Here is a 115,343-nt window from a genome sequence, read left to right on the forward strand (position 1 = left end):
AACGTCACCCGCTCCCGCCTGGGACGACTCGTCCGCCAAGGACTCCTCGAACAACCCGGACGAGGCCGCTATCAGAAACGGACTTAACGCCCTCTGAGACACGGATGGAGAGGACCAATCTTGGCAGAGCACTCAGGCATTGCAGGGCGCTTTGGTTCAGCAGTTGGCTGGCCATGGGACCTAGTGCGTTGGGACGAGACGGTGTCCGCCTCACGTTCGATCACCGAGGCGGTCCAGACGGTGTTCTTACGCATCACCGCGGTGTTGCGGGTCCTGTGGGGCGTGCTGGTGGTCGTCACTGTGTTGTGGCCGGCGTCCTTCTCGACCATGCCGTGGGCGGCGTTCCCGGTGGCCTTGGCAGGGCTGGGCTGGGCAGCGTTCGTGTGGTTCCTGTCGCGTGGCGGCGACTGCCCGACACGGCATATGGCCTGGATGGACGCGCTGTTCTTCACCACCACGCTCATGGGTCAGGCGTCCCTCGTTCCCCCGTCCCTGATCGGTGACGGCACGAACTGGGTTTTCGCCGGGGCCTCGTTGTCGCTGTTCATCGCGTGTCTGCTGCTCACACCGACGGAGGCGGTGGGGGTACTCATTCTGCTGATCGCGGGCTATCTGTCGGGCATCATCGCCGCGGGCGGGTCGGCCCTGGTTCCGGACGGCCCAGGCACTTCGTTCGTCTTGCTGATGCAGTGTCTGGTGGGAACTGCCGCTGTCCGCGCCCTGCGGGGAACAGCCCGCCGTGCGGACGCGGCGATGCGACGTGAGCTGGCGGATGAGCACGTGACCATTATCGAGTCGCGGCGGGAGGCCGAACGTCAGGCCCAGGAAGTGATACTGCACGACAAGGTCAGAGCGACACTGTGGCTGGTAGGTGACGGTTGGCTGCTCGACAATCGTGCCCAAGCACTGGAGAGTTGCCGCAGGTCGCTCTCCGCGCTTCGCGACCTGCGCGAAGGACACCTGGCCACAGAGTTGGCGCACTCACCCAAGCATGGCGTCGAGAAGGCAGTCACATGGGCGCGAAGCATCGGCCTTGATGTCGAGTTCACTGCTCACGAGCAGTCTGTGTCGGAAATTCCCGAGGCCGTTTCCCAGGCAGTCGGGGAAGCGACCCGTCAAGCACTTGCGAACGTGCGTGCGCATTCCGGAACCGTGCACGCAAGGGTGGAAATCGTCACCGCCGAAGACAGCGTGCAGGTGACCGTCCGCGATGACGGACGCGGATTCAATCTCGACCAGGTGGGTTCCGACAAACAGGGTGTGCGCGAGTCCATCACCGAACGCATGGGAAAGGTAGGCGGACATGCGCGGGTGCGGTCCGGTATCGGCCTGGGCACCACCGTGCTGCTCGACTGGAAGGCGAGCCCTCCCCAGAACCCCGCCGCCAAGACTCCGGGCTCAAGCGCGTTGGCGCTGTCGGGCAGCACCTTCGTGCGGCTGATCATCACGAGCGGCTTGGTGTACCACGGCCTGTCTCTGTACGCGCTGATCCACTTCGCACACGACTACGTAAGCGTCGGAGTGGCCCTGGCGGCTTGGTGTCTCCAACTGGCAGCGGGTACGACGCTGGCTCTAGGCATCAAAATCGGCCGGCTGCACTCATCGGTGGTATGGGGGTGCGTGGCCGCCACTCTCCTGGCATCCGCCGCAGTCGTCGTCGACTGCCGGGCCGAAGGGGTGCTCGGATTCGCCAACTGGGCGTTCGGCGACTCAATCTGGCCGCTCAGCCTTGCAGTGGTCCACCTCCACGCCGTCCGGGTGGTCATCGCTCTGGGGGTGCACGACGCGGTCCAGACCGTCTGCATCTTCGCCAAGGTCGGGGGCAGCCCTTCCGGCCTGCTCAAGCTCGGCGCGATCCTGCTGGAGAACATGATGCTGCAGGCGGGGTTCGCCGTCGGATTCTATATCCTCATTAAGATCACCAGGGAGACCGTCTGGTCCATGTGGAAGTCCGGGATCAAGAGCTCGGACCTGCAGGCAAAATCCGAGGAGCGGCGCTCGCGCCAGGCAAGGGCAGCCAGATTCGATTCCCACATCCGCCCTCTGCTCAAATCGGTTGCCGACGGAATCGCAGACCCGAACGACATGGGAACAAGGCGACGATTCCAAGCCGCCAGCCTCGCGATGCGACATGAGGACGTCTTGGCGGAACTGAATTCGGATACAGCGGACCTGACAGCGCTGGCCGCAGAGGCAGGAGACCGGTCCGTACGAGTCGACATCCGCGGAGCCGACGATCTTGCGAGGTTCCCTCCCCACACACGCCGGTCTATGCTGACAGTCATGGCAACGGCGCTCACATTTGCCTCCCCCGGACGAGCCGTTATCGGCCTCCACGCGGACACCGATATGACGGCCCTGGACTGGGAAGTCGCTGGACATGATCGGCATCACCAAATCCACAGCATCACCTTGGTATGCCACACCCTCAAGTCCGAAACCGCGGCACTGCGCACGGAGATCGAGCTTTCTCTGGCGACCAGCCCTCTGCTCACGTCCGAGCTGGACGTCGATGACGAACCCGATTCTCCCACCGCCGAGGTGTGGCTGGCTGTGGCAGGCCGCCCTTGATCGCCGTGGCGCTCGTCGACGACGACGAACTGGCTCTCGGCGCTCTGCGGGAATTGGTCGCCACGGGGTCCGACGAGCTAGCGGTAGTGGCGGCATGTCCCAGCGTGGACAGGTTGATCGAGTGCTGTCAGAAGCCGCCGGACGTAGTCATCCTCGATGTCATGCTGGCGGACCGTGCAGCCGGACTGGAAGCGAACGTCGCAAGGCTGCGCGCCTGGGGCGCTCGCGTGCTTGCCATAAGTTCGCAGCCCGACCGGCGTGAAGTGACCGAAGCGATCCGTCTGATGGAACTGAACTTCTTGCCCAAGGACGGCATCAGGGATCTGCTGCACAGTGCCGTCAGGGACACGGCGCAGGGCAATAGAGTCATCTCCCCCCGCATGGCACCGGCACTTGTGTGGGGCGATCAGAACAGCACGGACCCTGGCCTGACTCCGCGCGAGAGGCAGATCGCGAAACACCTGGCCAGTGGCCTCCGGCCCAAGCGCGTGGCGCGCGTACTGGGGATCAGGGAAGACACCGTCCGGGATCATGAAAGACGTATCAAGGAGAAGTACCGAGCCGTAGGGCGTCCCGTGGATGACCTTCTCCCCTTGCACTACGCCGCCCTGCAGGACGAGATCATCACCGACCCCCACGAGATTCTCCGGGAAGTCCGTCCCCGAGAAGAACAGTCGGAGGACGGGTAGAGGCTCTCGGTGCGCAAGACCACTTTGACCGTGCTCGTAGGTGTCGCCACCTCCATCACAGCAGCTGCGTCACCACTCGTCCTGGGACCCGGCCACCTTCCGTGGTCGCCCGCTCAGCACCGGAATGTCTCCGGGCGGATCAGCTGCGAGTCAGGTCGGCCCGTGGTCGGCGTCTGGGTCGAGCAAGCCACAGACGTCGGTGAATTCGCCCCCTGGCGGGCCGAGGCGAGAAGGCGGTCCACGGCCGTCTACCGTGCAGTCGTCCTGGAAGGAGTGCCCTACGAACTCCACATCGGATGCGGCGGCACGCAGAAGCGATGGCTTCTGCAGACGATCTCCAAGAAAACAACGGCCACCTGGCTGACTCTGAGGTGCTATGACGTCAAGGGCAGTCCCGAGTATGGAAGGTGTTCATGAGACAGCCCACTGCACACCCGTTCCCACCCGGTACAGCACACCGTTGATCACCGGACGGTGATCGCTCCACCGGCCCCCACGCGCACCGCCGGGAACGCGGTCGGCGCCCCGATCCCGGAGACGGCCGGGCATCGCGGCCGCGCCCGCCTGTGGGACCACGCAGAGGTCACCGCAAACGCCGAAGGCAAGGCTGTGACACCGGGAACGCGACGCGCGCGATGCCGGCAGGTCACCCGGGCCCAGGACAGACACAGGACCAGCGGGCGACAGCCCACTCCACTCGCACAACCGCCGCTCCCGCGATGTCCAGTTGTTCATCCGTTCCAGCGCGATCACTGCAGGCCGTGGCGAATCCTGCGCGACGCAGAACTCCACGCGGTCGTGGCAGCCGGTCGCATCTGAGGTGCGGCACCTCTCGACCAACCGCGCCTCTCCCCTCGTCGATGAGGCGTCGCCCGACCTCCCGCAGAGAGGAGGAGGCATCTCCGAGCAATTCCCGTGGCAGCATCGTACAGAGGGGTGTCGCCGGTGCAGATCTCCACGAGATCGTGCACCAGGACGAGCCGATGGGAGCGCAGACTCTCGTCAAGATCGCCGGAGAAAGATTTCTTCTCGGTGAGAGGGCCTCGGCGTGCATCGCTCATGCGCTCTTCGTGGCACGCGCACAGCCTCTGCTCACAGGCGCCGCAGCAGAGCCGATGTTTTCGGCCTACGGCTCTGTCCCGTGATCGGCGGTAACGAGGGGTACCGGCCAGTGCAGGGGCTGCGGTGGCGAAGGAGGCCGAAGCCCGTGCGGCCGTGAGCCGTGCGCCGGAATCACGACCTCTTCCAGTCCGAAAGGCCCACCGGCACTCTTCGGTGCTCGACCGACTGCCGGAGACGGCCGTCTGCCGGGCACCTGGGCGCGGTTGACGGCTCACGGGCACTGCCGCTCGCGAGAGCTCGCAGGGGTCGGCCATCCGTGACCGGGTTCCAGGTGCGCGGTGGTGGTGAGCAGGGCTTGCCGGCGAGGTTGCTTTGGATGTGGTGGATGCAGGAACGACTCCCACGTGGCGCTCTCCGTGTCGGAGATCCGGGTGCTGATTCGGCAGAGCCGACGGCAGGCCGCGCGGCGTACGGGGGTGTGGTAGAGGTCCTGACACCTCTCACAGCTGCAGTGCGGCGATCTCACTTCGCGTGGTGGCTGGAAGATCAGGATCTGCAAGGAGGGCTGCCTTGTGTTCGCGCGCTACGTCGAACAGGGCCTGGATGGTTTCGGCGTAGTAGGCGGGCCTGGGGTCGACCAGGTACGGCTCGGGGCCGTAGCGGTGGCTGTGGAGGGTTCGAAGGAAATCGGCTTTGTCCGCGGCGCTTGTCGCTTCCAGCTGCTCGCGGACGAGTGCTGCTGCGAGCTGTGTGTGCTGGATTCCGGTGAGGCAGTGCGCGAGTTCGATCCGTGACTGCCAGTCGTGTCGGGGGAATGCCTGGGCCACCAGGTCCGCCGTGGTGTCGAAGCGGCCGTAGCGGACGAGGACGGACACCGCGTCGCGTACGGCGAAGCAGTTGGCACCTGCGGTGATCGCCCGCTCGGCCAGGACGATGGCCTCTTCGTCCTGGCCGAGATCCGCGTATGTCCGGGCGGCGTAGACAGGGACGCCGGGGTCTCCCTCGTACGCGGCCATACGTGCCAGTTGGGCTTGTGCGAAGTCATGGTGCTCCGAGTTCCAGAGACCGCCCAGGCCGATCGCCGCAGTGTGTGCGTCTCGCAGACCTGTCGTGAACTGACGCAGAGCGGTCATCAGCCGCGGGTAGCGGCGGGCCAGCGGCACCAGCAGGGTGACGACGTACTGGGCTGGTGAGAGCGGGAACTGCATGCCCCTGCGCATCACGTCGTACCAGCGCGTGACGAAGAAGTCGAAGAGACGCTCGACTGCGTCGTCGTCGAGCGGCACGCCGGCTCCGCCGAGTTGCGCCACGGTCCAGTAGGTGGCGTAGGTGTAGAAGTCGTCTTCGTGTTCGGCCAGCAGCCGTGAGACCGCGGGCTGTGCCGTCCGTCCCTGCCACAGGCAGCGGAAGAGGAGGAAGGACGTGGTGGCATCACTGTTCTCGAACCAGCCGTGGCCCCCGCCCTCGAAATGACTGATCGACGTATGCGCGTTGATCATCATCGTGAGCGTGGACTCGAAGGAGTCAGGTCCGATGCCGGGAAGCGAGGCGGCCAGGTACTCCGCGACGCTGCGATGGATGAAGACGACTTCGGCCCCGATCGGCAGCAGCATCCCGGTGTCCACCAGAATGCTTTGGACCACGGAACTCCAGCGGTCGACCCAGGGTGCGTCTTCGCACTCCTCCTTGATCCACTCCACCGCGATGTCGGTGAGGTCACGACTGTCACCTTGCAGGTACTGCTTCGCGACCTGGGAACACAGCTCGAGCCGATGGTCATAGAGCCAATCGGAAAGCCGGTCACCGGGTGTTCCGTACACCTGGAGAAGTGAGGCGATCTGGCGTCGGCTCTCCGCGTGCCGGGTTCTGCGGAAGAGCAGATACTGGACGAATCTGTCGTACAGTTCCAGCCGTGTGACCGGCAGGTCGGGGCCGTGCCGATCGCTCACGATCAGGCACATCGTGGTGAGCAGGGGCGAGGACAGCATGTACTCGGCGCCGTGCCGGAGGCGCTGGAGGAACCGCGTCGCGTCCCGCCCGGGTTCGGCCGATCCTGCGGCCGCCATCCAGCGCGGGACGAACTGGTGCAGTTGCTGACCGTCGAACGGCAGCATATGGAAGGCGAGTTCGATTCCGCCGAAGGTGCTGATCTCGTTCTCCGAGAAGTGCCGACTGGTGATGACAGCGGCGTGTCGGGTGGTGTCGAGGTGGCGCGCCAGGTGCGTGATCTGCCGGTCGCGTTCGTCCGGGTCGACCAGCTCGTCGATGCCGTCCACCACGATCAGCAGGCGATGCCTCGCCGCGATCCGGCCGATGTCGATCTGACGTGAGAGCAGATTGCCGAGATGCCGGTCGCACGCTGCGCTGATGCTTTCTTGGATGTTGCGCTCGCTGCTGATCAAGCGGGCCGGAACGAAGACCGGGACCGTGTCCGGCGGCTGTGTCCCGCGCAGTATCTCGCCGCTCATTTGGCCCACCATCTGCAGGCCGGCGGTGGACTTGCCGGAGCCTGCCGGGCCCAGGAGCAGAATCCGGCCCCTGTCGGACAGCAGCGTCGTCAGGGTTCCGCGCAGTCCGCTGCCGTCCAGGGAGATGACCGAAGGCTCGACGTAGACGTCGGTGAGCTTCGGCAGATCGCGGTGGAACGGCCAGTACGGCAGAGCGGAACAGGCGGCCTCCTGCGCCCTGAGCAGGGCCGTCGTGTGGTCGTCCAGGTGCCCGTCGACTGCAGTCGCAGGGCCGGCTGGGCTGAGCTCCCGCAGGACGGCAACCGCGGCTTGGGCTGCGTTCTGGGCGGCCTTGGACGGGGAGCCTTCGGCGTCCCGATGGTGTTTGTGTGCATCGGCTTTGTTGCTGATGCCGCGGATGACGAGGGCGTCCAGCTCACCCGTGAGGTGGGCGGCCTGAGCGACGCCGGTCGCTTCCATCTCGATCGCGACGGCGTCGTTGTAGTGCTCGTTCAGGTGACGGGCGATCGCGGAAGCGGCGTCGGCGAGGACGACGTCTCCGACGGCGATCGGCTTGAAGCGGGCCCTGCCACGCAGGGCGTGCCGGGCTGCCTGTTCGAGGCGGTGGGAGGTGCGCCAGGCTTCGGGCCGTACGAGGAAGCCGTGCGAGGTCTGTTTGCCCCCGTGGATGCCGTACACCTTGGTGGCGACCACGACGTCCCCGACCTCGATGTCGTCCTTCAGCCCGCCGGCGACACCGACGAAGAACAGGGCCTGCGGACGGAGCCAGGTGTGGAAGCGCTCGGTGAGAGCGGCCGCGGTCAGGGTGCCCTCACCGATCTCGGCGAGCGCGACGTACCAAGATGTTCCGGCGAGACGGCCGCGCTCGGCACGCGTGCCGGAGGCGTGCACGAGAGTCTCGATGCCGGTGAGATGGGCCCGCACGGCCTGGTATTCCACCGACAGAGCCGTGAGGATCACGGCGAGCGGCGCCTGCTGATCACCTGACTCACCCGTCTCGCGAGGGCTGTCCGGCTGCGCGCGTTTCATCCGACCTCACCCATCGGTGCCCGGCTGACCAAAGCCGGGCGCGAGCAGGTGCCGAGGCTGTTCCACGTTGCGACTCGCTCGCCCGTCAAGGGCGTCGGCTTGTCGTCGTGAACCCTCCACTGCCCGAACAGCTCGACCGTCTCTACCGGCAATCGCCCCACGAACAGGCATGTTGCCGGACGGCCCGGACCGGCGTCGCCGAAAGCCGCAAATGATCAACGATATTTTCGACGTGTGCTTCCCTCGTCGACGGTGCCTGCTTCCGGGCCCCGTGGGACCACAGGGGCTCGCGGCGGATCACCGTGACTGCCACACGGGTTCTGCGGCCGATTGGGTCGATCACGAGGAAAAGATGAGCGGCCCTCGTGAGGGTGTTCTCGTACAGCTACGACGAAGGGACATGCAGTGCTTTGTCGACGGGGCCGAATGGGTGGCGGACTGCCGGATGAACTCTCGGCTCTTCGACGGCAGTGCCGTGCGCCGGTTCGCCCAGCCCTTTCCGTTCGAAGGGAAACGGCATGGGGAGTGCGATCGCGACGACCACGCGTTGCACTCCGCTGCATTGCATCAGATCCACCAGAGCGGCTGGACACTGCTGGGCAGCCACAGGCCCTCGCTGTTCGCGGCTGGTCCGCAGCGCGGTCCGGTCCGGCGGCTCCGTGACGGGTGCGTGGCTTCCTGCGCCGGTCCCCTGTCCGCGCGGCACGCAGGACGCTTCCCTGACTGAGGCAGGGCCTGGCACGCCGGACAGGGTTGGTGGCGTCGCGAGCAGCAGTCACGAGCTACCGGCACCAGTCCGTGGGCGTGAACACGCCACACCGGGCGGCCCTCATGCCGGACGGCGCCGCACCCTCGCCGGACAACGGACGTAGCAGTCGAGTTGGCAGGCCGGGTGGGCACGGCTGCAGTGGCGTCGACGGCGGACACCGGCAGCGTTCTCAGTCCTTGTGAGCCCACGATGACAACAAGATGACGCCGCGTTGACACCACTTGCGTAGGTTCGAACCGGGCAATCGGATCAGCCCGCTCGAAGCGTGTGACGGCTGGGCGGCATTCGAGCCATCGCCGGGGGGAACATCCTTGTCTCCGCGGCGACCGCCCCCCTCGAAGCCGTCTTGACGCGATGCCCTTCTGCGTGGGCATCGCTCGTTCACGGCAGACCATCAGGTGGAAGTCGGAGCTGTTGCCCGGGAGGTGCGATGGACGGGTACGAGGTCTACCGCGATGCCATGGCGGGCGATCAGTGGAAGGGTTGGTGGGTCACCTGGCCGCTGTCGACTCGGGTCCGCCTGGGTCACGTCTACGACCGCCAGAGCGACAGCATCCGCAGAGCGGGCAACCTGACCGCCCGCGGAATCCCGTTCCAGCGGGAGCACGGCACACCGGACGGTACCTTCATCTACGATTCGAACCAATCGGTGGATGTCACGTTCAAAGCCGCAGGAACAACCCCTGCGGCTCTGTCCGCCCTGGCCGCGGCCGATGCGGGCGCTTCAGTGACCTTCACGAGGGGCAGAACGGCCTTCGTGGTCCTCCGGGAGCATTCGCAGAGCGGAATCTCCGACGTCAGGGGCCTTTCTCATGCCTTGGTCGCCGCGTGGTGGAACAACGAGTGGGACGATTCGCTGCTGGCCGTGACCAGCGTCGTCGCCGCAGCCGGCGCCACGGTGCTCACCGCGGAGGCGAGCGGGGCGATGGCCGAACTCAAGGTGTCCGCGTCCGCCGGGATCGGTGGGCTCGGCATGGCGGATCTCGCGCTCGGGGCGTCGGTCGTCCGCCACAGCGCTCTCGGCGCCCAGTGGACCGGCACCGACGTCACACCGTTCTACCAGGTGATCCGCCTGCGCAAGAGCTGGCTCGGTAAGGTCCTGGCCGAGTACGGACCGCGGCCGCCGGGACATGGGGCACTTCCCTCCGCCCTTCCTCCGCTGCTGAGCGAGGAGATCGGGGACGATCCCGAGGCTGCCCTGGAACCGGGCGACGGGACGGAGGAGCTTCCGTTCCACGACCCCGGGAACGACTGACACTCTTCCAGGGGCGACAGTGAAGATCGTGCGATTCCGTATTCGGCCGAGCCCCTCTGCGAGGGCCGCCGGCGGTGAACGGCCCGTCCAGGTGAGCCTGCGTGCGGAGGAAACGGGTACCGGAGCGGCGCAGGAGGCGACAGAGGACTTCGACCTGGCGAAGGCACTCGCGCGGATCGAAGATCTCCGGAAGGTCTTCGGGGCCGGGGCTCGTGACCAACGCCGCCGGGACGCAGGCGATTTCCTGTTCCAGCTCCTGACCCCCGGCGCGGTGGGAGAGCTGTGGCAGCAGACACGAGCCTCGGGCACCGGAAGTGAACCGCTGCGCATCAGTATCGAGATCGCTGTCGAAGATCTGCGCTCACTGCCGTGGGAACTGCTGAGAGATCGGGAGACCTTGCTCTTCCATCACCCGAAGCTGCTGTTCTCCCGCCTGCATTCTCCGGGGCGCAACGATCCGGACAGCGTGGGAGATCAGGCGCCCCGGGCCGAACTGGGTCCGCTGCGGGTGCTCGTCGTGGTCTGCAACCCGGACGACTGGCAGACCCTCGCCGACCACGAGATCGCCCGGGTGGGGGCCGCCCTCGGCACCAAGCCCGGCCGCGCCCACCTCCAGGTGCTCGACGGCCCGTCCCCCGAGAAGCTCTTCGACGAGGTCAGGACGTGGCGGCCGCACATCCTGCACTTCATCGGTCACGGTATGCCGGCCGTCCCGGGGGCTCCTGCCCGGCTGCCGTTCAACTGGGGCACCGGGCCGACGCAACCGCCCGATTCGCTGCAGCAGTGGTTCTTGACCTCCGACCATGTCATGGAACTGCTGGACGAGTGGCGTCCCCGGCTCATCGTCCTGAACGCCTGCCGTACCACGGACGACCCTGTCGACCGGCTCGGCGGTCTGGCCCACGCCTTCCTGGAGGCCGACGTCAGCGCCGTCGTGTCGATGCAGGCCGACATCGACTCCCCGGTGAGTGTCGTCTTCGCCGGGGAGCTGTACCAGGTCCTGTCGCAGGGCGGGGCGGTGGACCAGGCGGTACACGCCGCACGGCGGAAACTGCGTCTCGCCCATGCGGACAAGGGATGGTGGGCGCTGCCGGTGCTCGTCACGCGCCACCGCCCGGAGTCGGCCCTGGCGATCCACCCCAAGCCGAGGGAGGAGGACATCACCAAACTGTGCGAGCACTCCTTGTACAGCGAACTGGACCTCTTCGTGGACCGCACGGACGAGCGACGCACGGCATGGCGGGCACTCGGTGTCACCGAGCAGCCGTCCGCACGGCCGCTGCTCGTCGTCTCAGGACACTCGAAGGGCGGCTTCAAGCACACGGGCAAGACCTGGCTCACCCGATCCTGCCTGCTCAGCTGCTTCGTCCGTGGCTACCGCATCACGTATGTGGACCTCGGGAACCGGTTCTCAGCGGACGAGGCCGCGGAGCCGGGTTCTCAGCACAAGGACTGGCTGGACCTGCTGCGCGCGATCCGCGGCGCATGCATGGACAGCAGCCAGCCGGAGCCGCTGCCCGCGGAGGCGTTCTCCCGCTTCAACGCCACGCTCAACGCCATGGTCGAGGGAAGCGCGCCGGTGACCGCCACAGCCCCCGGACCCGTCGCGGATCGGTGGGAACCCTTCGACGAGCAGGTCGGACAGGCCGACCAGCGCAGAGAGCACATCTTCCGGGCTTTCCTGGACGGCCTGCACGCGGCCTCGCCCGATCGCGTCCACGTCCTCGCCCTCGACCACGCCGAGCTCCTCCTGCCGGCACCTTGCCGGCAGATCGTCTACCCCGAGTTCATCGCGCCGATCGCGCGGAACGAGGAATCACCGCTGCGGCTGGTCCTGGTGGCGACTGAGGAATGGATCTTCAGTGCGCTGCCCGAGGAGGGCAACAGGATGTGGAATCCGCTGCTCCGACTGGGCGACTTCAACCAACGCGAGTTCATGCGGCTGGCCGAGGAGTACTGCGAACGGGCAGGTCTGGACTTCTCCCGGACCAGACAGATTTTCGAGGGTTTCCGCAGCCGCGAGAACGTCGACGTCGAGCTGTTCGGCGACATCAGGAACATCCTGGTCAAGGGAACGGCAGGCCGGACATGACCAACGCACTCGCCGACATCGGCGCCCGCATCGCCTCGGGTGAGAGCCTCGCCGAGATCCGCCGCTCCCTGCGCCCCAGCGCATGGGAGCCCCTGCTCAGGGCCTGTGCCGCCGCCGTCACCTTCGACCGGGAGCTCTTCGAGAGCCTTCTGCGTCCGTACGGCGGGGCCGACGCGCCCACGCTGGACCAGTTGTCCGAGCTGGGCGCGGTCGAAGACGTACCCCATGAACCCGGCCGTCATCGACTGCTGCCCGACGACCGCACGATGTACATGCAGACCTGGCTGACGGGCTGGACCGATGGCCCGGCGCCGGATGACCTGGCTGCCCTGGAGCGGCAGCTCGCCGATCACGCGGCGGCCGCGGGAGACCGGCGCGAGCAACTGCGGCACCTGCTGGTGGCCGACACGTCCCAGGGTCTGCAACTGTTCGACGAGCTCTTCGGTCAGGCGGACCGCGACCGGGACTTCGCCCGCTGCCAGGACCTGCTGGACATTCTCGGCGATCCCGACCGCCGTACCGTCTCGGGCCCGGACGCCGCCCGCGTGCTGCTGGACCGTTCGGGCTACCTTCGGGCCCAGTCCTACTGGGCGGTCGACTACGCCCGCTGCGCCCAGTACCTGGCACCCACCGGTCTGCGGGAGCGGGCCGACGCCCTCATGGCCGACCACGGAACCCGGGTGTGGCAGGTCTTCGCCTCTCCCGGCATGGGCAAGACGATGCAGCTGCGCTGGCTGGTCACGCGTTACTGCGTCCCCGCGGAACGGGACATACCCTGCGCGCGGATCGACTTCGACGCGGTGTCCCCCGTGGCGATCGGGCGCCATCCCTGGCTGGGTCTGCTCGAGGCCGCCGCGCAGTTCGACAACCGCTGGCCGCAGAGGCCGTTCGGCAAACTGGACGCGTACGGATCCCTGCGCAGCCTCTTGCGCCGTCACCCGTCCGATCTGAGCCGCACGACCGCCGACAGTCTGCGGATCCAGAACCTCGACACCCTGCGGTCGGAGATCATCGAGATATTCGTCAGCAGATTCAACGCCGCGGCCGGATCCGATCCGGCACTGCTGGTCTGCGACACACTGGAAGAGCTGCTGCTGCGAGGCAAGCAGGACACCGGCCGTTTCCTGGAACTGCTCGGGCAGGTGCGCACATGCTGCCCCAGCCTTCGTATCGTGCTGGCCGGGCGGTACGACCTGACCGAGCGCGTACCGCAGGCACGAACGGCACTGGACGGGAGCGAGCGGGTCGAAGTCGAGCCTTTCACCGACGAGCAGGCCGAGAGGTACCTTCACCGGATCCGCGGCATCTCCGACGCCGGCAAGCGAGCTGTCGCACGACGACGCGCCAACGGCCGACCGCTCACCCTCGCGGTCTACGCCGACGCCATCGAACAGGACACCGACATGACCGCCGAGGCCCTGGCGAAGGTGCCCGAGCCCACCATGCCACTGCTCATCGAGCGTGTCGTGCGTCGGATCGAGGAGCCCGCGGTGCGCTGGCTGGTGCGCTACGGCGTCGTACCCCGCAAGCTGCGGCGAGAGGACCTCCCCGTGATGCTCCCCTTCCTGAGCAACATGGGCGGGCCCACCCCGGACGACGATCCGCGCAACGACATCCACGGTGTCGCCGACCCGGACGCCTATCCGTTCGCCGAACCGCCCTCGGACGATGCCGCGCTGGAGAACATCTGGCGGAGGCTGCTCGACTACGCGGGAAGCTCCTCCTGGGTCTCACAAGCACCCGGAGACCCGTCGACCGTGATCTTCCACCCCGACATCCTCGCCCCGCAACGCCTCCTGCTGTCCCGCCAACGGGTGTTCACGCTGCTTCACCAGGCATTCGCTCAACACTTCGAGGCGCTCGCGGCCCAGTACCCGCACCGGTGGGCGGACTTCACGCGTGAGGCCGTCTACCACCGGTTCCAGATGCAGGACGAGAGGGCCGCCGACAGGTGGAGGGCGGCGCTGCGCCGGGCGCGGCAGACCGACTCGCTCGACGAACTGCACGCACTCGCCACCGAAGTTCTCGGCAGAGACTATCTGGACGAGCAGGGCGAGTCCCGACTCACCCGGCAGGGAAAGCCGCTGATCTCCTACACCGAGCTGATCGAGGCACACCTTCAGGAGGCGTACGCCATCAGCCGACAGGCGCTCCGTGACCGGGCGAGCCCGTCGGATCCACGGTGGAGGGAGGTCGAGTACTCCCTGACCCAGGCCGACCGCCTCAGGAGCCTTCCGTCGAGCGCAGTGCCCGTCACCAGCCAGGAGAACTCGCTGCGCGCGTTGCTTCTGACGGTCAACGGCCGTGCGCAGGAAGCGGATCTGCTCGCCACACGCGCGCTGGCGGAGGCCATGCCGGAGGAGCGCGCGGACGTCCTCCGCGTCCTCGGCGACAGCAGAGCCGCCGTCGGCGACACGTCCGCAAGAGATGCCTACCAACAGGCGTACGAGCTGACCGGGCGAGAAGGGAGGACCGGCCACGCGCACGAGATCGCGCTCGCCCTTGCACGCGAACGAGCGGCACAGGGCCAGCTGCAGGAAGCCCTGGACTGGTGCGAGCGGGCCGGACCCGGATCCGGGACCACGACCAGGACGGATCCGGTGACCCTGACACGGGCCAGGCTGCTGCTGGCCTGCTACCGGCCGACAGCAGCCCTGCGTATTCTGCCGCCTCCGGCCCTGGCCGGCGCGGAACGAGTGACCCACGGCGACATCAGCGACGCCCGGGTGACGGCACTGCTCCTCACCGCCCGCGCGGAGCTGATGCTCGGTCAAGGGAGCCATGCCCTGACGACACTGGACGCCGCCCTCTCCGTCGCCGCGGAGATCTTGGGGGCGACCCGGTACCGGCTCGAAGCCCAGATCCACCAGCTGCGGGCCGTCGTCATGGGCGAACTGCTCGAGGTGGACGACGCCGAAGCACTGTTCCGGCAGGCCGAGAGCATGTGGGCGGAGTTCGGATACCGGACCGGTCATCCGGAATGTCTCTATCTGCACGCCCGTTTCCTGATCCGAGAGGTCGGAGATCTCACAGAGGCAGCGGATCTGCTCGCCGTCGCCGACCGGCGTCCCGGGCCACCCTCCGGTCATTGGAACCCGCCCGAGGCGGAGTTCACGCTTCGTACGAACCTGCTCGGTCGTGAGCTGGCCGGAAAAGCCGGACGCCGGCTGGAGACGGACGAGCGGGCCGCAGACGTCACCAGGCCGATCCCACCACGCCACACCGCGATTCTCGCCGCGCACCGTCTGGTTGAGGCATGGTGGAAGAACAGACAGTCGATCCCGGCACTCGCCGAGGCCCTGGGTACCCTGCAGCCCCCGTCCGCCCGACTCTTCGCCATGGAGGACCTGCGGCGCTGCCCGACCCCCCGCAACCCCAGCAATGCGGTGGTGGAACCACTGCGTCATGTCCTGCCCTCAGCTGACGACATCGACGACCCGCAGGACCAGGCGCTGCACCGGATGCTGCTGGCCGAGCTCGACCGCCTCGCGGGCCGGCGCGACAGCGCGCGCCGGGCGCTCGACGAAGCCGCGGACGTCCTGGAGGAGAACGATCCACTCGCCCAGTGGCGTTGGGTCCAGGCCCGCCGCCGCCTCGGGGTGCCCCTCGAGGGAGACCGCCCCGTGCGGGTGCCGACGGCCCGATCCCCGTTGCTTCGTTCCGCCGTCCTGCTGCGGCTGGCCGGTGACGCACGGCGCGGTCGGGACGTCATGAAGGCGAGACGGCTGGCGGAGGAAGCGGTCGAAGCGGCTTCCCAGGTACACCGACCGACCCGATGGGGTGCCGAAGCACTGCGCGCCTACGCGGAGATCACCGACGACGAGGAGGCACATCGGGCGGCCAGCCGGGTCTACAAGCGTCTCGGCCTGCCGCACCGCGTCGCACCGCCCGGGACTGCAAGGCTGGGCTCCTTGGAGCAGGAGTCCGTTCAGCTGCCGATCAGCCTGTCCGCCCCCGAAGGAGTACCCCTCGACGATCCCGAAGCACTGCAACGGCTTCTGGTCCACGACTTGGAGGCCGTGGTACGAGTTCTGAACATGACTCTGGCCGAGTCCGTGCCGGAGATTCCCGACCGGAGCGGCTTCCGCGTGCTGCGCATGGAGTCCGACGACCCGCTGGTTCACGCACTGCCATGGGAGTCGGCCGTGACCGGACTCGGCCGACCGGGCGCGGCCGTGCCGGTCATCGGATTCCGCACCCGGCCGGCCCTGGCCGACGTCGGCGCGAGCCTGCGAATCCAGGCCGCACTGCGCGAGACGGTCGATCCGCAGCTCCCGGTCGACGGGTTCCTCGGACCACGCACCCGAGCGGCCCTCACCCGCCTGACCGGCCAGGAGTACGGCGGCCTGACCGCCGCAGAGCTGGCAGCCCTGGACCTGTCCCGCCGCCGGACCCGCACGGACCAGCCCAGTGTGGCCCTCATCGCTCCGTCACCGGCCGTTCAGTACAAATCCCGCGGCAGTCACTACCAGTCCGGTGTGGATCTGGCCGACCACTACGCCTCCCGGGGGTTCGACATCCGACTGACGGAAGCCGTGGACATCCGCAGGCCCTGCCGATGCTCACCGAGCCTGATCCATGTCAGCGCCCCGCTCGAGACCACCGCGCGCGAGCCGTACTTCGACCTTTCCGCGCCCTACTCCGACTACAGGTGGGCGACGAAGTCCCAGGGGTTCGACCTGTCGGCCCCCACGCTGGCACAGTGGCTGCAGAACTTGCCGGCCTGCCTGGTGGTTCTCGACCCGCCGCTGCCCGGATCCCCGCTGGACATCCCCGAGCAACTGCTCCGGCGCAACATCTTCGCCGCACAGCTGCTCGCGGAGCTTCCGGCCGCCGCCGTCCTCGGTATCGGGCTGAGCGAGTCCCGCACCTATCCGTCGATCGACATCCTCGCCACCGCGATCCGGGACGGGCTGCCACTCTCGGAGGCATTCGAACTGCTCGTGACGCGACGGCTCGTGCCGAACGGCCACGAATGGCTCGCCGTCGGCAGCACGACGCTGTTCACCGCTCCCGCCACTTACGCCACGTGCGTGCTCTCATGACCGGCGCCGACTACGAGCAGCGCAGCCGGGCCCGGCTGCGCCACCTGAAAGACAGTCTGGACCGCGAGACGACCTGCTGGGAGAAAGCTGCCGCCGAGCCGAACAAACCGCTGGAGAAGCATCACAGCCAGGTGGCCTGCCTGACGCGTCTGATCAGGACCTCTCTGAGTGATCTCTCGCGACTCCCGGACTCCGAGCTGGCTGAGCCGATCCTGGATCTTCACCACGTGTGGGACTTCTTCCGCAGCAAACTCGTCCTGCGTTGCCTGCCCCAGTATCAGGAATTCCTGGACACGGCCGACGAACTGGCCTGGGCCTGCTATCGACCCGCGCTCGAAGCGGCCGGGCTGCCCTCGTCCATACCGCCGCTGGTCTTCCTGAGCCGGGACGCGGTTCCGTTCACGCTCGCCCGGGGAAGCGACTACCGCGGGCTGCTGCCCAGCGGTGTCCGTACCCGGCCCGGAGCCGATGCCGTGCGTCGACTGCCGTTCCCGATCATCGGCGTGCCGTGGTATCAGACAGAGCACCTCCCCGATGTGCTCGCCGTGGCGCACGAAGTCGGCCACCACATCGAGGACGACTGCGAAATGACCCGTGCCTTGCAGGCCAGACTGCGTGCCGGCGGCCTACCCGCCGGCCGGCAGTCGGTCTGGGAAGGCTGGCTCGGCGAGGTCTTCGCGGACGTCTGCGCGTGTCTCGCCTGCGGACCCGCCTACGTCGCCACCCTTTCCGATGCCCTGGAGACCGCCCCGACCGCGGTCGGGGCGTACCCACCGAAGGACGTTCGTCTGGCGGTCTGCCACGCCGTGTTCGCATCACCGGGTTCGGACCCCTCCGACGAACCCGGAACCGTCGTCCGGGCGCTGACGAGCGACGGGTACGCCGCGCTCGGGGGTGGGAAGCTGTCTGAGGTGCTGCAGTGCCATGAGACGCTGGACACGGGGCTTGCGGTGGGAAACCTCCTCGCAGGGATGCCGTCGTCCGCCGTCGACGCCCGTGAGGCACTGGCCGCAGCCGCCGACGCCTTCTCGCAGAACCCCGACGCCTACGACAGGCTCGGCGTGCAGGCCCGTGTGATCACGGAGGTCCTGGAGGGACGCCCCGACGGTTCCCGCGCTGCCGGATCCGTCCCGTCCGGCGCCGCGGAACGGGCCGTCGACGTCGGCCATCTCCTCGCCGGTCTGCTGTCTGCGTCTGCGTCTGCGTCTGCACATGGACGAGCGGTGTTGACGGCCTGAACAGCAGCCGCGGCTCCGATGGTTCGGCTTCGAGCCGGGATCAGCTCGACCGACAAGGCACATGCCTCCCCGACCGAGTGAACGGCCACGCTCCAGGGGTCACAGAGCGTAGGCTGCGGGACACACCGCACCGGTGCTCAGTCACACGCACAGGACCCTTCACAGCCGGCACACAGACGCTCCGACAGTGCACTTGGGGGACGACCGTGGACGACGCCACGGACAGACAGCGACCGACCGGCGCCGAGATCCAGGCGGCCACCGGACGCCTCGACAACGCGCTGCGCATCAAGTTCGGGCCCGGAACCACACGGTTCCTCGGAAACGTGCTGGCCCACCAGCGCCACCGAAACACCGTCCACGCCCGGGTGCGGCAGTCGATCGGCAGCGTGGACCCCGCCCTCGGACACACCCCTGACCGTCCGGTACGCGTCGTCGCCCACACCCTGGGCGGAGTCGTCGCCGTCGACATGGCCACCGCGGCCGACCCCCTGTGGACGTCCTCTCTGGTGGCCTTCGGCCCCGGGCGGCGTTCTTCCACGCCTGCGATCCGCGCGGCAGTCAGATCCTGCCCTGCTCCGGCAGCCGGCCGGTCGTCCCGCCTGCGTCCCTCGCCCGCTGGACGAACCCGTGGGAACCCCTCGACATGCCGGCCTTCGCCGCTGCCGGAGTGTTCCGACTGCACGACGACAGCGCGCCCGTGGATGTCTCCGTGCCGCGCGGCGAGCACCGGAGTGTGGACACACTCCTCCCGCCGGGGCATGCCGTTCGTGGCGTCGGAGACCGGCGCGGCCATGGAAGGCCGGCAGCGGCAGCCAAGGTGAAAAGAGGCTGGAGCCATGACGAACAGCGTGAAAGTGATGGTCGTCGACGACCACCCCCTGTGGCGTGACGCTCTCGCCCGTGAGCTGACCACGTCCGGTTTCACCGTGGTCACCACAGCAAGTCACCATGAGCAGGCGGTACGCCACATCCAGACCGCCGAACCCGACGTCGTGGTGATCGGCCTGAGTCTGTTCGCCACGTCAGGCGCCCAGCTCTGCCGCGAGCTGCTCGACGCCAGGCCCTCACTGCGCATCCTCGTCGTGTCGGCCGGCGAGGTACGTGCGGACGTCCTGGCAAAGGCAAGAGCCGCCGGTGTCACGACGTTCCTGCTCAGATCGATGCCGACGCGGGAGGAGCTGACCGAAGCCGTACATCGCACGGCACTCGCCGACCTCGTCCCCCTGCCCGAGCCCCCCACCGCAGCCACATCGGCGCCTGCCCTCCCGCGCCTCACCGCCCGCGAGACCGAGGTACTGAAGCTGGTCGCCTCAGGTCTGACGGACGAACAGGCGGCCAACAGCCTCGGCCTTTCGATCCGGACGGTACGCCGCTACATCGCGCAGGTGATGGAGAAGTACCAGATACGCAGCAGGCAACCGGAGCTTGTGCGGCAAGCTGTGGAACACCGTCACCGTGCAAGAAACGTGCTCGGCACGATGAGTGACACCCGTTTCGGACATGACGACTCCTCAGCTGCTCCGCTCGACTCTCACTCGCCGATACCCCCCGACTCCCCCGGTGGGACCGGCAGCGGAACCGGGCCCTCCGGCACCTCGGAAAGCCACGTGCCGGCTCCTCCCGACAACCGTCGTACGGTACCGACAGCACCGCTTGTGGAGCCGCACACATTGACGGCCGAGCTCGCCGAGCAGGCCCCGCCCGGCCGCGAAGTGCCCCTCCAGGTCCAGGTGACGAGGGGATCGTCGGGTACCGGCGCGGCACTGCGCGACTTCCATGTCCCGGCAGGCGGGGCCCGGCTGACCATCGCCGTGCACGCGCCGGGACTGCTGGCTCTGGGAGATCTCCAGCAGGAGGTGACCGTGCTGCCCGGCCGTGACTCGGACGTGGTGCGATTCGGGCTGCGCACCCTGGCACAAGGGCTGCACACCGTGACCGTACGCGCCTTTCGCGGCGGCAGCTTCCTGGGCGAACTGCGGGCGCAGATCTCGGTCCAGGCCGACACTCCCGCCCGGGACGGCCCGCCCCACAGCACACCGCTGACCACACTGGCCTTCGACCCGGGCGAGGTGACCCTGCAAGTCCTCAAAGGCCCGGGCGGGGCTCACAGCTTCCAGTTGCTCAGCGAGACCACGTACGCCCCCGAGTCGTTCCACCTCATGGCCGGAAACCCCCACGGTGCCCGCGAGCTGATGTACGACGAGCTGCGCCGCACCGCCGCCGCAGCCCGGCCCGGCGCAGTCACCACGGACACGGAGGCGCGTCGGCGGCTGCGCAACCTCGGAGTCCAATTGTGGGCCAGCGCGGTGCCCGATGCGGTGCGACGCCAGTTCTGGGAAGAGGCGGGCCGGATCACCTCTCTGACCGTCCTCGGGGAACACGACGCAGTGCCCTGGGAGTTGCTGTATCCGCGCGACCGCGATCAGGAAGGCGACGGCTTTCTGGCCGAGTGGCTACCCGTGGTGCGCCGGGTCTTCGGTCAGGACCGCGTCCGTGAACTGCGTCTGCACAGGGTCGCCTTCGTCGTTCCCCCGGATTCGCCGCCGGAGGCGGAGCGTGAGGTGACCGCCCTGCGCACCAGGCTCGGGAACACCCCGGCCGACCACGGCACACTGTCCTACCGCAGGACCGTGAGCGACCTGATCGAGGAAGGGTCCGCCGGACTGCTGCACTTCGCCTGCCACAACAGCTTCACCTCCGCGGGCTCCCGCGTCACCATGGCCGACGGACCGTTCGACCCGCTCGATCTCGCCTACGCCGCGCAGTCCGGTGCCCTGCGCAAAAGTCACCCTCTGGTGTTCTTCAACGCGTGCCGCAGCGTCGGCGAGATCAACTGGTTCGCCTCGAGCCTGGGCTGGGCAACCCAGTTCCTGCGTGCCGGCGCCGGGGCGTTCGTCGGCACCCTGTGGCCCGTGCGATCCGATTCGGCCTTCACGTTCGCCGACACCTTCTACGACCGCCTGGTGGCTCAGGGACAGACACTGGGCCAGGCATCACTTCAGGCACGACAGGCCATCCGAGACCAGGGCGGAGACCCGACCTGGCTGGCCTACGCGGTCTACGGCAGCCCCGCGGCACGCGCCGCGATCTCCTAGCACTCCAGACGGACTTCTGTGTTTCTGATGGCCAACGGCCTGGCGGGGGGGTGGGCATACGTGGGACGGTCTTGGACAGGTCGTCCCACCCACGTGTGTCCGCATCGCATGCAGTGACGGCGCGATGGGCAGTACGTTCTCGTGATCCACGATGTACCGACGAATGCTTGGACCTGGAACTCGAAGAACTCTTCCTGCGGACCGGAGCCCGCTTCGCCCGGGTGGAGTCCCGGCGGCGGATGCGGGACTGCGTCCGCGGACTGCTCGGCCCGGTCGGCCGGAAGAACAGCCGGTGGGACGCTGACAGCCTGCGCGACGGCCTTCAGGCATACGTCGCAGAACAACTCGGCACGCCGAACGGCGTATTGATCATCGACGACACCGGCTTCGTGAAGAAAGGCATCACCTCCGCAGGGGTGCAGCGCCAGCACTCCGGCACGGCCGGACGGACAGAAAATTGCCAGACCGGCGTCTTCGCTGCCCACGCCACCACCCGCGGCCACGCCCTGGTCGACCGCAAGCTCTGCCTGCCCAAGTCCTGGACGGACGACCGTGCCCGATGCCACGCCGCCAAGGTCCCCGACGAGCGGGAGTTCGCCACCAAGAACGCCCTCGCGGCGACGATCATCCGCAGAGCTCTGGCCTCGCCGCTGCCGATCGCCTGGGTGACGGCGGACGCTCCCTACGGACAGGACAACCGATTCGCCGGATGCTGGAAACATCCGGCGTCGGCTACGTCCTGGCCGTTCCGAAGTCCCAGTTCTCCCTGGCCGGCCCGCGCATTGACATGGTCTTCCAGCAGGCCCCGACCAGGCGTGGGAGCGCCGTTCTTGCGGAGCGGACGCGAAGGGGCAGCGCGAGTACGACTGGGCGGCCGCGCAGTTGCGCCCGGTCACCGAGTACGACAGCGACTCCCCGAGATCTGCGCCAGAACCGAAAACCGATGTCACCTGGGTCGCTGCGGCAGCCCGTCAGAGCTGCCGCAGCCGGAACGGTGACGCGGATGTTCGCAAAGCGGTGGCGTTCCGGCTGCCGCTCACTCCCTCAGTCGCTCTTCACCTCACTGCGAGGAGGCGAGTGCCTTCCAGAAGGCGTAGTGGTGATCGGTCGCGAAGTCGGTCTGCCCGATGCGGCCGGACGCGAGCCGCTGAACGTACGGGCTGCGGGCCGTGAACCGTTTCCACACGGGCATGGAACACCCGTTCACCTGCCCGGTGCTCGCGAATCGGCCCCAGTAGGCGGTCACCGTGTCCGACAGCCCGGCTTGCGCGGGGTCGAGTGGCTCGAACAGGTCGTTGTCGAACAGGTAGGCCAGATCGATCATGTGGCCGGTACCGAGTGAGAAACTCGTCGGCCGCGGCACGCTCTTGAAGTACGGGGCGTCGGTCTCGGCGAAGTCGTAGGCGTAGACGGGGGTGTAACGGGCCAGCGCGCGCTGGGTGTCGAGTGCCGCAGTCGACCACTCGGAGTCGGTCAGCACGGCCGACAGTGCCGCCCCGGGCGCCGGGTAGTTCGCTCCTGGATACTCGGCCAGGACCGCGGGAGCGTCCTTCCCGAACTGCTCGGTGACCTTCTTGGTGTATCCCTCGACGGTCAGCGGCCTCCCTGTCATGATCTCGTCGAGCCCGGCGAGCCCGCTCATCTCGTCGTGAGCGGAGCCGTGCAAGACCGGAACCCTGGCGAACCGCCCGGCGGCGATCGCCCGCGACGGGGCCTCGGGCAGCACCTTGCCGTCCACCACGGGCCGGTAGCCGTCGTGTCCGGAGGCCGATGCCTTGATGAGCTCGGCGGTGGACATCCGCCGCAGGCAGGAGTCGGCGGTACGCGGATCGTCGCAGCCCGCGGCTTCGGTGACGGCGAGGCCGTTGGTCTGCGCCTGTGTGCGGGTGAACGAGCCGTCCGGTCCGACGCAGCCCGCGCTCTGCACGATCGCCTTGCTGAAGAGCCCGCGGGCCGACGGCGAGACCAGATGGGCGCAGACGCTGTAGCCGCCGCCCGACTGCCCCATGATCGTGACATTGCGGGGATCGCCGCCGAAGGCGCCGGCGTTGCGGTTGACCCATTTCAGCGCGGCCTGCTGGTCAAGAAGACCGAGGTTGGCCGGTGCGCGCAGGCCGGGAGCGCTGAGGAAGCCGAACGCGCCGAGCCGGTAGTTGATCGTCACGACCATCGCGCCCTGCTGCGCGGCGGCCAGCTCGGCCGCCCGGTAGGTGGCGCCGTCGCCGTAGGTGAAGCTGCCGCCGTGAATCCAGACGATGACCGGCAGCCGTCCTGTCGTCCGCCCGGCCGGAGTCGTGACGTTCAGGTAGAGGCAGTCCTCGCTGCCGCCGTCCTCGATGGAGATGGGCTGGTCGATCGGTTGCGCGCAGGCGCTCTTCGGGGCGCGGGCGTCCAGCGGCGACGACCAAGGGCGCACCGGCTGTGGCTCCTTCCACCTGCGATCCCCGGTCGGCGGGCCCGCGTAGGGGATGCCCTGGAACGTGCGCACCGTATCGGCGACTGTGCCCTGGACCGGGCCCTCGGCGGTCATCACCTGCGAGCGGAGGTCTTGGGCGCCGGGGCGCGCGGAGGCGGGGCCGACCGTGATCACCGTGGCGGCGAGTGTTGCGGAGACGGCGGCCGCGGCCAGGAGGGCGACGCGTAACTTCTTGGTGCTCATCCGGGCTCCCGGGATCGGCGTGATCTTCGATGCTCGGAACGGTAGCCAGAATTTGGGCAGATGCGCAAGACGCTTGATTAAGACGTCTGCCCAAGGCGATTGCATAAGGCGTTCGTCTCGTGCGAATGCGCAGACTGTTGCTAGGGTCCGCGGCATGGGGAACCGGGAGAAGCTGCTGGAGGCCGCAAGACAGTGCCTCTTCACGAAGGGCTACGAGCGGACAACGGTCCGCGACCTCGCCTCCGCAGCGGGCGTCAGCATGGCGGCGATCGGTTATCACTTCGGCTCGAAAGAGGCGCTGCTCAACCAGGCGCTCTTCGAGGCGCTCGACGCGGGAGGCCAGGCATTCGGGCCGGCGGCGGGCGACACCGACCTCGGCACGCTATGGCGTCGCCTGATCGAGGCGTTCTCGGTCAACGAGACCTTCTGGCTCGCCAATCTGGAGACCGTCCTGCGCGCGCAGCGCGATCCTGAACTGCGTGAGCAGGTGGCGGCCGGGCTGCGGCAGGGACGCAGTGGCATGGCGCGAGAGGTCACCGGAACCGACGAGGCCGAGCTCTCCGAAGCAACGATCCGCACCGTCGGCTCGGTGCAGCTCGCCCTCGTCAGCGGCCTGATGATGCAGCATCTCACCGACCCTCAGTCCGCGCCCACCGCCGACGAGGTGCTGGCGGGTCTGCGGGCGCTGGCCACCTGCCTGCCCGAGGAGTCATGACGCCTCGGGCCGTGGACCAGGACGCCTGCGACGACGACCTCCGGTCACCCCTGACCGGGCATGTCGGCTCTGGGTTTCGCCTGGTTGCCGGGCGGCCCCTGCCGTGTGGGCCCGGTTCAGATGGTGGCGGTCTGCTCGGCCAGGGCCTTCGTGTGAGCCAGACGGTACGATTCGGCGCCGGTCTGGACGATTGCACCGTTGAAAGTGAGCCGGTCGACGATGGCCGCGCAGAGCCGGGGATCGGTGAAAGTCTTCGTCCGGCCATCTGGGGCCGGCACTTGTTCCCTCACAGGGGGTCGCCGCTGCCACCTGGCTGTATCCCTCTTCTGGGGTCCTCGTTGGTTCTCGCGGTAGGAACCTGACTTTTCAAGGTGCTGCCTTGAGCGTTCAGGTGCGAGGAAGGTGTGCCGGTGGCCGAGGCGAGACTGCAGGTCATCGCGGGTGGGGCCGGTCCCGGCTGGTCAGACGCCTCACGTCCGCAAGCCGTCAGGGCGGTTACCGGGATGCATGGCCCACCGCGTACGGTTCGGCAGAGTTCCCCAGAGCATGGGCTTCGCAGCCCTGCTTCCGGCTGCTGGAGCAGCCAGAAAGGATCACAACGGTGACGGAGCACCCGCCCCCGACCGATGCCGGCCTGTCCGACGCACCCCGGGACCCCCGGCACGCGCTGCGGCTGGCCTACGGGCTGGGCGCGGTCAAGGTGATCTTCATGCTGGCGTTGTTCCGGATGCTGGCCGCACCGTTCACCAAGGACTTCTTCGGCGAGGCACTGCTCCCGATGCCCACCTGGGAGTGGTCCCTGTGCTCCCTCAGCCCCCTCGCCCTCCTCTACGCGGCGCGGCGCCGGGCCGACTGGGCCATGCTGGCCGGTGAACGCTTCTTCCTGAAGATCATCCTCACGTTCTATCTGCTGTGGGCCCTGCCCTTCGCTGTCCTCCAGGGCGAGTGGGTCCTGTGGATCGCCGTCGCCGTCGCCCTCGCAGGGTTCGCCGGCATGTACCGCCTCAACCGCCGGGAGACGGTACCCGCCCGCTGAACGGACCGCCCGGAACCCACAGGCGGCACTGCCGGCGATCAGGCATCGCATGCTCCCTCCCCGGGTACGGGACCCATGCCCCGTCGGCCGGACGCAGGCAAGGCGGAAGTCCGCCCTGGGCGAGGGCTGGTTCAGGTGAGAAGGGCGGCCAGGGCTGCGGTGACGGTGGCGGCGAGGGTGATGACCGCGGCGAAGACGGTGGCGGCGCGGGCGAGGGCGGCGGGGTAGGTGGCGCCGTCCAGGCGGGCGAGCTTGCCCGCTGCGGCCGCGGCCAGCAGCGCGACGACGATCACGAGAGCGGTGGACTGGAGGACGACGGCGATGTTCACGGCAAAACTCCCGGTGTGCGGTGGGGTGTTGACGTGGACGAAGGTCACCGAAACGGTGTCCGCCGGGGTCCGCCGGGACGAAGACGAACACCGGCGAACACATCACCACCCGGGGGCAAGCGGGTGCAGGACGAACCCACCAGCCACAGTCCGGATGTGGCACTCACCGAACTACGCAGGCGCCTGACCGACGGACTGGCCGCTCTCGGGATCAGCCAGACCCAGCTTGCCGCGCGGGCGCAGCTGGGGCGCACCACGGTGTCCGAGGCGCTCTCGCCCAACAAGCCTGTGCCCTCCGCACAGACATCGGCGGCGCTGGCCCGCACGCTGAAGCTGCCGGTGCCCGAGCTGCTGGAATTGCAGCGGACGGCGGGCGGGCAGCCGAACACGGTCACACCGGGCGGGCCGGGGCGTCCGATCGGAGAGTGGGAGCCGCACGATCCGGAAGTTCATCCTGCCGGGCCCGGCGGACCCGCTTCCGGCTCCGGGATTCCTGCGGAGCGGGCGCTGCCCGGGTATGTGCGGCGCGAGCATGACCGGGTGCCGGCCGAGGCAGTGGAGGGCGCTGCGGCCGGCCGCAGCCGGATCGTGATCCTGGTAGGCAGCTCGTCGACGGGAAAGACCCGGGCCTGCTGGGAGGCCGTGCAGCCGCTGGCCGAGCGGGGCTGGCTGCTGTGGCATCCCTTCGACCCCACCCGAGCGCAGGCCGTATTGGAGGACTTGCAGCATGTCGGGCCGCGCACGGTGGTGTGGCTCAGCGAAGCCCAGCACTATGTTGGTGCCCAGCGGCCGGGGAACGGATCGCGACGGCTGTCCACCATCTGCTGACCGCCCCGGCGCGCGGGCCGGTCCTGGTGCTGGGCACGCTCTGGCCCGAGTACGCCCACCAGTACACCGCCCTGCCCACACCGGGCGCGGAGGATCCGTACAGCCGAGCTCCTGCGGCAGCCACTCCCACTGGATCCCGGTGTGCACCACGAACAAAATGCCCTGCAGGCGACCACGGTCGTCCAGTGGCAGCCGGCCGGGCTGACCCGGACGCCGCTGCATGACCGGCAGCAACGGCTCGATCCTCCCCCACAGGTCATCCGGAACCAGCCACGGAGGACCGTTCCCCTTCCCCATGGCTCGTTCGATGAGCCATGGGGAAGGGGACATGGCTACGACCAGGCTTTCCATCAGGTGCTCTGACTCCCGCAGCTGACGGCCTGGAAAAAAGGGTGCGGTCGGCTGAGCTGGGCTGACAGGTAAGGGATGTGACAGAGAGTCTTGAGCATTCCGCCCTGCTGAGACTGATCGACGAGCGGTCGGCCGCGTTCCGGAGTGCGGTTGCCGCCGCGCCCGGCCTTGACGCGCCGGTGCCGTCCTGCCCCGAGTGGACGTTGTTCGATCTGGTGCAGCACCTGGGTACGGGCCAGCGCTGGTGGGCCGCGATCGTCGCCGCGGGCCCGGCCGAGGCTCCGCCGGCCAAGGATGCCGCGGAGGCTCCGCGCGAGCTCGAGGCGCTGCTGGCCTGGTACGCCGAGTCGAACGAGCTGCTGCTGAGTGCGCTGCGCGAGGCCGGCCCGGAACGCGAGTGCTGGACGTGGTGGCGCGCCGGCGTGTCGCCGGCGAATGCCCGGGGCGTTGCCCGGCGCCGGGTGCACGAAGGGCTCCGACTCCCGGGAGGCGTCACCCCCAGAGGGCGGGCGGCCGGTCCCGCGACCTGGAAGGCCCTCTGCGATCGACAGCTCAGGACACGAACCGCCTTCGGAGCGCTCACCCTTCGCCGACCGGTGTCCTCACCTGTCCGCAGTGGCTGCACGCTGAGGGGCGTCGACCACCACGACATCGCACTGTTCCAGGACCTGGACGGCCGCGGGAGCGGCCGGTGTCCCTGAGCGGATGCCTCGGCGACACCGGCCATGGCTGAACTTGACACTGTCGGGCATCACGTTGCAGTGGCTTGACGGTGGTCGTTCTTCGCGGCTGTGGCGGCCAGGTAGGTGACGCGAAGGGCGCCGGTGGCGTGTTCGCGGTCGACGAGCACGTCGACTCCGTAGACCGACCGGATCAGGTCCGGAGCCAGTACGGCCTCTGGGGTGCCCGCGGCGGCGACCCGTCCGTGGTCGAGGACGACGATGTGGTCGCAGTAGCGGGCGGCGAGGTTGAGGTCGTGCAGGGCGACGACGCAGGTGACGTCCAGCGAGGTCAGCAGGTCGAGGAGTTCGAGCTGGTGGCGGATGTCGAGGTGGTTGGTGGGTTCGTCGAGGAGGATCTCCCGGGGTTCCTGGGTGAGGGCGCGGGCGAGTTGGGTGCGCTGTCTTTCCCCTCCGGAGAGGGTGTGCCAGCTGTGGTGCTGCTTGTCGGTGAGGTCGGTGCGTTCCAGCGCCGTGTCGACGATCCGCCGGTCGTGCTCGGTCAGGGCGTCGAAGCGGCCGCGGAAGGGTGTGCGTCCCAGTTCCACGACCTGGCGGACGGTGACGTGGTGGTGGGCGGACACGTCCTGCTCGACGACGGCGAGCCGTCGGGCCAGCACCCTGCGGTGCAGGTCGTTCAGACTGGTGCCGTCGTATCGGACGGTGCCGGTGTCGGGGCGGCGCAGTCCGGCGAGCAGGCGCAGCAGTGTCGACTTGCCCGAGCCGTTGGGGCCGAGGAGGCCGACGCTCCTGCCGTCGTGTGCGGCCATGTCGATGTGGTCCAGCAGCTGGTGGCCTTTGACCGACCAGGAGAGACGGGTGGCGGTGATGGTGCCCATCAGGACTCCAGACGCTTGAGGATCAGCGCGAAGGCGGGTGCGCCGAGGAGCGCGGTGATGACGCCGGCCGGCAGTTCATGAGGGGAGAACGCTGTACGGGCGAAGGCGTCCACCCAGATGAGGAAGACGGCGCCGGTGATCGCGGACAGGGGCAGCAGGGTGCGGTGTGTCGGGCCGGCCAGGATGCGGCAGGCGTGCGGGACGAGCAGGCCGATGAAGCCGATCGCGCCGGAAGCGGCGACGGCGGCCGCGGTGATGACGGAGGTCAGCACCATCAGCCGGATGCGGGCCGCGGTGACGTTGATCCCCAGGGCGGCTGCGGAGTCCCAGCCGAAGGTGAAGGCGTCGAGGGAGGGTGCGAGGAACTGGATGGCGACCACCCCGATCAGGATGATCACGACGGTGACGGTCACCCCTTCCCACCGGGCTCCGCCCAGGGTGCCGAGCAGCCAGTACGTGAAGCCGCGGGTGGAGTTCGCGTCCCCGCCGACCATGAGAACGACCGAGGTGACCGCGGCGAAGAACTGGGACACGAGCACGCCGGTCAGCACCACCCGGGAGGGACTGGCGACGCGCCCCCCGCCGAGCAGGAGCAGAAGCAGGCCGAAGGAGACCAGACCACCGGCGAAGGCGCCGGTGGACAGGGAGATGCTTCCGCCGATGCCCAGCAGGAGTACGGCGACCGCGCCGGTGGAGGCACCGGAGGAGACTCCCAGCAGGTAGGGGTCGGCCAGGGGATTCCTGGTCACCGCTTGCAGGACCGCTCCCGAGACCGCCAGGGCCGTGCCGACGGCGGCGGCCAACAGGACCCGCGGGAAACGCGACTCCCAGACCAGTGCGTCCAGGAGCCCGGGCAGGGGCGGAGTGGGGGCGATGGCGCCCAGGCCGATGTGCCGCAGGATCGTGGAGACGACATCCAGAGGCCGGATGTCCGCGCTGCCCAGCAGCGAGGCGGCGACCACCGACACCAGCAGCCCTGCGCCGGCCAGGGCGAAGAGCGCCGCCGTCGAGGCGCGCCGCCGTCGCACCGGAACGGACTCCTGGCCGGTGAGGGCGGTTCCGGTGGGCGCGGCGGTCTTGTGTGGACTCGTTGTCATGATGGCGGCAGGTCACCCCAGCCCGTTCAGGCCGTCGACCAGCGCGGGAACCATGGACGCGCTGCCGTAGCCGGGATCCATGTGAGAGCCGGGGACGGAGATGAACCGGTCACCCTTCACCGCGGCGAGCTTGCTGGTGAGGGGGTCCTTCTTGAGCAGGTCGATCTTCTCCTCGGCGGTGTCGTTGGGCTCGCCCCGGGTCAGGTCGGCCAGGATGATGACGTCGGGATCGCGGGCCGCGACCTCGTCCCAGCTCACCTCCGCCCACTTGGTCTTCGCGTCGGCGAAGATGTTCTCGACCCCGACGAGCTCCGAGATGTGCTGCGGCAGACCACCGGGGCCCGCGGCCCACGGAGTGCCCTCGTAAGTGGAGTAGAACCACATCACCTTCAGGGGAGTGTCCCGCTTCTTGACGGCACCCAACGCCTTCTGCACGACGGCCTGCTGCTCGGCCGCCAGCTTCTCCCCGGCGGCGGGCACGTTCATGATCTTGCCCAGCCGGCGGTACTCCTCGTACAGCATGTCGAAGTTCGCGCCTGCCACGCTCTCGTGGAACGAGCAGTCGAACTCGGTCAGGTAAGTCGGCACGCCCAGGTCGTGGAGCTGCTTGCGGTCGCCGGACTGCTCGGCGGTGAACATGCTGGCGAAGGAGCCGTAGACGAAGTCCGGCTGTGCTTCCAGCAGTTTCTCGTGCTTGATCTCCTGCCCGGGTGCGGACAGCAGGGGGATCTTCTCGTACTGGGCGGCGATCGCGGCCGGCGGCTTCTCGACCTCGTAGCCCGACCCGGCGATCCGGTCGCCCACGCCCAGGTGGACGAGGATCTCGGCGGCGGTCTGGTTGAGGGTGACGACCTTCTGCGGCGCGGCCCTGTAGGTCACGTCGGTGCCGCAGTTCTTGAGGGTGAACGGGTAGGCCGTCGTCGCTCCTGTCTGTGTCTTCGTGGCGTGCTTGCCGTCGTCGGGCACCGGCTCCACGGTGCATCCCGCAACCGCGAGAGCCATCAGAGCCGTAGTTATCGTGGTCATCGTTTTTGTTTTCATCAGCAGGAGAGCACCGGTTTCGTCGGCAGGGGGCGGAGCAGTCCGGTCGGACCGCCTGACGGACACTTCACGGGGTGGGCTTCGCGCCGGCGGTCGCACGGCGCCGCGTATCGCGCACAGAGGGGATCGACCGGATTCCCGGGCAGTTCCGGCCGTCCGGTCGGGGTGGGGCGTTACCGCAGCATCGCGGCAAGCCGAAGGGCGACTTGCTCGTCGAACAGGTCGTTGGCCGCCATCCAGTCGTCGTCGAAGACGGTGTCCAGGTACTTGTCGCCGCCGTCGCAGACCAGCACGACGATGGTGGTGCCGGGGGGCGCGGACTGCGCCCGCTCCAGGGCCTTGTACACCACGCCGCCCGCCGAGCCGCCGATCAGGACACCGAAGTTCCTGGCCAGGTGGCGGCAGGTCTCGAAAGCCTCCGAATCGCTGACCTTGATCCCCTCGTCGAAGACCTCGTAGTCGACGACGCAGCCGATCTCCGAGCCCGCCGGCGTACCCGTCCCGGACTGGTGGTAGGGCGCGCCCTGGCCGCCGAAGACGACAGAGCCCACCGGCTCGACACCGATGATCTTCAGATCCGGGATGCGCTCGCGGAGGAAGCGGCCGGTGCCGCAGAGCGAACCGCCGGTGCCGACGGCCCCGTACAGGTAGTCGATGCCGTCGCCCAGGTCGTCGTGGAGTTCACGGGCGAGCGGCCGGTAGCCGTTGGGGTTGCCCTCGTTGCGGTGCTGGGCGGTCCAGTACGCGCCGTGTTCGACGGCGAGCCGCTCTGCCATGGTGTCGCGTTCGGCGGTGGCGAGTCCTTCCTCGTCCCCGGCGACGTTGAGGATGTCGGCGCCGTAGGCCGCCATGCCCCGTAGTTTGTCCGGGCTGGAGTGGTTGTCGACCAGGGCGGTGAACTTGTACCCGCGTTCGGCGGCGATGAGCGCCAGGCCGAGACCGGTGTTGCCGGAGGTGGACTCCACCAGCCACCCTCCGGGAGCGAGGAGCCCGGCCTCCTCCGCCTCGTCGACCATGTTCCTGGCCATCCGGATCTTGGCGGTTCCGGTGGGGTTGAACTGCTCCAGCTTCAGCAGGACGGTCGCCCCGCCTTCCGCGACGGGCAGCTTCAGCAACGGCGTCCGCCCGATCAGGTCGGAGATCTTGCTGGTGATCACGGCTTGTCCTTCGCGCAGATCTCGGTCAGACACCGGACGAAGACGTCGTTGTCCCCCGGGGTCGACAGTGAGGCTCGGATGTAGGTCTGATATCCCGGCTCGCGCCACGCCTTGACGATGATTCCGGCGCGGTGGAGCTCCCGTGCGACAGGGTCGGCGGGGTGGCCGGTGTCGATGAAGAGGAAGTTGGCCGAGGACGGGACCACACGAAGTCCCGCTCGGCACAGCCGGTCGGTGACCCTGGCGATCTCCAGGGCGGTGCGACGGACCGTGTCCGCCAGGTGCGCACGGTCCCCCAGCGCGGCGATCGCGGCCTCCTGGGCCGGACGGTTCACGTTGTACGGAGTGCGAACCCGATCCAGCGCCCCGGTCAGGGCCGGGTCGGAGGCGATGCCGTACCCGACGCGGACGCCCGCCAGGCCGTATGCCTTGGAGAAGGTGCGCAGCACGATCCACGGCCTGTCCTGTCCTCGCAGGGCTTCCAGGGCGTCGGGGTACTCGGGGTCGAGGCGGGCGAACTCGCCGTACGCCTCGTCCAGCACCAGCAGGGCGGATTCAGGGGTGGCGGCCAGGACGTGCTCCAGCTGGCCGGCGCTGAGCACGGCGCCGGTGGGGTTGCACGGGTTGGCGAGGAAGACGAGTTTGGGGCCGCCCGACAGCGCCTTGCTCCATGCCTCCGTGTCGAACCCGAACTCAGCGGTGACCGGGACCTTCTCGACCCGGGCGCCCATGACGCGGGGGAAGGTCTCGTGCAGGCTGAACCCGGGCGCCTGGGTGACCACCAGGTCACCGGGGTCGAGTACGGCCCGGCACAGCAGCTCGAGGATGTTCTCCGAGCCGTTGCCGAGCACGACGCGCTCGGCGGGCACGTTCAGGCTCGTCCCGATGGCCTCGGCCAGTCGTCTGCCGGTGGGGTCGGGGTAGCGGGAGACACCGTCGGCCAGTCCCAGCCGTACTGCTTCGGCGACCGCCGGCGAGACGCCGAACGGGCTTTCGTTGTTGGACAGTTTGATGACGCGACGGGAGCCGCTGAGGGCGGCCACCTCGTCCGGGTCGGCGCCCGGGTCGTAGCGGGGCAGGCCCGCCACTTCCCTGCGTATGAGGGAGGCCGACACGGCTGGGGCGAGGGCGTGGTTCATGAGGACTCCGAGTCCGGAACGGGTGCGCCGGAGGCGGCTCGGTGCAGCCGGCCGACGTGGCGCAGGAAGGTGGCCATGAGGATGGCGGCGGTGGCCGCGAGGCCGATGGTCTGGCCGATCCAGACGCCCTCGACGCCCCAGTCGGCACTCACCCCGAGCAGGTAGCCCGCGGGGAGCCCGATCAGCCAGTACCCGACGAGGGAGATCCGGAAGGGACCCGCGGTGTCGCCGATGCCGCGCAGGATGCCGTTGCCGATGTTCTGCACGGCGTCGAAGACCTGCATGAGCGCGGCGATCAGCAGTCCGGTCACGGTCAGGGCGACGATGTCCGCGTTGCCGGCGTGCTCGGCCGAGATGAACAAGGACACGATCGGGTCCGGGATCACCAGGTACACGACGGCGATCACCAGCGTCGCGATCACACCCCAGGCCGTGCCGAGCAGCCCCATGCGGCGTGCCGTCACGTAGTCGCTGCGGCCGCCGGCCTCGCTGATGTGGACCGACGCCGCGTGCGACAGTCCGGCGGAGATCATGAAGACGATGTAGACGATCTGGTTCAGCACTGTCTGCGCGGCCAGCGCGTCGACGCCGAGGGTGCCGACGACGAGGGTGAGCACGCTGAAGAACCCGGCCTCGGAGGCGTAGGTGCCCGAGATCGGCAGGCCCAGGCGCCAGACGGACCGGACCGCGTCGCCGTTCCAGCGCCGCGCTTCGGGCGAAGTGAGGCAGGGGCGCAGGGCGCTGTCGCGCAGGATCACCGCGATGAACGCCAGGAAGGACAGCAGGAACACGGTGACGGTGGCGATCGCGACGCCGGTGAATCCGAAGGCGGGCAGGCCGAACCTGCCGTGGATCAAGACGTGGTTCAGGCCGATGGCCGCTCCGACGGAGGCGAGGGTGACGGCCAGGAGCGGGCCGGGCCGCCTGAGGCCGGTGGTGAAGTGCCGCAGGTTCTGAAACCACAGGCAGGGCAGCATGCCGGGCGCCAGGACCATCAGGAACTCGCCCGCCTTGTCGACCACCGCCGGGTCCTGGCCCAGCAGGACCAGGAGCGGGCCGACCAGCCAGAGTGCCGCGCAGAACACCACCCCGCACACGGTCGCCCAGAAGAATCCGGCGAACAGCAGCGCGCCGACGCGCTGCCGGTCGCCCTGCGCCTGGGCCTCGGCCACCAGGTTGCTCACTCCGGTGACCATGCCTGTCCCGGTGGTGCGCAGCTGGTTGAACAGCGCGATGGCCAGTCCGGCTGCGGCGATCTCGAGCGCGCCGAGCCGGCCCAGCATCACGATGTCCACGGTGGTCAGCGCGACGTGGGCGAAGTTCGTCAGAATCAGTGGGAGTGCGAGCTTGAGCAGCACGCGCGAGTTGTCGGCCCACCAGCCGCCGCCGGTCTGCGCGGTGTCGGACGTGCCGGCCGTGTCGGTGGTGCTCACCAGAAGTTGACCTTTTCCCCGCGGCCGGCCGCCAGCGCGAGGTCGGCCGTGTACCGGCCCAACGCGGCGTCGGTGACCGCCATGCCGCTGTTGTAGGCGAAGACCACGTCGTCCGGACGGCGTCGGGCGGGTGCCCGGCCGAGCAGAATGTCCGGCAGCTGGGCGTCCACCTGCGGCAGGCTGCCGTCCGCACCGCGCAGGTCGTCGCAAGTGGCGTGCATCTGGGCGGCGTCGGTGGCAATGCGGTAGTCCGCGCCGTGGCACACGTCGGCGTGCACTCCGTATCCCAGGAGTACCGCGACCGAGCCCGGCTTCATCCAGTCCCGCCGGACCTCCTCGGTCACGGACAGGCCGGCGGCGCCGATCACGATGTCCGCTTCTCCGGCAGCCTCCCGGAGGTCCTTGACGATCTCGACCTCGCGGCCGTCGACGCTGTCCTGGACGGCGCGGAGTCCTTCGGGGTAGGTGCCGAACACCTGCAGCCGCTCCAGCCCCGGCAAGGCCGCGAGCAGTGTCGGCAGTGCCGCCTGCCCCTGCACGCCGGTGCCGACGACCAGGGCGCTTCGCGCATCGGGGCAGGCCGTACGCGCGAACAGCGCGGTGGTGGCCGAGGACCGCAACGGCCCGAGCTTCACCACGTCCATCAGCGCGACGGGGGCCCCGGTGGTGTCGTCGACGAGGAAGACGAACGAGTGGAACCGGTAGCTGTCACGGGTGCGGCGCGGGTCGAACTCGTAGACGGCCTTGAAGCAGACCGTTCCACTGCCGCCGTCCCGGGCCACCATCGAATAGCTCAGCGAGCGGTGGCCGGGATCATCGATGATCGTCTTGACCGGGTTGTCCGAGCCGCCTTCCCGCAACGCGCGGTATGCCTGCTCGACGACCGCGATCACCTGCCGGCGGTCGAGGTCCAGACCTTCCTGCTGGGACTGCGGCAGCAGCCACAACCGCCCGGGTGGGGCGTACTGGGGTGACATGTGGGGCTTCTCCTTCATCGGATGTCGCATCAGGTCGCTTCGAGGCCGCATCAGATGCCGTCCAGCCGCCAGCGCGGCCGGGCGCCTTCGCCACCGAGCCGGATCACTGCCTTCAACGGCAGGGCGGCGTCGTGGAACGGTGATTCGTTGGAATCCATCTGGTAGCCGGCGGTGTTGAGGTAAACCAGGTGGTCACCGCGCCGAACGGGCCGCGGGAAGCCGATCTTCCGCCAGGTCAGCATGTCGCTCTCCAGGCAGGTCGAGCCTGCGACACAGGCGGGGAACACCTCCGCGGCGCCGGGCTGGGCGGACAGCAGCAGCGGGTCCGGGAGGTAGTCGCTGTTGAACCACTGCTCGGAGAGACTGAAGCTGCTGCCCGCGACGGTGACGATCGCGTATCCGTCGGTGGCCCGCCGGTCGTCGACCTGCTGGACGCGGTACATCGTGAACCCGGCCTGGTCCAGCAGGGCCCGGCCCGGCTCGACGGCGAACCGGATCCCGTGGCGTGCCGCCTTCGCCGCCAGGCTCTGCCCGCCGTCGACCGGGTACGCCATGATCGCGCGCACTGCCTGGGCCGCGGACCGGCCGCCGTACGGATAGAAGTCCGTGAAGTCCTTCGCCCCGTGGTAGTGGGCCGGTTCGTTCTGCCGGAGGAAATCGTCCCAGAGCTGCGGTTCGACGTAGCGAACCGGCAGTCCGCCGCCGATGTCGACCAGCTGGGCGGAGGGTGAGCCGCGCCGCCTGGCGTCGAGGCAGTGCCCGATCATCTCGTCCGCCGCCGTCGCGCGTTCCGCCGTGGAGTAACCGTTCAGGTGGAAGGAGAATCCCCGGAGGCTGATGTGGCCGGAGAGTTCCCCGCACACGTCTACGGCGACGTCGCGCTCGGCAGCGGACAGCCCGAAGCGGCTTGCGGGTTGGGTGGTCGTCCGGGACCGCAGCAGGACGGCGGCCTGCCGCTGTGCGAGCCGCGCGGTTGCCGCGAGGCGGCGAAGTTCGCCGACCGAGTCGACGGCGACCAGGCAGCCGTGCTGCACAGCGAGGCCATGCAGCGCGTCGTCCTTCTCCGGGCCGGATATTCCGATCCGGTGCCCGGGAACTCCGCCGGCCAGGGCCTTGACCAGTTCGGGCGCGCTGGCGACGTCGACGCCGATACCGAGGGCCGTGGCCGATGTGACGTAGCAGTCGGCCTTGTTCGCCTTCTTGGCGAACAGGACGTCGGCGGTGGCGCCCGCCTCGGCGAGCGCCTGCCGGAGACTGCCGACGTTCTCCTCGAAGATCTCGGGCAGCACGACGTGCAGCGGTGAGCCCAGGCCGTCCAAGAGGTCTGCGAGCAGGGCGCGGTGGTCCGCCATGAGGGTGGAGACCGAGGGATGCCGGAGGGCGGGAAGCGCGAAGGGCCGGGCTCCGGCCGCCGGGCGCTCCGACACCTGTCGTGAGATGAGCACCCCGTACTTCTATACGACTATGACACTCATTTTCAATACGCGGGTCTCGCGCAGCCCTCACCCCTGGCGGGCGAAAGGGAATAAATGGAAGGTATCGGCGGCCTGGCAGGCGAGTATGTCGGCTCGCGTCGCCAGCAGTTCGGCGCCGACGCAGGCGCCGCGGCCACGCTCATCCCGCCGAACGCCGACACCGAGGGCGCACGCCCAGCTGAGCCTGACCCGTCGTGGCCATCGGCTCAGTGGCCACACCTCTTGTCCCACCATGGACAGCCACCGCGGCCGACGCCGACGCCTCCCACCGTTCCGACGGCCGCGTCACCTCTGCAGGCGCAGACGAACCCGCCCTCGCTCCCGCCCTCGACCCGGCAACGAGGTTCGGCCCGCATGTGACGGGCCATCGACCGGCCCGGCAGACGACGGGAGAACACGTCGATGACGGTTGGCTTCGGCGGTCGGAGGTGAGGTCTGGTACAGGTCTCGGGGAGCGGTCACGGGGGGGGCACCGCGGTGTTCGGTTGCGAAGGCCGGGTTCGGGTGAGGCGGCGTGCGTCTCACCGCCTGACGGGCAGGAACGGTGCTGCATCAAGTCTGCCGCGAGGAGGGGAGGTGCACGGCCCGGACACCCTTCTGCCGAAATGCCTGCCGGGGCAGTGGTTCCCGCACGGTGACGGTTCGGCAGTGGGCCGGGCGGTCAGTGGTCGTCGCCCTCCTCGGGGTCGTGCGGTTCGCCGGAGAGCAGGTCCTCGGCGTGGCCGTCGAGTGCGTGCTGCATTTCGGCGGAACGGGGCAGCATGGTCTTCCCGTAGGCCCGGACGGCGTCGTCGACGGTCTCGTGACGAACGAGGGCCAGGGCGAGTTCGCAGGCATCGAGCATGGCGAGGTTGACGCCGACCCCGAGCGGGGGCATGAGGTGGGCGGCATCCCCGAGCAGAGTGACGGTGGGGTCGTGTTCCCAGGTGTGGGGAACGGGAAGTGCGTACAGGGGGCGGTCGACGTAGAGACCGTCGTTGTCGCGGAGCATCCGCCTCAGCCGGGGAGACCAGCCTCGATAGCGGTCGAGGAGGACGCCCCTGATGCCGTCGGTGTCGTCGGCGGTCAGGCCGGCGGCGGTGATCCAGTCGGCGGGGGCGCGCTGGATGACGTAGACGCGGATGCGGTCGCCGCTGCTGCGCTGGGCGAACAGCCCGCGCTCACCGTCGGCCGCCGCGGCGCTGCCCTGGCCGACGAGTTCGGCGAGGTCGGGGTGCCGGTTGTCGACATCGCGGAACCACGCCTCGAGGAAGCTGATTCCGGTGTACTGAGGGATGGCGTCGGAGATGGCGCGGCGCACCTTGGACCAGGCTCCGTCGGCTCCGATGACGAGATCGGCCTCGACGGTCGTGCCGTCGGTGAAGCGCAGCAGGCGGGGCCCTCGGGAGGGGCCGTCGACCGAGCGCAAGGTGTGTCCCCAACGCACGGTGTGGGGCTGGAGGGAATTCAGGAGAAGGTCGCGCAGCTGTCCGCGGTCGATCTCGGGCTTGAAACGCTCGCCTGCCTCAGGGACGTGGTGGAAGCCGATCGTGCCTGCCGCGTGGTCCAGTTGGCGCATCTCCTGCCCTTCGGGGCGGCACAGGCGGAAGAAGTCGTCCAGCAGTCCGGCCTCGCGCAGGGCGATCTGGCCGTTGTCCTCGTGCAGGTCGAGCGTGCCGCCCTGGTCGCGTACCTCCGAACCGGTTTCGCGGTCGTAGACGGTGACGCCGATGCCGTACTGCTGGAGGATGCGGGCGCAGGTCAGACCGCCCGGGCCGGCTCCGACGACGGCGATGCGGGGGGTGGGACCGGTGTTCATGGCGGTACTCCGTTCACGGGGAAGAGGATCGGTCGCGGACATGGCTGATCACTCCGTTCGGACAGGGGGGAGTGAGGCCCGGGAGCCGGGACAGGAGGGCGCCTCGCGGCCACCGCACCAGAAGAGCACACCGGATCAATAAGTGCAACAACTCAACTTTTTAAGCGAGGCAACTAGTGGTGTAGATTAGCCCTATGCCCGAAGCCATCCGTCAGAGCGATGACACCCCCGCCCCGGTCGGGCGCCGAGAGCGCAAGAAAGCGGCCACCCGCCAGGCCATCGCCGACGCCGCTCTGCGTCTGTTCCTCGAACGCGGCTACGACGACGTCGGCATCCGCGAGATCGCCGACGCCGCAGACGTATCGACCACCACACTGTTCAAACACTTCCCCGTCAAAGAGGCACTCGTCTTCGACCAGGAATCGGATCTGGAGTCCGGCCTCCTCGCCGCCGTACGTGAGCGGGCCCCGGGCCGGTCCATCCCGGACGCCCTGCGCGAGCACGCGCTGCGCCACCGCAGAGCAGGCGCCGGCAGCGATCCCCGCTTCACGGCCTTCCTCGAGCTGGTGAACAGCACCCCGGCCCTGCGCGACTACCACCAAGCCATGTGGCTACGCCACACCGCCGCACTCGCCCAGGTGATCACCGAGGAGAGCGGCCGCCCCGCAGGCGATCCGGCCTGTACCGCCCTGGCCCATTTCGCCCTCGAAGCACCGCACGCCGCCCGCGCCCACGACGACCCGCAAGAAGTCATCACGAGAGCTTTCGACCTGCTCGACAGCGGCTGGCGCAACCTCACCCGAGACGGGAACGACCGCACCGGCCCCGTTTGATCCGTTCCCGGGGAAATTCCCGGCTGCACCTTTCCTCCTGCTGTGGAGACCGTGGCCGAAGGGACAGTTGAGGGCCATGACGTCCAGGAAGCGCATCTGAGACGTCATCTCATTCGGTGAGTCTGCGCGACGATTCGTCGGTGTCACGGGAAATCATGAGCGGGGAGCGAAGGCAGATGAAGTACGTCAATCTCGATGCGCAGGTCGGCGACCTGTCAGGAGTCTTGGACCCGGCTCGCTACCTGAGCCACCTGCCCTCGATCTCCGGTGATCTGCCGCCGGGCGCCCGGGCTTTCGCCGCCGACACGGACCACTACGACTTCCGCAGCAGGCGATGTGTGAAGGACCTGACGCTCCGGGCCGTCCGGGGCGTCGGCGGTGAGGAGATGGAGGTCGAGTTCCAGCACAACTGCTGGAAGCACGACCAGGACCTGCTGATCCGCTACACAGGGGTGTCCAGCTTCATCAGCGATCCCGTCGACGAGGACCGGGGAACGGGCCTCGGGGCTGTGATTCTCGACGAGATCCTGCCGCACAGGGACGGCTGCAGCCACGAGATCGCCTGCTGGGACGGCACCCTCACCCTTGTCTGCCGTGACCTCCGGGCGACCTGGACCGAGACTGTCTGCTCGAGCGAGTCGTAGGCGCGACAGGTCATGGGGATTGTTGAGCGGCTGGTGCCGGATGAGTCGGGGGAGTTGTTCCAGCGGGTGGTGCCGGAGGCGCCGTCGCGGCCTCAGGGCGGTGGCCGGCGTCGGCACGGCGACCGGGAGCTGCTGGCGGCGATCGTGTTCGTGACCACGTCGGGCTGTACATGGCAGCAACTGCCGACAGCGTCCAGCTGGACCGGTCCCGCTGCGCGATCGGCTCGGTGAACACGCGGGCCTTGAGAAGGGGGACCTGACAGGCCCGGATCCTGTGGACCGGGGCAAGTACGGCTCGAAGATCCATCTGATCACCGAGCGGACCGGCCCGCCCATGTCCGCCGGAATCTCGGGCGCGAACCAGCACGACAGCCAAGCCCTGATCCCCTTGGGCAAGGGCATACCACCGATCCGGTCCCGCCGCGGACGCAGGCGACGCAAGCCGGGCAAGCTCCACGGCGACAAGGGACACGACTACTCCCACCTGCGGCGAACGGTTACGCGGGCGCGGCATCACCCACCGCATCGCCTGCACCCTCATCTGCTACCGCAGGCTCACCAAATGAGATGACGTCCAAGACGACGGGTTACGTGAGAGGGCGGTACGGATCGCGACGGAGACCGGCCTGAACATCGGATGGCTGGAATCCGGCCGTCCGTACCCCACGGGAAGCTCCTCCGCACAGTTCGTGGAGAAGCTGCAGGCTGTTCAGCAGGTCCACTGGATGAGCGTCTGCCGGGGCGCGTACATATGCGGCCTGCGCCCCGGGCAAGGCGCCCCGCAAGGGAACGGAGAAGCACGGATCACGGGCGAACCCGGCATCGCCCAACCGACTGCAAAGCAGGTCCACCACGAGAGAACCCACGGGCCGTCTGCCCGCCGCCGACAGCGCCCTCGCCTGCTCCGCCTTTCGTCCGGTACGGCTACCTGCCGGAGTGGAGGTGGGCCGCCCACAGGGAGGGCGTCGCCGGATAGCAGTCCCGTGCCGCCCGTACGGCGTGGTGCAGGGCCACGGCGGCGCGGTCCGGGTCCGGAACGGAGTCGGCGGAACCTGTGGCGGCGCCGGTGAGCAGGTGCTGATAGAAGGACTCGGCGATCTCGGCGGCCATCCGGTCGTCGACCGGCCACAACGTCCCCACCACGTGCGGGAAACCGGCGACTCGCAGAGCGCTGGTGAGATGAATGGCCTCCTCCAGCAGGGTGGGCCCGCCGGGGGTCGCCGTGCTGCAGGCGGAGAGGTAGGCCAGCCGCGCGTGGTCGAGGTCGGCTGACGCAAGGGCGGACACCGTCAGTGGCGCGGTCTCGTGGTCCTGGAGAAGCAGCCGGCTCTGCGAGGGATCCATGTGGTCGGTGACGCCGTGGCAGGCGAAGTGGACGATGGCGCACTCCGGGAGGCGGGCCAGGACCGCGGCCGTGGTGAGGGCCTCACCGCCCGGCGCCGCGCCGGGTCTCTCGTCGGGGGGTTCGGGGGCGGTGAAGTCGATCGGGTGCGGCAGCAGGGCCCGTACACGGCGGGCCTCCTCCGCGACGTGCGGCAGCAGGGGGAGGCCCGGGGCATCGGGCACGGCGACGACCAGGGACCGGACGTCCCCGGTGGCCGTCGGCCGAGGTCGTCGGGCGTGGTGCAGCATGCGGATGGTGGGGGTGTAGGAGGAGACCACCCGGTCCATGACGGTGCGGCGGCGGGCGCCCGAACCCGAACCCGTACCGGTGTCTGTGTCTGTGTCTGTGTCTGTGTCTGTGTGGAAGCCTGCGGCATGCAGGGGCAGGAGGCTCAGAAGCCCGCCCGGTGCCCACCACACCCGTGGCAGCTCGTCCCCGTCGTGCGCGGGCGGGGGAACATGCCCCAAGGCTTCGAGGGCGGTGAGGACCGGTTCGGCCGCCGCTTCCCACAGCCATTCCAGTACTCCGCGGAGCGTTCCTTGCGCGGCGACGCGGTCGCGGTCCGGTGCTGTGGCGTCCTCCAGTGCCCGGTAGAAGCTCTCGGCCTGGTGCAGGACGGCCTCCTCGGTGAGCCGGGGCAACGGGCACGAGAAGACGCCGTCCGTGGTGAGGAGCAGCCCGTCGCTGCGGTGACAACTGACCGTGAACGTCACCACGGGGCCGTGGACGGCCTCCGCCAGGAGCTCGTCGAGGCCGGGCGGCGCCCCGAACCCGGCGAACCCCTCGCAGGACCGGATGCGCTCCAGCAATGCCGACAACTCCGTCGCCAACTGGTGTCGCTCACCACCGTCCCCCGCAGGCCCGCCGCCGGTCGACGGCACCGGCTCGATGTCCCGGTCCAGCGCCTCGCGCAGCTCTACGAAGCGGGCGGCCAGGCCGGGATGCAGTTTCCGCAGATCCGTCAGATCGCTCCGGGTGTCCAAGGCTTGCGACAGGAGCACCGCCCGCCCGCCCTCGACCAGGCGCAGCGCCCGAACGGGCCGGTCCGGCGCGGTGACGCTCGTGTCGGCCAGGGCAAGAGCAGCCGCGTCGGCGGCCAGGCCGGCGGCGAGGGTACCGAGCGCGTGCTGCCGGTCGCCCCGGCCGAGGCGGCGCGGTGCCACCTCGGGGAGCATCATGACGGCCCGTTCCAACAGCTCGGCGGCGCGGATCGGATCGGAGGCGGCGGTCAGCTGCGCAACCGTGCGGGCCGTGGCGACACGGATCCGCGGAGGCGTCGCCACGTGCTCGGTCACCTGCCGCAGCTCGGCCAGCGCCTTTTCCTGGTCCTGCACATCGCCGGAGACCTTCGCCCGCTGGAGCAGGGCGCCTCCGAGATGCGTCCGGTACGCCGTCCGGTGGAGGTGGTCGTCGCGGGTACGGTCCACGGCGGCGCCCAGGGCCGCCACCGCCTCGTCCAGGTCGCCGGTCACCGTCGCGTCCAGGTCGCCGGGCACCGTCGCGGCATGATCAGCCCGCACCAGCAGGGTACGGGCGAGGGCGGACAGGTACAGGGCGTGATCAGCGGCAGGATAGCAGGCGGGGAGGCTCCGCACGGCGGCACGGCCCAGTTCGACGGCTTCGTCGAGGTCGGCCCGTACAGCTGTGCGCTCGAAGCGTGTCAGCAGGGTGGCCGCCAGGCTTGAGAAGTGCGGGGCCACGTGAGGCCACCCCTCGGGGACGCATCGAAGAGCGGCACGACCCGTCTGCACCGCCTCATCCAGGTCTGCCAGGACCTCGGTGCGCTGGTACCGCATCGCCAGCGCGCCACCGAGCGCGGCCAGGTGGGAGGACCGGTCGGGGTGGTCGGGGGCGACACGGAGGGCTGTGCGGGCGGTCTCGACGGCCTCGTCCAGATCAGTGAGCGCGCCGGCGTTCTCGTACCGCACCTCCAGGGCGCGGCTCAGCTGGAGCAGGCTGCCCGCTCGGCCGGGCGCGTCGTCGGCAGCGGTTGCGACGGCGTCCCGCAGGGCATCCACCGCCGCGTCCAGGTCCGCGAGCACCCCCGTGTGCTCGAAGCGTGTCCGGAGGACAAGGCCGAGGTTGTTCAGAGAAGCGGCCGACAGGGGCGGATGCGGCGCGGCGGCGCGCACGGCCGTACGTGCCGCCGCCACCGCCTCGTCCGCGTCCGCCACCGCCAGCGTGCGGCCGTACCTCAGCAGCAGCGCGATGCTGAGGTGGGAGAGGCACAGTGCGCGTTCAGGATCCCCCTCGGGGAGGCAGGCGATCATGCGCCGGTACAGGGTTTCCGCCAGTTCCTGCCCCGCCGGATCCATGTCGGCCCGTGCGCGCTCCAGCGTGCTCGCCGCGAACGGAAGCACCGCCTCGGCGAGCGGGGCAAGCAGGGGCTGCGGTAACTCGCCGATGTCCCGGGTCCCCTTGACGAAGCACCAGGCGAACAGCCGGACGGCTATTTCGCGGTTGGCCGTGGCCTGTTCCGGGGGCAGGCACTGCGCACGGTGGTGGTACAGCCACCCCAATGCGTACTCCGCCTCCGGATCCGCCCCACTGCCCGCGTCACACACAGCCGCGAGACTTTGCGACAGCGCCGCCGCGGCCGGGTCCAGCACCGCGGACCCGTCACCCGTGGCGGTGACGCGGTCCACTCGCTCCCTGACCGCGGCGAGCATGTCCTCGCGCTCCCCCATACGCCCTCCCCTGCCGTCGGGCCCCTGTGGCCGTCGGGCTTCGTTCGATCGACACGCCGGCCTGAGCGACACCGAGGATCCTGCCCACCGCCGGGTGGAGTTCCTCGGGCGTGTGCTGGACCCGCGCCCGCTGCAGACGAAGCAACGGACCAGAGGGGCCGGCGACTTCGAGCAGGTCAGCGGTGACCACCGGCAGCCCGACCTGCTCACCCTCGGACGCGATCCATGGAAGGCACGCCCGCAGCGTACCCGTCCGGTACGTCACCGGCGTACGCTCTTGACGATCCGACGCATGGTCGGACAGTGCGGTCTCCATCAGCGCCGACACGCCTTCCGCAGGCCACGACGCCCACACTCCGGCCGGCGTCATGGCGACACCGGAACGCGAGGGCTCACGTCCCGCTCGTCCGTCCGAATCCCCTTCCACCGGCTTTCGTCGGCCGCGGGTCGACTCGGACCTCTGCCCGGAGCCGGGTGGAAAGGCCGAGAGGAGAGCGCGGCATGGCAGACAGGGCGTCCACACAGGTGACGGGGGCGGCCCCGCGCTTCTGATCACCGTGGAGGAGCCGGCCACCGCACACGACCGCAGCGAGGTCGAACGGCGATCAGCAACAGACCTCGTCGAACCGGTCGGCTCGGCAGCTCGCCCGCAACGGGTCGAGCAGCACCGTGCGTGCCTGGCCAGTGGTCTCCATGGCCGGATCAAAGCACAACCGGAAAGGTGCGTCCACCATGCGCCCCCTGGCGTGAGACACCCTTGCGCCAGATCGGCCTTGACACTCACAGGGGCGCACCACGTACGTTGAACGGGAGAGTTCCTGACAGGCGGAGGCTTTGATGCACGTACTGGGCACGGCACCGCGCGGTGCGTGCACCGGTGCGCGGCTCATCACCCGGCGGCATGTCGACTACTGCCGCACCTCCTCCGCCGTCTGTCCTTCCGTGCACGCCTGACCCACCCCGATCCCGCTGTCCCGTGGGCCGTCTCGTCGTGGCCCCGTGACCGCGCGCTCTCGCGTCCTCGTGTTCCCGGAAGGAACTCCCATTGTCCGGCCCCGCCCTGCACCTCGCCGTCGAGATCGACGGCGACGGCGCCCACCCCGCGGCCTGGCGCCGCGCCGCCCACTCCCCCGGTCAGCTGCTCGCCCCGCGCCGCCTCGCCCGGGTCGCCGCCGTCGCCGAGAACGCCGGGTTCACCCTGATCACCCTGGACGACGGCGTGCTGCCGCCCGGCACCGCACCGGATCCGGTGGGCCGTATCGGTGCGGTGGAGCGGGCGGCTTTCGTCGCCGCGTCCACCAGTACGATCGGGATCGCGCCCGTCGTCCCGGTCACGTATGCCGAACCCTTCCATGTCTCCGGCCAGTTGGCGTCACTGGACCACATCTCCGCCGGTCGCGCCGGGTGGGTGGTGACCGAGGAAGAGCGTCCCGAGGCGGCCCGTGCCTGGGGGCGAACGCCGGTCGCCGACGCCGACGCACGGGCCCGGGAGACACAGGACGGGGTCGAAGTGGCCCGTGCCCTGTGGGACTCGTGGGAGGACGACGCGGTCATCCGGTCCGTGGCCACCAGCCGCTACCTCGACCGGGAACGGCTCCACCACATCGACTTCACCGGTGAGACGTACGCCGTCAAGGGTCCGGCGATCGTGCCGCGCCCGCCCCAGGGGCAGCTCGTCGTCCTGGGCCGTCCGGGGCGGGTTCCCGCCGCGCAGCTCGACGTCGCCCTCGTCGAGGGACGCGACCTCGCGTCCGTCGCCACAGCGGCCGCCGCCGCTGGTACGCCCCGCGTCTTCGCCGACGTCGAGGTGGCGCTGGACACACCGGCTGCCGCGGCCGCCGAACGCGTCGCCGACCTGGAACGGCACGCGCCGTGGAGCGACCTGGGAAGGCTGCGGCACATCGGCTCCGCCGGTCAACTCGTCGCTCTTCTCGCGGCATTGAGCCGTCACGTCGACGGCGTCCGGCTGCATCCACTGGTGCTGGACGAGGACCTGCCCGTCCTCTCCCGTCTCGTGCTGCCCGCCCTGTCCGGGCAACGGCTCGTCGCCCGACCGCTGCCCGGTACCTCCCTGCGCTCGGCCCTGGGTCTGCAGCGCCCCGCCAATCGCTTCGCCGTCGCGGCTGTCGCCGGACAGGGGGACGCCCGATGACCCGCACCGATCCCCTCGACGTCCCCCGGCCGCACGCACAGCTCCACCTCGGAGTCTTCTTCCAGGGCGTCAACCACTGGACCATCTGGTCCGCCCCTGACAGCGGCTCCCAGATCGACCCGGCCTCCTTCCGCCGGGTCGCCCAAACCGCCGAACGCGGGCTGTTCGACGCGTTCTTCCTCGGTGAGGGACTTCGGCTGCGCGAGGTCGACGGCGAGATCCACGACCTGGACGTGGCCGGACGGCCGGACGCCATCACCCAGCTCGCCGCGCTGGCCGCGGTCACCCGGCGGATCGGCCTGGTGAGCACCTCCAACTCCACCTTCAACGAACCCGCAGATCTGGCCCGCCGCCTGTCCGGACTCGACCTCCTCTCCGAGGGCCGCGCCGGGTGGAACGTGGTGACCACGGACAACGCCTGGACCGGCGCGAACTTCCGCCGCGGCGGCTACCTCGACCACGCCGACCGATACCGGCGCGCCGAAGAGTTCCTCACCGTGGCCCGCGCCCTCTGGGACGGCTGGCAGGACGGCGCCGTCGCCGACTCCGCCGATGCCGCTGCCTGGTCGGCACCCGGCTCCGTACGCCGAGTACGCCACGAGGGAACGCAGTTCGACATCGATCTCGCCCCGACCCTGCCCCGCAGCGTCCAGGGCCATCCCGTGATCTTCCAGGCCGGTGACTCCGGCGAGGGACGCGACTTCGCAGCCCGCAACGCCGACGTCATCTTCTCCGCGCACGGCAACGACTTCGACGACGCGCTGTCCTTCGCCGACGACATCCGGCGCCGGCTGCGGGCGGCCGGGCGGCCCGGCGACGACCTGCGGATCCTGCCCGGCACCGAGATCGTCATCGGCGCCACCGAGGAGGAGGCCGAGGAGAAGAAACGCTGGATCCGGCTCCAGCAGGTCACCCCGGCCACCGCACTGGGGATCGCCGGGCTGCTGTGGGGCATCGACCTGTCCGACCGCGACGCCGACGGGCCGCTGCCGAAGGAGGACCCGGTCGTCACGGAGAACGACGGCTCCTTCGGTGCCCGGCGCATCGCCGACCCGCGCGCGGTCGTGGCCGAGTGGCGGGCGAAGGCGGCGGCGCACGGCTGGTCGCTGCGCGAGACCGTCATCGCGCTGGGCCCGCAGCGCGGGCACGTCGGCACTCCGTCCGGCCTGGCCGACAAGTTCGCCCGCTTCGTGCGGCACGGAGCGATCGACGGCTTCAACGTCACCCCGTACATCATCCCGGACGGCCTCGACGACATAGTCGACCTGCTCGTCCCGGAACTGCAGGAACGCGGCCTCTACCGGACGCAGTACACCGGCACCACCCTGCGCGAGCACCTCGGCCTGCGCGAACCGCTCACCCACCGGGCCGCGCCCGAACGACGGCAGGCGGGCTGAGCAATCGGCACCTCCGCGACGCCGGCGCCCCGGAGTCGCGCTCTCGTCCCCTGCGCACAAGCACCCCTGGCACGAAGGAGATGCGTTATGACCACCGAGGCCACCACGACCGACCTCGTTGCCTTCGACAAGACCTGGCAGGAATGGCACCGCGCCCAAGAGGCCCGGCTCGCCGCCCCGCACGGGTTCCTGGCGATCACCAGCCTGCACTGGCTCGACGACCGGCCCCGCCGCTTCCCGGACGCGCCCGGCGCATGGCGCACCGGACCCGAGGGGGTCGTGGTGAACCTCGACGACGGCGAGGAACTGGTCGTCGGCGGAACGCCGATACACGGTGAGCACCGCTTCGGAGTGCTTCCTGAGCGCAGCAGCGTCGACGCGGTCTGGGGAGACGCCGTCATCGAGGTCGCCAAGCGCGGCGGCAACGACATCGTGCGCCCCCGGCACCCGGACGCGCCGCTGCGTACGGCCTTCACCGGAACGCCCGCCTACGCCCCCGACCCCCGCTGGGCCGTGACGGGTCGCTACATCCCCTTCGACGCGCCACGGCCGACCACCGTGGGCGCCGCGGTCGAGGGCCTGGAGCACGTGTACGACGCTCCGGGCAGGATCGAATTCGAGCTGGACGGTCATCGGCTGTCCCTGACCGTGTTCCCCGGCCCCGGTGCGGGCACGCTGACGGTGCTCTTCACCGACGCGACCTCCGGGATCACCACCTACGCCGCCAACCGTGCTCTGTCCGTCGAGCAGCCCGCCGCCGACGGTACGGTCGTCCTGGACTTCAACCGCGCCGCGAACCTGCCGTGCGCCTACACGGACCTGGCCACCTGCCCCCTGCCCCCCGCCGAGAACCGGCTGCCGGTGGCGATCGAGGCGGGCCAGAAGATCCCCCGGGAGCGCGACGGTTCCTGACCGGGCTCAGCCCGCCGGAATCACCGACGATCCCTCAAGCGCGTGCCCCTGCAACCGGGGCCCGACGCCTTTCCCCCGACCCGGTGGTCGGCGACGGGCCGGTGTCCGCGCTCGACGTACCCGTGCACGGCCCAAGTCCCGACCGACCGGGAGGCGGGCCGGCATGGTGCTCCGGCCGACGCAGCGCAGGCGCCCCTCGGAGTCGTACCGACCCGGCATGAGGGTACACGGGGCCCCTCTGGGAGCCCGCCCTCCCGCAGATCGCAAAAGCGTCCGCCCTGGGTTCGAACGGCCTCATGACATCTGCGGTCGTACCGGTCACTATGCTGCCGGGGTGACCGCGCAGTCGCCCTCTTTGCTGACCCTGGAAACCGCCGGGGACCTTCAGCGCATGCTCCGAGCCGAGATCGGGCCGGGCCTCAGCGAGCGGGAACTCGACGCGGTCGAGGCGCGGTTCGGTTTCACCTTCTCGGCGGACCACAGGGTCTTCCTCGCCGCCGGGCTCCCGCACGGGTCACGAAGCTGGCCGGACTGGCGCGACGGCGACCCCGAGGACCTGGCCGAGCGGCTCTCCCGACCGGTCGAGGGTGTGCTCTTCGACGTCGAGCACAACAGCTTCTGGCACCCCGCCTGGAGCCCGAGGCCCGCAGAGACGTCCGACGCGCTGCAGATCGCACGGTCCGAGTTGGCGACCGTACCGCAGCTGGTCCCCGTCCACAGCCACCGCTACCTGCCTGGCACAGCAGGCGAATGCGGGCACCCAGTGCTGTCCGTCCACCAGACCGACATCATCATCTACGGCAACGACCTCTCCGACTACGTACGGCACGAGTTCACCGGCCGGGCGAGCAGGCTCCCGGCCCACGCGACTGTCGGTTTCTGGTCGTACTTCGTCAACGGCGGTCCCGGCATCGACGTCACCGCGCCCACGCCGTACACCCCTTACGCCGTCAGCGCGCAGGAGGCGATCGAATGCCTGCGGATGCTGGCCCTGGAGCGCCTGATCGGCCGACAGCACCACCCGTACCAACTGATCGAAGCAGGGCTCACGGCACTGGCTCTCGGCGTCGAGACGGAGTCGCTTCCGCTGCTCGCCGGCCTGTCACGCACCGAGCACGAGAGCGCCGACGCGCTCTTCGACCAGGTACTGGCCGAACTCGGTCTGCCCGAGGGTCTTCCCGGCGACGACACCGACATCCCCTGGGAAGCGGCACGCTGGGAGCTCGTGCACTGGTGGCTCCGGCTGATCGTGAACGGGAGTCTGGCCCCCGGAGCCGGCGGTGACGTGATCACGTACGAGGGCTGGGGCGCATTGGCCCGGCCCCAGTCGCTTCAGCCGCTTGTCGACAAGGTCGATACGTACAACGAACGGGACGCGATCCGGCGCAGAACACGCGAGCAAGCGATCGTCACGGAGGCCGAACGGCTGCTCGCCGGTCCCTGGCCACCACTGGACCGATCTCCTGGACAGTCAGGTTTCGGACTGCCGGACGACCCAACGTCGCCGAGGTACCGCTGAGATGCGAGCTCGCTGGCATCCTCTCCCCCTGAAGGGGGAGATTCCTGCCCAAGCCGTGAAGTACGCGGCCCGCACGGTCCGGCCGGCGAGGACACCTGCAGCTCCTCTGCCGCACAGCCGACAAGCCTCCGGCCGGCGCACCACCGTCCGGGGACGGGCGAGCACGCTACGACAGGCGTGCCGGGTGTGAACGGTCGCCCAGCAGCAGGGCGACGAGGCGTTCGATGGTCTGCCTCACGTCCGGGGGATCGTCGGGGCTGCGGGTCATCAGCAGATGGTGGACCGTGCCGACGAGCGCAAGCGCGGCCGTGACGGCGTCGGTGTCGTGCGCCACCCGCCCGAGGTGCCGTTCCGCTTCCAGGTAGCCGGCGATCGACTGCTGCATGGCGGTGAAGCCCGGCGCGCCCGACTCCAGTGCCTGGCGGGTGTGGAGCGAGGCGCCCGGCCGGGTCATGGCGAGGCTGACGACCGCCGCGGGCAGGGAATCCAGCAGGGCGAGGGCGATCTCGGCGAGGTTGTCCGCCACGCGGCCCTGTCCGGCTCGCCCGGTCAGTTCTTCGGCGTGCCGGGCACTGCGGGCGAAGCGGTCCAGGACGAGCTCCGAGATGAACTCGTCCAGACCCGAGAAGTGGGTGTGCAGGACTCCCTTGGCGCAGCCCGCCTCGTCCGTGACCGCCCGGCTCGTGAGGGCCGAGGCGCCGTCGCGCGCCACCACCCGTTCCGCGGCCGCGAACAGCCGCTCCCGCAGATCGGGAATCGCCACTCCACGCGGTGACATCAAGAGCTCCCTTCGAAGAACCCGTTGCAGGTATGGGCGAGCGCCCATACTGTTTGGGCATACGCCCATTCTAGATGCCACCCCCTTACGGGCAGGCGGCAGGCTTGGAGACATCACATGGACGACGTCGTCGACAGCGCTCAGGTGCGGGCGTGGAACGGCTATGAAGGCAGCCAGTGGGCGCGCAGCAGAAGCCGGTGGGACGCCATCAACGAAGGCTTCAACCGGCCACTCCTCGACGCGGCGGCGATCGGTGACCGCGACAGCGTGCTGGACATCGGCTGCGGCGCCGGCCGGACCACCCTGCTGGCCGCCGAACGGGCCCCGGGCGGCCGGGCCCTGGGCGTGGACCTGTCCGGGCCCATGCTGGAACAGGCCCGCGCGAGCGCCCGGCAGCACGGGCCGGCCAACGTGTCCTTCAGCCAGGGGGACGCCCAGGTCCACCCCTTCACACCCGCCGGGTTCGACGTGGCCCTCAGCCGCTACGGCGTCATGTTCTTCGCCGACCCCGTCGCCGCCTTCACCAACATCGGCCGCGCCCTGCGCCCTGGTGGCCGTGCGGCGTTCATCTGCGCGGCGGAACCCGGGGAGAACGAGTGGATCCATGCCTTCGGCGCGCTGCGCGGCATCCTGCCGGTCGGTGACTTCGGCAGGCCGGGAGCGCCGGGGATGTTCTCGCTCGCGGACCGCGCTCACGTGCTCGGCATCCTGTCCGCCGCCGGTTTCGAGAAGGCTGAAGCGGTGCGGGTGGAGGCCGCCGGCAACTGGGGGCAGGACGCGGCCGACGCGGCGGCGTTCATGCTGGACTCCGGTCCGGGACGCCACATGCTCGCCCAGGCAGGAGCGGAGCAGCACACGCTCGCTTCCCGCACCTTGACCGACGTCCTGCGGGCCTACGAAGGGGACGGTGGCGTGTGGCTGCGCAGCGTGGCGTGGCTGGTCACCGCCCGCCGCCCCCGGGGCGGGAAGGGATGAGCGGGCACCTCTCCCCGGCGGGCGGCGCGGGGCGACCGGCTCGCTCCGGCGGCGGGCGGATCCTGGTCGTCGGCGGTTACGGAGCCGTCGGTGCGACGGTGACGGCCGTGCTCGGCAGCTGGTTTCCCGGCCGGGTGGTGGTCGCAGGACGCAGCGAGGCCGCAGCCAGGCGGCTCGGTGGTGTCCGCGTCGATGTCGCCGACCCGGACGGCTTGCGCCTGACGCTGGAGGAGCTGGGTGACGTGCTGCTGGTGGTGCTGTGCGTGGAGCCGCCCGACAACGGCGCGGCCCGCGTCTGCCTGGAACGCGGCATCCACCTCGTCGACATCGGTGCCACCCGTGGGCTGCTGGAGTCGGTTGCAGCCCTGCACGATCTCGCCGCCCGCACCAGGGCGACGGCGGTCCTCAGCGTCGGTGTCGCGCCGGGGCTGTCCAACCTGCTCGCCCGCCGGGCGCACGAAGCCGTCCACGGCGCGGAGCGGATCGACCTCACCGTCCTGCTGGGCGCCGGCGAGCGGCACGGCCTCGACGCCGTTCGCTGGACGGTCGAAGGTCTCGCCGAGGCACCGGCCGCCCGCCCGACACGCACTGTGCTGCCCGGACACGGGCTGCGCACGGCCCACACCTTCCCGTTCTCCGACCAGCACACACTGCCCCGGACCCTCGACGCGGGGAGGGTGACCACCCGTCTGTGCCTGGACTCGAGGCTGTTGACCTCGGTGCTCTTCGGGCTGCGGCGCGGCCCGCTGCTGCGGGCTGCCCGCCGGCCGGCTGTGCAGAGAGCTCTCACGGGCATCTTCAGCAGAATCCACCTGGGCGGCGACGGATTCGCCGTGCGAGCCGACGCCTGGCGCGGCGATCATCACGCGGCCTTTGCCCTCACCGGACGCGAGCAGAGCCGTGTCACCGCACTCGTCGCAGCGCACGTCGCCCGGGAACTCCTCACCGGCGTCCCGCCCGCCGGGGTCCATCACATCGAGCAACTTCCCTCCCTGGCCTCGCTCCCCGAGGCGCTGGAGCCGCACGGTGTCGTCCTGCAGCGCCTGTGAGCACTTCCCTGCCGTACGGCCTCGTCAGGGAGCGCGGCAGAGCCGGCCCAGCCGCGGACCTCCTTCCCCTCGGCGGTCCGCAGCAAGATGCCCCACAGGGCTCAACGGTCCGTCAGCCCTGGGTGTCCGGCACGGGTATCCGCCGAGGCAGGTGAGTGGCGATGTTCTGGTACGGCCACGAGATCAATCGACGAGGAGGAGTACCGGCGCCGCCTGAACGCCCTGCACGTCGGCCCCTCCACCAGACCCTGAGCACCGGCCGCATCCGTTGCTCGGTACGCCCGTTGTCAGACGCCGCTGGCAGCATCACCACCATGAACGCCATCTTCACCACCCCTCCGCGGCCGTTCGACGTCACCGCGCTCTTCCCCCAACTGGCCCCGCTGGCACGCACGGCGACCCGGCTGCACCCGCGGCCCGGGTCGCCGACCGTGCACGACAGTTCCGTCGGCGGGCCGCTCCTGTGGCCCGCCGACGAGCCGTGGCCGTACTGCCACGAGCCGCACGACAGCCGTGTGACGAGAGTGGTGCACTCCCCGGACGACATCAGGCTCTTTCGCCGCAGGCAGGTGGCAGCGGCCGAGCGGCTGCGCCTCGACCCCCAGGCACCCACGGTCACACCCGAGGAACTGGAGGCCGCGCAACGGTTCCGCGAGGGCCGCCCGTGGTTCGACGGCCCGATCGCCATGATTCCTGTGGCCCAGCTCCACGCCCGCGACATCCCCTTCCCGTGCCCGCCCGACGCGGACCTCCTCCAGGTCCTGTGGTGCCCCTTCGACCACGAGATGGCCCACCCCAGGACCGCACTGTTCTGGCGCTCCTCCGCCACCGTCACCGACGTCCTCGGCACACCGCCCGAGCCGCCGATCGTCCAGTCCGTGAGCTACCTCCCGGAGCCGTGCCTGTTCTCACCGGAGCAGGTCACCGAGTTCCCCCACCCCAGGGAGCTGGACAAGGAACTCCGGGACCAGCTGGACGACATGAGCCGCTGGGAGACGATCGACCCCGCGCTGTACAGCAGTTACGCGGACGACCCGGGCGAGCTCTACCTGAACAGCCTCTCCACCGCCCCCGGCTGGAAGACCGGCGGCTGGAGCAGCTGGCCCCGCACCGACCCCAGACCCCGCCCCTGCCCCGGGTGCGGCACCGAGCAGACCCCGCTCCTCACCATCGCCTCCTGGGAATGGGACGGCGGCAGCGAGACCTGGATCGCCGAGGAGGAACCGACGAACCCGGCCCCGCCTCCCCCGGGCGCCCAGGACGGCAACTTCACCTTGATCGACATCATCGGCGGCTACGACCTCCAACTCCACGTCTGCCCGGCATCCCCGGACCATCCGCACATCGAACTGCTCCCGTGAGCCCTGCGGAGATCCTCTGCGCCGACGCATACACCACTGTCGGTACCGCGATCGACTCTCCGGTCAGCAGCCTTGGCCAACCACCAGACGATCCAAACGACATGCCTGATGCGGGAGTGCAAATCCAACGGCGGATCCGACGGTCACGGGAGAGACGTCAAGTGACTGATACCGCGGTGGAGTCGGAGACCGTGGAGCCTGTCGAGAGGGTACAGACCAGGTGCAGGCGCAGGCCCCGGAAGAAGCGGCTGCGGCTGGCGCGGTAGCCGTATTCGGCCCAGCCTGCCAGGTCGGGATGTTCCTTCAGCGTGTCGTCGGCCGTCGCATAAAGTGCTGCCGCGAGGGTGTTCACGTCGTTCGCCACAAGACGGTCCTGGACACCCTCGTTCTCGTCTCCGCAGGCACCCCTTGGACCACACCACCAGGAGGACCCGGTGTCATACCCGCAACCGCTCACCCCCGAGGAGAAGCTCGCCGACGCGAAGAAGCAGCTGAGCCTCCCGCGTATCGTCGTGATCTGCGGCTCCACCCGTTTCATGGCCGAGATGTCCGCGGCCGATCTGCGGGAGACCAGAGCCGGAAGGATTGTCGTCAAGCCGGGTTGCGACATGAAGTCGCCGCACGAACTCTGGTCCGATCCTGTCGAGGCCGAGGCGCTGAAGGTTCGGCTCGGCGATCTGCACCGGGCGAAGATCCGGCTCGCCGATGAGGTGCTCATAGTCGGCGACCACATCGGAGACAGCACCCGCACCGAAATCGCCTACGCCCGGTCGCTGGGCAAGCCCGTGCGGTTCACGCACCCCGAAGTCGACCCCGACGCCTGACCGCCCACCCCCACACCCTCCGCAGGCACCCCTTGGAATTGATCATCTAGTGCTGGATTCCTCTTCAGCCGGGTACATGTGCTGGTGGCGGAGTGATTCGGGTGCTCGGGGGCGGGTGCGGGATCGTGGTGTTACGAGCACGTCCGGGCCGTGACGAGAACGAGAAGCAGCTGGTGCAGCGGCTGGCGCGGGCGCGTGAAGCGCCGCGTGATCTGGTGCCGCGGGCGCGGAGAATGGGCATCGACGTCGGCCGCAGCCAGGTCCGGCGGATCCTGTCGGCCGAGTGAGTGCGCCGGCGCCGCACCCGGTCCTGGACCCGCTCGAAGGACGCGGAGTTCGGAGGAAAGGACACGGATCATCGAGGCCCGCCCTGCGGGCGACGAGAGTGAGCAGCACGCCGTAGAGCAGCACCAGGTCGTGGCGTGCCACCGGCAGCTCGGGCAGCAGCCGGGAACCGGCCATGCCCGCGAGCAGGAACGCGGCGAAGACGCAGCAGCGTGCCTGGAGCAGTCCGAACCGCACCAGCGGACGTCGGCACTGGTGGGCAGTGGACCGCCCACCAGTGCCACTGCTCAACGGTCGCAGTTGATGTTCTGCATCGGGACGGCGCTGGCTGAACTGAGCGTCCATGCAGTGCCGGTCCAGATGACGACCGGGCTCGCGGTGCCCATCCCGCTCGCTGTGTTGAAGCCCTGCCCGGTGACGGCAGCACAGATGGCTTGGGCTTCGATTCCCGCGAGCCTGATGTCGAGTCCGTTGATCTTCGGGCCTCCGCACGTTGCAGTGGTCGCGGTCACGCTCGTGCTCGTACATGTAAGCGTCGCGTCGCGCACGATCTGCGTCGCGAGGAACTGCCCGAAGATCGGCTGGGGCGCCGCGGGGCCGGTCGGCCCGGTCGCCCCGGTGGCTCCGGTCGCCCCGGTGGCTCCGGTGGCGCCGGTGGCCCCGGTCTCTCCCGTCGCGCCGGTGGCGCCGGTGGCCCCGGTCTCTCCCGTCGCGCCGGTGGCGCCGGTGGCCCCGGTCTCTCCGGTCTCTCCCGTGGCCCCGGTGGCTCCGGTCGCCCCGGTCGGCCCAACGGGCCCTGTCCGGCTCCAGGTGACCATGCTTTCGCCGACCCGCAGGCATCGCTGCCCGGCCTCGTAGTCGATGACGCGGAGACTGCCGGAGAGGCGGCTGTAGCACCCTGTGTAGACGCCGTTGGCGCCGGGGATGTCAGCGTGCGCCAAGCCGCTGAACGTGCCGGTCATGCACAAGGCGCTCGCGGAAAGAGTGACGGATTTTGCGAACCCAGCGCCGGGAATCGAATTCCGCAGCAATCGAAGCATGGAAACTGGCCTCCTGATGAGCGCTGATGCCGTGTGTGATGGTTTTCTCCACCAGGCCGAAGTGCACCACACACTCATTCACGGATTCCTCCTCTGGGCAGGTGTACGGTCGTACTCCACGCGGTCGGCGTAGTCGGTCCTGTCAGGCCAGTCGCCATCCTGCGTCGTCAGAGCCCTGGTCTCCATCGGGGCGACGTACCCGCAAAGGGGTGCTTGCGCAGGCGGGTGCGGTTGCACTCGACCTCGATGAAGCGGAAGTCGTCAGCGCGGACCGCCTCGTGGGATTCCCGGACGGTTGTGCCGATCTCCGCTTTCATCAGTCCGAAAAAACTTTCGGCGGCCGCGTTATCGTGACAGGATCCCGTTCTGCCCATGCTCCGCCGCAGCCCCAACTCTCTTATGGGACCGCGGTATTCGCGTGAGGGGCGCTCCGAGCCGCGGTCCGAGTGCGCAGTACAGCACCCCTCGGAGCACCTCCACCGGCAGCCATCTTCAGCGCATCGACCGCAAGCTCTGCGCGGTGGTGCTAGGTCATTGCGTACCCGATCACCTCACGGGTGGCCAGGTCGATGACCGTCGCGAGCGCTGTTCCCGGTTCTCCCGCCGCAAACGGCGCAGCTCTTCCTTCTCGTCGCCGGTCGGTGCGCCGGGGCCCCTGGCTCCGGTCGGCCTTGTCCTGGCTGACCCAGTTGCGCAGCCCTTCAGGGCTCACCCCGCTCTCCCGGGCGGCCTCGGTGACCGTCTTCCCCGACGAGCAGACCGGCGCGACCGCGTCGCGCTTGAACTCGGCCGTGTATCGCTTGCTCGTATTGCTCTTCTTGCTCGCTGCCTGGAACTGCTTTCTCCGGGACCTTCCGTCCCGGCATCAGGCTCTCCGGTCCACAGGGAGGAACTTCACGTTTACGGGTGCCGCGGGGCTGGGTGCAGGGCTCCTGCTCGGGCGGGTGGGCGCCCGCAATGGCCCGTTGCCGTACGGTACCGGCGTCGAACTCCAGCGGTTCACGCCAGACAGGCTGCCGTGAACGGGGATGCGTTGCCGGTCCGGGCGGTCCGGTGTGGCGGGCGGGGCGACCGCCGGTGTCACAAGGCGCCGTACAGCAGCAGCGCCAGGCCGATGGCGAGTTCGGGGACGATCGCGGCGGTCGAGGGCGGCTGTGACGGGCCGGGGGCTGACCTCCGGTCAGCAGCATCACCGGGGGCCGGGGCGGATCTTGTCGGCCGGGCCGATCCGAGGTGTTCACGGCCTCGCCGGTTCAGCACCGGCGAGGCCGTGGGGCTCAGGAAGGCAGCGTCCACTGTTGGGCCGCAGTGGTGTTGCAGTCGAATGTCTGGAGCTGGGTGCCGTCGCGGTCACTGGATTCCGGGACGTCCAGGCATCGACCGGACCGCGGGTTCACCAGTGCCTTGGTGGAGGTGTTGTAGGTCCACTTCTGTTTGGAGCCCCGTTGCAGCTCCACAGTGCAACCGGGCTGTGGTTCCCGGTGCCGCCGCCTGCGATGTCCACACACTTGCCGAGGCCCCGCAGGGTGCCCTCGGGCGTCAGGGCGAACTGCTGAGCGGCGGAGTCGTTGCACGACCACAGCTGGATCTTCGTCCCGTCGGCCGCGGAACCATGGTCGATGTCCAGGCACTTCCCTGCGATGCCGGACCTCACCGGCCCGGTGGGCACCGGCACAGGGCCCGGTGGCTCGGGGCCGCCGTTGCCGCCGTAGGACGGGGGCGCGGAGGACGGAGCGGTGGCCCAGCCGGTGTTCGCACTGGTGCCCAGGTCGACCTTCAGGACGCCGCCGTTGGTCACGGATGACGGGGGGAGACAGGCGTTGTTCCAGTTCGATCCGTTGAGGGTGGCACTCTGGATGCAGGGCGCGTCGGTCGCGGCCTTCGGGGCGTCGACCACCATCTTGCCGCCGTTGCCGAGGGTCACGGTGACATTGGTGAACAGAGGGCTTCCCATGGCGGGGTTGAAGACGTTGCGTCAGTCCTGTGCCCGGTTGGCGAACTGGTCCCGTGTGGCCGTGTCGCCCAGGGCGCCGGCGAACGCGGCGGTCGCGAAGTCCTGAGCGCTGTACTCCAGCAGAGTCGCCACCGAACCGTAGAAGTCGCGTGGGTACGTGCCGTCCGCCGGCAGGTACCCGTGCTTGGTCTGAAGGTCCAGCCCCATCCGGATGGGGCTGGACGTGGTGCCCTGGACGGTGTGGACTTTCCCGTCGAAGCCCCAGTACTTTCCGTCGCTGTCGCTGAGCAGGTTGGGATGCAGCAGTGCGTGATACAGCGCGGTGCAGAACACCTCCTGCTGGTCCGCGGTCCCTCCCGTGATCGCGACCTTTCCCAGCAGGTCGTTCGATGCGGTCCGATGCGTTGACGTGACTATGTCGCGCCGTTACGTTCGGAGAGCGCTCTCCCCCAGTCCCAGGGCACCTCCCCCCATCGTGATCAGACGTCAGGAGCCTCTTCCGTGAAGCCAAAGAGATCCACGTCAGCCGCCCTTCTCGCTACTCTGACAACGTTGTCCACCCTCGTGGTCGGTGGACCACCGGCGGTCGCTGCCCCGACGGTCGTGTGCAACAGGTACTGCGACGCGCGGGATCCGGCGCTCAGCCCCCAGGACCGTGTCCCGGTCACCGCCACGGTCGCCTCACGGTCGATCGCGCTGCACTTCGACGATGCCGACGCGATGGGGTGGGCGTCCATCGACAACGGCGCGGCCGGTGACCGTGTTTGGCTGGACCGGTCCATGGACGGTGGCCGGACCTGGGAGTCGGGCAGCCGTCTGGGCGACACGGCGGTACCTTCCGGACGTACGGGCCGGCGCACCCAGATGTTCAACGTCGACGACTGGAACACCCGGGGAGTCGGAGCCCTCCGGGCCTGCGGGCAGCCGGCCGGAGGCTCCATCGCGTGCACGCCCTGGGCGCGTACCACCTGGAACGCGGGCAGCCGGAGCACCGCGGCGGCCACCGCGCTGATGATGTCGTTCGACCGGAGCAGCAAGCTCTTCGGCGGCAACGGCTGGTGGACCGCCGCCAATGCCCTGACGGCGGTCATCGACAACATCCGGATCAGCGGCATGGGCAGCTACACGTACGCGATCGCCGAGATCTACGACAAGAACATCAACGCGCAAGGGGGGCAGTTCCGCAACGAGTACCTCGACGACACCGGGTGGTGGGGTCTGGCCTGGATCGCCGCGTACGACCTGACCGGCGACCGCCGGTACCTCGACACCGCGCGGGCCGACGCGGACCACATGCACGCCAACTGGAACAACACCTGCGGCGGCGGGGTCCGGTGGAGCACGAACGGCAACTACAAGAACGCGATCACCAACGAGCTCTTCCTCCAGCTCACCTCGGCCCTGCACAACCGCCTTCCCGGTGACACCGTCTACCTGGAGCGGGCGAGGAGCGAATGGAACTGGTTCCGGCAGAGCGGGATGATCAACGGCGACCGCATGATCAACGACGGTCTCACCGCTGCCTGTGCCAACAACGGCCAGCCCACGTGGACGTACAACCAGGGCGTCATCCTGGGCGCGCTGACCGAGTTCCACAGAGCCACCGGCGACGCCGGCCTCCTGACCACCGCACGCGGCCTGGCCGACGCTTCCACCGTCCGGCTCCAGACCGGCGGCGTCCTGCGCGAACCGGGCGAGAGCGACACCTGTGCGGGAGACGGCCCGAGCTTCAAAGGCGCCTACGTACGCGGCCTCGGCATCCTCAACCGCCGGCTGTCCGACCACCCCTACAGCCCCGCCCTCACCCGCTGGGCCGACAGCGCCTACACCCGCGACCGGAACGCGCTCGACCAGTACGGCCCGCACTGGAGCGGCGGCAGCGGAACCACCGGCCACGGCTGCCAGCAGAGCGTGCTCGACCTTCTCAACGCCGCCACGAACTGAGCAGTGCAGGACCGGAATCACCAGGCTGTCGACTCCTCAGGGGGCCGTCCCGGAGTCGGTGTTCGCAACGGGATCGGGGGCGGCCGCGTCACCACGAACTTCACCGTGCGTCTGCCTCCTTCGCCGTCCTGCGCCAAGACACCTGTGTGCTGCAGAGTTCCTCGTCGGCCACGACGGGGAAGGATGCTCCTCGGAACGGGACCCGAATCGGGCGTCGGCTCCCGCAGGACGCGTGGCGTCGCCACGTCGCCTACCTACCCGCTGCCAGCCCCGCCACGAGTGCGGCGACCACGTCGGGCTCCCGCAGGAACGGCGTGTGGTCGCTGTGCCAGGTCAGGGTATGGGTCGCTCGCTTCGCCAGGCGGCGTTGGACCTCGGGGGAGACGGCGTTGTCCACGTCGCACACCACATATGTGCTTGGCACCCGTCGCCACGCCACACGCTCGGGCGACTGGTCGCCCGCGCTCATCTCCTGCGGTACGAGGCCGGCAGCATGAACTGCGGCCTGATCGGGACTGCACATCCCGAAGAGAGCACGCGCCGCGCCCCGCGGATCGAGTCGCGTGACCCCGGGCTCGTCGGTGGGCCGGATGGCTTCCGTCAGGGCAGTGGGTTGCTCTTCGAGCATTCCCAAGGGAGTCTCCTCGTCGGTGGGCATGACGGCGGCCAGGTAGACGAGGTGCGAGGCCGCCCCGTCGGGCAGGTTGGTGATGACCGCCCCGCCATAGGAGTGTCCGCACATCACGGCGCGACCGCCCACACGCTCGACGGCGTCCAACACCGCTGCGGAGTCCTTGGCCAGTGATCCGCGGTGCAGTCGAGGGACCGCAACGTCGAAACCGTCCTCGCGAAGCCGCTCCGCGACCGGTGTCCAGACCGCGGGCTGGAACCAGGCTCCGTGGACCAGCACGATCGCACTTCTGCGGCTGCAGGGCGCCTTGTCCACTGCTTCTCCTCTGCTCGGGTGTATGCCTTCGGAGGCTTCCTTCACGGACAAGAGGCACCAAGGCACCGAAAGGATTCACCTCGGCTGCACGGATTCGGATCCCGCATCCGCTCCTGGCGCCGCCGGCTCGCCGCAGACCACCGGCCCGTCCCCGCAGAGCTGGAACCAGCAGGTCAACCGCACCACAACCATCCCCGGCCCGGAAGATTCCGTCATCCCGGGCATGCCAGGTACACCCGTCCACTCGGTCCGGCAACCCACCGCGCAGCCCGATCCCCTCTGGACGATCGGTCCCAGGGGACGGTGGTCATTGCGGGTCGCGGGCTGCCTCCACCGCCTCCCGGACGTCCGGGTGGGGGTCGTCGGCGAGGCCGTCCAGCAGTTCGGTGACTCCTGGGGTCGACCAGCGGGCGACCGCCCACACCAGATCCTCCCGCACCCCCGGGTCGGGGTGCGCGGCGAGACGGCTCAGCTGCGCGAGCGGGCCGCGCCGGCGCATACCGAACCAGTGCAGTGCCTCCCGCAGCGCGGCCGGGTCCCCGGGATCGTCCGCTGCGACGCGGGCGAGCAGCACCCTGACGGGCGGCGGCGGACCATCCAGCGGATGCGGCAGCCGCTCGCGCAGGCGCCGTGCCCCGTACCCGCCGCGCACCCGGCATCCGAAACAGGTGCAGGGGCGCACACCGTGGGCGTCCGGCAGATACCGCCAGCCCGCCACCTGCGGCGCAGTGCGGACCCGGTGCACTTCACGCGGGCGGATCGCCCGAGGGACGAACACCTCCCACCCACGCGGGTCCTGCAGTGCCGTGATCCGCCGCACCGCCTCTGACGCGGAAACGGTGACCTGGGCTTCCCTCGCCCGGTCGGTATAGCGGCCGACCAGCACGTCCTGGGCGTCGTCGAGCCGCACATGGACTGCGACAAGCCCGCCCCGACTGCCGAAACGGGCCAGCTCGCGCACCCATTGATGGGTGAGGGTGTGCGACGGCAGCACCGGGAAGCAGTAGACCCCGCGCGCACCGCCCTGCCCGTGGCTGGCCGCCCGGATGCCGGATCGCCGGACGCGCGACGCATTCGCCGCTGAGGTCAAGTGCACAAACATCGCCATGACATGGACTTTAGGTGACTGATCTGCGCCGTTCTCGCCGGGTTACGCAAAAAACTCCAGCGCAATGCAGTTGAGTTCTGCGCAGAAGACCGAGGGCCCACGGCTGGACGAGGGCCCACAGCTGCAGGACGACTTCGACAGCGAGCTGCGAGGTGTGTGCGAATGGTTCGGCGCCTGCCCGTCATCCGCTCGTGGAAGCATCGGGCCGGAGATGCAAGCGCACTCCGCGTGACGCTGTCCCGCCGTGCGGGAGCACTGGATCGCACGGCGGGACGGCCGGCCTCGAACGGCTCTCGCAGCACCCTTTGCGCTGTCCGGTGCCGGATTTCCACTCGTTCACGAAGGTCGCGACCGGCGGTGTGGCATTGATCACGGCTGACATGCTTCCGATCGAGGTGCCTGCAGATCGATTCTGACCCGGGACGAGAACTCACTTCAGAGTCGAGGTCTTCTTCAAGCCGTTGACGGCCAGACCAGCGAACGGAGAACTTTCGTGATTGTCGGAGTCCTCAAAGAAGCGCGGGCGGGTGAGAGTCGCGTTTCGGCCACCCCGGCCACGATCGAACAGATCCGCAAACTGGGATACGAGGTCGTCGTCGACCCGGGCGCGGGTGTCGCGGCCGGTTTCACCGATGACGCCTACGAGGCCGCCGGCGCGACCGTCGGGGAAGCGGCGGCCGCGGACGTGGTGCTGGGGGTCAATGCCCCAAGTCCGTCCCAGTTGGACGGGATGCGGCCGGAGGCGACAGTGATCGCCCTGTTCGCGCCGGCCTTCGACCCGGAGATGGTCGAGGATCTGGGCCGGCGCCCCTTCACCGCACTGTCGATGGACGCCGTGCCCCGCATCAGCCGCGCGCAGTCGATGGACGTGCTGTCGTCGATGGCCAACATCGCCGGCTACCGGGCCGTCATCGAGGCCGCGCACGAGTTCGGGCGGTTCTTCACCGGGCAGGTGACCGCCGCGGGCAAGGTTCCGCCGGCGAAGGTGCTCGTCGCGGGCGCCGGCGTCGCCGGTCTGGCGGCGATCGGCGCTTCGGGCTCGCTCGGTGCGGTCGTACGGGCGACCGACCCGCGACCGGAGGTGGCCGACCAGGTCCGCTCGCTCGGCGGCGAGTACCTGTCGATCGCGTCGCCGGAGGTCGAGGTCTCGAAGACCGGCTATGCCAAGGAGATGGGCGACGACTACAAGGCGCGCGAGGCCGAGCTCTATGCCGCGCAGTGCCGCGAGGTCGACATCGTCATCACCACCGCGCTGATCCCGGGGCGCCCCGCGCCGACGCTGGTCACCGCGGAGATGGTGGCGAGCATGAAGCCGGGTTCGGTGGTCGTCGACATGGCGGCCGCCAACGGCGGCAACGTCGTGGGCACCGTGAAGGGCGAGAAGGTCGTCACCCCGAACGGCGTGACGATCATCGGCTACACGGATCTGGCGGGCAGGCTGCCTGCGCAGGCGTCGCAGCTGTACGGCACGAACCTGGTGAACCTGCTGAAGCTGATGACGCCGGACAAGGACGGCTGCCTGGTCCTTGACTGGGACGACCCGGTGCAGCGCTCGATCACCGTCGTACGCAAGGGCGAGTCGGCATGGCCTCCTCCCCCGGTCCAGGTCTCCGCGGCTCCGGCCTCGCCCACGGCGCCCACGGCGGAGCCGGCGCCGAAGAAGCCGCCGATGACGGCGAAGCAGAAGTTCGGCGGCGTGGCTCTGGGCGCGCTGGCGCTGTTCCTCACCGCCGGGTTCGCGCCGGCGGCGCTGCTGCCGCACGTGACCGTCTTCGTACTCGCGATCGTGATCGGCTACTACGTGATCGGCCATGTGCACCACGCGCTGCACACGCCGCTGATGTCGGTGACGAACGCGATCTCCGGGATCATCGTCGTCGGCGCGCTCCTGCAGATCGGCCACTCGAACACGGCGGTCACCGTGCTGTCGTTCGTGGCGATCCTCCTCGCCAGTATCAACATCTTCGGCGGCTTCGCGGTGACGCGTCGCATGCTCGCCATGTTCAACCGGAGCTGACATGTCTGCGACTCTCGCCGCACAAGCGGCCTACCTTGTTGCCGCGCTGCTGTTCATCCTGGCGCTGGCAGGACTTTCCAAGCACGAGTCGGCGCGGCTCGGCAACGCGTTCGGCATGCTCGGCATGGGTGTCGCACTCGTCGCGACGGTCGTGCTCGCGGTGGACGGCGACATCAGCGCCGCCGGTCTCGGTCTGATTGCGGTCGCGATGCTCATCGGGGCGCTGATCGGCCTGCAGCGGGCCCGCGGCGTCGAGATGACCGGCATGCCCGAGCTCATCGCGCTGCTGCACTCCTTCGTCGGCCTGGCGGCCGTACTGGTCAGCTGGAACGGTTACCTGAACGTCGAGCACGACCCCGACGGCCACGAGGCCAGAGCTCTGGACGCACTCGGCACGCTGGGCATTCACCACGCCGAGGTGTTCATCGGCCTGTTCATCGGCGCGGTGACGTTCACCGGCTCGATCGTGGCGTACCTGAAGCTTTCGGCGAAGATCGACTCCAAGCCGCTGGTGCTGCCGGGCAAGAACGCCCTGAATCTCGGCGTGCTGGTCCTGTTCGTCGCGCTGACCGTGTGGTTCGTGATCGCGCCCGAGATGTGGCTCCTGATCACCGTGACCGCCCTGGCGCTCGCCCTCGGCTGGCACCTGGTCGCCTCCATCGGCGGCGGGGACATGCCGGTCGTGGTCTCCATGCTCAACAGCTACTCCGGCTGGGCCGCGGCCGCCTCCGGCTTCCTGCTCGGCAACGACCTGCTGATCATCATCGGAGCGCTGGTCGGCTCCTCCGGCGCCTACCTCTCGTACATCATGTGCAAGGCGATGAACCGCTCGTTCCTCTCCGTGATCGCCGGCGGCTTCGGCCTCGAGGCGCCCTCGGGATCGGACGTCGACTACGGCGAGCACACGGAGATCACCGCCCAGAGCGCCGCCGAGCTCCTGGGCTCGGCCCGGTCGGTGGTCATCACGCCCGGCTACGGCATGGCCGTCGCGCAGGCCCAGTATCCGGTCGCGGAGCTCACGTCGAAGCTGCGCGCCAAGGGTGTCGACGTACGGTTCGGAATCCACCCGGTGGCCGGCCGCCTTCCCGGCCACATGAACGTCCTGCTGGCCGAGGCCAAGGTGCCGTACGACATCGTGCTCGAGATGGACGAGATCAACGAGGACTTCGCCAAGACCGACGTCGTCCTCGTGATCGGCGCCAACGACACGGTCAACCCGGCCGGAGCCGAGGACCCCGGCAGCCCGCTCGCCGGCATGCCGGTCCTCAACGTCTGGGAGGCGGGAAAGGTGATCGTGTTCAAGCGCTCGATGGCCTCCGGATACGCAGGCGTCCAGAACCCGCTGTTCTTCAAGGAGAACACCTCGATGCTCTTCGGCGACGCGAAGGCCCGGGTCGAGGACATCGTCGGCGCGCTCTGACGTACCGGTGGTTCCCGGGGCCGGGGTCCGCCTTCAGGCAGATCCTGCCCGGAACGGGATGGAAGAGACTGACCGCCGCCTCGCAGGAGGTGGCGGTCCAGTCATACCTGGTGGCGATTCCGCGGAAGCCTTCGAGGCGGTCGAAGCAGCATCCGGCGATGCCACTGGCTTCGGCTCGTCAGGACGACGTGGTTTCGTCGAGGGTGAGGCCGATACCGGCTGTGAAGCCGTCGAGGGCGTGGGGCCGGCACTGGAGGCGTTCGAGCCGGTTGCGGACGAGGGCTTCGAGCCGGGCGAGGGCCATGACGGCGAGGTCGGCCAGGCTGCGTTCGACGTGCGCCCACACGCCTTCGACGGGATTGAGGTCGGGCGTCCGGAACGCCGGCCGCTCACCGTCACGACCGGGGGCGGCCCCGCCTGCCCCAGGTCCGTCCGCGGGGCGGCCGTCGTGTGAAGCCGGCTTCGCCCTCGAAGCAGATGCAGCACCCGCTTCACCCGTCGACGGACCACGAGCGGCTCGGCCATGGTGCGCCTGCTCCACACATGGAATCTGCCGTAAGGCTGCGCCCACTGCGTGACGGGCTGCACACTGCCGGTCAGGGAGGCCGCCCTCGGTTCGGCTTCCGCGCGACGACAGGAGAACCCGTGCTGATCCACCCACTGCCGATCGGCATGTTCCTCAAGTCCCTGCTCTCGGCGGCCGAGAGCTGCGGATACCTCGGCGCCGTAGTGCTCCTCGCACGGACGCGCGACGCGAAGGCACAGCACCGCGAACTGACCGAGGACTGGACGAGCGTGCACGACCTCACCGGCCCGGCGCTGGCGGTCTTATGCCCGCTGCCGCCGCACGCGTGGCCCGGCGGCGTGAGGCACCCCACCGAACCGGCGGCGGTGTCGGCCGAGGGTATGACGCTCGAAGTTCCATATATGCGGGAGCGGTTCGACAAGAAATTCTGGGACGATCTCGGGCCCGGATGGGACAAAGCCCTCACGAAGCCCGAGCGGCCGGCCCCCGCCGAGGTGCACGCGAGCGGCTGGACCCAGGCGGTCACCGACGCGGCGGAGTTCTTCGGGATCGAGGAGTCGCACGTTCCCTGCATGGTCCTGCTGAGCATGCGCGAGAAGCACGGCACAGTGATCCCGATCGACGAGTCCTTCGGGATCTACGAGTTCCTCAAGAAGCTCATGGAACACGTGGGACTCGCTCCCGTGAGACTCGGAAGGGCGCTCGACGAGCGCAAGCGGCTTCAGCGCCAGGTCGGCCGGTACGGCCTTGCTCCCACCCAGGTGCGGTCCCTGAACCGGAAGCTGGCCAAGGCGGAGGCCCTGGCACCCGAGCTGATCGCGGACTGCCGGGCCCGGGTGGAGACCCTCACACGGACCGAACCCTCCGACCCGGACCTACGGGTCCTGCGCGAGGTGTCCGACCTGCTGCGCTCGCCACGACGACAGGCCGAGCGGCACAACCTGCGCATCCGCGGACTCCTCGGTCAACTGGAGCGCGTGATCGGCACGCTGGAGACGCAGCGCCCGGCCTGGGAGGAGTCCAGGCGGTCCCGGGAAGCGCTGGCAACAGTCGAACGCGAAGTGAGAGTCCTGCGCAGCGAGGTCGCCGCCATCAGCCTTTCCAGCCTGATCCCGCGGGTCGCGGCCGAACTCCACGAGGAAGGCATGGCTCCGACGTCTCGGCTTCCCGGCTGGTCGTTCAGCCGCCTCGGCCGCCGCCCGCGCACGGACGAGGGCCGTCCGGACAGTCTCCCGGGGGCGTCGACGGCAGGCGAGACAGTGGCTCCGGTCGCTGTGATCCTCACAGCGCTGTCCGTGGAGTACCAGGCCGTCCGGGCTCACCTCACTGACGTCGAGACCGTCGTGCACCCCTCCGGTACCCGTGCCGAGCGCGGCCGTCTCGCCGGGACCTCCGGGTACGTCGCGCTCGCCGAGATCGGCGAGGGCACCCTGACCGCCGCCGCCCTCACCGAACGCTTCCACACCTGGCTGCACCCGCAGGCCCTGCTCTTCGTCGGCGTCGCAGGCGGGCTGAAGGACGACATCGAGGTCGGGGACGTCGTGGTCGCCACCAAGGTGTACGGCATCCACGGCGGAAAGCAGACCCCGGAAGGCTTCCTCGTACGGCCCGAAGCCTGGCGCACCTCCCACCGCCTCGAACAGGCAGCCCGCCACGCCCTGCGCGGCAGGGCCCGCTTCAAGCCGATCGCCGTCGGGGACATCGTGCTCGCGGATGCCGCCTCAGCGGTCGCCCGCCACCTGCACGAGCACTACAACGACGCCGTCGCCATCGAAATGGAAGGCACGGGCGTCGCGCAGGCCGCCCACCTCACCGGCGAGCTGGACACCCTGATCATCCGCGGCATCAGCGACAGGGCCGACACGCACAAGCATGAACGCGACGCCGAGGGCTCCCAGCCGAAAGCCGCCCGGAACGCGGCCCAAGCCGCGTTCGCCGTCCTGCAAGAACTCAGCGCAGCCGATCCCGCGGCCGGCCCTCTGCCGCAACGGTCGGTGAAGGGACCGTAAGAGGACGCCTGGAGCAGGCAGATCACCCTTTATGCCCTACTGCGCTCTGCGCTCACGCATGAGCGAGGCGGGGCGCGGCGGGGCATCCGCAGCGGGCACGGGACGCGCGCCAAGCCGCTTCAGGCCGTGACCCCGGCGATGAACGCAGCGAGTTCGCGGGGTCCGCTGGATCTTCTCCTCCACGGCGAGCGTCTCGTGGAGCTGCGAGCCCACACTCGCGTCCTTCCTGCCCCGCGCGTACAGCGGACAGGCGAGGCCCTGCGCATACAGGCGTCCACGATGTCATGCTGCAGCCCCGCCCTGCTGGCCTTCGCTGCGACCATGAAGGAGACGCCCCCGGTGTGCGTGGTATGCACACCGAACACATGCTGCGCTGCCCGGCGCAGATGTGGCAGGCCCGCTGTGCCGAACTCGCCATCACCGCAGCGATGCTGTCCATTCGTCAGGTCAGCGAGCAGATCCGGGGCACCCCGCGGCTTCCCTTCCGTTCGAGTCCGAGGACTTCGAGGAGCGCTGCGATGCCTGCACGGCCCCGACCTGTGACCTCGCCCAGCACGTCCGGGAGCCGCCGCTGTCCTTCACCGGCGAGCCCCTCAGGTGCTGCCCTGTAGGACAAACCTGCGGGCGGGCCCTGGCGTATTCGCCGTCCGCAGCCAGGTCGAAGGCGCCCGTCAGGCTGTCACCCGCGCCTGCCTGGATCGGGGAGCGCGGCGGCGGACGGTCCGGACGCCGTGCCGGCCTCGTCGGCAACCTTGCCTGCGGCGAACACAGTTCGAGCAGACGGCACCCTTCGTGACCGGACGGCCTGCCGAGCGTCCTCGGAGTCCTGGAAGGGAACACCTGCCGCTCGTGACGGCGCGTCATGATCACTCGCCTCGAAGCAGCTCCAGCCCGAAATCACTCCGCCGTACGCATGGGCCTGTGTCAGAATCATGCCGGTTGCTGAGTTGAACTCGACTCCCGAGCCGTTTCAGCTCACTGCGATGTGTGTGATCGCCATCCTCGCCGTCTGTCCGTCGTTCGATCTGTGGGAGCGACTCAAGAGGGGCAAGGTGATCATCATGAAGCGTTGGGCCAGGTGTAAGGGCCAGTCAGTGGCCGCCGCGCTGGAGTGGGTGCCTGCTCTGTGGGATCTCATTCACAACGCGGAGTCGGGTTGAGCTCAGCAACCACCTCCAAGCCCTCAGGGGGTGGCAAGGGAACGTGGGCCGACGCGCCGGCTGCGGTACGGCAGAGAACCTCAGCGACCGGCCCCTTGCCGAGTTCCTCCTCCAGCACGGCGAACTGAGCATCGGTGACGGTCGGGGAGTTCGCCGGACCCGCCGAGCGCAGGGCCTCCAGTCCACCCTCGCGCCAGGCACGGCGCCGGCGTTCCACCGACCTCACACTCACCCGCAGGTCCTTCGCGATCACCGCGGTCTTCTCACCCGCCGCGAACCACTCACCGGCCTGAAGCCGGATCCCCCACGAAACGCCCGCCGCTCAGCGGTCAGGCCCCCACCCTCCGGATACCTCACCCCACCGGCATACCGCAGGGATCATGAACCGTCACCACCCGATGACGACCCGAAAATCTCAGTACTTCACCGAAGGCGCCCACGACACCTCTGCGCCGTAGCATCCCCTACTGGAGAACGGCTTCAGCTCAAACGAAAATTCCGTCACAGGTGCTCCATATCTCTCCGAGTGGTTCAGCCCGGCCGCCGGGTCAGAACTACTTCATCGGGTTCGCTGTCTCCGGGAGGCCGCCCTTCACCTTCGCGGTCTTGTCACCTGCCCGGTCGAGCGCCATGCCGACGCCGGCTCTGATTCCCGGCCACTGCACAACGGTCTTGGCGCCGCCCTGCACAGGCGTCGCCACGAGCGATGCCCCGGTGCCGGACAGGGGCGGCTCTCTCAACTCCTTCTCCTCCGGCCTCGCCCAGGGCAACCTCCCCCACCTGGCGACACCCGACGCACTCACCGGGAAGGGCGGGCGCCGTCGCTGGACCCCCCACCGCATCCTCGGACAAGCCGCCCAGCGCGGCACGGGACGCCAGAAAACGGCCCAGCACCCGGATCACGACCAACCCGGCCTGCCGTCGACCCGGGCCCCGTCGGAATTGACGAACTGCCGGTAGAAGCGACCTCATTGGGCGATTCTGCGGTAGCAGATGCGAGTGAGACGGCAAGGTCGGTCGCACCCGATCAGCCGGCCGAAGTGTTCTGTGTCGCCTCACATGCTTCGGTGAGGGCTCGCTGCCTGAGGTTGCCGCCGAACAACTGAATCCTGGTGGAGGCCAGGACGTCGTCCCTGCCGATGGTCCACCCGTCTCCCCTGCGGGCGGACAGGGCCCGGACGGAATCCTCGGGGGACGGGGGTGGGGCCGGTTCGCCCGGTATCACCAGGCTGACCGTACCGAAACGTCTGCCCCCGCGCTCGCGGACGACCACGGCCGCGTCCCGGGCGAGGTCCGTCAGGAACGCACTCGCGATTCCGTCCAGGTCGCGGACCATCGCCGGGACGGCCGTCGCCCCCTGTCTCCGCAGCAGCTTCTTGACCCCGGCCTCGAACCTGTGGGCGCCGACCACAGCACTCGGTTTGCGCGGCCCTCTGCGCTCACGAACAGGCACGATGACACCCTCGGCGTCGTACAGGACACCGGTCATGCCTCGAAACGTCGGGCTGTGGAGGTACCACTTGCACCCCACCTCGATCTCGACGTTCCGGTCGATCGCCGAGACGAGGTCCCGGGGAATCAGCTTCTTCCGGGCCTCCTCCGCCGCCGCTCTCCTCGCGCCGTCGATGATCTCCGTCAGCACTGTCCGCGTCACCGACGCGGCGGTCCACGCGGCCGACCGGGAGACGTGCATCGGGGTCACGTCCCTGAACACCGCTTTGACGAGGGAAGGCTTGAACGGCGAGACACCCGTGATCGAGGCGGTCTCAGGACCACTGCGCTCAGGGCGTGCGGGCTGTGCGGCCATCGGAAGAAACGCTCCCTGCTGTCGGAGTTGCCGGAGGCCCGCACTTCACCACGCAGACCCGCGCTCTTCCCCCATCTTCCGTCGAAGCGGCGCCCGGTCAAGGAGCTGGCGGGCACATCCCGAACCGGCGCACCCGCACCCGTCCGGGAGACCGGATCGGTGACCTGCAAGCCATGACCGCCTGCCGCTCCCTCGTCACCGGCCTCGCACACGAAGACCGCCTCGGCGCCGGCACTCGACACCGTCAGAGCCTGACCGCGCGGCATGGCCGCCCCGAACCGGGGTGCTCACATCCTGCCCACTGCCCGCCCCCTCACCGCCCGTCAGCCGTGCGGTACGACGGCCACAGGGCAGGAGGCGTGGTGAATGAGGGCGTGAGTAACGGAACCGATGTGGGACCCCCTGGCCGCCCTGCGCCGACCGGTGACCACGAGAGCCGCATCGTGCGCGGCTTCGACGAGGCGCTCGGCCGCCCGCCCAGGCACCGACACTTCGGACACCTCCACCGCCGCAAACCTGTCACGGAACGGGCGCACCGCATCGGAGAGCACCGACGCCTTGTCGGCGTCCTCGGCCGCTTTGCGGCGCTCGGTGAAGGGGGCGTGCCACGTGTGCACGACCTCCAACGGCACGCTGTGCCGCCCGGCGAAGTCGAAGGCGAACTCCAGCAGTTCGTCCTTCACGTCGGCCACGTCGAGACCGAGAACCACTTTCCGGCGGTTTCTCTCACCGGTAGGTCCGGACCCGCTCCCGTCATTTCCAGGACGTACAAGAACCACTGGACGCTGCGCGTCCGCGACGACCTCCTGGCCCACGGAACCCACAATGAACCCGCGGACACTTCCGAGCCCATGAGAGCCCACGACCAGCAGATCTGCCTCCGCCGCGGCGGCCAGCAGCACACTGCTGGGGGCATCCTCGACTTCATCGGCCGTCACCACGAGATCCGGCTGCCGGTCCCGGACACGTCGCTCCGTCGCAGCGAGCACACCTTCCGCCTCACTGGCGCGATCCTCGTGCGACACCTTCATGGCAGCCAGCTGATGCTCCGCCCACCGCGTGGCATACACCAAGCGCAGGACGGAACCACGCAGCGCCGCCTCGTCGGCGGCCCAGTCCAATGCCGCCTCACTGCCCTCGGAACCGTCCACTCCCACGGTGACAGGTCGTGACATACCGCTCTCCTCGCCTCGGGGCTGTCGTCAACGGGCCATCACAACGTGGGCCGCGTGTGAGCACCACGTCCGAGACAGCGGGTCACGAAGCTACCGAGCCGCTGAAAACGCAGTGGTGCACCGCGCTCGGCGACGCTGTCGAAGTGCCCCATCCGGACGACGGCACTGCGATGGCAGCGCCTGTGCCGGCCGGCCTTGGCCAGACACCGTCCTGACTCCCCCGGCAGAGGCCGGCCGGTCGACGGCGGAGCCGGTCGGCGCCACTCTGGATGCCGCGCTTGCGGCCCCGGCGCGGTCAACCACGGCGGAGACGGGAGCGGGTCGACTGCACGGTCCGAGGTGGCGTCGGAGCGAGGCGGAGAAACAATCGGAGAGCGCAGAGCCTCGCCCTCGCAGGAAGGCCCCGGCCGGCTCCACGACGCACCGGTCAGCCGGCCGACCGACGGAACCGACGGGACCGGATGCAGGGCCACGAAGGTGCTTCCGGCTCTGGCCGCCGAGCCGAACAGGCCCGTCGCGGAAGCGGGCCGGATGTCCTGCCGGTAATGGCGGACGAGGTCGGGGAACTCCTGGCGGAGCCTGCGCGAGGACACACCCTTGAGGGAGTTCACCAGCCAGGACACGGCGGCCTTCGGCAGGAAGTTCACGGGCAGGTGGACGTGGTCGGCCTCGCCGTTGAACTCGACCAGCTCGGGTTCGCCTGTCGCGGTTCTCGCTCCGATGTCCCACAGGAGTCGTAGGACGCCGGCCCCGGAGAAGGGTGTCTGCCGACGGGCCTCCTCGGCCGGCCCGAGGGTGAGGTCGGCTCGGATGATGCCGTAGCGGCTTTCGAAGCAGCGCCAGTGACACCAGGCCGCGCTTCTGTCGAGCCGCAACTGCTCGGCGGCGGTGGCGAGGGACTCCCGGAAGGCGAGCGGAAGCGGACGGACAGCACCGAGCTCCTCCAGCAGGTCGAGATCGACTTCCCGCTCGTCGTGGGCGAGGTACTCCCAGACGTCGTTCACCGTGACGTCGTTCTCGGTGGCGACGGCTTCGGGTACCAGCAGGGAGGCGTCTTCCAGCAGCTCGCGAACGTCCATCCCCCCGATTCTGGACGATGTCGCCTCCCGGGCTCGGCGTTCGCCTGAAGCGTGGACCCCCCTCCCTGACAGTCCGGGTCCGGTCCTTCAGGCCGGGTCACGTCGACGTGTCGGCTCCTGCGGCAGCGTGGCGGGCCCTCATGGGGCCGCGCCGGTCCAGGCAGAGGGCGGTCGCGTCGTCCTGCGGGTGGCTCTGGCAGGCTTCGGTGACCGCGGCGATCAGGCTGCGTACGACCTCGCGGGGATGCTCGGTGGCGGTGTCGCGGATGCCCAGGAGGCTGTCGACGCCGCTGATGGCGTGACGGTCGGGTTCGGTGCCCCTTGACCTGCTCGGATGCCGTCGAAGCGGGCGGGCCGCGGGCAGGAGCCCGACTTCGGTGACGACCGCGGCATGCGGGAAGTATGCAAAACCTTTCAACCACCGAAAGGCCAGATGGCCTGCCCTTTGGCGTGCATGACGGGAACGTGGCTGAAAACCTTTGCAGAAAGTTGCGTGATGATCCATGCGGCCCCAGGATTCAGGACATGACAAATCGCATGACCCGCATATCGCGTCCCGTCGCTCTCGCCACCATGACTGCGGCAGGTCTCTTGACGACCCTGACCACCGCCCCGTCCGCTGTGGCGGCCACCGGCTCGCCGGCTCCGGAGTGCGTGGAGTACTTCCAGAGCTGGCGCTACACCGACGTCCACAACGGCTGCGGCAACACCGTCTCCGTCACGGTCGAATACACGGACGGCCAGTGGGCCCCGTGCCGCGTCATCGAGCCCGGCGCCTGGGCGACCTTCTCCGGCTACGGGACGAACGGCAACTACGTCACAGGACTGCGGACGTGCGACCCCGCCCCCGCCGACGGCGCCTGATCCCCGGAGATCACGGGCCGACGATCGCTCAAGCCGACAGCCACACCCTCAACGGCTCCTGTCAGGACCTTGAAGAGCGGGGTGGTTGCGCAGGACGGCCCATACGCACCTCCCCCACCGTGGCCCCCGGGACGTCGTGACAGTTCGCCCGGGGGTTCCGCGGCGCGCGGCCCTGCCCGGGGTGGAGGAGCAGACCCCCGCCAGGGCGCAGACCGGGGTTCTCAACCGGTGACGCAGTGCCCCTCGGCAGGCCGAGGGGCATTCGGGTAACCGCCACCGCTGGTGGCCAGGCTGAGGGTGTCTCAGCCCCGAGATGCCTCAGGCGGCGCAGCCTCTATAGACGAGACGAGACGTGACGGGCGTCGCGATCACGTGCCGCAGCGGCCTCTCAGAGGTGGTCGTCCAGGAACTTCCGTATCTCGGCGATGGTCACGGGCCCCGTGCCGCGCGCCACTGCCTCTCCCTCCTTCAGCAGGACGTAGGACGGGGCTCCGGTGATCCCGTATCGCTCGGTTGCGGCCGGACAACGCGTGATGTCGGCGCGGACGGCCGTCAGGCGGCCCGTGTAGTCGTCGGCGATGCCACCCACGACGAGGTCCATCACCCGGCAGGGCTCGATCGCCTTGGGCCATGTCCCGGTGAAGTACGCAAGGACCGGAACCCCGCTCATCCCGAGGATGAAATCGAACTCCGCGTCCTCACGGGGCCGGTGAACCCTCTTCGCCATGGAAGCTCCTGACCTCACGTTCCGCTGTTCCGTCCCCATCATCCCCCGCCCGGTGTGCCAGGTCGGTCCGGTCGGTCCGTCCGGTTGACCTGCCGGAAGGGAGGCACGGGGCCGTCGCAGCACCACGGTGGTCCCCGGTGCGAGCGGCCCGGCAGCTTCTGCCCCTGGTGACCCGGCCCGGCCGCCCCGCCGGTCACCCGCCTGCAGCCCGCCGCGCGCCCGCGGGTCAGCTCGTGCCAGGACAGCGCCCTTTGGAGCCAGACGAGCCGTATCCGCCACCGCGCTCCTCGGAGACAGCGCCCCCGACGGGCTTCCCGATGCCTTGTCCGTTCTTCGCGTCACCCCCGGTCTCGCCTGGCTGAGACCGCTGCTTCCCCGGGCCGCACGAGCCGGCTGACGGCACCGGGAACGAGGCACGGTTCCTGGACCGCTCGCGGACGCGGTCGCGGACGGCCGGCATACGCGTCAGCTGTCCCGAAGACCCACCGCCAGTGTGAGTTCAAGGACCCGCTGCGGCGATGCGAGATCCGGAAACAGCTCCCGCAGCTGTGACATCCGGTACCGGACTGTCTGGGGATGGACGAACAACGCCGCCGCTGCCTCGTCCCGCCTGCCCTGGTGCAGCAGCCACGCCCGCAATGTCTCCTCCAGTCGCCGTGCGGTCGCGACAGGCAGGGTCCGCAACGGCGCGAGGGCTCGGGCACGCAGGTCCGCGAACGCGTCCGCGTCGGCGCTCAGCACCAGCTCGGGCAGGTGGTCCTCGGTGTCGCGGATGCCGGAGGAGAGGGAGCGTGCGCGTAGGGCTCGTGCGTACGAGGCGGACGCACGCGTCCATGGCCGGGCCGGACCGACCACGGCGGTGCGGTCGGTCAGCTGCCGCAGGAGACGTGATCGGTCCGCATCGGGGACGAGCAGCACACCGGTGGCGTCCGGCAGATCGTCGAGGACGAGGGTGCTCGGGTCGAGCGTGCGGTAGGCAGGCCGGGCCTGGGCCGCGGGCAGCAGGACCGCGGTCAGCGAGACCGGAGGCTGCCACCCGGCGCGTTGCACGGAGGCCAGCAGCGCGTCCGGGCTCGCGCCGGCGAGGAGGTCGCGGGCCAGGTGTTCCAGGTGGCGCTCATGGGCTCTGCCCTGGGCGGCCAGCTCGTCGGCGTGGCCCGCGGCGCTCGCGGCGGAGAGCTCGTCGATGTAGGCGAAGGTCAGCTCGGCGAACTTGGCGACCTCGGCGGCGGGCAGACCTGCGGGTACGGCGCCCGCTGCCAGGCATCGCCAGGCCACGCGGGCCCCGACGCGGTAGGCGCTGAGCAGGGCGTCCATCGAACGGCCGTCGCGCACCTCGCCGCGGCCCAGCTCGTAGGCCGCGTCACCGGCGTCGCCGCCTGTGGCGTTCCCGCTCGCGAGGTCCAGGTAGTGCCCCAGGGCGGTGCGGACGGCCCGGCGGATGGTGCCGCCCATGCGGCCCGACAGGGCGTTGGCGTAGGGAGGGACCTCGTCGATGATCGCCTGCACGATTTCGTCGGCGGTGGTCTTCAGCGCGGCCCTGATTGCGGTGACCGTCGTCTCGTCCAGGGCCAGTTCGCTGACCCTCCGGATTGCATGACTCATGATTTTGTACCCTGCGAACAATTCTGCCGACCAGATTTACGTCCTTTGGTCAGGACTTTACGCCTCGAGGCGCAGCAAGCTGGGGGCATGACGAGTGCAGCCCTCCGCAGCAGGGCGTGGAAACTGCTGGAGATGGTCACGACGCCGCTGCTGCCGTCGGACTACCTCGACCTGGTCAGCCCACTGCGCGCGGGCGCTGACCTGCGTGGGCGCATCGAGGCCGTGCACCCCGAGACGGGTGACGCCGCGACTGTCGTGATCAGACCGGGACGGGGCTGGCGCGGGCACACAGCCGGTCAGTACGTGCGGATCGGGGTCGATGTCGACGGGGTGCGTCTGTGGCGTGCCTACTCCATCACCTCGCCGACGAACCGCCAGGACGGCCGCGTCACGATCACCGTGAAGGCGATCCCGGACGGCAAGGTCAGCAACCACCTGGTCCGCAGGGCGGCACCGGGCACGCTGATCCAGCTCGACCAGGCGACCGGTGACTTCGTGCTGCCGCAGGCCAAGCCCGCCAAGGTGCTCTACCTGACGGCCGGCAGCGGCATCACACCCGTGATGGGCATGCTGCGCGACACCGAGTTCGACGACGTCGTCATGGTCCACTGCGCGCCGCAGCCGCACGACGTGATCTTCCGCAACGAACTGCACGACCTGGTCGCGGCCAAGAAACTGCGGCTCACCGAGGTGCACACCGACACGGACGGCATGCTCGACATCGCCCGTCTCGACGAACTCGTGCCCGACTGGGCCGAGCGCGAGACCTGGGCCTGCGGGCCCGCGGGCCTGCTCGACGCCGCCGAGAAGCACTGGGCCGGGCACGGCGTCCCAGAGCGCCTGCACACCGAACGCTTCCGCGCCGGCATCGTCGTCGCCGGCGACGGCGGCGAGGTCACGTTCAGCGCCACCGGCAGGACCGTCGATGCGGACGGCAACACGCCGTTGCTGGACATCGGCGAGGAGGCCGGCGTGCTCATGCCGTCCGGGTGCCGCATGGGCATCTGCTTCGGCTGCACCACGCCGCTCAAGGCGGGCGCCGTCCGCGACCTGCGCACCGGCGAGATCACCGAGGCCGAGCCGGGCGTCCTCATCCAGACCTGCGTGTCCGCCGCGGCGGGCCCCTGCGACATCGAACGGTAGGAGCACCTTGACCGCCATCGACCCTACCGCCCACCTGACCGCGGAGCAGATCGAGGAGCTCGGCCGCGAGCTGGACGCGATCCGCGACGAGGTGCTCGCCGACCGCGGCGAGAAAGACGCCGCCTACATCCGTAAGGTCATCTCGGCGCAGCGCAAGCTCGAGCTGGTCAGCAGGGGTGTGCTGCTGTTCTCGTTCTTCCCGCCCGCCTGGCTGATCGGCACCGCCGGGCTGTCCGTGGCGAAGATCATGGACAACATGGAGATCGGCCACAACATCCTGCACGGCCAGTGGGACTGGATGCGGGACCCGAAGATCCACTCCACCACCTGGGAGTGGGATCACGTCTCGCCGTCCGACCAGTGGAAGCACTCGCACAACGAGCTGCACCACAAGTACACCAACGTGATCGGCAAGGACAACGACCTCGGCTACGGCATCATGCGCGTCGACGAGGACCAGAAGTGGCACCCGTTCCACCTCGGCCAGCCGCTGTGGAACTTCATCAACGCCTGCTTCTTCGAGTATGGCATCGCAGCGTACGACCTGGAGCTCGGCAAGAACCTGCACAAGCGCCGCCGCAAGAACCCGGAGTTCCGCGCGCAGGCCAAGGCCGTGGGACGCAAGATCCGCAAGCAGGTGCTCAAGGACTACGTGATCCACCCGCTGCTGTCGGGCCCGTCGTTCCTCACCACGCTCGCCGCCACGTTCACCGCGAACCTGGTCCGCAACCTCTGGTCCCACTCGGTGATCATGTGCGGGCACTTCCCCGAGGGCGTACAGGTCTTCGAGCGCCGGTCGATCAAGGGCGAGACGCGCGGCCAGTGGTACCTGCGCCAGATGATGGGCTCGGCGAACATCAGCGGCAGCAAGGCCATGCACTTCATGACCGGCAACCTGTCGCACCAGATCGAGCACCACCTGTTCCCGGACCTGCCGAGCAACCGGTACGCCGAGGTCGCGGTGAAGGTGCGCGCGCTGTTCGAGAAGTACGAGCTGGAGTACGTCACCGGGCCGCTGCCCAAGCAGGTGTTCTCCGCGTGGCGCAAGGTCGTCCGGCTCTCACTGCCGAACAAGAAGCCCAAAGTCAAGGTCAGGACGCCGGACCGCGAGCAGGAGGTCCTCGCGGCCTGATTCCCGATTCAGATCCTGCGGCCTTACCGGCGGCACCGCCGGGTCCGGTGAGGCCCCAGCCTGAACCCGGTGCAACTGCCGTGGTCCTTCCTCGCCCGCACCGGCCCGACCATCCACCCAGCACCCCACCGAACTTACGAAAAGATCAGCAGGAGCCGTTCGGCGGTCTGATCCAGCCCAAGGACCGCTCGACGGCCCGTTGCCAGTTCTCGTACTCCGACGCCCGTCGCGTGGGGTCCATGTCCGGCAGCCATTGGGCCGCCCGGTGCCAGTTGCCGCGCAGCACTTCCAGGTCTGCCCAATAACCGGCGGCCAGCCCGGCGGCGTAGGCGGCGCCCAGGGAGACGGTCTCGGCCGCCATGGGCCGCACCACCGGCACGTCGAGGACGTCGGCCAGGATCTGCATGAGGAGGTTGTCGGACGTCATGCCACCGTCGACCTTCAGCTCTCTCAGGGTGAGCGAGGAGTCGGCGTTCATGGCGTCGACGACCTCCTTCGTCTGCCAGCCGGTGGATTCGAGGGCCGCCCGGGCCAGGTGTCCCTTGGTGATGTACGAGGTCAGGCCGACGATGACGCCGCGTGCGTCGCTGCGCCAGTGGGGTGCGAAGAGGCCGGAGAACGCCGGGACGATGTAGCAGCCGCCGTTGTCCTCGACGGTCCGCGCGAGGGTTTCGATGCCCGGTGCGCTGCTGATGAGTTCCAGCCGGTCGCGGAACCACTGGACCAGGGCGCCGGTGACGGCGATCGGGCCTTCCAGCGCGTAGACCGCGGGCTGCTCGTCGATCTTGTAGGCGACGGTGGTGAGCAGCCCGTTGCTGGACCGGACGACCTCGGTGCCGGTGTTGAGCACCAGGAAGCTGCCGGTTCCGTAGGTGCACTTCGCCTCGCCCGGGGAGAAGCAGGTCTGTCCGAAGAGCGCGGCCTGCTGATCGCCGAGCGCGGCCGTGATGGGTCTGCCGGGAAGCACCGAGCGGTCCTCTCCGTACCACTCCGCCGAGGAGCGGATCTCGGGCAGGATCGCGTGCGGGATCCCGAAGAACCCCAGCAGTTCCTCGTCCCATTCGAGCGTGCCCATGTTCATGAGCATCGTGCGGCTGGCGTTGGTCACGTCGGTGATGTGGCGGCCTCCTGCCGTCCCCCCGGTGAGGTTCCAGATCAGCCAGGACTCCATCGTGCCGAACAGGACGTCGCCGTTCGCGGCCCGCTGTCCCAGACCGGGCACATGGTCGAAGAGCCAGCGGATCCGTGGGGCGGAGAAGTAGGTCGAGGGCGCCAGGCCGCAGCGTTCCAGGAAGAACGCGTCGCCCGGGTCGCTGCGCAGGTCTTCGACGAGCGGGGCGGTACGGGTGTCCTGCCAGACGATCGCCCTGTTCAGCGGGGTGCCGGTGTGCCGGTCCCACAGGACGGTCGTCTCGCGCTGGTTCGCGATGCCCAGGGCCGAGACGGCCTCGGCGGCGACGCCGTCGCCCGCGCCGGAGAGGGCCTCGGGCACGATGCGCCGCAGATTGCGCCAGATCTCCAGGGCGTCGTGCTCGACCCAGCCGGGCTTCGGGAAGAACTGCTGGTGCTCGCGCTGGGCCACGGACACCAGTCGCCCGCGGTGGTCGAACAGGATGCACCGGGTGGAGGTGGTGCCCTGGTCGATGGCCATCACATACCGTTCGACCATGATCCGGACCGCCTTCCGATGCATGGAGATGCGCTGCGCGAGGGGCCTACCAGCGAGCGGCCCCCAGGTTTCGTGAGATCGCCCAGGCGGCCTCACGGAGCAGGGTGAGCAGCTTGAGTTCCGGCCGGCCCCTGGCGTCGCAGATCCGCTCGACCGGGCCGGACAGGCCGATGGCGCCCACCGCGAGGCCGCCGTGCCCCCTGATGGGCGCGGCGACGCCGGCTTCCCCCATGCTCATCTCCTGCACTTCGCTGCCCCAGCCGTTCTCCCGGATCTCGGCGAGGGCGTGGGTCAGCTCGTCCGCGTGGGCCAGGGTGTGCCGGGTGTACGCCTCCAGACCGGCGTCGACCGCCGAATCGAGGTTCGCGGTGCCGAACGCCAGCAGCACCTTTCCGAGCGAGGAGGCGTGCAGGGGCAGCAGTGCGCCCACGTCCAGGGTCTGGAGGGTGTCGTCCGGCCGGAAGACGTGGTGGATGACGAGCACTCTGCCTTCGAGGGGGGTGCCCAGGCGGACCGCTTCGCCGCTGCGGGCGGCCAGGGCGTCGGCCCAGTTGATCGAACGTGATCGCAGTTCGTTCACGTCGAGGTAGCTGGTACCGAGATGCAGGAGGGCCGCCCCGAGCTGGTACTTTCCGGTCGCCGCGTCCTGCTCGACGAAATCCACGTGCTGAAGGGTGCGCAGAATGCCGTGGGTCGTCCCCTTCGCCAGCCCCAGCGAGGCGGCCACTTCCCCGAGCCCGAGCCGACGGGGGCCCGCGGCGAGCAGGCGGAGGATTGCCGCCGCCCGTTCGATGGACTGGACGGGACCGGCCATACCGCGATTCTAGATCCGCCTTCCCCGTCCCACATCGGCCATTGCATGGAGGTCTCCCTCGATCTCGACTTGCGTTCGGCAATGCCGACCGATGTTTATTGACCGGCCCCATATCACTTCATAGCGTGCGTGCAGTCGGCACCCGTCGGCACCGTTCGTCGAGGAGGGCAGATGGCCGCCCAGCTCAACATCGTCGGCCCCAAGGCAGTCGATCGCCTCGGCCCCGACACCGCCGATCATGTCTGCCCCGTCCCCCACGCCCCGGGGGCCGTGCCCGCCGTCCGCGGACGGGTCCGCAACCTGCTCGCCGAGTGGGGCCTGTCTCCCGACGCCGTCGCGGACGCACTCGTGGTGGTCTCGGAGCTCCTGACCAACGCACTGGTACACGCCCTGCCACCGGCGACGCTGCGGCTGTCGTGGGTCCGCGTCGACGGACATGGGGCCCTGCGCGTGGAAGTGACCGACGCGGGACCCGTCCTCGCCGGTGACGGGTGGGGAAACTCGGACCCGGACGAGCACGGCCGCGGCATCGACATCGTCACCGCGTTGGCCGCCCGCTGCGGCGTACGCGTCGACGCCGAGGGGATCACGCGCTGGGCCGACCTCCCTGCGGCCTGATGTGTTGACTCGCAGGCCCAGGACGTGTGCCCTGCCATCGGGTCCGCATCGCGGTCGCCCAGCGCCGGCACCAGCACCAGCGTTGCCGCCGGCCGTGCGCATGCCTCAGTGATTGCGGTCGAGTACGACCACGTCGTCGCCCATGCCGATGACGAGGTCCGGACCGGCGGCGGTCACGCACTGGGCCCGCGCCGGCAGCGCGATCTTCTCCCGGAGCCGGGCCGGAGCGAGGTCCCAGACGTGGACCGTACCGCTGCCGTCCAAGGTGACGGCGTCCGTACGGCCGTCCCGCGTGGTGCAGGCCACCGCGAGAACTCCCGACGGGTGTCCCGGAAGAGTGGACCTCAGGGTGCCGTCCGTCAGGTCCCACACCTGTACCGCGGTGTCGTTGGCGCCCACGGTCAACGCGTGCGGACGGCCGTCCAGGACGGTACCGGCGAGTGCCCGTACCCAGTGGTGCCCTGTGCGGACGGTGGCGGTGATGCGTCGGCCCTTCCCCGTGAGCCTCCACAGCCGCAGTGCGGCGTCCTCGCTGCCCGTGAGGAGGTGGGGGCGGCCGTCGACGGTGACGGGCTCCATGGCCCGCACCGCCGACCGGGTGCGGTCGGCGAGGAGCGGGCGTTCCACGTCCTCGTCCGGATCCCACACGCGTACGGTGCGGTCCTGGTCGGAGGTGACCACGTGGGGACGGCCGTCGATGTCCGCCCATGCCACGCTCTCCACCCGGTGGTCGGGTCCGGGGAGGTTGCGGAGTCCGGTGCCTGCGGCGAGGTCCCAGACCCGGGTGACACCGCAGCAGCCTCCGACGGCGGCGTGAGGGCTGCCGTCGGCCGTCGTGCACGCCAGCGCCTCCACCCGGTGGCCATGGGAGAGGGTGTGCCGTTCCGTCCCGTCGGCCAGGTCCCAGACCCGGATCGTGGTGTCGTCGCCCCCGGTGACGGCGTGCGGACGGCCGTCGATCTCCACGGCGCCCACGGCCCGTACGGTCTCGGTGTGGCCCTCGCGTGCCGCGGGCAGGGCGGCGTCACCCAGGTCCCACACGCGCGGGCTCGCGGAGTGCCCACCGCTCACGGCGTACGGGCGCCCGTCGAACTCCGTGCAGGCCAGCACGTCCACATAGCCGTGGTGTCCGGTCAGGACCGCGTACTCCGTGTCCTCGGTCAGGTCCCACACGCGAATCGCGCAGTCACCACCGGCGGTGAGCACGTGGGGGCGTCCGCCGAGGTCGACGCAGCTCACGGCGGATGTCCACGAGGCGTGTCCGCCCAGCACAGCGCGCTCCGAGCCGTCGGTCAGGCACCAGACCCGTGCCGCGCACTCCCCGCCGCCCCCGGTGACGGCGTGGGGGATGCCGTCGATCACCGTGCAGGCCACCGAGTAGACGGCGGACGTGTGACCGGTGAGCACGGCCCACTCGACGCCGTCCTCCAGGTCCCACACCCTCACCGTGTTGTCGTAGCCCCCGGTCACGGCCACGGGGCGGCCCTCCACCTCGGCGAACGCCACCGCTCGCACCTCGTCGGTGTGGCCGGGCATCCGCGCCCGTTCCGACCCGTCGACCAGGTCCCACACCCGGACCAGGCAGTCCTCTCCCGCGGTGACCGCGTGCGGCCGGCCGTCGATCACCGTGCAGCCCACCGCGCGTATCCAGCCCTTGTGGCCTTTGAGGGCGAACCGCTCGGCTCCGGTCTCCAGGTCCCACACCCGTACGCCACCGGAGCAGGTTCCTGTGACGGCATGGGGACGTCCGTCGATCTCGGCGCAGTCCAGTGCGTAGACCCCGTCGTCCTCGGTGACGACAAGGCGCTCGGTACCGTCCACCAGGTCCCACACACGGACGTTCGAGTCGTAGCAGCCGGTCACCGCGTGGGGGCGCCCGTCGATGACGGTGCACGCGGCGGCGTCCACGCCCGGTCCCGTCCGGGTGAAGCGCAGCGCGGGATGGACCATCGTGCCGGTCGCCCAGCGCGGCCGCCACGGGCGGCCGCGGGACAGCTCCCGGGCGAGGCCGGTCTCACCGTGGCGCGCGGCGTCGACGGCGAGGATGTCCCGCCTTTCGGGCAGACTCGCGGTGGCATGGACGTGGACGGACGCCCGGTAGATGCTCCGCCGCACCCGCCCCTGGGACGAGCCGGGCGTGTTGAGCGCACGGAGCAGCCCCCGCGGGTCCGCGTGCACCAGGTACTCGGCGTCCTCCAGCACCTCGTCCAGGACACCGGCCGCGGCGGCGTGGGCTGCGAGATGGTCGACGATGTACGGTACGGCAGCCGACCAGTCGCGGTGCCCGCCGCCCCCGTCGAGGGGCACCTCGGCCAGCAACGCGCTCGTGACCGCCCGTTGCGTCTGCCGCTCGCCCGACCGGTCTCCCCGGGCACGCAGCCGGTAGGCCGCACCCGCCGGTGTCCGCGTCTCGACCAGGAGTTCGCCCGCCCGGTCCCGGAACACGCTCACGTCCTGAGCCGTCCACGGGCGACCCGACAGGGCGCGTGCCAGGACCGCCCACAGGGCAAGGGGCAGACCTGCGCCTTCGGCGAACGCCAACGGCCGCAACAGCGCGGCTTCGCCGTCGGAATCCAGCGTCAGCCCGTCGGCCCCGTTGTCGTTCGCCATCACCACACGCTCCTCGCAGCCCGTTCACGACTCCGTCCCTCTCCGCGTCGGGGGCCGGGTCACCGATCTGGCCACGGATGCTACAGACAGCCACTGACAGCAGCGGCGGAAGCGTCCTGTGGGCCATGTGGTTCCGACGAACCAGACCGTGGGCCTGCGGGCGTGAGTCTGTTCCGCTTCGGCGGACACCTCTGGTGCGGTGGTCAGGCCGCGAACGGTCGGCAGGTTCCGGACCTGTCTGCGGGCTCTGTCTGCGGGAACCGAACTGGTCATCCGCCCCCTTCCGCAGCGGCGGAACGCTGCGGCGCGCGGCAGTCGTCTGTCAGCATCTGCTGAACGGCTGCGATTTCCGGGCCCGTTGAGGGCCACCAGGAGGACGGCGTACCGGTCCACCGCCCTCTCCTCAGCCGGCCCGCCACATTCTCCGCACTTGCACCCATAGTCGGTATTCGGCCACCGATAAACGAACTCCCTTGTGGCAAAAGGCACTTCCGCAACCGGCCGTGTGCATGACATCTTGCGTCCATCATCTGTTTCGTACGACCCGGCCTGACCACCGGGTCTTCGGAGGACGCATTGATGCCCCACAGATCCAGCCGACCTCGACGTACCCTCGTGCTGGCCGCCACGCTCGGCGCGGCGCTCAGCCTCGGGGCCCCCGCCGCACTCGCCGACACCGCCCCCGTCTCCCCCTCCGGCTCCGGCTCCGCCGCCCCCGCCCCCGCGGCGGCGCCCCAGGCCGCGGCCCCCGCTTCCCGGAGTGCGGCCTGGGTCGCCGGCACCCGCGCCTACCTCGTGATCACCGCCCCCGGTGACACCACGGCGGTCCGCAACGCGGTCACAGCCAACGGCGGAACGGTCTTCCAGTACTACGACGCGATCGGTGTCATCACCGCCCACTCCGCGTCCGCCTCCTTCGCCGCCACGATGCGCGGCGTGAGCGGGGTCCAGCAGGTCGGCGCCACCCGCACCTCCGACGTGCCGGCGGACGCCTACAACCCGGCGCTGCCCGCCAACCCGGCGCAGTCCACCACCCCTTCGGGCGAGCCGGTCCGCGCCGACATGACCCAGATCAAGGCCGACCAGGCATGGGCCGTCACCACGGGCTCCGCCTCAGTCAAGGTCGGCATCCTGGACACCGGTGTGGACGACCAGCACCAGGATCTGGCGCCGAACTTCAACGCCGCGGACTCCGCGTCCTGCGCGTACGGCAAGCCGGACACCCGTACGGGTGCCTGGCGCGACGTCGGCACCCACGGCACGCACGTGGCCGGTACGGTCGCGGCCGCCAAGAACGGCAAGGGCGTCATCGGCGTGGCTCCCGGCGTGAAGATCTCCTCGGTGCGCATCGCCGAGCCCGGCAGCTCGCTCTTCTTCGCCGAGAACACCGTCTGCGGCTTCATGTGGGCCGGTGACCACGGCTTCAAGGTCACCAACAACAGCTACTACACCGACCCGTGGCAGTTCAACTGCCCGGACAACGCCGACCAGGCCGCGATCATCGAGGGCGTCAGGCGTGCCCAGGAGTACGCGGAGGGCAAGGGCTCGCTCCAGGTCGCGGCGGCCGGCAACTCCAACATCGACCTGGCCAACAAGACGACCGACACCGAGAGCCCGAACGACTCGACGCCGGTCACCCGCACCATCACCAACGCCTGCCTGGACATCCCGACCGAGCTGCCGGGCGTCGTCACGGTCTCGGCGATGGGCACCACCGCGAAAGCCTCGTACTCCAACTACGGCCTGAACGTCGTCGACGTCACGGCCCCGGGCGGAGACACCACCGGCATCTACAGCACCCTGCCGGGCGGCAAGTACGGCTCCATGAGCGGCACCTCGATGGCCTCGCCGCACGTCACCGGTGTGGCGGCGCTGCTGGCCAGCACCAACCCCGGCATCACCCCGGCGCAGCTGCGCGACAAGCTGGCCACCCAGGCCAACGACGTCGCCTGCCCGTCGGACAGCCGCTGCAAGGGCACCGCGGCCAAGAACGGCTTCTTCGGCGAGGGACAGGTCGACGCCCTCAAGGCCGTCGGCAGCACCCCGCCGCCCGGCAAGTACTTCGAGAACACCGCGGACTTCGCCATCGGTGACAACACGACCGTGGAGAGCCCGATCACCGTCAGCGGCGTGACCGGCAACGCCCCGGCGACCCTCAAGGTCGGTGTGAACATCGTGCACACCTACATCGGCGACCTGAAGGTCGACCTGATCGCCCCGGACGGCACCGTCTACACGGTCCACAACCGCTCGGGCGGCAGCACCGACAACATCAGCCAGGTCTACACCGTCAACGCCTCCTCCGAGGCCGCCAACGGCACCTGGAAGCTCCGGGTCAACGACAACGCCGGCGGCGACACCGGCAGGATCGACTCCTGGAACGTCACCTTCTGAGGGGCGCACACCGGAGCACTCAGCACTGGAGCACGTCGGCGAGCCGGTCGAGGACGACGTCTCAGTGCTGCTGAGGGGCCATCGGGGAGCAGTGCAACTGCGCCCCGGTGGCCTTCGCCGGCTTCATGTCCTCGCGCCGCGTGCGCAGCAGCTCGTTCCGGACCCGGTCGGTCTTTGCCTTGTGCGCGATCCGCAGCCGCACGCCCCGCGGACCACCGATCGCGTGCGCACAGCGCCGGCGAGATCCCTACGACGGCAATGGGCAGGCCCGTGACCAGCGGACAGATCACTCCCGCTGCACCGGCTGTCAGCGCCAGGGGCCCGCCCGAAGGCCGAGTCCGGTGCCGGCCAGGTGGCGGTACTCCAGGGCGGCCAGCACCGTCATGAGCACGGCCCCGCCCAAAGAAAGCGACAGTTGCACGCCGTACGGCAGGATGTCCTGGGCCGGCGGTGCCAGCAACGGCACGCTGACCCCCGCGTCACGGGCCAGGTTGAAGGCCAACAGCAGCCATACCAGGGCGACACTGAGGACCGGCGCGAGCATGGGGTGGGCGTCCGCGCAGGCGAACGTGTAGCGCGCCGCGTAGTAGGTGCTGCACACCAGGAACGCCAACACCCAGAGCGACAGGAGCATGTTGGCCAGCGCGCTCCAGGTCATGCCGCCGCTCGCGGCAGCCCGGTCGACCTCGTCGTCCCGGAAGTAGATGAGGCCCACGGCGCGCAGCAGGAACACCAGCCCGATACCGCCCCAGGCGGGCAGCAGCGGCCGGAAGACCGCCCGCAGCGCCCGGGAGCGCTGGTCGGGCGCTGCCAGCACAACGGCGAGCAGGCAGCCCAAGGTCACCAGCGGGACGGCGAGCAGCACCGTGTCGGTGACCTCGTTGCCGAAGCGCTCGACGTAGGCACCGATTCCCGTTGCCCCGTAGCGGAGGCTGAGCAGCGCCCAGACGGTCAGGCCGAGAAGGCTGCGCAGGAGCCCGAGGCGGGCCAGCAGGCTGTTGCGGACCTCGTAGATGTCGCGCGGCACGAAGATCAGCCGGCTCAGCCCGCGCGGGGAGAGCACCGTGGCGACAGTGAGCGGCGGCCGGACGCCCAGACTCTCCTCGTCGAACAGCCGTCGCCCTCTCACCGCGACCGGAACCACCGCCCGCCGCCAGACCAGCATCACGCCCGCGGCCACCACGGCGAGCAGCAGCAACCCCAGCACACCCAAGAAGACCAGCCCCACGAGCGCGGACGAGCCGTCCATCCCCCACCTCCTGGCAATACCCCCACCGGGTCACGGGTGCGGCCGAAAGCGGTCGTCCGCGACCCCGACTTCTCCGGTATTTCCTGACGTTGTCTCCATCATGCGCAGGCACGGTGCCGTCGAAGCCGGGCGACCGGGGATCGACCACCCCTCGCCCCGGAATCGCCCGGTACGCAGGCCACCGGAAGGGCAGGCTGGCGACATGGGGAACATCTACGTCTGCGCGGTGGGGATCGACGCCTACCCGGCCGGCCGCCACCGGCCGCTGTACGGCTGCGTCAACGACGCCCGGTCCGCCGCCCATCGGCTCGCCTCCCGGGCGGACGCGACCGGACACGTCCGGTTGCTGACCGACGCCGCCGCGACCCGCCGGGCGGTGATCTCGGGCATCGAGGAGCATCTGGGGCACGCGCGCGCCGGCGACACCGCGGTGTTCTGGTTCGCCGGGCACGGCAGCCAGATCGAGGCCACCGCAGAGCAGCGGGCAATCGAGGCCACCGGTTACTGCCAGGCGCTGGTCTGCGTGGACCAGCCGCTCCTCGACAAGGACCTGGGCCCGCTGCTGGACACGGTCGCCGCCCGCGGGGCGGCGGTGGTCGCCGTACTCGACTGCTGCTACTCCGGCGGCGGGACCCGCGACGAACCCGGTGAGGGGGTGCGGTGGACACCGCCCGATCCGGACTGGCCGACGCCGCCCGCCGCAGCGTTCCGGGACGCGGCCGACGCAGCTGCCGGGGCGGCTCCGGTGGATCCGCTACGGCACCTGCTGCTGGCAGGCAGCCGGCTGAACGAGCTGTGCCACGAGAGCGTCTGGGACGGCCGCACGTACGGGGTGTTCAGCCATGCCCTGCTGTCCGCCCTGACGGCCGCGGACGGCGACGCCACCGGCCGAGAGGTGTTCGCCGCGGCGGCGGCCGCGGTGGAGCGCAGCGGGTTCGCGCAGCATCCGACGCTGGTACCGGACCGTCCGGGCGGTCCGGCGGACCGTCCCTTCCTGGGCGGTGCAGCCGCCGGCGTCCCGGCGCCGCACATGCTCAGCCGGGGACGCGACGGATGGTACGTCAACTGCGGTGCGGCGCACGGTCTGTGGGACGGAGCGGTCCACGGCGGCGAACCCCTCCCGTCCGACCGGCCCGATGCCGTCCGGCCCGTGGGGGCGACGGTGGAGGGCACCCGGAGCGCAGAGGGACCTGATCGGACGGGCATGCTCTCGTCGCCCGCTCCCGTCCCGGCGCAGAACGGCACGCAGACGGATTCAGTGCCCGGCGGCGTCGGCGTGACGGAGTTCACCGTGCAGACGGGCAGTGCGCCCCGGACGGTGCGGGCCCGTCGCGTGTACGCCGACCGCACGCTCGTCGACCTGTCCGGCTGGCAGCCGCCGGACCCCGACGGCGTCCACCCGGCCCGGCTGTCGGCGACGGCCCTGCCCCCTGGCTCTGTCCGGTTGGCGGCGGGAGCGGGGGCCCACCGCGAGGAGGCACTGCTGCGCACAGCGCTGGACGACGCTGCCGCGGGCGGCCGGGCGCCGCTGCTGCGGCGCGGCGACGGCCGCCCGCCGGCCCCCGGCGTGCTGGCGATCACGGTGGAGACGGCCGAGGGGTGGGCCAGGATCCGGCTGCCGGCGGAACTGCCGGCCGTGCCCGACCTGCAGCTGCGGGAACCGGCGGACGCGGAGCGGGTGGTGGCCTGTCTCAGCCACGTCACACGCTGGTACCAGCTACGGGAATGGGACGCCCCGGCCTCGTCGCTGGCCGGCCGCATCGACGTGGAGATCCGGCCGTGGGGAGAGCAGGAGCTGCTGCTCCCCGACGGCGACGGGGTGTACGTCCGGCAGTACACCGGACGGCCCGGGGCGTGGCAGGAGCCGCGGGTGTCCATCCGGCTGCGCAACCGGTCCGCCGGTGAGGCACTGTGGTGCCTGCTGGTGGATCTGACCGACAGCTACGCAGCCGACCCGCAGCTCTTCCCGGGCCACTTCGTCGGCCCCGGGCACACCGGGTTCGCCCTGGACGGCGAGCCGGTCTGGCTGACGCTGCCGCTGCCCCGGGTCCGTCCGGGGGCGTACGTCCGGGACTGGCTGAAGCTCGTGGTGGCCCGTGGCGAGCTGAACACCGCCCCCTTCCACCTGCCGCCGTGGGATCCGGGAGCAGGTGCCTCGGAGCGGGGGTCCCTGAACGCCGGCACGGACGGCGTCCTGCGCCTGACACCACCGCTCGACCGGAACGCCGGACGCCGCACCCCGGTCGGCGAATGGGCGGCACGGACGCTGCCGCTGCGCACCGAGATCCCGGACGACGGCTTCTGAGCCGTCCGGACGGGCCGGGGCAGGGACGAACCCGGGCGCGGTCGAACGGCACCGGACACGGTCGGGGCAGGGACGAACCCGGGCGCGGTCGAACGGCACCGGACACGGTCGGGGCGGGAGGCCAGGAGGCACTCGGCGGCCGGAAGCAGGGATCCGGATCCGCGCGGTTCCGGGAGGCCGGGCGTGGGGCTGCGGTGGGTCATCGGCCCAGATGGGTGAAGCCCGCCCAGGCGGTCAGGTCCTCGGGGTCGATGTCGCGGGCGCGGCGGCCCAGTTCGGCCGGCATGCCCACGGGCAGCCGACGGTCCGGGGCGCGCATCCAGGACTGGGCGCTGCGCAGCGCCCGGCCCGGTGACAGTCCCTCGGTGCGCAGACAGTGGTGGAGCATGAACATCAGCAGCGAGGTGGCCTCGTCCGGCACCGGCCACAACGATCCGACCACGGTGTCCGCGCCGGCTACCTGAAACGCGGTGGCGAGGCTGTACGCCTCGTTGGGGCCACGACCGGAGACATGGCTGCGGCAGGCCGCCAGGACCACCAGCGCCGGCCGGGGCGTCTGCCCGGTCGCGCGGCCCGCGGCAGTGAGCGTCTCGGCCGGGAGTTCGCCGCCGTGCAGTGCCAGGCAGGCACTGTGCCGGGCGTTCTCGGCGATCGTGGCGTGGCACGCCAGATGCAGCACGCCGCCCTCCGCCTGCGGCGACCCGAGCCAGTCCAGCACCTCCCGGCCGGTGCCGGGGCCCTCGGCGGGCAGCCGTGGAAACGGCCGGCCCAGGTAGCGGCCGCGCGGGTAGTGGGCGAGCCGGACCGCCGCGGCCTCCTCCCCCGCGTACCGCAGGTCGCCGGTCGGGTCACCGACGACCAGGGCGGTGCCGCTGAGCCGCACGGGAGCCCGTTCGGCGACCTCGCACACGAGCCGGGCGGACGCGGCGTAGGAGATCTCGGCACGGTCCAGGGCGTGCACCGGTCGGCCGTCCGCGCCCGGCACCCGTGCGGCATGCCAGGGCACGGCGGCCAGTGGTCCCAGAGGCACGAGCAGCAGTCGCGGCAGCGGAGCCGCGGTGCCCGCCGGGTTCACCGCGCCCCCGTGGACGGCACCGGGCCGCCCTCCCGCCCGGACCGGCCGGAGCAGGTCCGGCAGAGCTGCCAGCAGAGGCTCGAGTGCGGCCGGTCCGGCCCAGGCCGCCAACCGGTCCAGCCGGCGCCGCAACGACCCGCCGCCACCGGGGCCGGGCGCGGGCGCCGCCGGGCCTCCCGCGGCCCCGCCCGGCCCCGGGCCCAGGTCGCGATAGGAGACGGGGCCGGGAGCGTAGGCGGCCAGCGGCTCGGCGTCCGCCTTCAGCAGCGGCAGGGGCAGCCCGTGGACCGTCCCGCCGGCGGACACCAGCACGGCCGCTCCCGCCGACCGACGGGTGGCGGGCACCAGGTAGACCAGGGCGTCATGGCCCAGAACCCGCAGAGCACCGGCGATACGGGCGGTGCCGGGCGGTTGTGTCAGCCGGTCCGGCGCGTCGGCCGCGGCACCTGGACCGGTGAGGACCGCCAGGACGTCGCGGCGCAGTCCGCTCGGCACGTCGGCGGTCTCGTCCAGCAACGCGACGACGGTGGTGACGTCCCCGTCGGGCGGTCCGGCCCCGGCGCCGAGAAGTGGGGCGAGACGGGATCGTGCACCCGTGGCACCGAGACCGTCTCCCTCCGGCTCGGGCCGGGCGGCGGCCCGCCAGCGTGCGGCGAGGTCGGGACGGCCGGCCGCGGTGAGCCGGTCGGGGACGGTGCGGGCGGTGACCGCGGCGTGCAGCACCAGCCCACGGCAGCCCTCCAGGGCGGAGACGGCCTCGTCGGGGGCGCCGTCGGCCAGGCACCAGCCCGCCGTCTCGGCCGCGGCGAAGGAGGCGCGGGCACCGATCTCCGCAGCGTGTCCGGTGGCGGACTGCAGGAGCGCCGCATAGGCGTACCCGCGCAGCCCTTCGGCGGCGACGGCGCGGGCGCGCCGGTGGTCGTCGCGGGCCCGGTCGCCCCGGTGCCGCAGCGCGACGGCGGTCAGGAGGCTGTACTCCCCCCAGTGCGGGTGCTCGGGACCGCCGGCGTACCTCAGCACCCGCTCCGTCAGGGCGACCACGGCGTCCTGCTCGCGCACGCGGGCCCGGCGGGACTCCCCGGGAGGACCGGTGCTGCGGCTGAGGCACAGGGCGAGGAAGGCCGCGTAGCGCATCCAGTCCGCGCTGCCGTCCTCGGCCGCGCTCACGGCGTCGCGGAGCAGGCGCAGTGCGTCCCGGAACGCGTCCGGTGCGGCGTCGGGCACCGCGGCGGGGACGGTGGCGGACCGCGCGCCCAGGGCCATGGCACGGGCGACCTGCACGACGCCCGCTTCGCCGAGCAGACGGGCCCCCGCCGCCGGCCCCAGCGCAGCCGCCGCCCGGCGGACTGCGTCCGGGTCCGGATGCGAGGCCGGATCCACGGCGGCGGACCGGCCGGGAAGCCGGGCCGACGGAACGGCACCGGCTCCCCCGAGGTGGTCACGGACCAGGCGGAGGCGCTCCATGACGACACGGATCTCCACGGCGGCGGGGTCCGCGGGATCGAGACGGACGGAAAGGGCCTCCAAGTCGGCCAGGGCAGCGCTGAGGGCCGCGGGATCGTTCCGCGAGGCGGCCCGATAGGCGGCGACGAGCGCGGCCTGGGCCCGCAACCCGACCTCGTGCATCGGGTCGCCGCCGGAGCTCCCGGCCTCCTCCGCGGCCCGGAGCAGACCCTCCAGTGCGGTGTCGACGCGATCCGCGGCGCCCCGTTCCTGCCCGGCGAGCGCTTCCGCCGCCGACAGCATCTCGGCGGCGTTCGACTCGGCCTCCCGCAGGCCCCTGGCACCGGCCAGTTGCACCGCCCGCCGCAGATGCCCGCCGGCGGCCTCGGCCGCACCGGGAGCCGCGGCCTGCACGGCGGCGTAGAGGTAGGCGCCGCCGGCACGCAGGTGCGCCAGACAGCGCTCGGCGTCGTCATGCGCGCCGTCGAGGGCGGCGCGGGACAGTTCGGCCATGGTGTCGGCATCGTGGGTGCGGGCGCCCCGGTCGACGCGGTGGTACTCCTGCAGCAGAAGACCGGCGAGACGGGCGCGGTCTCCTTCGCCGGCGGTCGTCCGGCGCCACAGCGCGACCAGGCGGGCGGGCGCGTCCTCGGGGTCACCGTCCGGGGCGACGGCCTCGCCCACCCATTTCTCGAACTCCCCGGGGTCGGAAGGATCCGGCTCAGAGGTGTTCCGCCGACCGGAGGCAGGGACCCGGCTGCCCGGAGCCGGGTTCCTGCCCGGCGGGTCGGGATCGGTGCGGCCCCGGCCCCCGGTCCCCCGCGCCGCCGTCAGGGGGAGGGCCTCGTCCGCCCCCGCGAGTACGGCCCGGCGGAAGCTGACGCGGTCCGCCGGCGAGCCCTCGCGCACCCCGCAGCCGATCAGTTCGTCCCGGGCGTAGAGCCTCAGCAGCCGGGCAGGCAGCACCTGGTCGGGGTCCGCGGCGGTGTCCAGCACCACCTGGGCGGCGCGGGCGATGTCGAGCAGTCCGGCGGGGGCCGGGTCGGACGGCCGGCGCAGGTGCTGGTACTCCGCCAGGAACAGCGCCGGACGAGCGATCGGCCCGTCACCGGGCCGCCATCGGCGCACAGCGGCGCGCAGGAGTTCCACCGCTCGCTGCCCCGCGGCCTGCCGGTGCCCGCTCCGCTCCGCGCCGGCCCCGTCGGTGTTCCGCTCGACGGCGGCGAGCACCCGCCCGAACACCTCCAGGTACACGGGAGGCAGGAGGTCCTCCGTGTCACGGCGGCCGGCCAGCCTGCGTACCCGCTCGGCCGCCGGGGCGAGGCGGTCCTGCTCCCCGAACTGCCACCACAGCAGGGCCTCGGCGCAGGCGAGGTCGGCCTCGACGAACCAGCACAGGTCGGCGTCGGGCCGGCCGTCAGGGGCACTTGCACGGGCGGCGGCCAGAGCCGCCCCGCCGGCCTCCGCGGCGGCCGCGATCCTCCGCGGGTCCCGGTCGACGCGGCCCAGGACCAGCAGAGCGGCGGCGTACTCGGCATGGAAGTACGGCAGTCCCGCACGGTCGGGGGATCCGGGCGGGAACAGACTCCGGAACTGTGCCAGAGCGGCGCCGTGATGCCGCGCGGCAAGGGCGAGGTCCTCGCGGGTCGCCGTGTCGGCACCCCGCGCCGCGAGCATCGACCCCAGCCGGTGGTGCAGGTCCAGGGCCTCCTCGGTGTCCGGTTCCTGGTCCTCCAACGCCTCGCGGGCGCGTTCGACGGCGCTGTCGAGGTCGGCGGCGGCCCCGGTGCGGTCGGCCCGGACCGCGGCGAGCTCCGCGAGCAGCCGGCGGGCCAGGGCGCAGGCGTCCGCATGTTCCGGCGGCGGTTCCGGCCCGGAAGCACCGGTGAGACCCGTCAGGCCGGCGACGAGCCACCGCTCCGCCTCTGCGGCCGTGTCCGGACACTGCTGTTCCTCGGCGCGAACGGCCAGGACGTGTCCGAGGGCGATCCGGAGCATGTGGCCTTCGCCGTCCGCCGCTGCGGTGGACGCGGCCCGTGACAGCACGCGCTCGGCGACGCGCAGGTCCGCCTCGTCACCCGTGACGGTGGCGATCCGGTAGCTCCACTCTGCGAGGGTGACCCATACCGGCGGGAGCGCCGCGGGGCGCTCGGCGGACGGCTCGGCGCGGGCGAGCAGGTCGTCGCGTGCGGCGCGCAGGTCCTCGACGGAGGTGGTGGCGGCGTCCGGCGGCACGGGCTCGCCGGAGCGTGGCGGACGGCTCACCGGCGGGACCGCGGCGCGGTACGGGTGGGCTGCGGGCGCCGGACCTGATGCAAGCCGGTGGCGTTCAGGGCGCGAGCCGCGCCCCGTACGCTTCCAGGACGTCGTTCAGCCACTGCTCCCCCTGCGGTGTGTCGAAGTCGACCGGCGGCTGCCCGGTCTCCGCCACGGCCGGCGCCGTCGGCCGGTCGTCGAAGAGCACGGCGGCACGGTGTGCGGGCTCGCGTTTGGACGTCCACACGAACCCCTGAGCCCAGGACTCGGTGTGTTCCCGGATCCAGTGTCCCCAGTCCCGGGTGTACGGATAGTCGACCGCCTCGGCCTGGACCAGCCAGGAGTCCTGCGCGACGGCCGCGAGATCGCGGCCGGAGACCAGGCAGACCATGCGTACGTCGGCGTCGAGCCGCAGAAAGGACAGACGGCGTCCGCGCACGGCGGCACGGGGCACGGCCCGGGGGGTGCCGTCGACGGCGAACGGCACCGAACGCAGCAGCGTCTCGCAGACCGCCGCCGGCACGCTCAGACCGGCGTAGAGAAACCCGTAGCGGTGGCACGGCGTGGCGTCGAACCGGCCACCGCCGTACAGGCATGGCGTGGGCACGTCCCGGTGCCCGGTGGCCTGCCGGGCGGCTGAGTGGATGCGAAACAGCGGAGTACCGGCCGGCAGCACCGTCCTGGTGGGGGTGCCGGGCAGTGCCACGGGAGGTCGGGCACGGGGCATGTCAGTCGGCCTCCGTGAGACAGCGGGCTGCCTCGATCACCTCGGCCTCACGCGGGGTCCCGAGGAGCAGGTGCGGGGCCTCGGCCAGCCAAGCGTTCGGCGACAGCCACCAGTCGGCGACGCCCCAGGGGTCGCGGCGGGCGTCCAGCAGCCGGTTGACGGTCAGCACCACCGGCCGGGGCCGGCCGTCGGCAGCGAACTGGAAGGCAGGCAGCCGCAACCGACCGCCGCCGACGGGCAGCCCGATCAGGTCCACGGTTTCGGCGTCGGCCTCCGGGTCGGCTCCGGCACGGGCGTCGGTCCCGGTGTCACGCGCAGACGGACCGGGCACGTCCTGGTCGCTCGGGGGACGAGGCCGTGGTCCGGTCTCCCGCGCGGGGACGGCCAGCAGCCGGTCGCGGACGGGGCCGAGGATCGGCCCCACCATGCGGTGCCCGTCGAGCACGAGAACCGCCAGGTCCTCGGGCCGGAACCCCAGGAACCCGGGATCCGTCCCGGTACCGGTGAAGCGCGCGGCGCCGAGCGCCGCGGCGGCATCGGGCTCCAGCACGGGCCGCAGCAGGGCCGCGGCTCTCCCGGCCGCGTCCCGCCGGGCCTCGTCGGTGGTCCCGGCCGCCCGCAGGACGGCGAGCAGGCTTGCCAGGCGTGCCAGGTCACGGGCGGTCAGCCGACTCTCGAGGCCGTCGTAGCCCGCCGCCGCCGCGGCCAGCACGCGCAGGGCGTCCACGGTCACCGCCCTGCCTCTGCCCGGTCGGACGACCGCACGGCCAGCATCCGCTGCACCAGGGCGGCCACGGTCGGCCGGCGGACCACCAGGTGGACCTCCCAGGACGCGCCGCGGGCCAGCTCGGCCTCGACGGCGGCCCAGAGCGCGGCCAGGCTCTCCTCGGGCCGCAGACCGCCCCGGCCGGCACCGAGCAGCGGCAGGCACACGGACCGCAGGGGCGGGTCGAAGCAACGCTCCTCCTCGGCGAGCAGAGCAAACACCCGGGCCGTCGCCCGGGTGACGTCCGCGGGCAGGACGTCGTAGTCGTTGGTACCGGAGCGGGGCACCGCCACCACCGCGTGGTACATCCGCCGGACACCCTGCCGGGACAGTTCACCGGCGGAGGTGGGGACGACACTGCCAGGCCGTACGACCCGGTGGTCGTGGCGGGTGTGCCAGGTGCGCAGTTCGTCGTGGACGTGGTCGTGCAGCAGCGCGCCCGTGGGGTCGTGGGAGGCTCCGGCCCGGCGCAGCGAGGCCGACACCGAGGACTTGTACGACGGCGACAGCGCGAGGTGGGTGTTGGCGGGCGACACCACGACGTCGATGTCCCGCAGCAGGTCCACGGGGTGCACGTGCAGCAGGACGCGGACGGTGCGGGAGCCTGCGGCGACCAGCAGCGGACGGTGAGTGGGCGCCAGCACCCCGGCGTCCGGTGCCACCGGCGCGGCGACGGCCTCGGGGGCCCCGGCGAGGAGGTCGAGGATGCGCTCGGAGACCTGGCCGAGCACCATCATCTCGTGGTGCTTGCGGAAGCGCTCCACGCTCACCCCGTACACCAGGGCGGCACGCTTGCGGCGGTCGGCCGCGGACCAGTCGCGTGAGCCCGGTGCCAGGCCGAGGCTGTAGGCGGCGGCGTCCCGCAGCGAACCGGACTCCAGCGTGAACACCGCGGCGCGCAGGAGCTGTTCGACGGCGACGGAGGTACCCGGCTCCTTGGATTCCAGGGTCTGCGCGGCGTCCGCCAAGCGAGGTGGCTCCAGCTCCCGCAGCCGAATGATGCCGGCCCTGCGCACCTCACGTAACTCGCGCAGGATCGCGGCGTGATCGGGCAGTCCACTGGCGGCCATGGGCCCAGGATTCCAGCGCGGCCCAGCGGTCACAACCGATTCGGCCGGTTTTCCACGGGCCGGGCCCGAGCCGGCATCCGGCCGGCGGACGACCGCTTCGGCCTGCTGCGGTTCGTCCCGCACGCGGCCGCGGCGGACGTGCACCGCAAGTGGCGAGGCCGGGCCGGGCCCGGAGGCGGTGACGGCTGCGTGAAGTGAGCCCCGCCGCCGGGGACTTCACGGACAACTCCGGGAGAGCGGGAGGAGAACGCCGAAGAGGCGTCTCCGCCGCGAGACCGTCGAGGCGATCCGCTGATCCTTCGAACGTTCTCCGAGCCCTGCCGGGCACAACAGCACGTACTGCTCAGGAAACGGTGGCACCGAGGAGCCTTCTCCGAGAGACTCCTCGGCATGCCTGACAACTCGCTGTTCGTCGCCGGCCTCACAGGCGTGACGGCGATCGTGGCCAGCTCACTGGCGAGCTGGCTGACCAGCAGGGGCAACGCCCGAGCCGCTCGGGTCCAGGTCGATGCGACTGTCGAGGCTCAGCGCCGCGAAGGCACCCGTCAGACCCGGCGGGTCGCCTACCTGGACCTCATCGAGCAGGCCCAAGTCGTCGCCGACGGATTGCGAGGAGTCGACGATCTCTCCGTCACCGAGTGTGAAGCCGCCTTGGCCGCTCACCGCGACCGGCATCAGCGACTGCGTCGGGCGGTGACGCTGGTCGACCTGGAAGGCCCTTCCACGGTCCAAGTCGCGGCATCGAACCTGCTGATCATGTCCGGCACACTCGCCACGGCCCTGGCGGCCACGGCAGAGAACGCAGGCCGGGACAACCGCCGTGAGTTCCAGGAGACGTTACGCGCCTACATTCGGCTGATCACGCCCTTCGTCGACGCGGCTGCCGCAGTGCTCAACGAGACGTAGGCACACCTTGCCGGCGGCTCATGGCCCATGTGGAGGCGCGTCGGGGCCTTCCCCTCGGAGTCGCGCGAGCTGTTGGAGGACTTGGGTGGTGCGGGTGTCCCCCGGTCCGTACATCTTCTTCAACCGGGCCACCAGCTCCGCGAGAATCCGTTCGGCGCGGGCTGTGCTCCCCGACTCTCCGAGTGCGAACGCAAGGTGCGCGAGGGCGGAGTGGGTGGTGGGGCCGTCGGGGCCGTATCGGATCAGCACGTCAGGGAGCAGGTTGCCGTAGTCGGCAGCGATCTCACCGTATGCCTCTCGACAGGCGTCGCCCTCCAGCAGGCCGGCGCCGAACAGCCGGGCCTGCCACAGGCGCTCCAGCCGATCGCGGAGGACGATTTCGTGGTCCGGACCCAGGAGCCGTTCATTGAGGGAGAGCCCGGTCAGCTTGGCACGGTAGGCGGCGCAGTGCGTGTTGTTCTTGACCAGGTAGCCGGCAGCCCGGGCCAGCGGCACCGGCCGGTGGTCGAGGTCGGCGGCGAGTCGCATGATCTCAGCGGGGTCGTCGTGACGGTTGTGGGTGCTGAGCACGTCGGCCAGATACGACGCTGCTTCTTCCGGGGTGTAGCCGCCTACGTCGACACGGAGCTGGTCCGGGCCGAGAAGGGCGGCGTCCCAGTGGCGGGCCGTGATGATCGTGAATCCGTTCGGGTTCTGCGGAGGCTGCAGACCCTGCAGGTCGGCCGGGTCGGTCACATCGTCCAGGACGAGGAGCCAGCGCCGGTCGGTGCTCTGTGCCCAGTTCATGAATCGCTCGGCCGCGCGTTCGGGACGGGCCGGGTCGGCGCCGGCCACCTCGACGCCGGCCTGGCCGTAGACCTTGAGAATCCCCTGCCGCCTACGGGTGAGTCTGCCGGCCGGCACCCACACCAGGAGGTCCACTGCGCCGTCCCGCCATGCGGTACGGGCGTAGTGAGCGGCCAGCTGTGTCTTGCCGACGCCGTCCTGTGCCGCAAACCTCCAGGCGGTGTCGGCACAGGCGCCGTCGAACATGCCGGTCGGGCGGGGCGGGTCCGCCTGGCACAGCACCACGGTCCGGCCGCCGACGGCCCCCGCGGCCAACTCCTGCACCAGCACGCGGGACGTGAAGTGATCGGCCTGCTGCGGTATCAGAGCCCCGGTGAAGTGGGGCCACGTCACCGACGGCCGCGGAGGGAGGTACTGCTCCACCCGGTCGATCCGCAGGGCCGCGACCGCGTGGTTCTGCGCCACGAGTGCCATGTCTGCGTCGACATGCGCGGCAGGGGAGGCGCCGGGCGCGGTCAGCCCTTGTCCGGACCCGGCGACGGAGGGTTTCCGATCGTCACATCGCCCATCCTCAGGGCGGCAGCTGCCTGGTTCTCAGCCTGGACGTGGGCATTTCCGCCGATGGCGATGCCCCCGTCCCCGGCCGCGACGCCGCTGCCGGAGGCTTGTGTCGAGGCCACCAGCTCGCGCAGTTCTGCGGCCGTCCGGCTGCGGTTGATCTGATCCAGCTCCTCCAGGAGGTCCTGAAAGCGTGTCTCCCACGCGGCCGCGGCCGCAGTGCGGACCCCCTGGGCCGCCTCCGGCTCAGCACCCTCCAGCTGAGCCGCCGTCCGGTCCAGCCGCTCCCGAGTCGTCCGCTCGGCATCACCGGGAGCAGGACCGCGGCCGAAGAGACGAGCGACCCGGTCCCGGACGTTCTGCCAGGCGTCCGTGCCGGCGGCCTGCGCAACGGCCACCCCGGCGGCCGAAGCCAGTGCCGTCAATGCCTGATCGAGCATGTGGTCCCCCTGCGCCGAAAGGGGACGTCGGCCCCTTCCCGGTGCCGTCAGCGTACTGCGGTTCCCGCCCGCGCAACCGGCCTACTGGACGGTCTGCTCCAAGGCGATGATGCACCTTCCGCAGGGGCCGCGCATTCGGCGAGGCCGCGGACGGCGGCTGTGCCGGGACGAGTCCTGGTCCCACCTGCGCTCCACAGGCCGGCACGGCCGGTCCGGCCGCCTCGGCGACGTCGGCCGCCGCGTCGATGTCCCGGTCCGGGGTCCGGCGACCGGAAAGGGCCCGGCGCGGTACGGCGCCGGGCCGGTGGGTGCCGTACGGCCGTGACGGCCTGTGCCGGCTGGTGCGGGGTGTCAGAGCGAGGCGGCGGCGGAGGCGATCGCCGAGGCGAAGGTGGACACCTCGGAGTAGACGCCCGGGGCGTTGGGCCGGGCGCATCCGATGCCCCAGCTCACGATGCCCACCTGGATCCACGCGTTGCTCGCGTCGCGGCGGAACATCGGGCCGCCCGAGTCGCCCTGGCAGGTGTCGACACCGCCGGCCGCGTACCCGGCGCAGATCTCGTCGCCGGCGACAAGCCCGCTGTAGCCGCGGTACGTACGGCAGGTCGCGTCGCTGATGAAGGGCACGGTCGCCTTCAGCATGTACCGCTGCTGGGCGCCGCCCTCGGAGGCGGCTCCCCATCCGGCGACGGTGAAGGTGCCGGTGTTGTACTCAGCGGTGGTGGCGATCTTCAGCGTCGGCAGGTTGACGGGTTGCGCGAGCTTGATCAGGGCCCAGTCCTTGCCGTTGCCGTTGTAGCCGGGGGCCCGGTAGACGTACGTGGAGCGGACCTGGACACGGCCGCTGGTGGACTGCAGGTCCACGACGCCGGCGGTGGCGGTGATGCTGGTGTTGGCACCGGTGCTGCGCACGCAGTGCGCGGCGGTGAGCACGATCTGCTGGGTGTAGAGCGCGCCGCCGCAGCCCATCGAGAGCCGGACCATGAACGGGAACTCGCCCTGCGCGGCGCGGGTTCCGCCGACGACGGGCAACGGGGCGGCCTGGGCGGCCGAGACCGGCTGCAGGCCGGCGACGGCGAGCGCGACGGCGCCGACGGCCGCGAGTCTCTTGAGCACGGAAAGGAACTTCTTCAAGGCGCTGCCTCCGTGTGGGGGGTGGAGTGTTAATGACATGAACATGCCATGCGCCGGAGCCGTGCCACGCTATGACATGGCCAGGTCAATCAGTGGATGGATTATGGGAAGCCTGTGAGCCCCCGCACAAGGGACTGATTCGGCCACCGTCCCAGCGGCTGTCCCCTACGGCGTGCGAGCCGTCCCGTGAAGCCACGCCGTGCAGCCGGGCGATGCCGAGCAAGGTTCGGCGAACGCCGTTGCTGTCGAACCGGCGGTCCCGCAGGACTCTCCGGCGCTTCCGACGGGAACGGACATGTCCCACCCGCGTCCGGCGCAGCGCTGCACAGGCCCGCGTGAGGTTCAGCCTGACATCGCCTTCCGCAGCTTCGAGTCCAGCCGACTGGCGAGTTCCACGTCGCTGCGCTCCTCTCCGCTCTGCGGCTCGTCCTCGAAGAGGGGTTGCAGTGTGTCGGTGAGGATCTGGTTGAAGGGGCCGTAGAGAGGCGTGCGGGGTCGTTCCACCCCGTTCCTGAGCGCGGGCAGAAGGACGTCCTGCGCGTACCGGGGGCGTCCGGCGGCGTCGCGCGGTGTGCGATCGGTGCTCTCCCCGCTCGGGGAGGCCGACGGCGGGCCGGCGGACGGCGAGGCCGAAGCGGAGGTGTCCGGCGCTTCGACATGCCCGCAGGCGAGGCGGTCGTCGCTGTACGCGGAGGCGCGGGTCGCGGCGAAGCCCGCGTCCAGCAGGCAGCGTTGGCTGTCGGGGTCGGTGAGGAACCTGATCAGGTCGGCCGCCTCGCGGGCGTGCGGCGAGGACGAGGTCACCGCCAGGTTCTGCCCGCCGAGCACCGCCTTGCCGGGCAGCGCGACCACGCCCAGCTGCCGTTCGGAGAACTTCTGGTGCAGGGGCCCGTACGCGGACGGCCAGTGGCGCAGGAACGCGGTCCGGCCGGTCTCGAAGTCGCTCTGGGTGTCCTGCTCCTCGGAGTCGTAGGCGTCGGTGAGGGTGTAGGCCGGGCTGGTGCGCCGCCGCAGTTCGGCCACTCCGGTCTCCAGGTCCTGCTCGGAGCCGATGTAGCGGCCTCGCTCGTCGGTGAGTTCGAGCCCGTCGACGGCCGACGCGAACGCCTCGATCGTGTTGACGGTGCGGCCCTCGCCGTCGAGCTGGGTGGTCCAGCCCGCCTCGTACCCCGGCGGCGGGTTCTGGCCGAGATGGGTGATCACGTTGCGCAGTTGCGCCCAGGTGACCTCGCCGGACAGGTCGGTGATCGGTGCCTGCGCGGCGGACAGGAGGTCACGCCGGTAGTACAGCAGCCCGACATCGCTGTTGAACGGAACGGCGTAGCGCCTGCCCCGCCACTTGGCCGTGGCGTCCACCGAAGGGATCAGGTCGGCGGGCTCGGCCACCGCGGTGTCGTCCAGCGGCATGATCAACCCGCTCTCGGCGAACTCCGGTACCAAGGTCACGTCCAGGTTCACCACGTCGTACCGGGAGCTGCCGGACTGGAGCGCTCCGAGCATCTGGCTGCGCTGCTCGCGGGCGGAATCGGGCAGTTCCACGATCCGCGCCTTCGGTTCCGCGTCGCCCTGCCGGTCGTTCCAGGCGTCGACGAGCCGCCGGCGGATGTCGTTCTCGCCGGTGACGTCCAGTCCGCTGGCCACGACGATCTCGTCGTCGGCCCTGGGCGCGGGCGAGTCGGAGTCGTCGTCCGGGCCGCCGGTGCAGGCGGCGAGGAGCAGCAGCGCGAGCGCCGCCTGCGCCGCAACGATCCGGCGGCGCGCCCTCACGCGCTGTCCGGCCCGCATGGGTGTCCTTTCCGTCCGGTGCCGGGTGTCCAGGTCCTCATCCGTCCCCCGTTCCGGTGCGGGCGACCTCGTCGTGCAGAGCGGGGCCGAGGTCGTCGCCGGCGTCCAGGCAGCGTCCGCCGCTCGCCTCGGCGAGCTGTGCGTCCACGCGGCTCGGGGCGCAGCCTCCGCCGTCCAGCGACACCACCGCGACCGGGATCCGCGCGGTGCGCGCCGTGGCCAGGACGGCGGTGCGGGCGGCGCCGGTCAGCCGGTTGTTGTCCTCGTCGTCGGTGATCAGGACGACGAGCTGCGGCCGGTCGTCCGCGCCGTCGCGGTCCGCCATCTGCCCCAGCGCGGCCGACAGGGCGCGGTACGGGTCGGCCTCGGTGTCATGCACCGTGGTGAGGTCGCCGTCGAGCAGGATCTGCTCGGCGTCGGCCTTCTTGTGCGGTCCGAGGGGGAGCAGCGGGGCGTACCCGTCGCCGGAGGTGCCGTACATCGCCCACACGCCGTACTCGTCCTTGCCGGCGAGTGCGCCGAGAGCCTGCCGGACCAGGCCGGGGCCGCCGCTCGCCCCCTTCCACCGGGTGGCCATGGACCCGGAGCTGTCCAGCAGGAACAGCACCCGGCCCGGGCCGTTGGCAGTGCGGTACTGCAGCAGCGTCCTGGTCATCGTCTCCCCGTCCGCGTCCGGCTGGGAGCGCCCCGGGTCGGCGAGCATTCCCTCGGCGGGCTTCGCGACGAGCAGAGGGTGTCCGGTGCCGGCGGAGCGGAAGCCCGCGGCGCCGAGAACGGCCTGGCCCTCCTCGCCGTACAGCCAGTCGCGGAACGACTGCACCGCCTTGTTCCGCCGGTCCTCGTCCCGGTCGGCGTCCTGCCAGCGCACGCGGACGAACGCCGGCCGGAGGGCCGGCACGTCGAGCGGGTACTCGGCGACCCGGGACACCTGCCGCACGGCGACCGTGTTGCAGGTGGTGCCGCTCTTGAGCAGGAACTCGGGTACGAGCGCCGCCGTGCGGCGGTCCACGGCGGTGTCCTCCAGCAGGTCGCACAGCAGCTCCGCGGCCGTCGGCGCGGGTGCCGCGGGCTGTGTGAGCCTCTGCTCGGCGTCGCGGGCCCCGGTCCCGGCGGCGTACAGGGCCGTCGTGGCCAGCAGCGCGGAGTCCGTACGCTCCGGATCGGGGCGGCGGGTCTCGGCCGTCGGGAGGCGCTGTCCGAGGGCGCGGATCAGCTCCGCCAGCGGGCGTCCGGCGCGTCGGGGGGCCTCGGTGGCGAGGCCCTCGGGGACGGCGAGCACGACGGGCGAGTACGCCAGCGGCTCCGGCTCCGGCTCCAGACGGGCGTACGAGCGCACGCGCCGGTTGTCGGTGACACGGCTGACGTCGGCCATGGTCGCGGGAATCCACACGTCCGGCTGCGGGCCGATGTCCCGCTGCGGATCGTTCTCCTCCGTGCGGGGTTCCTGCCACGGGTCCGTGCGCCTGTGCAGTGCCTCCACCGTGTCGGCGGAGTCCGCGCTGTAGGCGGTGATGCCGAGGCGATGGCAGCCGTCCGCCTTGTTCGCGTCCGAGTCGAGGAAGCGGGTCGCGGCCGCGGTGACCGCCGCCTCCAGTTCGGGGTCGGTGAGGACGCGCAGCTCCAACGTCGGCGCGCAGAGGCTGTCGTCGCCGAGCAGGCGGCTGATGCCGTAGCCGCCGCAGCCCGCCACGAGCACGGCCAGCGCCAGCAGCAGGCGGACGCGCGGCCGGATGCGCCCCGCCCGTGCGGCGGCGGACCGGACGGCGGCGAGGCTGCGGCCCCGCCTCCCGGGATGTGGCCCGGTTCGCCCGTCCTGAGGTGCGGGAGGCGTGGGCGTGGCGGTTCCTGCGCCGCGCAGGAGTACGTCCTCACCCGGCTCCCACACACCTTGCGGGTCCTGCCCGTCGTCGACCGCGGTGCGATGTCCTGCGGCGGCCATACGCTCCTTGAGCTGCGTGTACAGCGCGCCGAGCGACAGCTCCGCCTCCTTCTCGAGGATCTGTACCAGCTCCTCGGTGAACGGCGTGGCACCGCTGCCGTCCCCGGCGGTGATGAGCCGGTTGGACTGCACGCTCATCAGCAGCAGCGTCTTGCGCCGCCTGAGGTGGTCGAACCGGTGCCAGATCGCCGCCGCGTTGCCCGCGTAGCAGCAGTCGAGGACGACGAGGACCCGCTCGGCGCGGCTGGCGACGAGCTGGGCCAGGACCTCGGTGAAGGGCACGGCGTTGGGGAAGGCGTCGTGCCCTCCCGCGACCACGCGCGCGTTGCTCATCTGGAGGAACAGCTCGTCGCCCGCCGCCGGGACGATGCCGTGCCCGGCGAAGTAGAACAGCAGCAGCCCGCCGGTCTCCTGTGCGGCGTGGCGCAGTGCCTCGTTGAACACGTCGTGGGGCGGCGAGGCGCACAGGGTGATGTGGCCCGCCTCGAACAGCCCGGTCCGGCGCAGCGCCTCGCGGAGCCGGAGGCGGTTGTGCAGCACACCGGGCAGCTGGCCGGGCACGCCCTCCCGGTCGTCCGGCCGGACATGGTCGTACTCGGACACGCCGACCAGCAGCGCCCTGTTCGCCTTTCCGCGCGGGTCGTAGCCGCTCATGGAGGTCTATGTCTCGTCGGAGTCCAGCTCGCTGATCGCGGGCCGGGGCGGATCGCCGCTCTCCACCCGGCGGCGATTGGCCAGCCATGCCTTCACCGCCCGTTGCACGTGCTCGATGAGCGCCGTGACCGTCACCGTGGCCGTGGAGCCGACGATCACCAGCACGATCTCCGTGCCGAGTCCCATGTGCCGGCGGCCGTCGGGCTGGTCCGTGCGGTGCCGTTCCTCGACCGTCACCTGGTGCGCGCCTATCAGCTCCGCCAGCGGCTGTTCCTGCTCCAGCCACTTCTTCAGAGCGCTGACGTCACCGCCGCCGCCCCCGTCCAACCGGACCCGTACGCCCGCACCGGCCGCTGCTTCCCCCTCAGTCATGGCCTCATCCTGGCATCGGCCCCAGGGGGCGCGGAAGGGCTCACACGCGCCTCCTGGCGGCGTGCGCACCGACGATTCCACGCCACTTCGCGCCCCCCGTGCGCCCCCCTGTGCTGCGTCTCCGGTCCGGCGGCACCGGCATCCCCTCCGTGCGGTCCGGAGGACTGGCCGGCCGCCGGAGCCAGAGGTTCCCGCGAGGCGGGTCATGACCCCTTCTCCCGCTTCCCGTCCCTCGCTCCCGGGCGGTCTTCGCCCGCCCGGACGACGAATCCCTCCCGGCCCTCCGGCAGGGACAGCGCCGCTGCTCGTACCCTGCCCCACGCCCTGGCATCGCACGCGCCCCGCCAGGTGCGGTCGACTCCGCCTTGCCGGGGAACCCCAGGGTCAGGGCGCGTTGAACAAGGTGGGGAAGCGGGGGGCGAGCCAGGGTTTGCGGCCCCAGGCGAGGACACCTCCGCGTGCCATGGCCTGCCAGGGACCGAGGCGTCCCAGCGCGATGAGGAGGAAGACGACCGGCTCGGTGAGGATGGTGCAGTCCGAACGCTCCGGCGGGTCGGGAAGCACCTCGACCGCGCCGTCGGTGAAGGTGACGCCGAAGGCCATGCCACCCCGGATGCGCAAGGTGTAGCGGGCCGTCAGCGTGGAGGCGACGGCGATGCGCGGCATCGCCGTCTTCAGGAAAGGCAGGCACAACCCGACCCGCGCCTCATCGATCATGTGCGGCCGACGCAGCCCGCGGGCGAGATCGTAGCCATGGCCCAGCATGTGGGTCAGCAGGTAGGCGGCGAGGACGTCCTGGTCCATGGGGCCGAGCGGGGTCAGCAGCGTCCGCCCCGCCTCCCCTTCCGCGAAGGCTTGGTCCACCGCGTCCAGGAACACGTCGGTCTGCTGCACGAGCATCGCGGCCAGCGGCTCCGCCCCGCGCTCGGGAAACTCGACGAGACTCTGCGCATTGGCCGCCGCGAGACCTTGCGGCGTGCCGTCCCCGTACGGGCGCTCCCTGCCGGCCGCGAGATCGGCCATCAGGCCGTTGGCCATGGCCAGGTGGGCGGCCGTCTCACCGACGGTCCAGTCCAGCCCCGGCACAGGGCCGCTCATGTCCGCCGCGCCGTCCAGCAGCGCGGCGATGGCACCGGCGGTCTCCCGTATCGCCTGACCGAGCCCTTCCGGCAAGGAGTCCCTGACACCCGTCCGTGTTTCCTGCTCCACGCCGCCGCTCTCCTCGCATCCACGTGATCGCACACCTGTAGCGTGGTACAGAACCAGACCCACCGACCGGGAACAAGGGTCCTGGGCGCCCGCGTCTCGGACGCTTCAGCTGCGCCGTCACCACGCACCTCGTGCGCCCCTGCGCGCAGCACGGGCCGGCCCGGCCGCACCCTCACCGCGGCCTGAACGGCCCAGCGAGCCGATGCAGTCAGAGCACCGGCGGGGTGCGCAGGGCGGGGTTCTCCGAGCCAAAGGGTTTGCCGGCCAAAGGGTTTGCCGGTCAAACCGTTCGGTTCATACGCTGATCCCCATGATCACCCTGGGGCTTCATGACAGAGCGGGGCGACGTGTCGTCCTGCATGAGGTGAACGATGACAACTGGCGTGCCGTCGCGGACGTCGCTCCGCTGGACAGCCAGCGCCGCTACGTGCCCGCGCTGGCAGCTCGCTACCTGCTGCTGTCGTCACGGGAAGGCGTCTGGCACTCGATGGCGGTCTGCGCAGACGACACGGTGGCGGGTCACATCATGTGGGGTCGTGACGAGGACGGTTCCTACTGGCTCGGGGGCATGCTGATCGACGGCACCGAGCAGGGCAAGGGAGTCGGCCGGGCAGCGGTGCGAACCCTCGTCGACTGGCTGGCCCGACGTGAGGGGTGCCAAGAGCTCCGTCTGTCGTACCACCCGGACAACACCGCGGCCGAGAGGCTGTACACCTCTCTCGGCTTCACACCGACGGCGGACTCCTCCGGCGACGAGGTCATCGCCGGTCTGCCTGTGTCCGACGGCCGTCCGAGAGCCCTGAACTCCCCTTCCCTGTAAGGCAGACCAGCGGGCGGCCCTCGGACTGCGGCCCCAGGCCGGCCGCCACGATCGCATGATCCGCGCACACGGACGGCCGCGCGGTCAGGACCGGGCCGTCATGCGGCCTCGGACCGCCAGGGGCCGCGAGAAAGATCCACCCCAGCGGCGTACGCGCCGGCACGGCACAGATCGGACACCGATCCCCGCAGTCCACCCCGTACCACGCGAAGCTCACACCCGACACCTTGTCCAAGGACCGCCCCGAAGCCGGCTGCTTCGAACGCAACGTGCGCACCGTCGAGATCCTGGTCGACAGCGCCACGGCCGCCCCCGCCGCCGCGGCCGGCGAGCCCTGGCAGCACTACGACCTCGGACACGGCCACCGCAGCTGCACTTTTTTCGAGCAATGCCGGCGGCAGCCCGTCTTCTGCCGCTCGTCGGCGTCCGACAGGGCGGGACAGGCTCCGCACCGCGCTGATACCGGGGTGCGCACAAGTCCGGGGGGTGTCACAGCCACTGCCGTGCTCATCGGCGTGGTCCTCCCGCATCGGCCGCGGAAACACCGCGGGCGCTGACCGGGATCACGTCGTCGGCATGCGATCTGCATCTCGCGGCAGGGGCGATCCGTCGGTGAGGACGGCTGCCGTGAGGCCGAGGTGCGCGACCAGTTGTGCCGCAGCGGCGTCGGGGTCACGGCTGACGGCGGCCTCCTCCAGCCGGCGGTGCTGCTCGACGACGTCGCTTTCGCTCGTGCGGCGATCGGGGTGGACCGAGAGCCGGCGGGCCAGCTCGCTCGCCACCCACAGCCGGTCGAAGGTCTCCAGCAGAGCGGCGTTCCCGCAACCCTCCAGGAGCGTGCGGTGGAAGAGGTGATGAGCCCTTCCCCAGGCCCCCGAGTAGGAGGTCGCCTCGGCGGTGGAGTACATCGCCGTGCGTGCCAGCCGGTGCGACGCCGCCCGCACCCGCGTCTCCCACTCCAGGTCGCCACGGGCGACCGACAGCCGCAGGATGGCGGGCTCCACGGTACGGCGCGCCTCGATGATCTCCTGCCAGCGCCGGTCCCCGAACGTCGGAACGGCGAAGCCTCGGTTGGGCAGCCGGTCGGCCACGCCCTCGCCGGCCAGCGTGGTCAGCACCTCGCGGACCATGGCGACGCTCGCACCGTAGCGGGCCGCCAGCACCTGAGGCTTGAGCGCCTCACCGGGCGCGAACTCGCCCTCCAGGATCGCGCCCCTGAGCTGGTCGTGGACCAGCTCGGAGGGCATCCGCTTCTCACCGGCCGTCGTCTGCCTCATGTCCGAAGCATAGAGGATCCCAGGATTCATCAGATGACTTCCAAATTATCTGATGATCTGTGTATCGTCTGGCTGTGCGGGTCGAGAGGTGATCCGCCGGCACGAGAGGAACTGGGCCGATGACATCGAGCATCGCGGTGAACAACCCCTTCGCACGGCTGCCCGAGGTGGCCGCCTTCGCCCTGACCAGCGCCGCCGTCCAGGACGGCGGGGCCTGGCCCGCCGGGCAGCTGTCGGGACTCTTCGGCATCCCCGGCGGCCAGGATCTCTCCCCCCAGCTGACGTGGTCCGGGGCGCCGGAGGGCACCCGGAGCTACGCCGTGACGGTCTACGACGCCGACGCCCCGACCGGATCGGGCTTCTGGCACTGGGCGGTCGCCGACATCCCCGCCACGGTCACCGAACTGACTGAGGGCGCGGGCGACATGGGCGGACCGGGCCTGCCCCCGGGTGCGTTCCAGCTGCCCAACGACGCCCGGCTCGCCCGGTTCGTCGGGGCCGCCCCGCCGCCCGGCCACGGACCGCACCGGTACTTCGTGGTGGTGCACGCCCTGGACGTGGAGAGCATCGGCGTACCGCCCGAGGCGACCCCGGCCGCCCTCGGTTTCGCCATGCTCGGCCACACCCTGGCCCGAGCGGTTCTGGTCGCCACCGCCGAGACCACGACCACGACCGAGACCGAGACCGAGACGAGCCGGCAGGACGAGAGCGGAAGCGCATGACCGCGGCTCCTGCCGTCGGCGTTGCGGCCGGGTGGGGGCGGGCGCGTCGTTCTCACGGGTTGCGCGCGGTCGGCGAAGGGGCGGGCGCTCGCGGGGGCCGGCAGAGGTTGCCCCTGGGCCGCATGCGGAGGCAGGCACGGCTTCCGGTGATCACGGGATGCCGAGTCCCTGGTCGGATCGACGGAAGACCGTGCCCGCCTGCTCGCCGTCGCCCATCGCGAAGAGACCCTGCTGGACGCGGCGGAGCCGTAGCGTCTCAGGAGCTGCAAGAACCCCGGCCAGGTCACCGCCTACGTCCGCGACCGTCCCGGCCACGTCCCCGGACCGGACGTCGTTCGAGGAACCCGGCACCCCGGCAGACCCGGTCGCAGGCCGCTGCGCGGGTTGGGTGATCGGGACCGCTCACATGGCCTGTCGCCGGTGCCGCCACCTCGCCAGGAGGCTCCACCGGCGCTGTCGGGCCACGCTCACGGATCCGGGTTCGCCCACCGTCGAAGACGGTGCCGAAGGGGCCGGTGGCGACAGGACCGGATCCGTCGTCCGATCGCCGTCCGCCGAAGTCCGTACGGCGGAAGCGATCGGCGGGAAGCGGACGGGCAGAGCGGCCAGAGCCCGATGGAAGGGACCTTGCCGCCACTCCAACTCCTCTACGGAAACGGCCAGTTCGATGTCGGGGAGCCGGTCGAGAAGCTTCTCCAGGGCGACCGCGGCGATCGACCGGGCGGGGCCCTTCGCGGGACACGTGTGGGGGCCGGCGCTCCACGCGAGGTGCGCGCGGTTGCCCGCGCGGCGGTCGCCCGCGAGACCCGGGTCGGTGTTCGCGGCGGCCAGGCTGATCAGAACGGGCTCGCCCTCGCGCACGAGGACCCCGTCGACCTCGAGGTCCTGGAGCGGATAGTGGACCGCGTAGTTCGCGATCGGCGGGTCGCTCCACAGCACCTCGTCGATGGCGTCCTCGACGGGCATGCTGCCGCCTGCGAGATCACCGGCGAACCGGTCGTCGGACAGCAGCAGCCGCAGCCCGTTGCAGATCAGGTTCTGCTGGGGCTCGGTGCCTGCGCCCATGAGGAGGACCAGCTGATGCATCATCTCCTCGTCGGTGAGCCCGGCGGGGTGGGCCATCAGCCAGGACGTCACGTCCGGCCCCGGCTGTTCCCGCTTGAGTGCGACCAACTCGGCGACGCCCTCGGTCAGTACCGCGTTCGCCTTCTCGGAGTCGGCGTCGGCGTCGAAGATCCCGGACATCCCCTCGACCAGCTTGTCCCCGATGCCGGGAGGACAGCCGAAGAGCTGGTTGAAGACCAGCAGGGGCAGGACCGCACCGTACTCGCCCAGCAGGTCCGCCCGCCCCTTGGGCGCGATCCGGTCGATGAGGGTGTCCGCGCTGCGCTCCGCGTACCCCTTGAGCGCGTCGGGGTCCAGACGGGCGAGGCTGTCGGTGATGGCGCCACGCAGCCGGGTGTGCTCGTCCCCGTCGGCCCACAGGGCGTTCGGCCGGTGCATCATCATGGGCACGACCGGGCTGTCCGCCGGCACCGTCCCTTCGGCGAAGGCCCGCCATCGGCGTGCGTCCTTGGAGAAGCTGCCCGGACTGCGCAGCACCATCAGGGCGGTCTCGTAGCCGGTGACCAGTGAGGCGCGCACGCCAGGTGCTATCTCCACGGGCGCCACGGATCCATGGGCCCGCATGCGGGTGTACGACGCCATGGGGTCGGCGGCGAACTCCGGGCCGTACAGGCGCTCGACCGCCCGTGCACCGGTGTGCGCCGGGCAGCCGGGAGGAGGTGCGGCGTCACCCGCGGGTCGGGGTGTCGTCATTCTTGCTCCTGAGGGGTGCGGGTCTGCAGGTACTCGATGAGGGAGATCAGCGCTTTGGTGGAGGAGGTGCCCTCGCGTGCGTCGCAGGTGACCAGAGGGGTTTCCGGGAGCAGGTCGAGAGCCTCGCGGATCTCCGCGTCGGGGAAGGGCGGCGCGCCGTCGAACTGGTTGACGGCGACCGCGTACGGGATGCCGTGCTCTTCCAGCAGTCCCATGATGTCGAAGGACTGGTCGAGTCTTCGGGTGTCCGTGAGCACCAGTGCGCCGAGCGCTCCGCGCAGCATGTCCTTCCACAGCCGGGAGAAACGCTTCTGCCCCGGGGCGCCGAAGAGGTACAGCACCAGGGACTCGCTGAGCGTGAGGCGCCCGAAGTCCATGGCCACCGTGGTCGTGGTCTTGCCGGGGGCCCCTTCGAGGTCGTCGACGAGTTCACCGGCCTGCGTCATCGCCTCCTCGGTGCGCAGCGGCCGGATCTCGGAGAGTGTTCCGACGAACGTCGTCTTGCCCACGGCGAAGTGGCCGACGACGAGGATCTTCACCGAGGTGGTGACCGTGTCCGCGACGTAGAGCGGTTCAGATACGGCTTCGGAGCCCATCCAGCACCTCCTGGAGGAGTCGGGCGTCGGGCAGTTGCGCTTTGGGGACGGGAGGCCGGGCAATGACATGGCCGCTGTCGATGAGGTCGCTGAGCAGGATCTTGGTGACGCTCATCGGCAGAGAGAGGCGGCCGGCGACTTCGGCGACCGACAGCGCTCCTCCTCGGCACAGTTCCATGACACGGCGCTTCTCCGGGCTCAGCCCGTTGAGGGGACGGTTGTTCACGGCCGTCACCAGCGTCACGATGTCCAGTGTGTTGCGCGTCGGATGGGCGCGGCCCTCCGTGACGACGTAGGGCCTCACAAGCCCTTTGTCGCGCGGGGGGCGCGGCGGGGTCATGCCGTGCCTGACTCGTCCGGTGTGCCGGGTTCGGTGGTCCGCCGCGGTGGACTCGTCAGCTCCTTGCCCAACCGGTCCACCAGCTTGTGCATGCCGTAGCTGACGGCTTCCATGTCGACATCCGGGCCGGCGGAGACCGCCAGATAGGCGCCCGCGCCGGCGGCCACCAGAAAGACGTACCCGTCGACGAACTCGACCAGTGTCTGCTGCCAGGGCGAGGTCTCCTGCGAGCAGAACTCGCCGGTACTTCGGCTGATCGACTGCAGGCCGGACAACGCGGCTGCCTGGCGTTCCGCCTCGTCACGCCCGATGCCCTGGGAGTGGGCCCGGAGCATGCCGTCCGCGGACAGCAGGATCGCGTGGCGGGCTTCCGGGAGCTTGAGGACCTCGTCGAGCATCCATCCGAGTTCGTTGGTCATGTGGCCGGTCATTGCTGGGCGTTCCCTTCGATGTCGGTTGAGGCGTCGCGGCCGGCGCGGGTGCCGCGGGCGAAGGCGCCCATGCGGGAGGCGGTCTCGGCCGCGGGGCGGACCAGCGAGGGACCGGAGGAGGCCGGGGCCGCGTGGTCGGCGGCGGCTTCGCGCTGCGCCGTGCGTCGGCGGCGCTTGGGCAGGCCGCCCACGGTGGACGACTGCGCCGCATCCGCTTCGGGAAGGGTCGACGACGTGTCGGCCGGCCCGGTGAGGACGAGGGGCACGCCGGAACCCGGTCGGGCGGCTGCTTCCTCGGCGGCGGGGGCCACCGGTGCGCCGGGCGGGACCGGCTTCGGTTTCGGGGTGTCCGAGGCGGTCGCCCCCTGCACGGGGACCGGCGGACCCGTGAAACGCACACGGTTGATGAGCTCGTTGGGGAGGAAGAGCACGGCCCGCACACCGCCGTACGGGGACTGCGTGTCGACCGAGACCGTGAATCCGTACCGGGCTGCGAGTACGCCGATGAGGGCGAATCCGAACTGCGGCGGGTCGCTGAGCCGGTTGATGTCGATGTGGTCCAGGCCGGACAGGCGACGCGTGGCCTCCTCGGTCTCGAGCGCCTCCATGCCGATGCCGGCGTCGTCGATGACGATGCTGACGCCGCTGTGGGCAGGCTGGACGGCGACCTCGACCGTGGTGTTGGGCTGAGAGTGCCGCGCCGCGTTGTCCAGGAGCTCGGCGACCGCGAGGACGACCGGCTCGACCGCTCGGCTGACGACGTCCATGTCGACCCGGGAGTTCACGTTGACGCGCCGGTAGTCCCGGATCCTCGACGTCGCACCGCGTACGACGTCGAGCAGTGGTGACGCGGCCCGCTGCCGTCCCGGCCATGAGCCGCACAGCACGGCGATGGCCTGTGCCCTGCGGCCGAACTGGGCGTTGGCGTGGTCGATCTCGAGGAGGTCCTGGAGCACATGGGGGTCGTCGTGCCGGTCCTGCATGTCCGAGATGGACAGCTGCTGTTCGTTCGCCAGGGCCTGCATGGCTCGCATCGCCGTCTTCAGCGTCGCCTTGGCCGACTTGTCCGCGCGGGACTGTGCGGACAGGTCGGCATCGGTGAACTGCTCGACGATCTTCTGCAGGTCCCTCCCGTACGCCGTTGCGGCGAGTTCCGGGTCGAGCGGTCCGGGTACGGGCGCGGATCGGCGGGACG

At 70.4% G+C, this 115,343-nt stretch carries 87 protein-coding genes and 10 pseudogenes (1 of these 97 running past the window's edge); 39 read left to right on the forward strand and 58 right to left on the reverse strand.

What is annotated here, in order from left to right:
- The first annotated feature begins 183 nt into the window (after positions 1-183).
- Complete coding sequence (locus ACIQGV_RS18175; RefSeq protein ID WP_402495879.1) at positions 184-2,571, forward strand: sensor histidine kinase; 2,388 nt, start codon at positions 184-186, stop codon at positions 2,569-2,571.
- Between the two features lie 5 nt (positions 2,572-2,576).
- Positions 2,577-3,260, forward strand: coding sequence for a response regulator (locus tag ACIQGV_RS18180; RefSeq protein WP_402495881.1), 684 nt, complete (start codon positions 2,577-2,579; stop codon positions 3,258-3,260).
- 423 nt (positions 3,261-3,683) lie between these two features.
- On the opposite strand, the pseudogene ACIQGV_RS18185 reads toward ACIQGV_RS18180, so the two are convergent.
- Positions 3,684-3,809, reverse strand: a pseudogene (locus tag ACIQGV_RS18185) (IS5/IS1182 family transposase); the annotation flags it as partial.
- 1,013 nt (positions 3,810-4,822) lie between these two features.
- Positions 4,823-7,819, reverse strand: coding sequence for an NACHT domain-containing protein (locus tag ACIQGV_RS18190; RefSeq protein ID WP_402495884.1), 2,997 nt, complete (start codon positions 7,817-7,819; stop codon positions 4,823-4,825).
- Positions 7,820-9,018: 1,199 nt separating this feature from the next.
- Between ACIQGV_RS18190 and ACIQGV_RS18195 the strand changes: the two genes are divergently transcribed.
- The 6 genes from ACIQGV_RS18195 to ACIQGV_RS18220 all read left to right on the forward strand — a co-directional run bounded on the left by ACIQGV_RS18195 (position 9,019) and on the right by ACIQGV_RS18220 (position 22,314).
- Positions 9,019-9,843 carry a hypothetical protein gene (locus ACIQGV_RS18195; protein ID WP_402495886.1) on the forward strand — a complete coding sequence of 275 codons (825 nt, stop codon included), beginning with the start codon at positions 9,019-9,021 and terminating at the stop codon, positions 9,841-9,843.
- A 91-nt stretch (positions 9,844-9,934) separates the two neighbouring features.
- Entirely contained in the window at positions 9,935-11,935 is a 2,001-nt protein-coding gene (locus tag ACIQGV_RS18200; protein ID WP_402495888.1) for a CHAT domain-containing protein, read from the forward strand.
- Positions 11,932-16,980, forward strand: a complete 5,049-nt coding sequence (locus ACIQGV_RS18205; RefSeq protein ID WP_402495891.1) for a hypothetical protein — start codon at positions 11,932-11,934, stop codon at positions 16,978-16,980. Before ACIQGV_RS18200 ends, ACIQGV_RS18205 begins: the two co-directional genes overlap by 4 nt.
- Positions 16,977-18,218, forward strand: a complete 1,242-nt coding sequence (locus ACIQGV_RS18210) for a hypothetical protein (RefSeq protein WP_402495893.1) — start codon at positions 16,977-16,979, stop codon at positions 18,216-18,218. The genes ACIQGV_RS18205 and ACIQGV_RS18210 overlap by 4 nt, the downstream gene beginning before the upstream one ends.
- An 839-nt stretch (positions 18,219-19,057) precedes the next feature.
- Positions 19,058-21,316, forward strand: coding sequence for a CHAT domain-containing protein (locus ACIQGV_RS18215; RefSeq protein WP_402495895.1), 2,259 nt, complete (start codon positions 19,058-19,060; stop codon positions 21,314-21,316).
- A gap of 167 nt (positions 21,317-21,483) precedes the next feature.
- Entirely contained in the window at positions 21,484-22,314 is an 831-nt protein-coding gene (locus ACIQGV_RS18220) for an IS701 family transposase (protein ID WP_402495898.1), read from the forward strand.
- Between the two features lie 62 nt (positions 22,315-22,376).
- Here ACIQGV_RS18220 and ACIQGV_RS18225 read toward each other — a convergent pair whose 3' ends face one another.
- The gene (locus tag ACIQGV_RS18225; RefSeq protein ID WP_402495901.1) at positions 22,377-23,975 is read right to left on the reverse strand and encodes a carboxylesterase/lipase family protein; all 1,599 of its coding nucleotides are present in this window, start codon (positions 23,973-23,975) and stop codon (positions 22,377-22,379) included.
- A 154-nt stretch (positions 23,976-24,129) separates the two neighbouring features.
- On the opposite strand from ACIQGV_RS18225, the gene ACIQGV_RS18230 reads away from it, so the two are divergent.
- On the forward strand, positions 24,130-24,690 hold the full coding sequence (locus tag ACIQGV_RS18230) for a TetR/AcrR family transcriptional regulator (protein ID WP_402495904.1): 561 nt from the start codon (positions 24,130-24,132) through the stop codon (positions 24,688-24,690).
- Positions 24,691-24,806: 116 nt separating this feature from the next.
- Here the strand turns inward: ACIQGV_RS18230 and ACIQGV_RS18235 are convergent.
- A pseudogene (locus ACIQGV_RS18235) lies at positions 24,807-24,953 on the reverse strand (ATP-binding protein); the annotation flags it as partial.
- 338 nt (positions 24,954-25,291) lie between these two features.
- Between ACIQGV_RS18235 and ACIQGV_RS18240 the strand changes: the two are divergent.
- Entirely contained in the window at positions 25,292-25,726 is a 435-nt protein-coding gene (locus tag ACIQGV_RS18240; protein WP_402495907.1) for a hypothetical protein, read from the forward strand.
- Positions 25,727-25,857: 131 nt separating this feature from the next.
- Here ACIQGV_RS18240 and ACIQGV_RS18245 read toward each other — a convergent pair whose 3' ends face one another.
- The gene (locus tag ACIQGV_RS18245) at positions 25,858-26,103 is read right to left on the reverse strand and encodes a hypothetical protein (protein ID WP_402495908.1); all 246 of its coding nucleotides are present in this window, start codon (positions 26,101-26,103) and stop codon (positions 25,858-25,860) included.
- A 108-nt stretch (positions 26,104-26,211) separates the two neighbouring features.
- Between ACIQGV_RS18245 and ACIQGV_RS18250 the strand changes: the two genes are divergently transcribed.
- Positions 26,212-26,883, forward strand: a complete 672-nt coding sequence (locus tag ACIQGV_RS18250; protein WP_402496397.1) for a helix-turn-helix transcriptional regulator — start codon at positions 26,212-26,214, stop codon at positions 26,881-26,883.
- An 87-nt stretch (positions 26,884-26,970) separates the two neighbouring features.
- Here ACIQGV_RS18250 and ACIQGV_RS18255 read toward each other — a convergent pair.
- Positions 26,971-27,180, reverse strand: a pseudogene (locus ACIQGV_RS18255) (transposase); the annotation flags it as partial.
- A gap of 131 nt (positions 27,181-27,311) precedes the next feature.
- Here ACIQGV_RS18255 and ACIQGV_RS18260 point away from each other — a divergent pair.
- Complete coding sequence (locus tag ACIQGV_RS18260; RefSeq protein ID WP_402495911.1) at positions 27,312-27,935, forward strand: maleylpyruvate isomerase N-terminal domain-containing protein; 624 nt, start codon at positions 27,312-27,314, stop codon at positions 27,933-27,935.
- A 50-nt stretch (positions 27,936-27,985) separates the two neighbouring features.
- On the opposite strand, the gene ACIQGV_RS18265 is transcribed toward ACIQGV_RS18260, so the two are convergent.
- The 9 genes from ACIQGV_RS18265 to ACIQGV_RS18305 all read right to left on the reverse strand — a co-directional run bounded on the left by ACIQGV_RS18265 (position 27,986) and on the right by ACIQGV_RS18305 (position 38,909).
- Positions 27,986-28,792 carry an ABC transporter ATP-binding protein gene (locus tag ACIQGV_RS18265; RefSeq protein ID WP_402495914.1) on the reverse strand — a complete coding sequence of 269 codons (807 nt, stop codon included), beginning with the start codon at positions 28,790-28,792 and terminating at the stop codon, positions 27,986-27,988.
- Positions 28,792-29,820, reverse strand: a complete 1,029-nt coding sequence (locus ACIQGV_RS18270; RefSeq protein WP_402496379.1) for a FecCD family ABC transporter permease — start codon at positions 29,818-29,820, stop codon at positions 28,792-28,794. The genes ACIQGV_RS18265 and ACIQGV_RS18270 overlap by 1 nt, the downstream gene beginning before the upstream one ends.
- A gap of 81 nt (positions 29,821-29,901) precedes the next feature.
- Complete coding sequence (locus tag ACIQGV_RS18275) at positions 29,902-30,915, reverse strand: ABC transporter substrate-binding protein (RefSeq protein WP_402495916.1); 1,014 nt, start codon at positions 30,913-30,915, stop codon at positions 29,902-29,904.
- A 188-nt stretch (positions 30,916-31,103) separates the two neighbouring features.
- Positions 31,104-32,087, reverse strand: coding sequence for a PLP-dependent cysteine synthase family protein (locus ACIQGV_RS18280; RefSeq protein WP_402495919.1), 984 nt, complete (start codon positions 32,085-32,087; stop codon positions 31,104-31,106).
- Positions 32,084-33,226: a histidinol-phosphate transaminase gene (gene hisC / locus ACIQGV_RS18285; RefSeq protein WP_402495921.1), complete on the reverse strand. Its 1,143-nt coding sequence runs from the start codon at positions 33,224-33,226 to the stop codon at positions 32,084-32,086. Before hisC ends, ACIQGV_RS18280 begins: the two co-directional genes overlap by 4 nt.
- A complete protein-coding gene (locus ACIQGV_RS18290) occupies positions 33,223-34,659 on the reverse strand; it encodes an MATE family efflux transporter (RefSeq protein WP_402495923.1) in 1,437 nt (478 codons plus the stop codon). Before ACIQGV_RS18290 ends, hisC begins: the two co-directional genes overlap by 4 nt.
- Positions 34,656-35,636, reverse strand: a complete 981-nt coding sequence (locus ACIQGV_RS18295) for an ornithine cyclodeaminase (RefSeq protein WP_402495926.1) — start codon at positions 35,634-35,636, stop codon at positions 34,656-34,658. Before ACIQGV_RS18295 ends, ACIQGV_RS18290 begins: the two co-directional genes overlap by 4 nt.
- 50 nt (positions 35,637-35,686) lie before the next feature.
- Positions 35,687-36,988, reverse strand: coding sequence for an amino acid decarboxylase (locus tag ACIQGV_RS18300; RefSeq protein WP_402496380.1), 1,302 nt, complete (start codon positions 36,986-36,988; stop codon positions 35,687-35,689).
- A gap of 784 nt (positions 36,989-37,772) precedes the next feature.
- On the reverse strand, positions 37,773-38,909 hold the full coding sequence (locus tag ACIQGV_RS18305; RefSeq protein ID WP_402495929.1) for an FAD-dependent oxidoreductase: 1,137 nt from the start codon (positions 38,907-38,909) through the stop codon (positions 37,773-37,775).
- Between the two features lie 194 nt (positions 38,910-39,103).
- Between ACIQGV_RS18305 and ACIQGV_RS18310 the strand changes: the two genes are divergently transcribed.
- From ACIQGV_RS18310 to ACIQGV_RS18325, 4 genes and pseudogenes are all read left to right on the forward strand, one after another.
- The gene (locus tag ACIQGV_RS18310; protein ID WP_402495932.1) at positions 39,104-39,742 is read left to right on the forward strand and encodes a TetR/AcrR family transcriptional regulator; all 639 of its coding nucleotides are present in this window, start codon (positions 39,104-39,106) and stop codon (positions 39,740-39,742) included.
- 176 nt (positions 39,743-39,918) lie between these two features.
- Entirely contained in the window at positions 39,919-40,386 is a 468-nt protein-coding gene (locus ACIQGV_RS18315) for a hypothetical protein (protein WP_402495934.1), read from the forward strand.
- A 12-nt stretch (positions 40,387-40,398) separates the two neighbouring features.
- Positions 40,399-40,572: pseudogene (locus tag ACIQGV_RS18320) on the forward strand (transposase); the annotation flags it as partial.
- A gap of 11 nt (positions 40,573-40,583) precedes the next feature.
- Positions 40,584-40,916, forward strand: a pseudogene (locus tag ACIQGV_RS18325) (transposase); the annotation flags it as partial.
- A 394-nt stretch (positions 40,917-41,310) separates the two neighbouring features.
- On the opposite strand, the gene ACIQGV_RS18330 reads toward ACIQGV_RS18325, so the two are convergent.
- Positions 41,311-44,457 carry a CHAT domain-containing protein gene (locus tag ACIQGV_RS18330; RefSeq protein ID WP_402495937.1) on the reverse strand — a complete coding sequence of 1,049 codons (3,147 nt, stop codon included), beginning with the start codon at positions 44,455-44,457 and terminating at the stop codon, positions 41,311-41,313.
- A gap of 1,045 nt (positions 44,458-45,502) precedes the next feature.
- Between ACIQGV_RS18330 and ACIQGV_RS18335 the strand changes: the two genes are divergently transcribed.
- From ACIQGV_RS18335 to ACIQGV_RS18350, 4 genes are all read left to right on the forward strand, one after another.
- Positions 45,503-46,609, forward strand: a complete 1,107-nt coding sequence (locus tag ACIQGV_RS18335) for an LLM class flavin-dependent oxidoreductase (protein WP_402495940.1) — start codon at positions 45,503-45,505, stop codon at positions 46,607-46,609.
- Positions 46,606-48,006, forward strand: coding sequence for an NtaA/DmoA family FMN-dependent monooxygenase (locus ACIQGV_RS18340; protein WP_402495942.1), 1,401 nt, complete (start codon positions 46,606-46,608; stop codon positions 48,004-48,006). The genes ACIQGV_RS18335 and ACIQGV_RS18340 overlap by 4 nt, the downstream gene beginning before the upstream one ends.
- 87 nt (positions 48,007-48,093) lie before the next feature.
- Positions 48,094-48,918: a DUF1684 domain-containing protein gene (locus tag ACIQGV_RS18345; protein WP_402495945.1), complete on the forward strand. Its 825-nt coding sequence runs from the start codon at positions 48,094-48,096 to the stop codon at positions 48,916-48,918.
- A gap of 334 nt (positions 48,919-49,252) precedes the next feature.
- Positions 49,253-50,437: a hypothetical protein gene (locus tag ACIQGV_RS18350; protein WP_402495946.1), complete on the forward strand. Its 1,185-nt coding sequence runs from the start codon at positions 49,253-49,255 to the stop codon at positions 50,435-50,437.
- A gap of 166 nt (positions 50,438-50,603) precedes the next feature.
- Here the strand turns inward: ACIQGV_RS18350 and ACIQGV_RS18355 are convergent, their stop codons facing one another.
- Positions 50,604-51,215: a TetR family transcriptional regulator gene (locus ACIQGV_RS18355; RefSeq protein ID WP_402495949.1), complete on the reverse strand. Its 612-nt coding sequence runs from the start codon at positions 51,213-51,215 to the stop codon at positions 50,604-50,606.
- 117 nt (positions 51,216-51,332) lie between these two features.
- Between ACIQGV_RS18355 and ACIQGV_RS18360 the strand changes: the two genes are divergently transcribed.
- From ACIQGV_RS18360 to ACIQGV_RS18370, 3 genes are all read left to right on the forward strand, one after another.
- Positions 51,333-52,190: a class I SAM-dependent methyltransferase gene (locus ACIQGV_RS18360; protein ID WP_402495951.1), complete on the forward strand. Its 858-nt coding sequence runs from the start codon at positions 51,333-51,335 to the stop codon at positions 52,188-52,190.
- Entirely contained in the window at positions 52,187-53,239 is a 1,053-nt protein-coding gene (locus ACIQGV_RS18365; protein WP_402495952.1) for a saccharopine dehydrogenase family protein, read from the forward strand. The genes ACIQGV_RS18360 and ACIQGV_RS18365 overlap by 4 nt, the downstream gene beginning before the upstream one ends.
- 314 nt (positions 53,240-53,553) lie before the next feature.
- Positions 53,554-54,600, forward strand: a complete 1,047-nt coding sequence (locus tag ACIQGV_RS18370; RefSeq protein ID WP_402495956.1) for a hypothetical protein — start codon at positions 53,554-53,556, stop codon at positions 54,598-54,600.
- 157 nt (positions 54,601-54,757) lie between these two features.
- Here ACIQGV_RS18370 and ACIQGV_RS18375 read toward each other — a convergent pair whose 3' ends face one another.
- Positions 54,758-54,964 carry a hypothetical protein gene (locus ACIQGV_RS18375; protein WP_402496398.1) on the reverse strand — a complete coding sequence of 69 codons (207 nt, stop codon included), beginning with the start codon at positions 54,962-54,964 and terminating at the stop codon, positions 54,758-54,760.
- A 70-nt stretch (positions 54,965-55,034) separates the two neighbouring features.
- Between ACIQGV_RS18375 and ACIQGV_RS18380 the strand changes: the two genes are divergently transcribed.
- Positions 55,035-55,424 carry a hypothetical protein gene (locus ACIQGV_RS18380; RefSeq protein ID WP_402495958.1) on the forward strand — a complete coding sequence of 130 codons (390 nt, stop codon included), beginning with the start codon at positions 55,035-55,037 and terminating at the stop codon, positions 55,422-55,424.
- Positions 55,425-55,549: 125 nt separating this feature from the next.
- A complete protein-coding gene (locus ACIQGV_RS18385; RefSeq protein WP_402496399.1) occupies positions 55,550-55,711 on the forward strand; it encodes a hypothetical protein in 162 nt (53 codons plus the stop codon).
- Positions 55,712-55,844: 133 nt separating this feature from the next.
- On the opposite strand, the pseudogene ACIQGV_RS18390 reads toward ACIQGV_RS18385, so the two are convergent.
- The 5 genes and pseudogenes from ACIQGV_RS18390 to ACIQGV_RS18410 all read right to left on the reverse strand — a co-directional run.
- Positions 55,845-56,054, reverse strand: a pseudogene (locus tag ACIQGV_RS18390) (hypothetical protein); the annotation flags it as partial.
- A complete protein-coding gene (locus ACIQGV_RS18395; protein ID WP_402495960.1) occupies positions 55,997-56,749 on the reverse strand; it encodes a hypothetical protein in 753 nt (250 codons plus the stop codon). The gene ACIQGV_RS18395 and the pseudogene ACIQGV_RS18390, both read right to left, overlap by 58 nt.
- A 526-nt stretch (positions 56,750-57,275) precedes the next feature.
- Positions 57,276-57,542, reverse strand: a pseudogene (locus ACIQGV_RS18400) (transposase); the annotation flags it as partial.
- 553 nt (positions 57,543-58,095) lie between these two features.
- Positions 58,096-58,703: pseudogene (locus tag ACIQGV_RS18405) on the reverse strand (ricin-type beta-trefoil lectin domain protein); the annotation flags it as partial.
- A gap of 21 nt (positions 58,704-58,724) precedes the next feature.
- The gene (locus ACIQGV_RS18410; protein WP_402496381.1) at positions 58,725-59,120 is read right to left on the reverse strand and encodes a glycoside hydrolase domain-containing protein; all 396 of its coding nucleotides are present in this window, start codon (positions 59,118-59,120) and stop codon (positions 58,725-58,727) included.
- A 135-nt stretch (positions 59,121-59,255) separates the two neighbouring features.
- Here ACIQGV_RS18410 and ACIQGV_RS18415 point away from each other — a divergent pair, with 135 nt between their 5' ends.
- Positions 59,256-60,647, forward strand: coding sequence for a glycoside hydrolase family 76 protein (locus tag ACIQGV_RS18415; RefSeq protein ID WP_402495963.1), 1,392 nt, complete (start codon positions 59,256-59,258; stop codon positions 60,645-60,647).
- Between the two features lie 250 nt (positions 60,648-60,897).
- Here ACIQGV_RS18415 and ACIQGV_RS18420 read toward each other — a convergent pair whose 3' ends face one another.
- Both ACIQGV_RS18420 and ACIQGV_RS18425 read right to left on the reverse strand, forming a co-directional pair.
- Complete coding sequence (locus tag ACIQGV_RS18420; protein ID WP_402495966.1) at positions 60,898-61,593, reverse strand: alpha/beta hydrolase; 696 nt, start codon at positions 61,591-61,593, stop codon at positions 60,898-60,900.
- 307 nt (positions 61,594-61,900) lie between these two features.
- Positions 61,901-62,701: a HEAT repeat domain-containing protein gene (locus tag ACIQGV_RS18425; protein WP_402495969.1), complete on the reverse strand. Its 801-nt coding sequence runs from the start codon at positions 62,699-62,701 to the stop codon at positions 61,901-61,903.
- Between the two features lie 493 nt (positions 62,702-63,194).
- Between ACIQGV_RS18425 and ACIQGV_RS18430 the strand changes: the two genes are divergently transcribed.
- Together ACIQGV_RS18430 and pntB are read left to right on the forward strand one after the other, a co-directional pair.
- Positions 63,195-64,718 carry a Re/Si-specific NAD(P)(+) transhydrogenase subunit alpha gene (locus ACIQGV_RS18430; protein WP_402495971.1) on the forward strand — a complete coding sequence of 508 codons (1,524 nt, stop codon included), beginning with the start codon at positions 63,195-63,197 and terminating at the stop codon, positions 64,716-64,718.
- A 1-nt stretch (position 64,719) separates the two neighbouring features.
- Positions 64,720-66,138, forward strand: coding sequence for a Re/Si-specific NAD(P)(+) transhydrogenase subunit beta (gene pntB, locus ACIQGV_RS18435; protein WP_402495973.1), 1,419 nt, complete (start codon positions 64,720-64,722; stop codon positions 66,136-66,138).
- Between the two features lie 178 nt (positions 66,139-66,316).
- Here the strand turns inward: pntB and ACIQGV_RS18440 are convergent, their stop codons facing one another.
- The gene (locus tag ACIQGV_RS18440) at positions 66,317-66,484 is read right to left on the reverse strand and encodes a hypothetical protein (RefSeq protein WP_402495976.1); all 168 of its coding nucleotides are present in this window, start codon (positions 66,482-66,484) and stop codon (positions 66,317-66,319) included.
- A 299-nt stretch (positions 66,485-66,783) separates the two neighbouring features.
- Between ACIQGV_RS18440 and ACIQGV_RS18445 the strand changes: the two genes are divergently transcribed.
- Positions 66,784-68,673: a hypothetical protein gene (locus tag ACIQGV_RS18445; protein WP_402495979.1), complete on the forward strand. Its 1,890-nt coding sequence runs from the start codon at positions 66,784-66,786 to the stop codon at positions 68,671-68,673.
- A 1,134-nt stretch (positions 68,674-69,807) separates the two neighbouring features.
- Here the strand turns inward: ACIQGV_RS18445 and ACIQGV_RS18450 are convergent.
- From ACIQGV_RS18450 to ACIQGV_RS18480, 7 genes and pseudogenes are all read right to left on the reverse strand, one after another.
- A complete protein-coding gene (locus ACIQGV_RS18450) occupies positions 69,808-70,086 on the reverse strand; it encodes a hypothetical protein (RefSeq protein ID WP_402495982.1) in 279 nt (92 codons plus the stop codon).
- A 301-nt stretch (positions 70,087-70,387) separates the two neighbouring features.
- Positions 70,388-70,573 (reverse strand): hypothetical protein, encoded by a 186-nt coding sequence (locus ACIQGV_RS18455; RefSeq protein ID WP_402495984.1) that lies wholly within the window; start codon positions 70,571-70,573, stop codon positions 70,388-70,390.
- A gap of 287 nt (positions 70,574-70,860) precedes the next feature.
- Positions 70,861-71,640, reverse strand: a complete 780-nt coding sequence (locus ACIQGV_RS18460; protein ID WP_402495987.1) for a hypothetical protein — start codon at positions 71,638-71,640, stop codon at positions 70,861-70,863.
- A gap of 323 nt (positions 71,641-71,963) precedes the next feature.
- Complete coding sequence (locus ACIQGV_RS18465; RefSeq protein WP_402495990.1) at positions 71,964-72,815, reverse strand: universal stress protein; 852 nt, start codon at positions 72,813-72,815, stop codon at positions 71,964-71,966.
- A gap of 542 nt (positions 72,816-73,357) precedes the next feature.
- A pseudogene (locus ACIQGV_RS18470) lies at positions 73,358-73,507 on the reverse strand (transposase); the annotation flags it as partial.
- A gap of 3 nt (positions 73,508-73,510) precedes the next feature.
- Positions 73,511-73,894, reverse strand: a pseudogene (locus tag ACIQGV_RS18475) (hypothetical protein); the annotation flags it as partial.
- 97 nt (positions 73,895-73,991) lie between these two features.
- Positions 73,992-74,312, reverse strand: coding sequence for a hypothetical protein (locus tag ACIQGV_RS18480; protein ID WP_402495993.1), 321 nt, complete (start codon positions 74,310-74,312; stop codon positions 73,992-73,994).
- A gap of 119 nt (positions 74,313-74,431) precedes the next feature.
- Between ACIQGV_RS18480 and ACIQGV_RS18485 the strand changes: the two genes are divergently transcribed.
- A complete protein-coding gene (locus tag ACIQGV_RS18485; RefSeq protein WP_402495996.1) occupies positions 74,432-74,758 on the forward strand; it encodes an alpha-amylase in 327 nt (108 codons plus the stop codon).
- A 388-nt stretch (positions 74,759-75,146) separates the two neighbouring features.
- Here the strand turns inward: ACIQGV_RS18485 and ACIQGV_RS18490 are convergent, their stop codons facing one another.
- Together ACIQGV_RS18490 and ACIQGV_RS18495 are read right to left on the reverse strand one after the other, a co-directional pair.
- Complete coding sequence (locus ACIQGV_RS18490) at positions 75,147-75,485, reverse strand: thioredoxin family protein (protein ID WP_402495999.1); 339 nt, start codon at positions 75,483-75,485, stop codon at positions 75,147-75,149.
- Positions 75,486-75,950: 465 nt separating this feature from the next.
- Positions 75,951-77,090 carry a PucR family transcriptional regulator gene (locus tag ACIQGV_RS18495; protein WP_402496002.1) on the reverse strand — a complete coding sequence of 380 codons (1,140 nt, stop codon included), beginning with the start codon at positions 77,088-77,090 and terminating at the stop codon, positions 75,951-75,953.
- An 87-nt stretch (positions 77,091-77,177) separates the two neighbouring features.
- Here ACIQGV_RS18495 and ACIQGV_RS18500 point away from each other — a divergent pair, with 87 nt between their 5' ends.
- Complete coding sequence (locus tag ACIQGV_RS18500; protein WP_402496004.1) at positions 77,178-78,233, forward strand: ferredoxin reductase; 1,056 nt, start codon at positions 77,178-77,180, stop codon at positions 78,231-78,233.
- A gap of 7 nt (positions 78,234-78,240) precedes the next feature.
- Positions 78,241-79,365 (forward strand): fatty acid desaturase family protein, encoded by a 1,125-nt coding sequence (locus tag ACIQGV_RS18505; RefSeq protein ID WP_402496006.1) that lies wholly within the window; start codon positions 78,241-78,243, stop codon positions 79,363-79,365.
- A gap of 145 nt (positions 79,366-79,510) precedes the next feature.
- Here the strand turns inward: ACIQGV_RS18505 and glpK are convergent, their stop codons facing one another.
- Positions 79,511-81,034, reverse strand: a complete 1,524-nt coding sequence (gene glpK, locus ACIQGV_RS18510; protein ID WP_402496009.1) for a glycerol kinase GlpK — start codon at positions 81,032-81,034, stop codon at positions 79,511-79,513.
- 46 nt (positions 81,035-81,080) lie between these two features.
- Positions 81,081-81,848: an IclR family transcriptional regulator gene (locus ACIQGV_RS18515; RefSeq protein WP_402496012.1), complete on the reverse strand. Its 768-nt coding sequence runs from the start codon at positions 81,846-81,848 to the stop codon at positions 81,081-81,083.
- A gap of 171 nt (positions 81,849-82,019) precedes the next feature.
- On the opposite strand from ACIQGV_RS18515, the gene ACIQGV_RS18520 reads away from it, so the two are divergent.
- Positions 82,020-82,466, forward strand: a complete 447-nt coding sequence (locus ACIQGV_RS18520) for an ATP-binding protein (protein ID WP_402496016.1) — start codon at positions 82,020-82,022, stop codon at positions 82,464-82,466.
- Between the two features lie 105 nt (positions 82,467-82,571).
- Here ACIQGV_RS18520 and ACIQGV_RS18525 read toward each other — a convergent pair whose 3' ends face one another.
- Positions 82,572-85,076 carry a WD40 repeat domain-containing protein gene (locus ACIQGV_RS18525; protein ID WP_402496018.1) on the reverse strand — a complete coding sequence of 835 codons (2,505 nt, stop codon included), beginning with the start codon at positions 85,074-85,076 and terminating at the stop codon, positions 82,572-82,574.
- Between the two features lie 579 nt (positions 85,077-85,655).
- Here ACIQGV_RS18525 and ACIQGV_RS18530 point away from each other — a divergent pair.
- Positions 85,656-87,470 (forward strand): S8 family serine peptidase, encoded by a 1,815-nt coding sequence (locus ACIQGV_RS18530; RefSeq protein WP_402496020.1) that lies wholly within the window; start codon positions 85,656-85,658, stop codon positions 87,468-87,470.
- 61 nt (positions 87,471-87,531) lie between these two features.
- Here ACIQGV_RS18530 and ACIQGV_RS18535 read toward each other — a convergent pair whose 3' ends face one another.
- Together ACIQGV_RS18535 and ACIQGV_RS18540 are read right to left on the reverse strand one after the other, a co-directional pair.
- On the reverse strand, positions 87,532-87,672 hold the full coding sequence (locus ACIQGV_RS18535) for a hypothetical protein (RefSeq protein ID WP_402496023.1): 141 nt from the start codon (positions 87,670-87,672) through the stop codon (positions 87,532-87,534).
- A 105-nt stretch (positions 87,673-87,777) separates the two neighbouring features.
- Positions 87,778-88,719 (reverse strand): hypothetical protein, encoded by a 942-nt coding sequence (locus ACIQGV_RS18540; RefSeq protein ID WP_402496026.1) that lies wholly within the window; start codon positions 88,717-88,719, stop codon positions 87,778-87,780.
- Positions 88,720-88,921: 202 nt separating this feature from the next.
- Here ACIQGV_RS18540 and ACIQGV_RS18545 point away from each other — a divergent pair, with 202 nt between their 5' ends.
- Complete coding sequence (locus ACIQGV_RS18545; protein WP_402496028.1) at positions 88,922-91,024, forward strand: caspase family protein; 2,103 nt, start codon at positions 88,922-88,924, stop codon at positions 91,022-91,024.
- A 199-nt stretch (positions 91,025-91,223) separates the two neighbouring features.
- Here the strand turns inward: ACIQGV_RS18545 and ACIQGV_RS18550 are convergent, their stop codons facing one another.
- The 4 genes from ACIQGV_RS18550 to ACIQGV_RS18565 all read right to left on the reverse strand — a co-directional run bounded on the left by ACIQGV_RS18550 (position 91,224) and on the right by ACIQGV_RS18565 (position 98,361).
- On the reverse strand, positions 91,224-95,807 hold the full coding sequence (locus ACIQGV_RS18550) for a CHAT domain-containing protein (protein WP_402496031.1): 4,584 nt from the start codon (positions 95,805-95,807) through the stop codon (positions 91,224-91,226).
- A gap of 64 nt (positions 95,808-95,871) precedes the next feature.
- Positions 95,872-96,525 (reverse strand): RES family NAD+ phosphorylase, encoded by a 654-nt coding sequence (locus ACIQGV_RS18555; RefSeq protein WP_402496034.1) that lies wholly within the window; start codon positions 96,523-96,525, stop codon positions 95,872-95,874.
- A gap of 1 nt (position 96,526) precedes the next feature.
- Positions 96,527-97,258: a hypothetical protein gene (locus ACIQGV_RS18560; protein WP_402496037.1), complete on the reverse strand. Its 732-nt coding sequence runs from the start codon at positions 97,256-97,258 to the stop codon at positions 96,527-96,529.
- Positions 97,255-98,361: a macro domain-containing protein gene (locus tag ACIQGV_RS18565; RefSeq protein WP_402496040.1), complete on the reverse strand. Its 1,107-nt coding sequence runs from the start codon at positions 98,359-98,361 to the stop codon at positions 97,255-97,257. Before ACIQGV_RS18565 ends, ACIQGV_RS18560 begins: the two co-directional genes overlap by 4 nt.
- Positions 98,362-98,751: 390 nt before the next feature.
- Between ACIQGV_RS18565 and ACIQGV_RS18570 the strand changes: the two genes are divergently transcribed.
- Positions 98,752-99,267 carry a hypothetical protein gene (locus tag ACIQGV_RS18570; protein ID WP_402496042.1) on the forward strand — a complete coding sequence of 172 codons (516 nt, stop codon included), beginning with the start codon at positions 98,752-98,754 and terminating at the stop codon, positions 99,265-99,267.
- Positions 99,268-99,285: 18 nt separating this feature from the next.
- On the opposite strand, the gene ACIQGV_RS18575 is transcribed toward ACIQGV_RS18570, so the two are convergent.
- From ACIQGV_RS18575 to ACIQGV_RS18605, 7 genes are all read right to left on the reverse strand, one after another.
- Positions 99,286-100,527 (reverse strand): hypothetical protein, encoded by a 1,242-nt coding sequence (locus ACIQGV_RS18575; protein WP_402496044.1) that lies wholly within the window; start codon positions 100,525-100,527, stop codon positions 99,286-99,288.
- Positions 100,528-100,568: 41 nt separating this feature from the next.
- The gene (locus tag ACIQGV_RS18580) at positions 100,569-101,051 is read right to left on the reverse strand and encodes a hypothetical protein (protein ID WP_402496046.1); all 483 of its coding nucleotides are present in this window, start codon (positions 101,049-101,051) and stop codon (positions 100,569-100,571) included.
- A gap of 351 nt (positions 101,052-101,402) precedes the next feature.
- Positions 101,403-102,185 carry a serine protease gene (locus tag ACIQGV_RS18585; protein WP_402496049.1) on the reverse strand — a complete coding sequence of 261 codons (783 nt, stop codon included), beginning with the start codon at positions 102,183-102,185 and terminating at the stop codon, positions 101,403-101,405.
- 342 nt (positions 102,186-102,527) lie between these two features.
- Positions 102,528-103,970: an extracellular solute-binding protein gene (locus ACIQGV_RS18590; RefSeq protein ID WP_402496051.1), complete on the reverse strand. Its 1,443-nt coding sequence runs from the start codon at positions 103,968-103,970 to the stop codon at positions 102,528-102,530.
- A 37-nt stretch (positions 103,971-104,007) separates the two neighbouring features.
- Positions 104,008-106,563 carry a substrate-binding domain-containing protein gene (locus tag ACIQGV_RS18595; RefSeq protein WP_402496054.1) on the reverse strand — a complete coding sequence of 852 codons (2,556 nt, stop codon included), beginning with the start codon at positions 106,561-106,563 and terminating at the stop codon, positions 104,008-104,010.
- A gap of 6 nt (positions 106,564-106,569) precedes the next feature.
- Positions 106,570-106,935, reverse strand: a complete 366-nt coding sequence (locus tag ACIQGV_RS18600) for a hypothetical protein (RefSeq protein WP_402496056.1) — start codon at positions 106,933-106,935, stop codon at positions 106,570-106,572.
- Between the two features lie 384 nt (positions 106,936-107,319).
- Positions 107,320-108,144, reverse strand: coding sequence for a maleylpyruvate isomerase family mycothiol-dependent enzyme (locus tag ACIQGV_RS18605; RefSeq protein WP_402496059.1), 825 nt, complete (start codon positions 108,142-108,144; stop codon positions 107,320-107,322).
- A 310-nt stretch (positions 108,145-108,454) separates the two neighbouring features.
- On the opposite strand from ACIQGV_RS18605, the gene ACIQGV_RS18610 reads away from it, so the two are divergent.
- Both ACIQGV_RS18610 and ACIQGV_RS18615 read left to right on the forward strand, forming a co-directional pair.
- Complete coding sequence (locus ACIQGV_RS18610) at positions 108,455-108,964, forward strand: GNAT family N-acetyltransferase (RefSeq protein ID WP_402496062.1); 510 nt, start codon at positions 108,455-108,457, stop codon at positions 108,962-108,964.
- 227 nt (positions 108,965-109,191) lie between these two features.
- Positions 109,192-109,521, forward strand: coding sequence for a hypothetical protein (locus tag ACIQGV_RS18615; protein WP_402496064.1), 330 nt, complete (start codon positions 109,192-109,194; stop codon positions 109,519-109,521).
- Positions 109,522-109,527: 6 nt separating this feature from the next.
- Here ACIQGV_RS18615 and ACIQGV_RS18620 read toward each other — a convergent pair whose 3' ends face one another.
- Entirely contained in the window at positions 109,528-110,241 is a 714-nt protein-coding gene (locus ACIQGV_RS18620; RefSeq protein WP_402496067.1) for a GntR family transcriptional regulator, read from the reverse strand.
- Positions 110,242-110,372: 131 nt separating this feature from the next.
- Between ACIQGV_RS18620 and ACIQGV_RS18625 the strand changes: the two genes are divergently transcribed.
- A complete protein-coding gene (locus tag ACIQGV_RS18625; protein ID WP_402496382.1) occupies positions 110,373-110,963 on the forward strand; it encodes a YbhB/YbcL family Raf kinase inhibitor-like protein in 591 nt (196 codons plus the stop codon).
- A gap of 150 nt (positions 110,964-111,113) precedes the next feature.
- Here the strand turns inward: ACIQGV_RS18625 and ACIQGV_RS18630 are convergent, their stop codons facing one another.
- The 6 genes from ACIQGV_RS18630 to ACIQGV_RS18655 form a co-directional block, all read right to left on the reverse strand.
- On the reverse strand, positions 111,114-111,278 hold the full coding sequence (locus ACIQGV_RS18630; RefSeq protein ID WP_402496069.1) for a hypothetical protein: 165 nt from the start codon (positions 111,276-111,278) through the stop codon (positions 111,114-111,116).
- A gap of 87 nt (positions 111,279-111,365) precedes the next feature.
- Positions 111,366-112,781 (reverse strand): cytochrome P450, encoded by a 1,416-nt coding sequence (locus ACIQGV_RS18635; protein ID WP_402496072.1) that lies wholly within the window; start codon positions 112,779-112,781, stop codon positions 111,366-111,368.
- Complete coding sequence (locus ACIQGV_RS18640; protein ID WP_402496075.1) at positions 112,778-113,377, reverse strand: GTP-binding protein; 600 nt, start codon at positions 113,375-113,377, stop codon at positions 112,778-112,780. The genes ACIQGV_RS18635 and ACIQGV_RS18640 overlap by 4 nt, the downstream gene beginning before the upstream one ends.
- A complete protein-coding gene (locus tag ACIQGV_RS18645; RefSeq protein ID WP_402496078.1) occupies positions 113,355-113,717 on the reverse strand; it encodes a DUF742 domain-containing protein in 363 nt (120 codons plus the stop codon). Before ACIQGV_RS18645 ends, ACIQGV_RS18640 begins: the two co-directional genes overlap by 23 nt.
- Complete coding sequence (locus ACIQGV_RS18650) at positions 113,714-114,148, reverse strand: roadblock/LC7 domain-containing protein (RefSeq protein ID WP_402496081.1); 435 nt, start codon at positions 114,146-114,148, stop codon at positions 113,714-113,716. The genes ACIQGV_RS18645 and ACIQGV_RS18650 overlap by 4 nt, the downstream gene beginning before the upstream one ends.
- On the reverse strand, positions 114,145-115,343 hold the 3' portion of the coding sequence (locus ACIQGV_RS18655) for an ATP-binding protein (RefSeq protein ID WP_402496084.1). 196 nt of this gene lie beyond the right edge of the window; the window shows 1,199 of its 1,395 coding nt (coding positions 197-1,395); the start codon falls outside the window, past its right edge; it ends in the stop codon at positions 114,145-114,147. The genes ACIQGV_RS18650 and ACIQGV_RS18655 overlap by 4 nt, the downstream gene beginning before the upstream one ends.

It is taken from the genome of Streptomyces sp. NPDC093094, from assembly GCF_044754345.1.
Lineage (GTDB): Bacteria > Actinomycetota > Actinomycetes > Streptomycetales > Streptomycetaceae > Streptomyces.

Bases quoted from the DNA above. Each gene is read 5' to 3' on its own strand.
- ACIQGV_RS18225 (WP_402495901.1), bottom strand. From the start codon at position 23,975: ATGAGCACCAAGAAGTTACGCGTCGCCCTCCTGGCCGCGGCCGCCGTC.
- ACIQGV_RS18370 (WP_402495956.1), top strand. From the start codon at position 53,554: ATGAACGCCATCTTCACCACCCCTCCGCGGCCGTTCGACGTCACCGCG.
- ACIQGV_RS18330 (WP_402495937.1), bottom strand. From the start codon at position 44,457: ATGGGGGAGCGCGAGGACATGCTCGCCGCGGTCAGGGAGCGAGTGGAC.
- ACIQGV_RS18570 (WP_402496042.1), top strand. From the start codon at position 98,752: ATGCCTGACAACTCGCTGTTCGTCGCCGGCCTCACAGGCGTGACGGCG.
- ACIQGV_RS18485 (WP_402495996.1), top strand. From the start codon at position 74,432: ATGACCCGCATATCGCGTCCCGTCGCTCTCGCCACCATGACTGCGGCA.
- ACIQGV_RS18300 (WP_402496380.1), bottom strand. From the start codon at position 36,988: ATGGCGGACCACCGCGCCCTGCTCGCAGACCTCTTGGACGGCCTGGGC.
- glpK (WP_402496009.1), bottom strand. From the start codon at position 81,034: ATGGTCGAACGGTATGTGATGGCCATCGACCAGGGCACCACCTCCACC.
- ACIQGV_RS18345 (WP_402495945.1), top strand. From the start codon at position 48,094: ATGACCACCGAGGCCACCACGACCGACCTCGTTGCCTTCGACAAGACC.
- ACIQGV_RS18495 (WP_402496002.1), bottom strand. From the start codon at position 77,090: ATGAGTCATGCAATCCGGAGGGTCAGCGAACTGGCCCTGGACGAGACG.
- ACIQGV_RS18490 (WP_402495999.1), bottom strand. From the start codon at position 75,485: ATGGCGAAGAGGGTTCACCGGCCCCGTGAGGACGCGGAGTTCGATTTC.
- ACIQGV_RS18425 (WP_402495969.1), bottom strand. From the start codon at position 62,701: ATGGCGATGTTTGTGCACTTGACCTCAGCGGCGAATGCGTCGCGCGTC.
- ACIQGV_RS18565 (WP_402496040.1), bottom strand. From the start codon at position 98,361: ATGGCCGCCAGTGGACTGCCCGATCACGCCGCGATCCTGCGCGAGTTA.
- ACIQGV_RS18295 (WP_402495926.1), bottom strand. From the start codon at position 35,636: ATGTCACCCCAGTACGCCCCACCCGGGCGGTTGTGGCTGCTGCCGCAG.
- ACIQGV_RS18610 (WP_402496062.1), top strand. From the start codon at position 108,455: ATGATCACCCTGGGGCTTCATGACAGAGCGGGGCGACGTGTCGTCCTG.
- ACIQGV_RS18580 (WP_402496046.1), bottom strand. From the start codon at position 101,051: ATGCTCGATCAGGCATTGACGGCACTGGCTTCGGCCGCCGGGGTGGCC.
- ACIQGV_RS18265 (WP_402495914.1), bottom strand. From the start codon at position 28,792: ATGGGCACCATCACCGCCACCCGTCTCTCCTGGTCGGTCAAAGGCCAC.
- ACIQGV_RS18215 (WP_402495895.1), top strand. From the start codon at position 19,058: ATGACGAACAGCGTGAAAGTGATGGTCGTCGACGACCACCCCCTGTGG.
- ACIQGV_RS18210 (WP_402495893.1), top strand. From the start codon at position 16,977: ATGACCGGCGCCGACTACGAGCAGCGCAGCCGGGCCCGGCTGCGCCAC.
- ACIQGV_RS18365 (WP_402495952.1), top strand. From the start codon at position 52,187: ATGAGCGGGCACCTCTCCCCGGCGGGCGGCGCGGGGCGACCGGCTCGC.
- ACIQGV_RS18315 (WP_402495934.1), top strand. From the start codon at position 39,919: ATGAAGTACGTCAATCTCGATGCGCAGGTCGGCGACCTGTCAGGAGTC.
- ACIQGV_RS18600 (WP_402496056.1), bottom strand. From the start codon at position 106,935: ATGACTGAGGGGGAAGCAGCGGCCGGTGCGGGCGTACGGGTCCGGTTG.
- ACIQGV_RS18640 (WP_402496075.1), bottom strand. From the start codon at position 113,377: ATGGGCTCCGAAGCCGTATCTGAACCGCTCTACGTCGCGGACACGGTC.
- hisC (WP_402495921.1), bottom strand. From the start codon at position 33,226: ATGAACCACGCCCTCGCCCCAGCCGTGTCGGCCTCCCTCATACGCAGG.
- ACIQGV_RS18205 (WP_402495891.1), top strand. From the start codon at position 11,932: ATGACCAACGCACTCGCCGACATCGGCGCCCGCATCGCCTCGGGTGAG.
- ACIQGV_RS18500 (WP_402496004.1), top strand. From the start codon at position 77,178: ATGACGAGTGCAGCCCTCCGCAGCAGGGCGTGGAAACTGCTGGAGATG.
- ACIQGV_RS18515 (WP_402496012.1), bottom strand. From the start codon at position 81,848: ATGGCCGGTCCCGTCCAGTCCATCGAACGGGCGGCGGCAATCCTCCGC.
- ACIQGV_RS18195 (WP_402495886.1), top strand. From the start codon at position 9,019: ATGGACGGGTACGAGGTCTACCGCGATGCCATGGCGGGCGATCAGTGG.
- ACIQGV_RS18305 (WP_402495929.1), bottom strand. From the start codon at position 38,909: ATGAACACCGGTCCCACCCCCCGCATCGCCGTCGTCGGAGCCGGCCCG.
- ACIQGV_RS18520 (WP_402496016.1), top strand. From the start codon at position 82,020: ATGGCCGCCCAGCTCAACATCGTCGGCCCCAAGGCAGTCGATCGCCTC.
- pntB (WP_402495973.1), top strand. From the start codon at position 64,720: ATGTCTGCGACTCTCGCCGCACAAGCGGCCTACCTTGTTGCCGCGCTG.
- ACIQGV_RS18620 (WP_402496067.1), bottom strand. From the start codon at position 110,241: ATGAGGCAGACGACGGCCGGTGAGAAGCGGATGCCCTCCGAGCTGGTC.
- ACIQGV_RS18595 (WP_402496054.1), bottom strand. From the start codon at position 106,563: ATGAGCGGCTACGACCCGCGCGGAAAGGCGAACAGGGCGCTGCTGGTC.
- ACIQGV_RS18540 (WP_402496026.1), bottom strand. From the start codon at position 88,719: ATGGACGGCTCGTCCGCGCTCGTGGGGCTGGTCTTCTTGGGTGTGCTG.
- ACIQGV_RS18645 (WP_402496078.1), bottom strand. From the start codon at position 113,717: ATGACCCCGCCGCGCCCCCCGCGCGACAAAGGGCTTGTGAGGCCCTAC.
- ACIQGV_RS18310 (WP_402495932.1), top strand. From the start codon at position 39,104: ATGCCCGAAGCCATCCGTCAGAGCGATGACACCCCCGCCCCGGTCGGG.
- ACIQGV_RS18590 (WP_402496051.1), bottom strand. From the start codon at position 103,970: ATGCGGGCCGGACAGCGCGTGAGGGCGCGCCGCCGGATCGTTGCGGCG.
- ACIQGV_RS18465 (WP_402495990.1), bottom strand. From the start codon at position 72,815: ATGTCACGACCTGTCACCGTGGGAGTGGACGGTTCCGAGGGCAGTGAG.
- ACIQGV_RS18525 (WP_402496018.1), bottom strand. From the start codon at position 85,076: ATGGCGAACGACAACGGGGCCGACGGGCTGACGCTGGATTCCGACGGC.
- ACIQGV_RS18635 (WP_402496072.1), bottom strand. From the start codon at position 112,781: ATGACGACACCCCGACCCGCGGGTGACGCCGCACCTCCTCCCGGCTGC.
- ACIQGV_RS18575 (WP_402496044.1), bottom strand. From the start codon at position 100,527: ATGGCACTCGTGGCGCAGAACCACGCGGTCGCGGCCCTGCGGATCGAC.
- ACIQGV_RS18395 (WP_402495960.1), bottom strand. From the start codon at position 56,749: ATGCTTCGATTGCTGCGGAATTCGATTCCCGGCGCTGGGTTCGCAAAA.
- ACIQGV_RS18360 (WP_402495951.1), top strand. From the start codon at position 51,333: ATGGACGACGTCGTCGACAGCGCTCAGGTGCGGGCGTGGAACGGCTAT.
- ACIQGV_RS18650 (WP_402496081.1), bottom strand. From the start codon at position 114,148: ATGACCGGCCACATGACCAACGAACTCGGATGGATGCTCGACGAGGTC.
- ACIQGV_RS18230 (WP_402495904.1), top strand. From the start codon at position 24,130: ATGGGGAACCGGGAGAAGCTGCTGGAGGCCGCAAGACAGTGCCTCTTC.
- ACIQGV_RS18275 (WP_402495916.1), bottom strand. From the start codon at position 30,915: ATGACCACGATAACTACGGCTCTGATGGCTCTCGCGGTTGCGGGATGC.
- ACIQGV_RS18190 (WP_402495884.1), bottom strand. From the start codon at position 7,819: ATGAAACGCGCGCAGCCGGACAGCCCTCGCGAGACGGGTGAGTCAGGT.
- ACIQGV_RS18545 (WP_402496028.1), top strand. From the start codon at position 88,922: ATGGGGAACATCTACGTCTGCGCGGTGGGGATCGACGCCTACCCGGCC.
- ACIQGV_RS18555 (WP_402496034.1), bottom strand. From the start codon at position 96,525: ATGCCCCGTGCCCGACCTCCCGTGGCACTGCCCGGCACCCCCACCAGG.
- ACIQGV_RS18530 (WP_402496020.1), top strand. From the start codon at position 85,656: ATGCCCCACAGATCCAGCCGACCTCGACGTACCCTCGTGCTGGCCGCC.
- ACIQGV_RS18460 (WP_402495987.1), bottom strand. From the start codon at position 71,640: ATGGCCGCACAGCCCGCACGCCCTGAGCGCAGTGGTCCTGAGACCGCC.
- ACIQGV_RS18340 (WP_402495942.1), top strand. From the start codon at position 46,606: ATGACCCGCACCGATCCCCTCGACGTCCCCCGGCCGCACGCACAGCTC.
- ACIQGV_RS18355 (WP_402495949.1), bottom strand. From the start codon at position 51,215: ATGTCACCGCGTGGAGTGGCGATTCCCGATCTGCGGGAGCGGCTGTTC.